Below are 115,343 nucleotides of genomic sequence, written 5' to 3' on the forward strand. Positions count from 1 at the left end.
GGAAGCCCACGATGGCCAGAGCCAACAAGATGGCGGGGAAGGCGAGTTGGACATCGGCGAGTCGCATGAGGATCCGGTCGGGCCAGCCGCCGAAGTAGCCGGAGACGAGGCCGACCGTGGTGCCGATCACTCCGGCGAGCAACGCGGCGCCCGCACCGACCAGGAGAGAGACACGAGTGCCGTAGACGACGCGGGAGAGCAGGTCGCGGCCGAGCTGGTCGGTACCGAGCGGGTGGGCGCCGCTGCCGCCGGACTGCCAGGCGGGTGGCTCCAACCGCAGGAGCAGATCCTGGGCGTTGGGGTCGTACGGTGTGATCAGCGGTGCGAAGAGCGCGAAGACCAGCATGATCGCGAGGACGGCGAGTGCGGCGACGGCGAGCCTGTTGCGGAGCAGGGTCCGCAGGGCGGCGGCGCGGGGGCCGCGTCCCGCCATGGCCGTCGGTGCTGCGACGGACGGTGGTGCGACGGTCATCGGGACGTCCTCACCCTCGGGTCGAGGAAGTTGTAGGAGAGGTCGACCAGCAGGTTCACCACGACGAAGGTCGCGGCGAACAGCAGCACGGTGGCCTGGACGAGCGGGAAGTCGCGGTGCGAGATGGCCTCGATCGTCAGCTGTCCGACGCCGGGCCAGGAGAAGACCTGTTCGGTGAGGATCGCGCCGCCCAGCAGGCTGCCGACCTCCAGACCGACCACGGTCACCACCGGCAGGGACGCGTTGCGCAGGCCGTGTGTGAGCACCACCTTGAGCGGTCCGAAGCCCTTGGCACGCGCGGTACGGATGTGATCGGAGGACAGCACGTCGATCAGCGAGGAGCGCAGCAGCCGCGCGACGACGGCGACGGAGTAGACCGCGAGGGTGATCGCCGGCAGGACGAGATGCGCGAACGTGCCGTAGCCGGAGGCGGGTAGGGCGTGCAGGCCGACGGCGAAGACCAGGATCAACAGGATGCCGACCCAGAACGGCGGGGTGGACTGCCCGAGCAGCACCATGGTCATCACGCCCCGGTCGGAGGCCCGGCCGCGTCGCATCGCGGCGAAGATGCCCGCGGGTATCGCGATCACGAGGGTCACCACCAGGGCGGCCGCGGCGAGTTGGAGGGTGGCGGGGAGCCGGTCGGCGAGCACGGTGCGCACCGGCTCGTTGTAGGAGAGGGAGTTGCCGAAGTCGAGGCGGGGCAGCCCCCAGAGGAAGTCGGCGTACTGGGTGAACAGCGGCCGGTCCAGTCCCAGCGAGCCCCGCAGTACGGCTTCCTGCTGGGCGGTCGCGTCCGGCGGGAGCAGTAGTTTGACGGGATCCCCGGAGAGCCGGACCAGGAAGAACGACACGGTCGCCGTGCAGAGCAGGACCAGCAGGGCGGTGCCGAGCCTGACGAGGACGGTGCGCAGCAGCCGTACCGCGTCCCGGTCGCGGGCCCGGACGCGTGGTGGCCCGCCGTCGTGGGTGGCGCGCGGCGGCTGTCGCAGGGAGAGTTCGGTCATCGGGAGACCTCCGCGCTCGCCATGGCCAGGACTCCTGCGGGGCCCGGTTTCCAGCGGGGGCTCCGGTTGCGGGCGTAGATGTTGTCGAGCTGGTAGAGGAAGACGAACGGTGCCTCCCGCTGCATCAGCCGTTGCAGGTCGGAGAATGCCTTCGTGCGCTCCGCCGGGTCGACGGACAGTTCCTCGATGTCGACGAGCCGGTCCGCCTCCCTGGAGTGCCAGCGGCTCTGCCGGCGGTCGCTGCGGACGTTCGACTGGATCATGCTCTCGCCGTCCAGCGTCCAGATGGTGCTCGCGGCGAGATACATCGGGCCGAGCGCCGCGTGGTTGGAGGAGGTGAGCCGGCTGGAGTACGTACCGGGGTCCAGGAGGTCGACCCGTGCGCGCACGCCCGCCTCGGCGAGGAGTCCGGACAGTGCCTCGGCGACATTGGAGTCGATGTTGGAGGCGGTGAGCGTGGTGCTGAAGCCGTCGGGGTAGCCGGCCTCGGTGAGCAGTCGGCGTGCCGTCCGCACCGAGCGGGTGAACGGTTTGACGGACGGGTCGAAGCCGAAGGCGCCGCGCGGGATCATCGCGGGCACCTCGCGTGCCTTGCCGCCGAGTACCGCTTTGATCAACAGCGGTACGTCGACGGCGTGGTTGAGCGCCTGCCTCACGCGTCGGTCGCTCAGCGGTCCCTTGTCCAGCGTGTCGAGGGAGAGGTAAGAGGTGCGGATCCCGCTGAACCCGTCCAGGGTGACGCCGGTGTAGCCCTCGAGTTGCTGGGCCGCGTCGGGGGTGAGTCCCGCCACGAGGTCGACCTCGCCGCTCTGCAGGGCGGCCAGCGAGGACGAGGCGTTGGGTGCCGGGCTGAAGACCAGTTCGTCGACATGCGGGCGGCCGGCCCAGTGATCCGGGTAGGCGCGCATACGCAGTTCGTGGTCACGCTGCCACCGGACGAAGGTGAAGGGCCCGGTGCCGACCGGGCGGGAGGCGAACCCCTGGTCCCCGGCCTCGGCCAGATAGCGTGGCGGGACGACCACCCCGCCGAAGAGGGAGAGCTTGTCGGGCAGAATCGGGTCGTGCAGCGTGGTGTGGACGTCCACGGTGAGCCGGTCGACGACGGAGACGCCCTTCACGTAACGCAGTTCGACGATCGGTGACTTGGTCCTGGGATCGAGCAGCCGCTCGATGGAGAACTTCACCGCCGCGGCATCGCAGACCTCGCCGTTGTGGAACCTCACGCCGGGGCGCAGGGTGAAGCGCCAGGTGCGCTCGTCGCGTGCGGTCCAGGACAGCGCGAGCCGTGGGTGCAGCTTGTTGTCGCGGCCCCGGGTGGTCAGGGTGTCGAACATGTTGATCAGGGCGTTCATCGACACCATGTCGCCCTGCTTCTGCGGGTCCATGGTCACGGGGTCCCCGGGCTGCGACACCCGCAGGACGTTGCCCGCGCCGCTCGCGGGATCGGCTCCGCATCCCGCCAGCAACGGGGGCGCGGTGAGAGCCGGCAGGACCAGACCGGCCAGGCGCAGGACGTCGCGGCGCGGGCGGCTGCGGTTCAGGGCCCGCTCCTGACGTATACGTTCCATTGAGCAACACATCCGTTCCGTCAGATGGAATGCGGTTGCGTTAAGCTAAGCGACATGTCGAAAGCGGTCAACACCCGTGCCAGCGAGCCAGAGCCCGCGAAGGGCCCCGTCGACAAGGCGATGGAGGTGCTCGAAGCACTCGTCGAGGCAGGCGGCCCGCACCGGCTGGGGGAGATCGCGCGGCGCACGGGGCTCACCAAGCCGACGGTCCACCGCCATCTGCGGACCCTCGCCGAGTACGGCTTCGCGCAGCCGGCGGAGGGTGGCAGCTACCGCGCGGGCCCCCGGTTGCTGGGCCTGGCCGCCGCGGCCCTGCACGACAGCCGGGATCTTGCACTCGCCCGCCCCGTGCTGGCCGATCTGCGGCGGCGGACCGGCCTGCTCGCGCAGTACGCCGTGCGCCACGCCGATGACACGGTGCTGCTGGCACAGTCCGAGCCGGTCAGGGAGTACCGGATGTACGCCCGACCCGGTAGCCGCGCTCCGCTCCACAGCAGCGGGATGGGGCTGGCGATGCTCTCCGTCCTGCCGGCCTCCGAGGCGGACGCCCTGCTGGAGGCGGGTCCGCTCGCCGCCCGCACACCGCACACCCCCACCGATCCGGCGGCGATCCGCGCCTTGCTGCGGGAGGCGGCCGGGGTCGGTTACGCCGTGGACGACGAGTACGAAGAGCTCGACGTACGGTCGGTGGCGGCGCCCGTGGTCGACGGCGAGGGACGGGTCGTGGGCGCCATCGGCATCTCGGGACTCACCTTCACACTGGACGAGCAGAGCGTGGAGATGTTCGGCCCGATGGTGCGCGCGGCCGCCCGCACCGTGTCGGCCGGCCTCGGCGGCACCCCACCCGTGTTCCGGGTCGTGGACTCCGAGGACGGGGGACTCGCGTGAGCGCGCTCGAAGACATCCTGGTCTCGGGGCGAGCCCTCCGGGTGTACTCCGGCGCCGCCTGGTCCGTGGGCGCCGCGGCCGGCCCACCGGACCGGGGCTGGACCGGCACCCGCGCCTGGGACGGCCCACCGCTCGAAGGTGACGAGACGTGGGACCTGGCGTCGGTGACGAAACCGATCGTCGGACTGGCCGTGATGGCCCTTGTCGAGCGCGGCGCACTGGATCTCACCGGCGCCGTCGGCACCTACCTGCCGGACTACCGGGGCGGTGACAAGGCGGACCTGACCGTCGCGCAGTTGCTCACCCACACCTCGGGCCTGCCGGGTAAGGTGCCGCTCTACCGCGAACACCCCACCCGCGGCGGGCTGTTGGAAGCACTGCGCCTGCTGCCGCTGCGATCGGCGCCCGGTTCCCGGGTCGAATACTCCTCGCAGGGCTTCATCCTGCTCGGACTGATCGCCGAGAGCGCGGCCGCGGCGCCGCTGGACGAACTGGTGGACCGGCTGGTGTGCGCACCACTCGGCATGGAGGAGACCGGTTTCACCCCGGACATCGCCCTGCGGGCGAGGGCCGTGGCCACCGAGGACTGCCCGTGGCGGGGACAGGTGGTGGCGGGCGAGGTGCACGACGAGAACGCCGTGGTCCTGGGCGGAATCGCCGGGCACGCCGGGCTGTTCGCGCCACTCGCCGACATGGAACGACTCGGACGCTCCCTGGCGGGTGGGGCGTCCGAGCTCCTGCGCCCGGAGACCTTCGCCCTGATGACGGCCGCCCACACGGACGCCCACGCACTGCGGCGCGGCCTCGCCTGGCAGGGGCAGGACCCGGTCGGATCACCCGTGGGGCCGTCGTGCGGCCCCGAGTCGTTCGGCCACACCGGCTTCACCGGCACGAGTATCTGGGTCGACCCCGCGGCCGGCCGCTACGCCGTGCTGCTGACGAACCGGGTGCACCCGTCACGGGAGGGCGACGGCATCGTGGCCGTCCGGCGCGCGTTCCACACGGCGGCGGACGCCCTGCGCTAGGGCGTGTTGCGAAAGTCCCGCCTGCCTCGCGACGCCCGGCACGTTCCCGCACTGCCTCGAGGGCGTGGGAGGTGTCTCCTTCGCCGCACCGGGCGAAAACCCGGGTACGTCCCGTAGGCGGGCTTTCGCCCGGCACGCCGAGAGCACGCACCGGACGCCGCGAGGCCCGCCCTCCGGGCGGACGACGCGACTTTTCGCAACACACCCTGGGGGCAGGTCGGTCGGATCACGTGGCGGGACTGCCCGACGGGCCTGGGACGGGCGCGCCGGGCGAGGGCCGCGGGCTCAGCCGGCGGCCGCCTCGGACGCGTCGAGGGCGTCGAGGGCGTCGGCCAGGAGTTCCAGGACGTGGCGGTACGGGCGGCCGGTGGCGCGGGTCATGCCCATCTCGCAGGTGCGGTTGCACGAGGCGTACCCGTCGTGCTCGCGCTCGTTGACCTCGGCGGCCTGGGCGGCCGTCGCGCCGGCGGTCACCTCGGGGTGGAGCAGCCCGCGGTCACCCGCGAAGGCGCAGCAGCCCCAGGAGTCGGGGACCGTCACGGTGCCGGCCACCGCCTCCGCGACGGTGCGCAGGTCACCGGTGATGTCCAGGTGCACGGTCGAACAGGTCGGGTGCAGGGCGAGGGAGTCGAGCCGTGGCGCCCGGGGCAGCAGCGGCAGCAGCGTCTCGGCGGTGAAGGTCACGCTGTCCACGAAGCGCAGTCCGTTGTACCGGTCACGTCCGGCCTCGGGCAGCGTCGCGGCGAGCTCGCCCAGGCCGTGGGTGCAGGAGGAGGCGTCGCAGACGACCGGCAGCCGTCCGTGGTCGCTGGCCGTCCACAAGGCGTCGAGCGTCCGGGCGGCCATCGCCCGGTGGCCCTCGGTGTAGCCCTTGGACTGCCAGGGCGTGCCGCAGCACAACCCCGCCAGTTCGGGGACGTCGACGGCGACTCCGGCTCGCTCGCACAGACTGAGGAACGCACCCGCGGAGCCGCTCGCCCGTCCGCCGGCGTCGCCACGGCCGGAGCCGCCGCCCTCCTCGGAGGCGAAGACGCTGCCGATGCACGCCGCGAAGAAGACCGCCCGCGCCGCAGGCACGTGCCGGGCCGCCGGACGGGGCTCGCCACCACGGGGGATGTCCGGGCTCCAGGCCGGTACGAGGTCGGTGGCGCCGAGCCGCCGCATCATCCTGGTGGCCGCGCCGGTCAGGGGGGCGGGCACCGCGTGGGCGGCGCCGAGGCCGATCCGTACGCCCTTGACGGCCGTGGCCCAGTGGCGGGCCGCGGCGCGTCCGGCGTGCTGCGCGAGGGGGCTGTGGCGCTCGCCGCGCAGCCGCTTCATCACCGCCCCGGTGTCGATGGTCACCGGGCAGGCGGTCACGCAGAGGCTGTCGGCGGCGCAGCTGTCCACGGCGGCGTAGGCGTAGTCGTCCTCCAGTTCCCGGCGTCGTTCGTCGTCACCCGCCGCCGCGGCCAGCGCGATCTCCCGCTGGAGGGCGATGCGCTGACGGGGTGTGGTGGTGACGTCCGCGGTCGGACAGACCGGCTCGCAGTAGCCGCACTCGACGCAGGCGTCCAGCGCCGGGTCGACCGCGGGCACGCTCTTGAGCCGGCGCAGATGCGCGCCCGGGTCGTCGTCCAGCAGCACACCGGGGTTGAGCACGCCCGCCGGATCGCACAACCGCTTCAATTCCCGCATGACGTCGTACAGTTCGTCGCCGTACTGGCGGCGGACGAACGGCGCCATGGCACGTCCGGTGCCGTGCTCCGCTTTCAGCGTGCCCTCGGCGGCCAGCACCAGATCGACCATGTCGTCGGTGAACCGCGCGTACCGGTCGGTCTCCGCCTGCGAGTCGAAGTCCTGGGTCAGCATGAAGTGCACGTTGCCGTCCCGGGCGTGCCCGAAGATCACAGCGTCCTCGTAACCGTGCCGGTCGAACAGTCCGATGAGGCCCTCGCAGGTGCGGGTCAGCCGGTCCATCGGGACCGCGATGTCCTCCAACAGGGCGGTGGTGCCGGGCCGGCGGGCGCCGGCGACCGCGGTGTAGAGGCCCTTGCGCAGATGCCACAGCCGGGCCCGTTCCTTCGGGTCGCGGGTCAGGGCGGTGCCGGTCACCGCGGGCAGGCGCTCCAGCACCGGACGGGCCGCGGCTGCCACCTCCTCCAGCCGCTCCGGGGTGTCCTCGGCGAACTCGACCAGCAGCGCCGCGTGGTGCTCGACCCGCAGGCCGCGCAGTGCCGAGCCGGAGCCGGGGTCGAGCTGGGCCACCCGCAGCGATGAGGCGTCGAGGAGCTCCGCCGTACGGGCGCCCGCCGCGAGCAGCGCGGGCAGTGCGTCGGTGGCCTCGGCGAGTCCCGGGAGGATCAGCAGGCCGGTGGCGGCGTGGGGAAGGACCGGGACCGTACGGAAGACGGCCTCTGAGACGAAGCCCAGCGTGCCCTCGCTGCCGATCATCAGGTGGGCCAGCAGATCGGCCGGAGTGGTGTGGTCCAGAAAGGAGTTGAGCCCGTAGCCCATGGTGTTCTTCATCGCGAAGAGCCGCTCGACGGTGGCGCGGGCCCGCGGTGAGGTCCGGACCCGGTCACGCAACCGGAGAAGGCCGGCGTGGAGTTCGGGTTCCTTGGCACGCAGCCGTTCGTCGGCGTCCGGTGCGCCGGAGTCGATCACCGTGCCCGAGGGCAGCACGAACTGCAGGGACTCCATGGTGTGGTACGCGTTGTCCTGAGTGCCGCAGTTCATGCCGCTGGAGTTGTTGGCGACCAGCCCGCCGATCGTGCAGGCCGACTCGCTGGCCGGGTCGGGACCGAGTCGCCTGCCGTACCGCGCCAGCCGCGCGTTGACCTGACGCACCGTCAATCCCGGTTGCAGGCGGACGCGGTGACCGTCGTCGAGCACCTCGGCCTTGCGCCAGTTGCTGCGCACGTCCACCAGGACCCCGTCACCGCCTGCCTGTCCCGCCAGACTCGTCCCGCCGGAGCGCAGGGTCAGCGGAAGCCCCGCCGCTCTGGCGCCCGCCATCAGCGCACCCACCTCGGCCGCCGACGCGGCGCGGACAACGGCCCGCGGAGCGAAGAGATACGGCGACGCGTCGTGCGCCGCCGCGACCCGGCGGGGAAGGTCGGTCGACACCCGCCGGGGGTCGTCCACACAGGAGCGCAGCAACGCGGCGAGGTCCGAAGGGCGTTCACCGGGGTTCGCCGGAGTCGGGGTGGAATGGGGGCGGCTCATGGATGCTCCGGGAGGTGTGCGGGTCCGGGACGGCCGGTCGCCCGGACGGTGGGGGAGGGGAGGAACGCCGGGGGTCGGTCGAGGGAGGCGGCGGACCGGCCGGGAGCGCCGAGCCGGCAGCCCGGCGCCGCCCTCGTGGGTGCGGTCCTACGACCGGGTCTCGACCAGCAGCCGACGGGGGGCCGTCGCCGCCGGTTCCGGCAGTCGCAGCGGCAGGCGGCCCGGCGTGATGCTGCCCAGCAGCGACGGGTGGCGCGCGCCGGTGCCCGACGGCAGGGTGCCCGGCAGGCCGTGCACCGTCAGGAAACCCAGGACGGCGAAGGCGAGCGCTTCCTTCGCATCGGAGGGGACACCCAGGTCGTCGCTGGGCAGCAGCCGCACGCCGGGCAGCTCCTCGGCGATCATGCCGGTCAGGACGGGGTTGTGCGCCCCGCCGCCGGACACCACCAACTGGGTGACACCGTGGGCACGGACCGCGTCGGCCACGGTCACCGCGGTCAGCCGGGTGAGGGTGGCCAGTACGTCGTTCGGTTCGGCGACGGGTGCGGCCTCCAACGCCCGTAGCAGGTAGGGCAGATGGAAGAGCTCCTTGCCGGTGCTCTTCGGCGCGGGCAGGCGGTAGTACGGCTCGTCGAGCAGCAGCCGCAGCAGCTCCGGTGCCTCTCGGCCCGCGGCGGCGCCGCGCCCCGACTCGTCGTACTCGCGGGCGCCCGCCGTGAAGTGGCGCACGGCCGCGTCCAGCAGGGCGTTGGCGGGACCGGTGTCGAAGGCGACCGGGTCGGTGTCCGGACCCGCGACGGTGATGTTGGCGATGCCGCCCAGGTTCAGCGCGGCCGGGACGCCCGGCAGGCCCCGCAGCAACAGTGTGTCGGTCATGCCGACGAGGGGTGCGCCCTGGCCGCCCGCGGCGATGTCGCGGGCCCGCAGGTCCGACACGACGGGCAGGCCGGTCGCCTCCGCGATCCAGCCGGGCTGACCGAGCTGGAGGGTGCCGAGCACGGCGCCGTCGCGTACCCAGTGGTGCATCGTCTGCCCGTGCGAGACGACCAGATCGGCTTCGTCGCCGCACAGTTCGTGCAGGGCGCGGACGGCGGCTCCTGCGAACGACTGGCCGATACCGGTGTCCAGGGCGCAGACGGCCTCGGTGCTGGTCGCGGCCGGGGGCAGAGCGGCGCCGATCGCGGCGCGCAGGTCGTCCGGGTAGGCCACGCTGATCCGGCCGAGCGGACGCATCCGCAGCGTCTCGCCCTCCAAGGAGAGATCGGCCGCGGCGGCTTCGATGGCGTCGTACGAGGTGCCGGACATCAGGCCGATCACACGCATGGGGAGCTCCGAGTCTTCGGGTCGGACCGGCCGGGCGCGCCGTGCGAGGGCGGCCGGTCCGAAGTGACCGGGCCGGGGCAGCCGGATCGCGGCGGCCCCCGGCCCGGCGTTCGGTCAGGACTGGCCGGCGGTCGCGGTGACCTCCGTGCCGTGTCCGTCAGGTTCCACCGGCGCGACCGCGGGCGCTGCGGGCGGGGCCTTGTGGAACAGGCTCATCACTCCGCCCACCATGATCGTGACCAGCACTCCGATCGGCACCAGCCACTGAGCGGCGATCGCCGTGGGCACGGTCGTCCCCGCGGTGGTCACGTCGATCTTCACGCCGCGGACGATGTACGTCATCACGCCGATGGTCACGAGGAAGGCCACGACGGCGTCCACCTCCGTGGCGCGCTTGACCAGCCGGCCGAGCAGGAACGCGCCGAGCAGCGCGCCGTAGGTGTAGCCCGCGATCGTGAGACCGGTCAGGTAGACGTTGCCCGAGCTGGTGCTGAACGCGCAGGCGAAGACCGCCATCAGCGCCGCCCACACCAGCGTCATCACCCGGGCCAGTTTCAGCAGCGCCTGGTCGGAGGGGGCCTTCTTCCGGAAGCTGTGGATGATGTCGGACACCGTGGAGTTCGACATGGAGTTCAGTGCGGAGGACAGCGAGCCCATCGCGGCGCCCAGGATGCCCGCCACCAGAAGACCCGAGATGCCCACCGGCAGGCCGTGCAGGATGAAGTTCGGGTAGAGGTTGTCGGAGCTGCTCAGCCCCATCTCCTTGAAGCTGCGGCCCTTGTTGTACGACCAGAGCAGAGCACCGGCCAGGGAGAACGCGGCGAACTGCACGGTGACGAAGACTCCGGAGGCGATCATCGCCTTCTGGCCGTCGCGCAGGGTGCGGGTGGTCAGCACACGCTGCACGATCAGCTGGTCCGAGCCGTGGCTGGCCATCGCGAAGATGGCGCCGCCGATGATGGCGGTCGGCAGGGCGAAGGAGCTGGTGAGGATGTGGTCGAGGCCGAAGTCGGTGTCGAAGAGCCTGAACTCGCCGCCGTGCAGGGCCTGCGAGAAGCCGGTGGCGCCGACGTGCCCGGTGAGCACCGCGATGGCCAGGATCACACCGCCGAGGTAGAGGCCCATCTGGATGGCGTCCGTCCAGATGACCGCCTTGATGCCCCCGAGGTAGGTGTACACGACGGTGATGACGGTCAGCACGACGATGATGGCCTTGTAGCCGGTGTGCACGCCGAGTTCGTCGAGCAGCAGCTTGATCGGGATCGCCGACGCGAACAGCCGGACGCCTTCGGCGAGCAGCCGGGTGAAGACGAACGACACCGACGCCAGTCCCTGGAGCCTCAGTCCGAAGCGCTCGCCGAGGTACTGGTAGGCGCTGACGAAGCCGCCGCGCTTGTACAGCGGGATGAGTACCGTGGCGACGACGACCCGCCCGATCACGTAACCCAGCGCCAGTTCGACGTTGCCGAACCCCTGCCCGCTGTACGTCCCGCCGGGCACGCTGATGACGGTCAGCACGCTGGTCTCGGTGGCCACTATCGAGAACGACACCGTCCACCAGGGCATGTGGCTCTCGCCGACGAAGTACTCCTTCGCCGTCTTCTGCCGCCCGGACAGGCGCAGTCCGATCACCGCGATGGCGACCAGATAGACGGCGATCACCGCCAGGTCGAGTTGGCGCACGTGCACTCCTTAGAACGGACCGGTGGTGTCACCGGGGAATGGGGTCGGTGGGGGAGGGACGGTGCCCCGTCTCGATGGAGCGACGCGCGCCCGGCGGTCCGGCGCACATGCTCATGGCGGCGGGGCCGTCGTCCGGTGGACGCGGATGACGAGGGGTTCGTGCGGTCCGGCGGAATCCAGGGCCAGCAGACGCGCCCCGTGCAGGGGATCGCCGAGCGCGGGGGTCACCCGCAGCGGCAGTCCCGACGCGTGGAGCAGGTCGGTGAACGGGTCCATGAGAGGCGCGCCGATCCCCGTGAGGCCGCCGGTGACGGCGACGGGCAGCGGGTGCGTGCCGCCGGCCCCGCGGGCCGCGGCGACGACCGCCTCGGCCAGCGCGGCGGCGGCGTCCCGCATGATCTCGGTCGCCACCCGGTCGCCGTCGGCGGCCGCACCGGCCACCCGCGGGGCGAAGGCCGCGGTCAGCCGGGCCGGGTTGGCGCAGTGGCCCACGGTCGCGGGCAGTCGGTCGAGGTCGCCGTAGCGTTCGGCCGCGGCCGCCGTCAGGGCGGTCGCGGGACCGCGCCCGTCGTGGGAGCGCAGAGCGGCCCGCAGACCGGCGCGGCCGATCCAGGCGCCGCTGCCCTCGTCTCCGAGCCAGGGGCCCCAGCCGTCGACGCGGGTGAACGTTCCGTCCTCGCCGATTCCGACGGTGACGGCGCCGGTGCCCGCCGCGAGCACGACACCGGCGCCGCCGCCGAGGGCGCCGGCGTGTGCGGTGACCGCGTCACTGGTGACCGCGACCTCGTCGGCCGGCAGCGCGTCCAGCAGCAGTTCGGCCAGGGAGCGGGCCGCGGCCGGGTCGGCGGCCGCGCCCGCGGCACCCACGCACACCGCGTCCAGCCGTCCGGAGGGCAGTTCAGAGGAAAGCTCGTCGACGAGTGCCGCGGCGGCCGTCACGGCGGCGACCGCGGCGGTGACGCCGTCGGACTCCGCCAGTCCGGGCGCCCCGGGAACCTCCCGAACGGGGTGTTCGGGGCCGTCCGGGCCGGTCCAGAGCACGGCGCGGCAACCCGTCTTCCCCAGGTCCACCGCCAGTACGGCCGTCATGTGTGAACGCCTTCTCCGTTGAAAGGGACGATCCGCGGCTTCGCTGCGCCGAGAGCGTCCGGCGAGCGGACCGCGGTGCTGCGAGTTTGGAAGCCCGCCCTCCGCATGTCAATAAATACCGCTAGGAAAATTTGTCACGTAACTTTTTGCCATCCCAGGTGGGCGTGGCTACGCTGGCGTCAAGACCACCCAGGAGGACCCATGGCTCGCGAGGTCGCGCACCGTGAAGCTGCGGAGTCGCCGCAAGGCGGCGGCTCCGTCGACGTGCTGACGAGGATCCGCGGCGCGCTGCCCTCCCTGGCCCCGTCCGAGCGGCGGGTGGCCGACACCGTCCTCGCGGCGCCGTCCGAGGCGGCCGGACTGTCCATCAGCGCCCTCGCCGCCAAGGCGAGCACCTCGGTGGCCACCGTGATGAGGTTCTGTCGCGCGATCGGCCTGACCAACTATCCCCACCTGCGTGTCGGCCTCGCCGCCGCGGCGGCGCACGAGAACGCCCTCGGCGCCGATCGCCCGGCGCTGGGCACCGACATCGGCGCCACGGACTCGCTGGAACAGATCATCAGCAAGATCATCTACAACGAGGTCCGCGCCCTGGAGGAGTCCCGCGACGGCTTCGACGTGGCCCAACTCGGACGAGCGGTCGACGCCGTCGCCGACGCCCGCCGGATAGACATCTTCGGTGTGGGCGCCAGCGGATTCGTCGGCCAGGACCTGCACCAGAAGCTCCACCGCATCGGCCGGATGGCCTTCATCTGGACCGACGTGCACGCCGCGCTCACCGCCGCGGCACTGCTCGGACCCGCGGACGTGGCCATCGCGATCTCCCACTCCGGCGAGACGACGGACACGATCGAGCCCCTGCGGGCCGCCGCCGAGAACGGCGCCACCACGATCGCCCTGACCAACTTCGCCCGCTCGCCGCTGGCCGAGTCCGCCGACCTCGTGCTCACCACCTGCGCGCGAGAGATGCCGTTCCGCTCCGGCGCGACCGTCAGCCGCATCGCCCAACTGGCGCTCATCGACTGCCTGTTCGTCGGAGTCGCGCAACGCTCCTACGACGCCACCACCGCGGCGCTGCAGCGCACCTACGGCGCGGTGCAGCGCCACCGGAACACCCCCGCGGCACGCCGGCCGACCTCCGACGAGGCCCTCGCCACCCCGGCCGCCCCCGGCGCCGCGAGGGAACCGGCCGCCACACCGACGGCCGAACTCCCGCACGTGGCGGCGCCCCCGGGATGACACCGGACCGGTGTGCCGACCTCCGACGCGCAGGTGACCGGCGTACCGATGCCCGACGCGCAGGTGACCGGCGTACCACCGCCGACGCCCGGAACACCGGCCGACGCCGCCGCGAGCCTCCGTCACCACCGAACGACAGCGCTTCACCCGAAGGGAACGACAGCGCCTCCCCGAAAGGAACGACCGCACGTGGACCTCAGCACTCTCGGCACCGAAACCCGCAACCGGCGGACCGCCGAACTGGACCGCATGCCGGTCAGCGAGCTGCTCGCCACCATGAACGACGAGGACCAGACCGTCGCCCTGGCGGTGCGCACCGCCCTGCCGCAGATCGCCGCGGCCGTGGAGAAGATCACCGCCTCGCTGCGCGCGGGCGGCAGGCTCGTCTACCTCGGCGCCGGTACGAGCGGACGGATCGGCTTGCTCGACGCCGTCGAATGCCCGCCGACCTTCGGCATCTCGCCCGACCGGGTCGTCGGTCTGCTGTCCGGCGGTCCCGGCGCGTTCGTCCTCGCGGTCGAAGGCGCCGAGGACAACCCCGATCTCGCGGTCTCCGACCTCGAAGCGATCGGGCTGACCGCCCGCGACACCGTGGTCGGGCTCGCCGCCAGCGGCCGTACTCCCTATGTCGTCGGCGGTCTGGAGCACGCCCGCGCGACGGGCGCGGCGACCGTCTCCGTCGCCTGCAACAGCGACGCCGTCATCAGCCGCCACGCGGACGTCGCCATCGAGGTCCCCACCGGCCCCGAGGTCCTCACCGGCTCCACCCGCCTCAAGGGCGGCACCGCCGAGAAGCTGGTCTGCAACATGCTCTCGACCGCCACGATGGTTCAGCTCGGCAAGGTGTACGGCAACCTCATGGTCGACCTGCGCGCGACCAACGAGAAGCTCGTGGACCGGGCGCGGCGCATGGTCGCGCAGGCCACCGGCACCGACCTCGACGCAGCCGCGGCCGCACTCCAGGAGGCCGACGGACACGCGAAGACCGCGATCGTCATGCTCCTCGCCGGCTGCTCCCGTGCCGAGGCGGCCGCCCGTCTGGAAGCCGCGCACGACGACGTACGGGCCGCCGCGGCCGACTGACGGGTGGCCACGACGCCCCGCACCCCGTGCCGTCCCGTCTGCTTTCCGGGCCCGTGCGCGACGGTGATCGCCGGCCCGGCACAGGACGGGCGCGTCCGCTCCGGCGGGCACGGCCCACGGACGGCCCGTGGCCCGACACCCCTGCCTTCGTGGTGGGCCCGGCGCTGGACATCCTGGTCCACAACGCACTCGCGGCCGCCTGCACAGCGGCTTCGAACGGTTCGACAACCTGGCACGCATGGTCTTCGCCGAACCGGCAGGCCGTGACTTCCACCAGGACTGGGAAAAGCCGCCCGGTCGTGTGTCGCGGAGATCCGCGCCGCCTACGGGTACGAACCGCGATCGCCACGGATCATCGAAGTCGTGGAAACCCTCTCCGCAAAGAGCCCGGAATTCGCCGAGCTGTGGGCACGACACCATGTGAAGGGCAAGAACCGGCAGACGAAGAACCCCAGACATGCCCGAGTGGGCGACCTGCGGATCCAGTTCTCCGCCTTCACGGTCAACGAAGTCCCGGACCAGCAACTGGTCGTCTACCAGGCCGATCCCGGCAGCCCCACCGCGGCCGCGTTCACCGGACTCCGTTCACGGACCGGCGACCGCCGGGCCGAACCGGAGCAGCACGACGCGGAGTCGAAACCGGAACCGGCCCGACACCCATGACGCGCCGGAGCGCGCTTCAGGATGCTCCCGCCGGACCGGGTTCGGCGGCCGGGTGTGGCCGAGGGCGGCGTGACCGCGCCGGGAGCCTGTCCTGCCGGGGGCGCAATCTCCCTGCCCGCACCACAGTTGGCGATCAGGACGTCTCGCCGCATCGGCGGAAACGGCGAGGTTAGAGTGCACTGGCCGTAGTGCTGTCAATGACCATGGAGGATTCGCACGCTATGTCGGCCGAGACCCACGAGTTCCAGGTGGAAGCCCGTCAACTGCTGCAGTTGATGATCCATTCGATCTACTCGAACAAGGACGTGTTTCTGCGGGAGCTGATCTCCAACGCCTCGGACGCGTTGGACAAGCTGCGCCTCACGGCCCTGCGTGATGACGCGCTGGGGGCGGACGTGTCCGATCTGCACATCAGCGTCGAGACCGATGCGCGGGCCAGGACGCTGACGGTGCGGGACAACGGTATCGGCATGTCGCACGAGGAGGTCGTTCAGCTCATCGGCACGATCGCCAGTTCCGGTACCGCGAGGTTGTTGCGGGAGTTGAAGGAGACCGATGACGCGGCCGCCGCGGCGGGCCTCATCGGCCAGTTCGGTGTCGGTTTCTACTCGGCCTTCATGGTGGCCGACGAGGTCACCGTGCTGACCCGGCACGCGGGCGAGAGCCGGGGCACCCGCTGGGTCTCCCGTGGTGAAGGCACGTACACGGTCGAGGCCCTCGACATGGCGCCCCAGGGGACGACGGTCACCCTTCACCTCAAGCCCGTGGACGTCGAGAACCAGCTCAACGACTACGCGCAGGACGGGAAGATCCGCGAGATCATCAAGCGGTACTCGGACTTCATCACCTGGCCGATCCGTATGCCCGCCGGCACCGCCGCGGCCGCCGGACAGGCCGACGAGAGCGCTGACGCCGAAGCGGCCGCGGACGATTTCGAGACCGTGAACTCGATGAAGGCGCTGTGGGCCCGAGCGCGTGAGGACGTGTCCGACGAGGAATACCACGAGCTGTACAAGCGCATCAGTCACGACTGGCTCGACCCGCTGGAGACCATCCGCCTGCAGGCGGAAGGGACCTTCGAGTACCAGGCGTTGCTCTTCATCCCCTCGCGCGCTCCGCAGGACCTGTTCACACAGGGCCAAAGCCGCGGTCTCCAACTGTTCGTCAAGCGCGTGCACATCATGGACGACTGCGAGCAACTCCTGCCGCCCTACCTCCGCTTCGTCAAGGGCATCGTCGATGCGCAGGACCTCTCGCTGAACGTCTCCCGCGAGATTCTGCAGCAGGACCGGCACATCCAGAGGATGCACCGGCGTCTCACGAAGAAGATCCTGTCCACGATCAAGGACCTGAGGACCAAGGCCCCGGAGAACTACGCGACCGTCTGGCGGGAGTTCGGCAAAGCCTTGAAGGAGGGCCTGCTCGACGACCACGAGAACCGCGACACCATCCTCGCTCTGTGCTCGTTCTCCTCGACCCACGCTGCGGACGAGCCGACCACGCTGGCGCAGTACGCCGAACGCATGAAGGAAGGCCAGGAAGAGATCTTCTACCTGACCGGTGACTCCCGGGAAGCCATCGAGAACTCCCCTCACATGGAGGCATTCCGCGCCAAGGGCGTCGAGGTGCTGCTTCTGACCGACCCGATCGACGAGGTCTGGGTCACCGCCGTGCCCGAATTCGACGGCAAGCGGCTGCGGTCCATCACCAAGGGCGAGGTCGACCTCGGCAGCGGGGAACCGGACACGGAGGAGACCGAGCACGAGCGCGAGAACCAGCGCAGGGAGTACTCGGGGCTCCTGTCCTGGATGACCGAACAGCTCGGCGAGGACGTCAAGGAGGTTCGGCTGTCCACTCGCCTGACGGTGTCGCCCGCTTGTCTCGTCTCGGACCAGCACGACATCACCCCGGCCCTGGAGAACATCTACCGTGCGATGGGACAGGACGTCCCGCACACCAAGCGCATCCTCGAGCTCAACCCCGGCCACTCCCTGGTCGACGGCCTCAACAAGGCCCACACCGAGCGGGAGGACGGGGCGGACGCCGGCCTCGCCGACATCGCGGAACTCCTCTTCGGCATGGCACTTCTCGCTGAAGGCGGTGCGCTGAAGGATCCGGCCCGGTTCACCAGACTGATGGCGGACCGTCTCTCGTTCTAGTCGTCTGGACATGCGTGAAGGGCCGGCACATGGTGCCGGCCCTTCACGATTCAGTAGCGGGGACAGGATTTGAACCTGCGACCTCTGGGTTATGAGCCCAGCGAGCTACCGAGCTGCTCCACCCCGCGTCGTTGACACCACTCTACGGCAACTTCGCCGACGCTGAGACCATGATTGTTTCCTGGGGGAATGAGGTGCGCCCGAGGACCTGAACAGCGCGGGTCCGTACGAGGGAGTCCGCACGAGGGAGTCCGGCGCGGCCTGCCGATGGCGGGTCGGGGTGGGCACCCGGGCTCAGTTCACCTCCGTGAGATTGCCGGCGATCTCGGTGAGGAGGGTGGAGCCGTGGACGGCGGAGCTGTCCGTGGCCCAGCAGACGTAACCGTCGGGACGGATGAGCATGGCGGCAGCCCCAAGATCTTCCGCACAGGTGGCGCGGACGAGATCGACCCGCGGCGGAAGGCCGAGGCCGGCCGGGACGGTACCGGCCAGATCGAGCAGGACGGCATGCCCCGCGCCGAACAGTGTCGACAGCCGGATGGGGCCGGCGTCGGTGACCAGGTCGGCGTCCGGCACGCGGTGCCCGGTGAGCGGATGGCCGCCGGACAGCTCGTAACGCAGCGAGAGGCCGGACATCAGTCCCGCGACGTGACGGTTGGCGTCCGGCAGTCTCAGCAGGTCGACGAAGATGTCCCGGAGGGCGGCCACGTCCTCGCTCGGGTTCGGATCCGCCAGGACGCGCTGCGCCGAGGTGTGGTGCAGGACCTGGGCTCCGACCGGATGCCGTTCGGCGTGGTAGCTGTCCAGAAGACTGCCCGGCGCCCGGCCCTGGACGGCTGCGGCAAGTTTCCAGCCGAGGTTGAACGAGTCCTGCATGCCGAGGTTGAGTCCCTGGCCGCCCAGTGGGGGGTGGATGTGCGCCGCGTCGCCGGCGAAGAGGACGCGCCCTGCCCGGTACTGCTCCAACTGCCGGGTGGCGTCGGTGAACCGGGACGAGTTGTCCACGGCGCCGAGGGTGGCATCGGAGCCGTACACGGTCTGCAGTGCGACGGTGATCTCCTCGTGGGTGACGCCGGAGGTGTCGCGTGAGGTGTCGGACTGGTCCGCGCGTCCGAAGGTGAACCGGTACCGGTCACCGCCGAGGGGCACCAGCATGGCCCAGTAGTCGCCCGCTCGGCGCATCAGGGCGCTCATGTGATCCAACTGCTGCGGCACCGACGGTGACACGGTGGCGAGCCGGATGTCGGCCAACACCGCCTGATGCGTCCCCGGCCTGCCGGGGAACGGCAGTCCGAGCAACTTGCGCACCGTGCTGTGTCCGCCGTCGCACGCCACCAGATGGCGAGCCCGCACGCGCAGCCCGTCCGCCGTCACGACCACCTCCTCGTCGTCGGGCTCCACCCCTGAGACGGCCGCCCCGCGCAGGACCCGCGCGCCGGCCGCGACCGCCCGCTCTTCGAGCAGTTCCTCGATCTCCCACTGAGGAACCGCGATCGGGAAGGGATGTCTGGTGTTCCAAGGGGTGCAGTCCAGGGGCACGGGCAGGGCGGCGAAGTGGCCGCCGACCTGATCACGCGGCGTGGCCCGCTTCAGCAAGGGCTCCAACAGCCCACGCGAGTCGAGCAGTTCGGCGGTACGGGGCTGAATCCCGCCACCCTTCACCTGTTCGATGCGCTGGGGCAGCTTCTCCAGCACCAGCGTCTCGACCCCGGCCAGGGTCAGTTCGTACGCCAGCATCAGTCCGGTCGGGCCCGCGCCCACGACGACGACCTCGGTCTCGCTCACCGTCAACACCCTCACTCCGTTCCATTTCTCGTCTCGGAGTAAATGTATACCAGGTGCAGAAATCGTCTGGGGGCAGCAATCTGTTACGGTGGGCACCGTGGACGACAAGCCAGGGCTCAGGGAGCGGAAGAAGCAGCGCACCCACGCCGCGATCTCCGATGCGGCGATCGCGCTGTTCCTGGAGCATGGCTTCAACGAGGTCTCGGTCGCCCAGGTGGCCGAGGCGGCCGAGGTGTCCAAACGCACGGTCTTCGCCTACTTCCCGGCGAAGGAGGACCTCGTGGTGCACCGCCTCGCCGACCACGAGACGGAGATCGCGCGGGTCGTGAGGGCCCGCCCGCCCGGCGCTGCCCCGCTGACCGCACTGCGCGAGCATTTCGTCCGGGGTCTGCGCGAGCGGGATCCGATCACCGGACTCAACGATCATCCGCAGGTGCGGAGGGTCCATCGGATGATCCTCGACGCACCCTCGCTGGTCGCCCGGATGGAACGCTTCAAGACCGGCTCCGAGCGAGCACTCGCGCAGGCGCTGCGGGAAACGGCGGACACATCGGAACTCACCGCGCGGTTGGCCGCCGTCCAGATCGTCGCGGTCCACTGGACGCTGGCGCAGGACAACGCGGAACGCCTGGCGCACGGAGAGCCGGCCGACGCGCGCCTTCCGGGTGCGGTGGCCGACGCTGAGCACGCGTTCGCGCTGCTGGAGAACGGTTTGCGGGACCTGAGCCAGGCCCGGTGATTCCGCACGGCCATGGGCCGTGGACAGCCGGGGGAGGTCGATCGGGCCACCGGTTCGGGCGGAGTCGGAGGTGCCGGTGTCGCCGGGGGTGTTCCGCGCGCCGGAGCCGAAGTCCGCACGCGGCTCAGGTGGTGGGCGCGGTGGGTGCCTGTTCGCCAGGTGGGTGGGGAGCGGTGATGCCGGTGAGGGCGAGATCGATTCCGGCGAGGAACTGCTCGCGGTCGTCGTGCTCGCGCAGCTGGCTCGCGACGGCCCGGGTGAACGGGTAGTCGTCGGGGTCGAGTTCCTCCCAAGCCCTGGATGTGGCGTCGAGGAACTCGGCGCGGTTCGCGCCCGGCCCGAGAGTGCGGGCGTGCGCGCTGTTCGCGGCGTTCTGCCCGGCGGCGCCGAGGATGTAGTGCACCAGCACCGAGGTCGCCGTGAACCAGTTGTCCTCGGGCACGCCCAGCGCACGGACGCGTCGGCCGATGCTCTCGAAGATCCGCGGCGCAACCGACCCCCAGGGACTCCGGGAGAGCTGCGTCGAGAGCTGAGTGGCGAGCCAAGGGTGTTCTTCGATGGCGTGGAACAGGCCGAGGGCGACGGCGCGGATCTCGTCCCGCGGCGAGGTCGGGGACCCGGCGGGCTCGACGGCCAGCGCGGCGGCGACGACCGCGTCGGTCGCGGCACCGAGCAGCTCGCCCTTGTTCGCCACATGCCAATAGATCGCCCCGGGTCCGGTGGCGAGGCGCTCGCCCAGCGCGCGGAACGTGAGGCCGCCCTCGCCCGTCGCGTCGAGAAGCCCGATCGCGACCTCGACGATGCCCTCCCGGGAGAGCGGTTCCTCTCGTCGCTCTGGACGACGCGTCCTGGTTGCCATACGTGCATCCTGACACACGCCTGGAACGCTGTTCCAGCTTGACATATCTGGAACGCCGTTCCAGGCTGCTCTGGAACGACATTCCAGAGATGACCCGCCGGGTGACCGTCCGGCAGGCGTCCGACAGGTGAGGGACCACCATGACCACTGATGTCACGATCATCGGCGCCGGGCTCGGAGGACTCACCCTCGCCCGCGTCCTCCACGTCCACGGCATCCCGGCGACGGTCTACGAGGCCGAGACCTCGCCGGCCGCCCGCGCCCAGGGCGGCATGCTCGACATCCACGATCACAACGGCCAACCGGCTCTGCGGGCGGCGGGCCTGCTCGAGGAGTTCCGCGGCCTCATCCTGGAGGGCCGCCAGGCGACACGGGTGCTCGACCGGGACGGGACCGTTCTGCTCGACGAACCCGACGACGGCACGGCCGGACGCCCCGAGGTGCAGCGCGGCGAGCTCCGGCGGATCCTGCTCGACTCACTTCCGGCCGGCACCGTCCAGTGGGGGCGCAAGGCCGGAGGTGTCCGCGCCCTCGGCGACGGACGCCACGAGGTGACCTTCGGCGACGGCACTACCGTCGTCGCGAGTCTGCTGGTCGGCGCGGACGGCGCGTGGTCACGGGTCCGGCCGGCTGTCTCCGACGCGGCGCCCGAGTACATCGGCAGGTCGTTCGTCGAGACCTGTCTGTTCGACGCCGACATCCGGCACCCGGCCGCCGCGAAAGCGGTCGGCGGCGGGTCGCTGTTCGCACTCGCGCCGGGGAAGGGGATCCAGGCTCACCGGGAGAGCGGCGGGACCCTGCACACCTACGTCGCGCTCTCGCAGTCGCAGGACTGGTTCGCCCGTATCGATTTCGGCGACTCCGTCGCGGCCGTCGCCCGGATCGTCGAGGAGTTCGACGGCTGGGCGCCGGAGCTCACCGCGCTGATCACCGACAGTGACACCGCACCGGTCCTGCGTCCCCTCAACGCCCTGCCCATCGAGCACCGGTGGGAGCGGGTGCCGGGGGTGACCCTGCTCGGCGACGCCGCCCACCTCTCGGCCCCGAACGGCGAAGGTGCCAACCTGGCCATGTACGACGGCGCGGAACTCGGCAGGGCCATCGCCGCGCGTCCCGACGACGTCGAAGCCGCGCTCACCGCGTACGAGCAGGCCCTGTTCCCGCGCAGTGCCACGGCCGCCGCCGATGGCGTCGAGCTGCACGAGCTCCTCTTCGGCGACAACGCCCCCCATGGGCTGATCGACATGTTCACCGGACACGAGGAGACCGGGGACCGCGCCGGTCTCGCGGCCGAGTGACGGCGAGGGTCCGTCGTCACTCCTGGCCCGGTCACGTCGGACATGGACGCCCCGCGTGTGGCGGAGAGGGTGCGACGAGCCCCGGAAGAGGGTGCGACGCCCGACCGGACGGGCCCAAGACCTACACGCGAGCGGCTCGGGTCGGACACTGGGTGTGTGCTCGTAGGCCGCTGGGGGAACTCGTTTCCCCGGGTGAAAGGAGCCCATGTGACACCGTCGACGTCAGCGGCCGGTGGCCGGGAGCCGACCGCTCAGGAGGCCGGGTCCGAGCCGGATCCGCGGCGGTGGCGGGCCCTGTGGGTCACGCTGGTGGCCGGCTTCATGAGTCTGCTGGACGTGACGATCGTGGCCGTCGCCCTGCCGACCATCCAACGGGATCTGCACGCCTCACCCGCGCAGGTGCAGTGGGTGGTGTCCGGGTACGCCCTCACTTTCGCCCTCGCCCTGGTCACCGCCGGCCGCCTCGGTGACGCCCTGGACCGGCGTCGCATCTTCCTGCTGGCCCTCAGCGGCTTCGTGGTCTGCAGCGCCGCCTGCGGTGTGGCCCCCGACATCACGCTGCTGGTGGTGGCCCGTCTGGCCCAGGGCCTGGCGGCCGGTTTCATGGCCCCCCAGAACTCCGCGCTCATCCAGCAGATGTTCCGCGGCGCCGAACGCGGTCGGGCCTTCGGCTTCTTCGGCGCGACCGTCGGCATCTCCTCCGCCGCCGGCCCCATCACCGGCGGCGCCATCCTCGCCCTGGCGTCCGGACCCGCGGGCTGGCGGTGGATCTTCTACGTCAACGTCCCCATCGGAATCCTCGCCGTCCTGCTCGGCCGGCGCCTGTTGCCACGCATCCGGCGTTCCGGGCGTGGGCGCGTGGACGTGGCCGGCGTCCTGCTCCTCGGACTCGGCGTCCTCGCGTTCATGTATCCACTGGTCCAGGCGGACTCCGGCGGCTTCGGCCGGCTGTGGTGGCTGTTCCCGGTCGGCGGCCTGCTCCTCGTCGGCTTCGTCCAGTGGCAGCGCCACCTCGTCGCCTCCGGCAGCCAGCCACTGCTCGATCTGCGCCTGTTCAGCACCGTGCGCGGCTACGCCGTGGGGGCCGGCGTGGGCACGCTCTACTTCATGGGCTTCAGTGGCGTCTGGTTGGTCTTCGCCCTCTTCTACCAGCACGGTCTCCACTTCGCACCGCTCCGTTCGGGACTCGCCGTGACCCCCTTCGCCCTCGGCTCGGCGGCCGCGGCGGTGGTCGCCGGCCGCATGGTGGAACGGTTCGGCCGCCTCCTCACCGTGGTCGGCCTGACGGGCGTGATCGCCGGCCTCGGGACCACGGCGCTGCTCCTTCGCTTCGTCTCCCTGGACATCGCGCCCTGGGTCGCGGCACCGGCCCTGTTCCTCGGTGGCATCGGCAGCGGCTTCGTGGTCTCTCCCAACATCACCATGACCCTGCGGGACGTACCCGTGCGCATGGCGGGCGCCGCCGGCGGCGCCCTGCAGACCGGTCAGCGGCTCGGCGCCGCGGTGGGGACCGCGGCCCTGCCCGGCCTCTTCTACCTGACGCTGAACAAGAGCGGCGACTACCGCGGCGCCCTTGTCACCGCGCTGGTCGTCGCCCTCGTCGGCATGGTGGCGTGCTTGGCCCTCGCCACGTTCGACTGGCAGCGCGACCGGCATCACCACCACCGGCACCGCAAATGCCCGGACGAGGTCGCGAACAGTCCCGTGCACGCCCGGCAGGACTGACCCACCCCGGCGCGGCCGATTCCCGTCGGCCGCGCCCGCGCTTCACCCGGCCCGCGATCGCGTGGCGCGGCATGCGCCCAAGGGCAAAGCCGACCATGCGTATGTTTTGCGGCGGAGGTGGAAGGGGAGCAGCGTGGGCGTGCACGCCCCGGTTCGTGAAACCAGCGATATCAGGAGTCATCGTGACAGCAGTCCCCGCCATCACCCTCAACAACGCGGTGCGTATCCCCCAGCTCGGCTTCGGCACCTTCCAGATCCCGCCGGAGGAGACCCGCGCGACGACGCTGGCCGCGCTGGAAGTCGGCTACCGGCACATCGACACGGCGGAGATGTACGGCAACGAGAAGGAGGTCGGTCAAGCGGTCCGCGACTCCGGGCTCGACCGTGGCGAGGTCTTCGTGACCAGCAAGCTCGACAACGGTGCCCATGCGCACGACGACGCCCTCCAGGCGTTCGACCGCACCATGGAGGAGCTGGACCTCGACTACCTGGACCTCTTCCTCATCCACTGGCCGCTGCCCGGCAAGGGTGACTTCGTGGAGACCTGGAAGGCTCTGGAGGAGATCTACGGCTCCGGCCGGACCAAGGCCATCGGCGTCTCCAACTTCCAGCCCCAGCACCTGCGCCGCCTGCTGGAGAGCAGCGAGGTGGTGCCCGCGGTCAACCAGGTCGAAGTACATCCCTACCTCACCCAGGCCGACGTCAGGGCCTTCGGCGCCGAACACGACATCGCCACCGAGGCATGGTCGCCCATCGCGCAGGGCAAGGTCCTCGACGACCCGGCCATCAAGCGCATCGCCGAGCGGGTCGGCAAGACGCCTGCCCAGGTCACCCTGCGCTGGCACCTCCAGCGCGGGGACATCATCTTCCCCAAGTCCGTGACCCGGAAGCGCATCGAGGAGAATTTCGACCTCTTCGACTTCGAGCTCGGCGAAGGCGACATCGGTGAGATCTCGGCGCTGAACCGCGACGAGCGGATCGGCCCCGACCCGGACCGTTTCAACGGCTGAGAACAACCGTCTTCGGCAGTCCTGGGCGTCTCACTCAGGCGGCGGCCCGGCGTGTGCGGACCCCAGGTAATGGGACGGGCTCGTCCACCGGAGTGGACGAGCCCGACGGCTGTGAAGTGCGTCAGCGCACGTGGACCGTCACCGTGACGGTCTTGAGGACCGCCGGCAGCTTGGTGGTGTCCACCTTCAGGATCTCGCCGCTGTCCTCCTGCCCCGTGGGCGGCAGCACCTTCTGGTGCACCGTCCACTTCCCGTCGGGGTCGACCGCGACGGTGTCGATGCCGAAGTCGTCGTCGTTGGACAGGTACACGGTCCTGCCGGAGTTGGCGGTGGCCACACCCTCGACCTTGTCGTGGCCGAAGAACGCACCGCTGGGGTCGAGTTGACTCACCAGCATGCCGACGTTGAGGTACGGCTGCTTCTGCGCGACATGGACACCGGCGCCGGTGAGCGAGGTGAGAGCGGCGTTGGTGCCGGCCGTCCCGACCAGGGCCTCGGGCGACTTGCCGCCGATCGTCAGTCCGCTGACGTCGGTCGCGCCGTTGATGTCGACCTCGTAGAGGGTCTTCTGGGCGAACGGCTCGAAGTTGCCGTCACGCTCGTCCACCAGGAACCTCGTGCTGGACAGCGCGGTGATCTCGCTGTTCGCGGCGCCCGTGGTGGCCGGGTTGTCCAGCAGGTAGAGGTACTGCTTGGACCGGTACGTGTGCAGGTCGACCGTGACGATACGAGTGGCCGCGACATTGCCGGCCTTGGTGCTGCCGAGATCCGGCTGCTGCAACGCGGCCTGCATGACGCCCACCAGGGTCGAGCCGTCCGGTGTGACCGTCAGGCCTTCCATGCCCTTGTTCTTCGACCGGTTGGCGAGCTCGGCCGGCAGGTACCCGAGGATCTTGTGGTGCGCGTTGTCGGGGCTGTTCCTGTACGGGGTCAGCCGGCCCAACTCGTAGCCGTGCGCGTCGAAGTGCGTGATGTACGGGCCGTACTCGTCCGACACCCAGAACGTGCCGTCCGGCAGCGCTACCAAGCCCTCGGAGTCGTAGCCGTACGGGTCCCTGGTCACGGGAGTGGGGGTACCGCCGTTGGCGTTCGTCGCGGCGAGGTCGTCGATCGTCTCGCTCGTGTCGTGCGGCGGACGGCCGCTGTACGACACACCGCCGAGGCTCTTCGGCCCCTTCAGCGTGACCGTCTTGATGAGCCGGGCCTTGCCGTCGACGAGCTTGAACTCGCCGATCTCAGGCGTGAAGTCGAGGACCATCTCGGACTTGTTGCCGTCCGGGGCGTCGGCGTTGGGTCCGCGGTCGGTCAGGCCGTAGAAGTGGCCCGACCTGCCCGGCACCGGCGTGAGCGACGAGCCGAAGCCCTCACCGGAGATCTTGGTGGTGGTGCCGCCCGGACCCGCGACCTGCGTCAGCGGCGGAATGGGGGTCCCGTTCGCCTGAGTGTCCTTGAACAGCTGGACCGCGTCGGTGGCCGTGTAGGTGAAGGTGTCCGTGCCCTTGAAGCCGGACTCGGGGATGTACGAGAACGTTCCGTCCGCGTCGACCGTCACCTTGCCGTTGGACGGGTCGGTGTGGCGCACGACCGCGGTGGCGCCGCTGTCGTTCCGCAGAACGTTGCCGGTCACCGTGCCGTGACCGGAGAAGGAGTCGGAGACCGTGCCGAAGTCGTGGGACGGGCCCCAGAACCGGCCACCGGCCTCGGCCACGACCGTGCCTGCGCCCACGACAGCGACGGTGGCGCCGATCGCGAGGGCGATGCGGGTGGGCTTGCGGGAGAAAGGTCTTGAAGTCACACCGCAGAACCTGTCGGTCAATGATGAACTCTGAGGGGGTATTTGATGAAGCCTCGATACAGAGAGCATCGGGTCCTCGCGATCCCCGACCGGTACGGGGCGCGAGGGGGCGTGGCGCCCCCTCGCGCAAGGGCTGCCCTGCGGCGGTGTGTTGTCGCCTTCAAGGGTCTCGAGCTGTCGGCCGGTCCACGGTGTCGCGCCTCGGCTCGGGGATTGATGGCGGGGGTCGGTCGTGCGGATGGTGTCCGGTGTCGGCCGTGTGGACGGTGTCGGGTGTCGGCTCGGGGATTGATGGCGGGTGTCGGCTCGGGGAGCTGTGTCAGACGTCGGTCGTGAGTCCGGCGAGATCGAGTACGGTCTTGCCGCGGTGCGGGCCCGTCGCCGCGGCGGTGTGCGCCTCGGCCGCGCGGTCGGCGGGGAAGACGGCCTGGACGGGTACGCGGAAGCGTCCCCGCTCGGCGAGGTCCGCGGCGAGCGCGAGCCCGTGGCACCCGTCCGGCTCGCCTCCGTAGCGACCGAGAGAGAGGCGTACCCCGCGGCCCGGACCCGTGAAGTCCGCGAGCGTGACCACCGACTCCGTGCCGCCCGTGAGGGCGATGAGTTCATCGAGCGAGCCGGCCCCGGCGACGTCGAGCGCGTGGTCGATCCGTGGGATGCCGAGCGCACGGACCCGTTCGGCCAGACCAGGTCCGTACGCGACCGGGATCGCGCCGAGACCGGTGAGGAAATCGTGGCCGGCGGGGCGACCGGTCCCGATCACGCGGACCCCGCGGGCCGTCGCCAACTGCACGGCGATGCTCCCCACGCCGCCCGCCGCACCGTCGATCAGCAGCGCCGTGCCCCGCGCGTCACCCACGCCGAGCAGGTCCAGCGCCCGGGTCGCCGTCTCGACGCCCGTCGCCGCGGCGCCTGCCTGCTCCCAGGGCAGGGCGGGTGGCCTCGCCGCCCAGAACGCCAGCACGGCGAACTCCGCGCTCGCCCCGCCCAGCCGGGCGACGTCGACCGCCCCGAACACCTCGTCGCCGACCGAGAAGCCCTGGACGCCCGCGCCGATCTCGTCGATCACCCCGGCCGCGTCCACGCCGGGGATGTGCGGCAGGTCGAGGCTGTCGCGCGACGGCGAGTCGCCGGCCCGCAGTGCGAGGTCGACCGGCGACACCCCGCTGGTCCGGACCGCGATCCGCACCTCACCCGGACCCGCGTGCGGCTCGGGCGCGGATCCGACGCCGAGCACCTCCGGGGGACCGAACCGGCCGAACTGTATGGCGCGCATGATGACCTCTCCGGCCCGGACCTCCCGGGCGCCGCTCCACGGTAGACATGGATGTGGAGCGGGTGTTCCGGATCAGTGCGAAGTGAGAGGTGCGGGAACCACGGTGACTCGGAAAACACGGGCGGACGCGGCACACAACCGCCGGCACATCGTCGTCGTCGCGCGCGCCGCGTTCGCCGGCGAGGGGCTCGACCTGCCGATGCGGGAGATCGCCCGCCGCGCCGGTCTGGGCGTCGCCACGGTCCACCGGCACTTCCCGACCCGCGCCGACCTGGTCACGGCGGCACTCGCCGAGCATGTGGCGGCGTGCCGCGCGGACATGCGGGCCGCCCTGGACGAGCCGGACCCCTGGCGCGCGCTCAGCGGCACCGTCCGCGGCTTCGCGGAGCACAGGCTGCGGGACCGCGGGCTGAACGAGGCATTGTTCGGCTCGCACCCGGCGGCGGCCGCCTTCGCCGCAGACCGCCGCGAGCAGGCGCGAGCGCTGCGGCAGCTCGTCGATCGCGCCCGTGCCGCCGGTGCCGTCCGCTCCGACGTGTCCGTGGACGACGTACGTGTCTGCCTCGCCGCCATCGCCTCCTTCCACCCGGCGCGCCCCGACGCCGCCCTCCACCGCCTGGTCGACCTCCTCCTGACCGCCCTCCGCCGGGCGTAGGTCAGTGCTCCCACACGTCCGGGCCGCCACCCCGCCACTCGATCAGCCCGGACGCCACGACCGCCTGCTGGTCCGCTTCCTCCAGACCCGCCCGCCGCAGAAAGTCCGCGACGTCCAGCAGCCCGTACGCCATGCCGAGGAACTGCTCGCCCACGCGGACCCGGCGGCCGCCGTCCTCTGCGGGCGGGTACACGATCACGGTCTGAGGTGAGGCCATGTCTCCCAGCCTGTGGCGAGCGGGCCCGGGGCGCACGCCGGGCTGCTCCTTCACCGACAAGGTCGGCGGCACCTGCGGTTCCCGATGTCCGCCCTGGGCACCACCCGCGCGGCAGACCGTGCGCAGCGGCCGGGAACCGGTCGACGCGGGCCGCCGCGCGGGCGGCCGGTTCGAAGAGGCGGTCCCCGCGTCCGGTGGAAGTGCCGTGGGCCGCATGGTGCAATCGACCGCTTGGAAGGGGACCTTCCGGGCATGGAGACACCATGGACAGCGAACGAGCGACGGATCCGGCGCACCAGGTGCCCGACGGTGTCGATGACAAGACGGTGCTTGCGCTGGGCGCGCTCTCGAAGGCGCTGGAGACCACGGAGCGGGCCCGTGGCCACCTGTACGGGTTCCACCAGCTGACCGGGACCGCCGATCTCGAACTCGGCGACGCCGTCCGGCTCCTGCGCGAGGCGGGCCATGACGAACAGGCCGCACGGGTCGAGCGTGACATCGTGGGCCGCGACGTCATCCCGGGCCACTGGACGTTCCAGATCATCGAGGCCTACAACACCACCTACTACCAGCCCTTCGCAGCGACGGAACGCGACATCGTGGGCGAACTGGCCGCCGGACGCGACCACCTCCACGAGGCCCGCCTGAAGGGTGCTCGCCGCACGCACCATCACCGCGACCACACCGCGACGCCCCCCATCTCTTGAAGCGACCCCGGAGCCGACTTCAGCGAGAAGCGTCTGGCGGGGGCGTTCGATCCGGTGGCTGTGGCTGCGGCTGTGGCTGTGGCTGTGGCTGCGACGGCGGCTGTGGTGGCGCCATGGGTACGCGGCCGGGCGCGGTATCCGACCGGTTACGCGATCCCCGTGCCGCGCAGAAGGAGCAACGCCACGTCCACCACCGCCACGGCCGTCGCCGCCGCGAACGCCGCCCGCTCCCGGCGGCGTCCCAGCGCCGTCCCCGCCACGGCCACCAGGACCGCCACCACGAGAGCCGCCGCTCCCCACCTGCCGGACTGTCCGGAGGGTTCCAGCGCCAGGACGGCGGACGCGGCCACCAGCGGCACCGGCAGCAGCAGTCGCGCGCCGTCCGCACCCAGCCGCTGGGGCCACCCCCGGACGCCCGTCGCGAGGTCTCCCGCGATGTCCGGCAGCACATCGCCCAGATGTGCTCCGACGCCCAGGAGCGCCCCGGCGGTGACGAGCCACCAGGGCGGCCAAGGCTGTCCCGGCAGCCCCAGCGTCACGAACGCGGGGAGCGACGCGAAACCGACCGCGTACGGCGCCCAGGACCACACCGTCGCCTTGAGCCGCAGGTCGTACGCCCATGCCGCCGCCACTCCGGTCAGGTGCGCGAGGCCGGCCCGCAGGCCGCAGCCGAACGACAACGGCACGCACAGCGCCAGGGCCGCGTACGCTGCCACCCACACCCACGTCACGCCCACAGTGCCCTCGGCGACGGGTTTGCCCCGATGCCCGGTGGCGATGTCCCGGCTCGCGTCGAACGCGTCGTTGCACCAGCCGACGGACAACTGACCTGTCAGCACCGCCGCGGTCGTCAAGGCGCTGCGCGCGGCCCCCTGACCCGCGGTCACGGCCAGTGCGCCGGTCAATGCGGTGACCGCCACCACGGGACCGGGGTGACACGCCCCGGCCAGGCCACCCGCTCGGGCGGTCCAACTCGCGGTCGTGCGGCAAGCCGTCGGCTCCTCGTAAGCGCCCATTCCCCCGATCGTAGGCGTCCCCACCCCGCTGCCTCAGTGGCCTCGTCATGTCCGTGAGCCGGGCCCGAGCACGTCCTGGCGACGGACTGGCGCCGCCTGGAGCGATTCGCGGAGGCGACCCCGTCGCGAGCCGCGGCCGCATCGAGGGCGGCCGGACGGTCATCCCGTCCGGTTTCCGTGCGCCCCGGGACGGACGGCCGGACGGGCGATCCGTGGTGTCGGAACACCGGTCCGGGGAACACGTGCAGAGCAGACCACCCCAGTCGGTAACCGGACGGGAAGCAAATGACGCGGATCGCCGCCGTTCACGGTGTCCTGGCACCGCACCGTCGCACGCAGTCCGAGATCACCGACATGGTGGCCCGCACCTGTCTGCCCAAGGGCACCGACCGCCGGGTCCTGGACCGGTTGCACCGCAGTGCCAAGGTCCGCTCGCGCCACATGACGCTGCCGCTCGAACAGTACGGGGAACTCGAAGGATTCGGCGCCGCCAACGACGTCTTCATCGCCGCCGCGACCGATCTGGGCGCCAAGGCCGTGCGAGACGCGCTGCACAGGGCGGGCCTGTCCGCAGCCGACGTCGATCTGCTGGTCTTCACCTCCGTCACCGGCATCGCCACCCCCTCGATCGACGCGCGGCTGGCCGGCCGCCTCGGACTGCGGCCGGACGTCAAGAGACTGCCCCTGTTCGGTCTGGGCTGCGCCGGTGGCGCCGCGGGCCTGGCCCGCATGCACGACCACCTGCTGGGCCGGCCCGACGACGTGGGGGTGCTGCTGTCGGTCGAGCTGTGTTCGCTCACCTTCCAGCGCGACGACGCCTCCATGGCCAACATGGTCGCCACCGGGCTTTTCGGCGACGGCGCCGCCGCTGTCGTCGCCCACGGCGCGCACCGCGCGGCCGGGACCGAAGGACCCACGATCGTGGACACGCGCAGCCACCTGTATCCGGACACCGGGCGCGTCATGGGGTGGGACATCAAGAACTCCGGATTCCAGGTGGTCCTCGACCCGCGGGTCCCCGACGTGGTGCGGCAGTATCTCGCCGACGACGTCGAGGGATTCCTCGGCGACCACGGCCTGAAGCCCAAGGACGTGACCGCGTGGGTGTGCCACCCCGGCGGCCCCAAGGTCCTGGAGGCCGTCTCCGAGGCTCTTGATCTCCCCGACGACGCGCTCGATGTGACCTGGCGTCATCTGTCGGACGTGGGCAACCTGTCCTCGTCCTCGGTGCTCCACGTACTGCGCGACACCCTGGCCGAACGCCGCCCGCCGCCGGGCACCGCGGGTGTGCTGCTGGCGATGGGGCCCGGCTTCGCCTGTGAACTGGTCCTGCTGCGCTGGTAGAGCCGACCCGTCGAACTCACCCGGCCCGTCGAACTCACCCTGCCCGTCGAACCCATAGGACAGTAGGACACGGGACACATGATCTGGTACGGACTACTGGTGGCCGCCGTCGCCGTCGAGCGTGTCGCCGAACTCGTCGTCGCCCGCCGCAACGAACGCTGGAGCACCGCCCGCGGGGCGACGGTGAGCGGGCAGGGCCACTATCCGGCGATGGTCGCCCTCCACACCGGCCTGCTGGGCGGCTGTCTGGCCGAGGTGTGGCTGGCCGATCGGCCCTTCCTGCCCGCCCTGGCCTGGTCGATGCTGACCGTGCTGGTGGCCGCCCAGGGCCTGCGGTGGTGGTGCATCTGCACCCTGGGACCCCGTTGGAACACCCGGGTGATCGTCGTTCCCGGCCTGCCACTGGTGCGGAGCGGCCCCTACCGCTGGCGGTGGCTGCGGCATCCGAACTACGTGGCCGTCGTCGCCGAGGGCGTGGCGCTGCCCCTGGTGCACACCGCCTGGGTCTCCGCGGCCGTGTTCACGGTGCTCGACGCCGTGCTGCTGACCGTGCGCATCCGCTGCGAGAACCGGGCGCTGGCCACCGCCACCACCCCTCCCACGGCCACGCCGTCGCCCGCGTGATCGACGTACTGGTGTGCGGCGGCGGTCCGGCCGGACTGGCCGCCGCCATCCACGCCGCGCTCGCCGGCCTGGAGGCCGTCGTGGTCGAACCACGGACAGCGCCGGTGGACAAGGCCTGCGGAGAAGGCGTCATGCCCGGCGGCGTCGCCGCACTGCGCGCACTGGGCGTCGAGGTCACCGGCCGCGAACTGCGCGGCATCCGGTACCTGGAGGGCGCCGTCCGGGCCGAAGCGTCCTTCCGCGGCCACGGCGGCCTGGGGATCCGCCGTACCGCGCTGCATTCCGCGCTGCACGAGCGGGCCCTCGGCCTCGGCGTGCGCATGCTGCCCGGCAAGGTCGGCGAGGTTCACCAGAGCGCGGACACGGTCAACGCCGCCGGGATGACCGCCCGCTGGCTGATCGCCGCCGACGGCCTGCACTCCCCGGTGCGCCGGAGCCTGGGGCTGGAACTCCCGGGCCGTCCCCACGGCCGGTACGGACTGCGCCGGCACTACCGCGCCGAGCCCTGGACGGACTTCGTGGAGGTCCACTGGTCGCGGCACGGCGAGGCCTACGTGACACCCGTCGGGGACGACCTGGTGGGCGTGGCGGTCCTCAGCGACAGCCGCCGCGGCTACGACGATCACCTGGCCGGCTTCCCGGCGCTCACCGCGTCGCTGCGCGGGCCGGCCGCGACGCAGGTACGTGGCGCCGGACCGTTGTTGCAGCGGGTGCGGCGCAGAGTCGCCGGCCGTGTCCTGCTCGTCGGCGATGCCGCGGGTTACCTGGACGCCCTGACCGGTGAGGGGATCGCCCTCGCGTTGGCGTCGGCCGGGGCCGCCGTCCGTTGTCTTGCCGCCGGGCGGCCGGGTGCGTACGAGCGTGCATGGGTACGGCTGACCCGGCGTCACAGGCTGCTGACCGGAGCCCTGCTGGCCGCGAGCAGCCGCCCCGGCACCGCCCGGCTCATCGTCCCCGCGGCGTCCCGGATGCCCCTGCTGTTCTCAGCCGCGATCCACGCACTGCAATAGGAGCGCACGCGCCGCGATCCGGCCCCTCCGGTGCAGGCCGCGGGTGCTGCGCGCCGTCGGATATCGCAACGGCGACGGCTCCTCCTCGTCCTCCCCGCCGGGTTCATCGGGAAGCTTCACGTCGCTCACCGCGATTGCGGCCCGAGGGCGCCTCGGTCGACGGCTGCGCGTCCGGTGTTCTCGACGTCCGTCCGACGCTCCGCGTGCCCCCGGAGCTCCGGCGGGGGACTCTGGGAGGACCGTCGTACCCCAGCAGAACGCCGTCGTACGTGAGCAAGAAGGAGTGTGACTCGCATGGTCACCGTGTCTCTCACCGGAGCGTCCAAGAAGGACGCCGCCACCGTCTTCGATGTTCTGCGGACGGCCTTTCCCGCAGACCGTTCCGCCGGTGACGTCCTCCAGGAGCAGGAGGCCGGCCATCCTGTCGTGTGGACCGCGGACTTCGAGCCGACGCGGGAGCAGCCGAGCATGCCCGCCGCGCCGGCGCCGATCGAGGGGTCGCTCACCGCCACGCTCCAGGGCGGCTACGTCGCCGTGGACCAGCTCTGTGACGCGCTGGGTGCCGCCTTCGCCGTGGAGGAGCAGGGCACGGCGTCGGGCGACCAGGAGAAGGAGGTCGATCTGCGGCTCCGGGCGAAGGGGTGATGAGACTCCGGGCGAAGGGGTGATGAGCCAAAACTCCCATCGTGGCGCCCTGCCGGCTCGCCGCCCTCGGGTCCTCGGGAGACAGGCGCCGATCAGGAAGCGACCCTGGCGGTGAGCCCGTAGTCCAGTTCCGAACCGTCGACCAGCACCGCCTCGACCGTGCGTGTTCGGGGGTCGATGTCGGCCACGATCCCGTCCCCTGCGTAGCGGGGGTAGCCCGAGGCGCCGGTCTCGCCCGTCGCCTCGACCAGGGCCGAGCGCACGGCCGATTCTTCCACCGAGGCACCGCCGCGGTTCTCGACGTGTTCCGGGACCAGCAGGACGTGGAAGCGGCGTGGCTCTGTAGTCATGGTCCGGTAGTCAACAGCTTGTCCTGCCTACCGCGGACAAGGCGCACAGCGGGCTCGCACGAATGGGCTCGTCGTCCGCTCGATGGCGGTGCCACCGCATCGCGCGCGATGACGGCGGCAGGCCGCCGGACGGCCGTCGGGCAGCACCGTAGCCGCCAGGAGGCGGAGGACGTGCGGTCCTCCTGGCGGCGTCGCGGGGATCGAAGGAGTCAGCGGTCGTCGCGTCCGAGTGGCATGGAGCGGCGGTCGTCCTGGGTGCGGGTGCCGCGGAGGTCGTCATGGTCGCGGATGCCGCGGTGGCCCTCCGTGTGGCCGCGGGCGGCAGAGGTGGCGGCAACGGCCGCGGCGATGGCGAGAAGGGTCGCGATGGCGCCGGTGATCAGGTTGCTGGTGATGGAGCGGGTGTGGGCGACGTCGCCCGCGACCACCCAGGGGGCGACACAGGTCCAGATGCCGATGACGGCGGCGGCCCACGCCATGGAATGAGTGCGCTCGTAGGAACTGCCGAGGCCTCCCAGGAGCAGCATGTAGGCGACGCCTGCGATGAGGTTGGTGATGGCGAGCGTGGTGGCGCCGTTGAAGCCGGCTATCCACGGGGACGCCGCGAGGTACAGGCCGGTGATGAGGGCCAGGGCCTCGATCATCTGGGCGCGTGGGGTGGTGGCGGCACGGTCGTGCTGTGCGCGCAGCTCCATCAGGTCGGGGTGTTCTTCGATGGGTGCGTGATGGGTTGACGCCATGATGGCCTCCATGGGAGAGGGGATACATTCACCCTCTACCCATAAGGTCCATGTAAATACTTAAATCGGGCATATCTCTCGCTTTGGGCAGAGATGCGGTGATCGTCGGTATTCGTGTTGTCACCCCGCGTGTCACGTGCGGCCTCGGCTTCCGCCGGTGCGGGCGGAGGCGCTGGCCGCTTGAGGCCTCGGGCCGGTCTGCGAGGATGTCCGGCATGGACGTGCGGAGCAGGAACCATGTGACGGTGACCGGCCGCCCCGACGGCCCGGTGGTGATGCTCGCGCACGGGTTCGGGTGCGACCAGAACATGTGGCGCCTCGTGGTGCCGCTGCTGGCCCCCGACTTCACCGTGGTGCTCTTCGATCACGTCGGAGCGGGACGATCGGACCTGGCTTCGTGGAGCGAGCGGCGCTACTCGACGATGAGCGGCTACGCCGAGGACGTACTGGACATCTGCCGTGAGCTGGCGCTCGGGCCCGTGACGTTCGTGGGGCACTCCGTGAGCGCGATGATGGGTGTTCTCGCCGCGGCGCGGGAGCCGGACGCGTTCGCCGGCCTCGTCCTCCTCGCCCCGTCTCCGTGTTTCATCGACGACCCGGCCTCCGGATACACGGGCGGCTTCAGTGCCCAGGACATCGATGAACTGCTCGAGTCGCTGGACGCGAACTATCTGGGCTGGTCGGGTGTCATGGCCCCGGTGATCGCAGGCAATCCCGACCGCCCCGAACTGGGCGAGGAGTTGACCAACAGCTTCTGCCGCACCGACCCGGAGATCGCCCGCGTCTTCGCCCGGGTGACGTTCCTGTCCGACAATCGCGAGGACCTCGCCGGGGTACGGGTTCCGACCCTGGTCGCGCAGTGTTCCAGCGACGCGATCGCGCCGCCGGAGGTGGGCGCCTTCGTGCAGTCGCGGGTTCCGGGCAGTCGCCTGATCACGCTGAACGCCACCGGGCACTGCCCGCAACTCGCTGCCCCCGAGGAGACCGCGGCGGCCATCGCGGACTTCGCCGGAACCAGCCGATGACAGGCAGGCCCGGCGGCGACGGGAGGAGCGACGGTTCGGTCCCGCCAGGTCGGCCGGGCGACGACCACGCGATGTTCTCGGCGCTGCTCGAGGACAGCGCGGAGGACCTGTACGAACACGCGCCGTGCGGCTACCTCTCCACCACGTTGGACGGTCTCATCGCGAAGATCAACACCACTCTGCTGGAGTGGCTCGGCTACACGAGCGGTGACCTGGTGGGCCGCAGGAAGTTCTCCGACCTGCTCACCGTCGGCGGTCGCCTCTACCATGAGACCCACTTCGCGCCGCTGCTGCGCATGCAGGGCGAGATCAGCGGAGTCGCGCTGGAACTCAGAGCCGCCGACGGCACCCGTCTGCCGGTCCTGGTGACCTCCACCGTCCGTACGGGCACCGGTGGGGAGCCACTGCTCATCCGCACCACCGTCTTCGACGCCCGCGACCGCCGTGCGTACGAGACCGAGCTGCTGCGCGCCCGCCAGGAATCGGATCGGGAACGCGAACGCCTCAAGCGCCTCAACGCCACACTGCAGAAGACGCTTCTGCCGCCCGCCTTGGTCGACGTGCCCGGCCTCGAAGTCGCCGCGCACTACCACGTCGCCTCCGCCGACGAGGTCGGCGGCGACTTCTACGACCTGTTCCCCCTGTCCGCCGGTACCTGGGGGTTCTTCCTGGGAGACGTCTGCGGCAAAGGCGTGGCAGCCGCAGCGGTCACCTCCCTGGCCCGCTACACACTCCGCGCGGCCGCCGTGTACGACCCCGACCCGGCTGCCGTGCTCACCAACCTCAACACCGTCCTGAATCACGAGTATCACGACCAGGACCCGCGATTTTGTACCGTCATCTTCGGCCTGCTCACCCCCGACGGCGACGAACGCGGCTTCACGGTAGACCTGGCGAGCGGGGGCCATCCGCCGGCCCTGCTGCTGCGTGCGGACGGCCGCGCCGACTATCTGCCCACGCCCGGCGGCCAGTTGATCGGTGTGCTGCCCGACGCCCACATCACCACCACCACGGTCCGCCTCGATCCCGGCGACACGCTGCTCCTGTACACCGACGGCCTCACCGAGGCGCACTCCGCGAGCGCCGGGCGCCGCTACGGCGACGAGGCTCTCCTGCAGTTCACCCAGGAGCTGGCACCCACCACGGCCCACGACACCGTCGCCGCGATCCGGGACCTGCTCGACACCTTCGGTACCGGCGTGGACGACGACACGGCCGTACTGGCCCTCAACGTGCCCCGATCGACCGGTGATGAGCGGGAGTGACCCGCGAACCGGCCGTCCGTCACCGTGACATGGCTGCCGCGCCATGGGTACCTCAGCCCGGCATCGCGGGCGCGTACGAGCGATCCGTCAGCGACCCCCGCGAGTGTTGAGCCGGGCGGCCTGGCGCGTCAAGTGATCGCGTTCGGCGAGGTTGGGGGCCTTTCGGGCCGCCTCCGCGTACAGCCGCGCCGCAGTCTCCTGGTCGCCGACCCGCTCGTGGAGATAGGCCGCCACCGCCGTGTACCGGGGGAGCGCGTCGTCCAGTGCCGCGAGCGCCGCCAGACCGGCGTGCGGTCCGTCGGCCTCGCCGACGGCCACCGCTCGGTTGAGCCGGACGACCGGGCTGTCGGTCAGGCGCGCGAGTTCGTCGTACCACTCGACGATCTGCACCCAGTCGGTCTCCTCGGCAGTGGGCGCGTCGGCGTGGAGTGCCGCCACGGCCGCCTGGGCCTGGAACTCGCCCAGCCGGTCGCGGGCGAGGGCGGCCCTGAGGATCGCGATGCCCTCGGCGATCGCCCCGGTGTCCCACCGGCCGCGGTCCTGCTCGGAGAGCGGCACCAGGCTGCCGTCGGGCGCGGTCCGGGCGGCGCGCCGTGCGTGGTGCAGCAACATGAGGGCGAGCAGCCCCGCCACCTCGGGGTGATCGATGGCGGCCGCGAGCTGCCGGGTGAGCCGGATGGCCTCGGCGGCGAGGTCGACGTCGCCCGAGTAGCCCTCGTTGAAGACCAGATAGAGGACACGGAGCACGGTGGCGACGTCGCCCGGCTGGTCGAACCTTCTCCGAGCTCCGGGCTTCGCTCCAGCGGGGGACGCCCCGACGCCGGAGACGGTGCGCTTGGCCCGGCTGATGCGCTGCGCCATGGTCGCCTCGGGCACCAGATAGGCCTGGGCGATCTGGCGGGTGGTGAGCCCGCCGACGGCGCGCAGGGTGAGGGCGACGGCGGACGACGGCGTCAGTGACGGGTGGGCGCACAGGAAGTAGAGCTGGAGCGTGTCGTCCACCGCGGGAGCCGGTCCGGGCGCCGGCTCCTCGACGACGGATTCCTCGCGCCGGCGGCGCGCGGCGTCCGCCCGGGTCGCGTCGAGGAACCGGCGCCAGGCCACGGTGACCAGCCACCCCTTCGGGTCCCGGGGCGGGGTGGCCGGCCAGACGCGGACCGCCTCCACCAGCGCGTCCTGCACGGCGTCCTCGGCCGTCGCGAAGTCGGCTCCGCGACGGACGAGAATCCCGAGCACGATCGGCGTGAGGCTACGCAGCAGCACCTCGTCCACCTGGGAGGTCACTCCGTGACGGTGGTGTGCACGCCCAGGAACGGACGGAGCTCGAGCCACTCGTGGATCGGCTTGCCGCCGGCCCCGGGTGCGGCCGACAGCTCGCCTGCCAGCTCGACGGCGCGCTCGTGGCTGTCGACGTCGATGACCATCCAGCCGGCGATGAGGTCCTTGGTCTCGGCGAAGGGGCCGTCGGTGACCGGTGGGCGCCCCTCCCCGTCGTACCGGACGAAGGTGCCCTCGGGCGCGAGTGCCTGGCTGTCGACGAATTCGCCGGTCTCCTCCAGACGGTCCGCGAAGTCGCGCATGTACTGCACGTGGGCCGAGATCTCCTCCGGCGTCCACTGGTCCATGGGCACGTCGTTCGCCGGGGCGGGGGCGCCGCGGTAGTGCTTGAGCAGGAGGTACTTGGCCATCGTGGTTCTCCTCGGTGCTGGTGCGACCCATTGTGGACGCGTTCGGTGCTGGGACGGAGCAGGCCGGGGATTCTCGACATCGGCGGGGCCGACCGGGAGAGTTTTCTTCCCGATGGGACCCGACCCGACCCGACCCGACTCGCTCCGCCCAATCCGATCCGGTCCGATCCGGTCCGTACGGCCACACTGTCGGCCGGCGGTCGCCAGTGACGAGGGTGGTTCGTCAACAGCCACCCCGGTCCGCGCCGACCGTGCACGACGCGAAGGTCAGGCCGTACTCGGCGCCGAGGCGGTCACAAAACGTGTCACCGCCCGCGCGAAGGCCTCCGGTTCCTCGATGTGACCGAAGTGCCCGCTGTTCTCCAGGACCGACAGGTCCGATCCGGGGATCAGACGGTGCAGTTCCTCGGCCCACCGCACCCCGCAGATGACGTCGTACCGGCCGACGACGACGAGAGCCGGCACGGTGAGCGAGCCGAGGTCCGCACGGTCGTCGATGACGTCGGGAGAGAGGTTCTCGTCCAGCCCGGAGATGTGGGAGGCCCGCACGGAGGCACGGAAGGGGGCGAACTCCTTCTCCCGGCCCCAGTAGTCGGCGAAGTACGAGGGGAGCAGCCCCTTGGCGACGGCGGTCATCCGTACGTCGTCGGAGATGGTCGGGATCGCCTCGAAAGCGGCCAGGACCTCGGGGAGTCCGGGATGGTCGGCGTGCCGCGCCGCGAACGACTGCACCAGACGCATGGCCTCGGCGACGTGTTCGGGACCGGTCAGTGGCGCGCTCTCGTAAAGGATTACCCCGGCGACGCGCTCCGGGTGGTGCAGGGCGTGGTACTGGGCGACGAAGCCGCCGTGCGAGTGGCCCAGGAGGTGTACCTCGGGGACGCCGAGGTGTTCGATCAGCGCGCCGAGGAACCGGCTGTAGCGGGCCCGGGTGTAGCCGTGGGGGTGGGAGGGCAGACGGGCGGCGGCGCCGCTCCCGATCGGCTCCGGGTACACCATCGTCAGGGCCCGCTCCAACGCGGGCATGCGCAGGTACTCCCAGTCGATGCCGGGCCCGCCGGAGTGCGCGACGCACACCGGTCCCGTGCCGTGGACGTGATAGCGCTGCGCCACTCCGTCGATCTCGACGGTGTGCGTTCCCGCGGCCAGAGGGTCGGCCTTGAAGGCGGTCATGGGATCTCCGTGTCCAATGGGTGTCGATGACACCGGCAGGACGCGGGGGAGCGGACGAAGTTCGATCCGAGTCGCGTGAGGCCCGTCACATCGGGGTGAGCGACTGGAGGGCCCGCACCGGCCTGGGGTGCAGGAGGCGTAGCCGGTGCGGACGGCCGACGTCGTCCAGGGTCATCAGCCAGGCCACCGAGGGCGGGCAGTGGCCGGGGTCGTCCGCGGGATTGAGGAGGTCCATCTCCCAGACGACGAGGGAGCGGCCGGCCACGGCGTGCGCGAGGCGCTGGCGTACGCCGGCCTCGAGGTCCCCGTCCATGCCGCGTGCCAGGACGCCGCTGCCACCCACTGGCTCGTTCCCCCTGAGCAGGGTGATCTCGGGAGACCAGCGTTCCGTCATCAGCGCGCCGAAGCGTCCGCTCTCGGCGGCGGCCAGCGTCTCGTGCGCCTCGGCACGGCTGGCGCGGACACGCTGTGCGGTGTCACCGTGCGCGGCGTCCGCCGTGGCGGCGAGGGCGGTCGCGAGCCTGGCCCGTCCTTGGCTGAGCCGGCTGCGGACCGTGCCGACCGGGATCCCGCAGGCGTCGGCTATCCGCTCGTAGGAGGTGACGGTGGTGCTGAAATGGCGCAGCACCAGGGGCAGGCGCAGCGTGGGAGAGAGCTCCTCCATGGCCTCCCAGATCCAGTTGCGCATCGTGTGGTGCTCCAGCCACCGCTCCGGAGCGGTGTCGGTGGACGGCAGCTGCAGATCGTCGATCGACTGGGACGGAACGGAGGAGCGCAACAGGGATCGGCTGGCGTTGCGCACGATCATCCGTAGCCATGGGCCCACGGCGGCCGGGTCGCGGACGTCGCGCACACGGCGCAGCGCGGTCACGGCCGCGTCCTGGACCACGTCGTCGACGTCGGGCCCCGGCCCGAGGATGCTCAACGCCACCGCGCGCATACCTGCCCGGTGCCGTTCCAGCAACAGCCCCAGGGCGCTGACCTCACCTGCCTGCGCGGCGCGCGTGAGCACCGCGTCGTCGAGGCGTGCGGCTTCGCCTGAGTTCTGGTTCATGGGTTCCTCTTCCCGAGCCCGCCGTCCTGCGTGACCGTACTACGGGATCGTCGTGATCTTCCCCGGGACGGACGCCGGGACCGACGCCGGGAGCGGTGTCGGCGTGTGGTCCGGAGCCGACAGGACGGCGTGACCCGTTCAGCTCACCGAGGCCACGCGCTCACTCACCGTCGTCTCCGCGGTCCTCCTCATCCACCGACTCACAGGCTCGTGAGGAGGGCGTCGAGCGGGCTCGGTACCTGTTCGGGGTCGAGGCCCTCGACGAGGAGGCGGCCGTAACGGATCTTGCGGCCTCTCTTCGTGCCGAGGAAGCGCCGCAACTGTTGCTGCCGGGGCCGGCTGAGCTGTGCGGGCTGGTGCAGGAAGGTCCGCCAGGCACGGAAGTCGCCCTCGGCCCGGATGATCCCCTCGACCCTCGCCGGGCCCAGCGCGCGGATGAGTTCGTCCTCCAGATCCGTCACGCACACGTGGAAGCCCGTATACGGCACCCGCGCCCGCTCCAGACCGCGTTCGTAGAAGCCCAGCTCGCCCTCGTCGCACAGCCCCGCCAGGCGCAGACCGAGGCCGGGCGGTCCGAGGAGCCCGGCGTAGCGGCCGACGCTCATCGCCCCGCCCATCGGTACGACGCACACCCCCTCGGCGTCCAGGTCCCGGCCACGCCGGGCGGCCAGCGCCTCTACGGCCGCGAGGTCACTCAGGCCTTCCAGCAGTACGGCCGTCCGCACCCCCAGTCGTCCGGCCAGATCTGCCGCCGGCCCACCGGGACCCCCGGCCGCCCAGACACCGACCGCGTCACGGAACGCCCGCATCTCCGCCATGCTGCGAGTCTGCACCTCCGCGGAAAGCACGGCACGGGATTTTTTCGTCGGCCCGCTCGCCGTACCCGGCACCCTGGCGGGCGTGCGTCGGCCCGTCAGCAGCCCGTGCGACACGCACTGTTGGCGCGTCGCTGGACCCGCGCCGGGCCATCTGGCGCGACCACGGCCTCATCGTGCATGTTCTCTTCAACGATGTAAATCATCCTTAGGGACACCGCACGCCGGAAGTTCACGCAGGGCGAGTTGGGGAATCCCCGACGACCTCGAGCGCGTCCGGCGTGGGGTGGACGTGTCAGCTGGTCGACGTGTGAAGGGAGCCGCATATGAGACCCCGGTCAACGAGGCGATGGCCGAGATCCCTGCGAGGGTGGACCGGTCTTGCCGTAGTCCTGTGCACCACCGCCGCCATGACAGTGACCGGTACCGGTCCGGCATCGGCGGGCGGATCGCACGATCACCCCCGGATACCGACCGTTTCGGCAGGAGACGCCCGCTTCCAGATCCTCTCACCGACCCTGATACGTACCGAGTACGCCGGTGACGGGAAGTTCACCGACGACGCGACGTTCAACGCGATCGGGCGCGACGGGTTCACCCCGGCCGCGTACACCGCCAAGACCTCGGGCGGCTGGCTCACCGTCAGGACGAGTGCCATGGCCCTGCGGTACAAAATCGGCTCGGGGCAGTTCGACGCGCAGAATCTATCGGTGCGGCTGACGGCCGGGGGCACGCCGGTGACCGCCACCCCGTGGCGCCACCTGACCTGCGCACTCCAGGCCCTGTGCGAGGCCGAGAACCTGCGGACCAGCGGCGTCTCCGTCGCGTCCGATCACAGGGGCTTCACCGGGAGCGGCTTCACCGCCGGATTCGAGGGCACCGGCAGCTCACTGTCCGCTGACATCGATGTCAAGGATGCGGGCGGCTATGAGCTCGACCTGCGGTACGCCAACTCCCGTGGCGGTGACGGTCAGGAACGGACCCGTACCCTGACCCTCTCCGTGGACGGCGGCGCCCAGCAAAGGGTGAGCCTGCCGGCGACGGCGAACTGGGACACCTGGGACCTTGTTCCCGCGGCTGTCCAACTGGCTGCGGGACACCACACGTTGACGCTGGCCCGCACCGCGTCCGACTCGGGTGATGTCAACATCGACAGCCTCGCCCTGGTCCGGCCGGGCGACGCGTACCCGCCCGCCTCCAGCACCGCGATCGTGGACTGCCGTTTCGGCGTGAGCTGCGAGGCGGAGGCCGGTCGCATCGGCGGCACCGCGGTCGGCGCCATCGACCACCAGGGATACGCCGGCAACGGTTTCGTCGCGGAGCTCACCCAGGACGCGAGCCTCACGACCCACCTGGTGGACGTTCCCGCGGACGGCACCTACACCCTGCGGGTCCGCTACGCCAACGGCGTGGGTGCCGACGGCCGGCACGAGACGCGGACCGCCTCCGTGTCCGCAGGCGGGGCCACGGGCGCCCTGTCGTTCCCGGCGACAGAGAACTGGGACACCTGGGCGACCGCCTCCGCGCCCGTCGCTTTGAAGGCGGGGGCCAACGACATCGTTCTGGGCTGCCCCGACGCGGCGAGCTGCCACGTGAACGCGGACACCGTCTCCGTGGCCGCGCCCGCATCCGCCGCGCCGCCGCCGCACCTGGCGCTCGGCGGGTACCGCCGCGGCCTCGACGGCGTCACCGGCAACGGCGCCGCCCCCGTGACCACACCCGGGCTGCTCAGCCAGGACGGCTGGTACCTCCTGGACGACACTCCGTCGGCCCTGTACGACACCGCCTCGCAGAAGGCCATCCAGCGTCCGGGGCACGGTGGTGAGCCCTACCAGGACGGCTACGTCTTCGGCTACGGCCACGACTACAAGCGGGGGCTCACCGACCTGGCCACCCTCACCGGGCCACCCGCGCTGCTGCCTCCCTGGGCATACGGCGTCTGGTACTCGGAGTACATCGACCGCACCGCGGCGGACTACGAGAACACGATCCTGCCGAAGTTCCGGTCCGACGGCGTCCCGCTCGACGTCCTGGTCACGGACACCGACTTCAAAGCCGTGAACTCCTGGAGCGGTTGGGAGATCGACACCGCCAAGTTCCCGGACCCGAAAGGCTTTTTCGACTGGTCCGCCTCACAGGGCCTGCACAACACGCTCAACGTCCATCCGAGCATCCTCGCCTCGGATCCTCAGTTCGGCCAGGCCATGGCGACGGCCAAGGGCAAGCTGCAGAAGGGCGGTTGCGCCGCGGACGCCGACGTCACCCACGACTGCTACGTCTTCGACTTCGCGGATCCCGACCAGCTCAAGGCGTACATGGACCTGCACCGGACCATGGACCAGCAGGGCAACGACTTCTGGTGGCTCGACTGGTGCTGTGACGCGACGCAGTCCTCGCTGCCCGGGGTGACTCCGGACGCGTGGATCAACCAGCAGTACGCCACCGCCACGGCCAAGACCCTGGGCCGCGGGTTCGTCCTCTCGCGCGCCTACGGATCCCTTCAGGCCGGCGGATACAGCGGTCAGCAGGCGCTGCCCACCGGTCCCTGGGCGGACAAGCGGACCACGGTGCACTTCACCGGTGACACCTCCTCCACCTGGGGAACGCTGAAACTCGAAGTGGGCTACACCCCGGGCGAGTCGGCCGCGACCGGGATGGCCGCCATCACTCATGACATCGGCGGCCACAACGACACCACCGGGCTGACGGGATCCGAGCCGTACACCGTCGGCGGGCAGACCCGCACCACGTACAAGCTGCCTGACGACCTGTACGCGCGCTGGGTGCAGTTCGGTACCTTCCAGCCCGTCGACCGCCTGCACAGCAACCACAGTGACCGGCTGCCCTGGCAGTACGGCACGGCGGCCAAGGAGTCGGCGGAGAAATTCCTCAACCTGCGCGAGAATCTCGTGCCGTACACGTACACGCTCGCCGAGGAGGCGAACCGGACCGGCATACCGATCGTCAGGCCGACCTACCTGGAGTATCCGGACGAGAAGCAGGCGTACGCGACCGCGGGCAGCGAGTACTTCTACGGCTCCGACGTGCTCGTCGCCCCCGCCACCACCCCCGGCACCTCGACCACGACCTCGGTCTGGTTCCCGCCCGGCCGGTGGACCGACTATTTCACCGGCGAGACGTACACCGGTGGGACCACCCAGGAGGTCACCACCGACCTGGGCACCATGCCGGTGTTCATCAAGGCCGGTGGCATCATGCCCACCCGGACGCACGACGTCGCCCACAACGACCGGAACGCGCTGACCGACGTCACTCTCACCATCGGTGCGGGCGGCTCCGGGTCCTCCCGCCTCTACGAGGACGACGCGACCGCCACAGGCGGAGGCCGCAGCGCCACGACGGAGATCCGGTACGAGGAATCGGGCGGTCGCCACACGGTGTCGATCGGCCCGGCGAAGGGCTCCTTCCGCGGTCAGGTCACACACCGTCGGTGGACCCTTTCGATCATGGGGGCGAGCAAGCCCACCCGGGTCACCGCCGCGGGCGTACACCTGTCCCCGGACGCGTACCACTGGGACGCCGCCACCAGGATCCTGACCGTCACCGTTCCGCGGCACACCGTCCACGCCCCGATCACCGTGACCTACCGGTAGGAGCCGGAAACCACCTCTGAGCGACACCACCTCCGGGCAACACCACCGCGGCCGCGGCGGGCCGACGCGACACGCGTCCCGCCGCGGCTGCCACGGGCACGAGGCCACCGGGTAGCGGGACGCGGTCAGCCGCGCGATCGCACGCGACAAACCCGGCGACGCCGGCGGTCATCCCCGGGATACTGGTCGCCCGTGGATGAGGTCGAAGTCGTCGTCGCCCATTCCGAGCGCGCGACCCTGCGCGTCGGCGACGTGTTCTTGAAGGTGGACGCCGATCAGGCGCGCATCGACATCGAGGTCGAGGCGATGGCCCTGGCGCCGGTCCCGACCCCGACGGTCCTGTGGCGCAAGCCGCCCGTGCTCGCGACGGCCGCACTCCCGGGGACGACGCTCGGGCGCCTCGGCGGGCCGTCGACCGGGTCGCCGGCGGCGTGGGCCGCGGCGGGCGCCGCCATCCGGAAGCTGCACGACGCGCCCCTGCCGTCCCTGCCGGGCAGGGCCGGCCGGAGCGTCGTCGCGCTGGCGGCGGAACTCGACGACGAGTGCGAGTTGCTCGTGACGAACGGTGTCCTGCCCGCCGACCTGGTCACCCGCAACCGCCAGGTCGCCGAGGCAGCGCTGCGGCCGTGGACTCCGGCGTTCACGCACGGCGACCTGCAGGTCGCGCACGTCTTCGTCGACGGCGACGAGGTCACCGGCATCATCGACTGGTCCGAGGCGGGCCAGGGTGATGCCCTGTACGACCTCGCCACCTTCACGCTCGGACACGAGGAGCACCTCGACGACGTCATCGCCGGGTATGGCACCGACGTCGACCTAGACGTGATCCACGCGTGGTGGTCGTTGCGAAGCCTGCTGGTGGTTCGCTGGCTGGTCGAGCACGGCTTCGACCCGTCCGCGCCGGGCTGTGAGGTCGACGTGCTGAGATCCCGTATGTGAGCCTGCGCAGGCCCGACTGCCAGGTATGCGCGCTGCCGCGGGGAACGAGCCGTCCCCTGGGGTGATCGCCCGCCCCTGCTTCTCGACGAAGCGCGTTGCGCGTTCGTCACCGGCAGATGAGGGCGCGGCCGGGGATGACGATCGCGTGGTGGAAGGCGTCGCGCGTCAGAGACGAAGGGCGGCGGTGGCGTACTGCCACAGACGATCGGCCGCCTTGGGGTCGAGTGCGTGGGCGGCCACGCCACCCGGAGTGCCACTGCCGTCCGCCGCGAGCGGTGCCTCCTGGTTGTCTTCGAAGTAGCGGCCGGTCACACCGTCGAGCAGTGGCGATGCCGCGAGGAGCACGGAGGTCGCCGCGCCCTGGGCCGGAGTCTTGTAGTAGGGCAGCGGAGTGAGGTTGCCCTCGGCGTCCATGACCCCGAACGCGCGCATGGTGTCGTCGTCGAGGTGCCGCTGCAGGTTGGTGAGGATGTATCCGGGATTGAGCGCGTTGACCGTGATGCCGTCTCCGGTCCATCTCCGCGCACCCACGGCGAAGAGAACCCCTGCGGATTTCGACTGACCGTAGGCCGTCCACGGGTCGTACGGACGCCGCTCGAAGTGAGGGTCGCCGAAGTCGAAGGGCACGTCAAGGTGCGCGCCGGAGCTGACGACCACGACGCGAGCGGAGCCGCTCGCCGTCAACGCGTCATGCAGGGCCGTGACGAGAGCGAAGTGGCCGAGGAAGTTCGTGGCGAGCTGGAGTTCCCACCCCTGGGGAGTGACTTCTCTCCGGGGAACGGCCATGATTCCGGCATTCGCCACGAGTACATCGAGCGGACCCCTCCAGCTCTCCGCGAAGGCCCTGACCGAGGCCAGGTCGGACAGATCGAGTGGCGCGATCCGCACGGAGCCGGCTCCTGGGACACCGGCATCTCGGCGGACGAGCTGTTCCGCGACCTCCGGGCGACGGGTCGCGATCGTGACGTCCGCGCCTGCCGCGGCCAGAGCCCTGACGGTCTCCGTGCCGATGCCGGACGCGCCGCCGGTGACGATCGCACGACGACCGGTGAGATCGATGCCCTCGATCACCTCGGCGGCCGTGGAATGCGCGGTGAAAGGGGTGAGCAGACGCTGTTCAGTGTTCACAGAGTGCCTTTTCGGAATGCGTGGATGGATACTTCCCGAGCTTATTTCGAGCCCACTGGACGCACCATCATCAGAAGTCCGAGAAACTTTATCGATCGTCCAGGTGGACGTGGGTCGGGCGGAGAAGCGTCGAAGTCGCCGTCCCGGCCTGGGGTGGTCGGCCGCAGGGCGTGGGAATGCCGGTGGGGCGGGGCGTCACGGTGGGCATGATCCGCCATGGAACGCGTCATCGATCTCGACCACGCACGACCACTGTCGGCGTTCGGTAGCGGTGCGGCAGCGGCGCTCGGCACGCGACTCGATGAGTGGGCGCCGCACGTCTTCGACCGACTCCCGTTCGTCAAGAACGCGAACGCGGCCAGCTGTTTCGGTGGAGACGCTTCTGAAGAGTCGGCGTCGAGCCCGCGTCGGTCACCTCGCGCGCGGACGGTTCCATCGAAAACGGGAGGCGCCGCGTGGGCGCCTCCCGGTCGAAGTCGGCGGCGAGGAAAGCGAAGGAACTTGTTTTCTGGACAAGAGTTGAGAAGGAAGCCCCTTCATGGCCTCGCCGCGCACAACGCTAGCACTCAGCCCGGGATCAAGTCGCGCAGATTTTCGAGGGTGATGACCCGGGAGTCCGGGTGCAGCCCCTCGGGAAGTTCGAGGCCGATGTACGTCACGGGCTCGTCCGGGACCGGCCCGTCGTCCAGCAGCTCCACGGCCGTGGTGTCGTCGGCCATCAGGTCGACCAGGTACCGCACCGTCAGATACTCGCGCTCCACCATGGCGCGCACCAGCTTGGACACCGACACCTGGTTCTCCTCGACGCGGTTGGCCGACGGGATGCCCCTCAGGTACAGGTGCAGCCACTTCGCCCGCCACCGGCCGTCGTCCTCGCGCCGGAACACCAGCGGCAGCGCCACTCGGCCCACCCCGCGAAGCTCAGACTTCATCCGTACCGTGCGCGGCTCGAACGGCCGTCCCTTCTGGTCACCGTCGCGGAGCATGAAACCGAAGAACGACTCCTCGACCTCCTCGAAGCCCTCGCCCGCGAAGATGTTGACCTGCGGAACGATGAATGCGCCGCGGACCCGGTCCAGGGACAGGTTGATGAATTCGGAGGCCCCGTCGGGCGCCTCGGTCACATCGCCCGAGTGCTCGCCCCCGACAGCCGTGAGGGAGGTGTAGGAGAGCCAGGAGTCGGTGCTGTAGTCGGTGTGGAGAAGCAGCGCCGAGAGGTCGAAATCGGTCCTGTCCTCGGTCTCCTTCCAGTACACGAAGAAGCGCAGCTGTTCGCCGTCGACCGCCGAGAGGGAACCCCGCGGCAGTACACCGAGCCCGGCCGCGGTCGCCCTGCCGCTGAGCGGGAGCGCCACGTCGAGGACGTCGGGGTCGAGCAACAGACGGCCCGGCGCCGGGAGCCTGCGGCGCAGCTCGGCGTCGAGAGCGGCGATGAGACGGTCGCGGTCGGCGGCCGGGACCGGCGGCCGGTAGTCGGGAGTCACCCACGCGCGGCCCCGGCGGGTGACGAAGATACGCGGTTCGTCGGTCTCGCGTTCCCGGTTGTGGAAGTGCTCGCGGGCGGAGAGCACCACCCGGCCGGAGACCTCGGGGGAGACCCCTACCGCGGCGGCCACCACCGCGTCCCGCTCCTCCTGGTCGGCGGCGACACGCAGCAGGAGGTCCAAGGAGCGGAACAGCTTGCCGGGAGCGGACTTCAGCAGCCGCGCCGCACCGATGACGTCGAAGTCGTCGAGCAGCTTCTCGACACGGCTGTCGAAGGACCGTGCCTCCATCTCGCCCCGCGCCACGGCGAACACATCGGCGGCGTGCGGCCACCGCGGGTACTCGTGCGGGTGGAGACGCTCACCGAGCCGCTTGAAGGGCTCGCGGTGCGCGTGCACATCGGCCAGCTTGGCGGGGTTCGCCGCGACCACGGCGTCGAGACCCGCCAGCAGCGCGCGGCGGGCAGGCCGGGAGAGCGCCCGGAATCGAGTCGGTTCCAGCAGCGTCACGTCACCGCCGGACAGCGCGCAGGCCAGCCGCAGCACATCGGTGACGGTGTCCAGGAGGAGGTCCGCGCCGACAGCGAGACGGGCCTCGTTGACGACCGCCCGGTTCTCCCTGACCGGGATCGACTCCGGCTGGGGGCCGAGGGCGCACCGTTCGGCGAGGGTCTTGAGGTCACGCAGGTGGTCCTCGCCCAGCGGCGTCGTGCTGCCCGCCAAGGCCAGGTACAGCCCGGTGAGTTCGTCGTCCAGATCCCGCCCGAGGTGCAGGACGGTCACCCGGTCGTTCGCCGAGGCGATCAGCTCGTCCTGCGCCGCGAGCATCTCCTCGTAGGTGTGCTGATAGCGGCCGTACGTCGGGAGGCTGAGCAGGTCGAGCACCCCGTGGGCCAGCTGCGTGAGCACGTTCTCGCGCGACGTGTCGTCACCGAGCGCCTTCGTCACGCATCGCATCCAGAACTCTTCGGTGTCCGGCACGTTCGCCGGGAAGTCGATGAAGTACGAGTTGTGCCGTACGTGATCGCCCACCATCTCGCTCACGGTGGCCAGCGTTCGCCTGGCGGTGTGCACGACCGTGGCCTCGGACAGCCCCGACAGCCGCTCCAGCAGTTCCGCCGAGAGTTTGAAGCCCACGGATGTCAGCGCCGCGTCGAACTGCCGTGCGGCGGTGGCTCCTTCCCCGGCGAAGCCCTTGGGGGAGGGGACACGGCGGGTGTGCCGGAGGACCAGCGATTCGAGACTGTGCGCCATTCGGGGATGATCGCAGAAGTGTGCGAGCCGGTGCACAGGAGTTTTTCGGTACGCGTTCCGACGCCGCGATCACACCGGCCACGCCCGGGTCGTCGCACCGGAGCGGGCCCCGCCGGACGTCCTCCCGCCTCACCGGAACCCCTGGACCACGTGGATGTCATACGTGTGCAGAAAATCGAACACGTGCTCTAATTGGGAGTATGGCGCGTGACTCCTTCCCTCCTGACCTGATCGAGCTGCATCTGGCGTACACCCGCACCTATCGGGCTCTGGCCGGTGCGTCTCCCGGGCAGGGCGCGCGGCTGCGGCGTGACCTGGTCCGGCTGCACGCCCGGCTGCTGCACCACCCGTACTGGTCGCTCCGTCCGGGCAGTCCGTCCGCGGGGTGGGCGGCGCTGCGTCACCGGCTCCAGGCCGCCGGCGCGGGCAGGGAGGGGGAGTGAGGCGGAAGCGGGACTGTCTGAGCGCCCGCCGGGAGGAGTCGGGTGTCACCCGCCCTCCGCGCGTGGCGGCGGGCGTCGGGTGCGAACCACCCGCCGGGCGTTCCCCTGGTCTCGCCGGACGTTTCCTGCCCGGTGAGACCAGGAGTGACAGAGGGCTTACGACTCCGAGTAGTGCGAGAGCTGCTCCCTGAGCGCTTTCGCGTCGACGCCTCCCTCGATGTGTTCCTTCAGGTTGTCGGCCAGGGTGACCAGCATGTCGTGGACGCCCTCCTCCTCGTCGACCTTCCTGAGGAGGTCTTGGGCCTCCTTGCCGTTGTCCTCGCGGAGGAAGCCGCGCACTGTCTCCAGGGTGATCTCGCCCCGGAAGTCGATGAGCATGTTGTCCTGCAGGTATTTGATCAGCTCGTTCACAAGCGGCCCATTTCGACAGAAGGTCACGTTGAGTACTTGTCTATTAACTTAACGCAACCATTTGTGCTGCGGCCGTCGCCCGCGCTGGTAGCCGTCGGGGTCGCCCTCTTCCCGGGTCTCGCTGCCGCTGTCGGCTAGCCCTCGAGCGTCCTCAAGGGCCCGGGGATGTTGATTTCCTGCTCGGCCCAGACGGTCTTACCGGTGGAGGAGTGCCGGGTGCCTCGCCGACTGGACAGCTGCGCGACGAGGAAGAGGCCGCGGCCGCCCTCGTCCGTCGGACGGGCATGGCGCAGACGCGGGACGGAATCACTGGTGTCGGTCACCTCGCAGACCAGCACTTCGTGGCGGATGAGGCGAAGGGTGATGGAACCGGCACCGTGTCGTACGGCGTTGGTGACCAGCTCGCTGACGATGAGTTCCGTCGTGGCGGTGAGAGCCTCCAGCCCCCATCCGGTCAACTGGGCGCCGGCCAGGCCCCGGGCGTGCGCGACGACGACGGGATCGCGCGGCAGGTCCCAGGTGGCGATCTGCGACGGCATGAGCGAACGTGTCCGCGCCAGCAGCAGAGTGGCGTCGTCCTCGAGGGCTCTGGTCGGGAGGGTGTCGAACGCGGCGTTGCAGAGTTCGTCCAAGGACCGGTCCTGTCGTGCCAAGGCGGTGCCCAGCCGACGTATCCCCGCGTCGATGTCCTGATCCCGGGTCTCCACGAGCCCGTCGCTGTAGAAGGCGATCACACAACCCTCGGGCAGTTCCAGTTCCACTGCCTCGAAGGAGGCCGGTCCGACACCGAGCGGCAGACCGGCCGGAAGGTCGGGGACCCAGACCCGGCCCTGCGGTGAGATCAGGACGGGCGGCGGGTGACCCGCGCGGGCCATCGTGCAGCGCCGGGTGGCCGGGTCGTAGACGGCATACAGGCAGGTGGTGCCGGCCTCCGCGCCGGCCCGCCCCGGAATGCCGCTGTCCTCCACGTCGAGGCGCGAGATGGTGTCGTCGAGGTGTGCCAGCAACTCGTCCGGGCACAGGTCCATGTTGGCGAGCGTGTGCACCGAGGCCCGGAGCCGGCCCATGGTCGCCGCGGCGTTGATGCCGTGCCCGACCACGTCGCCCACGACCAGGGCCACCCGGGCGCCGGACAGCGGGATGACGTCGAACCAGTCGCCGCCCACGCCACTTTGTGTGTCGGCGGGAACGTAGTGGGATGCCACTTCCACGGCCACTCCGCCGTCGAGCCGCCCCGGCAGCAGGTTGCGCTGAAGGGCGAGGGCCGCGGCATGCTCGCGTACAAAGCGGCGGGCGCTGTCCAGTGAGAGGGCGGCGCGTGCGACGAGTTCTTCGGCCAGCCGCAGGTCGTCCGTCTCGAAGGGCTCGGAGTCGCCCATGCGGAAGAAGACCGCCACGCCCAGCACCGCACCGCGCGCGTGGATCGGGACGATCATCAGGGAGTGCATCGCGTGCGTGCGCATCCTGTCCGACCGTCCCTGATCCCGGTCGAGCCAGGTGCCTCGCGAGGCGTTGACCACCGGTTCGAGATGTGACACACCCGAGGCCAGGACCTCCGTGAAGGGGGAAGGGGCCGGTACGGACACGACGTCGCCGCGCGACCAGAGCGACTCCGGATTGCCCTCGTGAATCGATGCCACCCCGGCCCGGCGAAAGGCGGGCACGTAACCGTTCGTCGAGCCGAGCCGGGTCAGCGAGTCCTCGCCCAGCGCGACGGACTCCGCCAGGTCCACGGCGACGAAGTCCGCGATACGGGCCACGGCCAGGTCGGCGAGTTCCTGCCCGGTTCTCATCACCTCCAACGTGGTGCCGATCCGGGTACTGGCCTCGCTGAGCACGGCCAGACGCTCGCGGGCCCGCTGCCGGTCCGTCACATCGACGCTCATGGCGCACACCCCCAAGGTGCGCCCGTCGGCGTCGTCGAGGCGGAAGAACGAGGTCGAGAACGAGCGCTCCTGCTGTGGCTTCGTCGACATCCACGTGCGGTATTCGTGATCGACCAGCGGCTCCCCACTCTTCAGGACCAGCCGCATCACCGCCTCGACCGACTCGGCCTCGGTTCCCGGCAGCACCTCCGTCAGCCGGCGACCGAGCCTCTTCTCGCGGGGGATGCCGTCCTGAAGTGCCAGCGCGTCGTTGACCCAGGTGCAACGCAGGTCGGTGTCGCGTACGGCGATGCCGATGGGCGCCCCGGTGAGAAGTGCCTGCACCCCGGCCCCGTTCATCGGCCAGGAGGGAACAGTGGTCATCTCGGTCGCGGTGACCAGCCACCGCACTCCACCGTCCCGCTCGGTGAGGGGGCAGACACGCAGGTACACGTCCAGCAGGCTGCCGTCGGCGCGGCGGAGCCCGGCCGCCCCGGACCAACCGTCCTCCCGGCGGCTCCGATCCGTGAACGCGGGCGACCTCAGGATCACCTCCGGGTCCGCCAGCAGCCGCCCGGCGCACCGTCCGATCACGTCAGGGGCCGAAAGGCCGCTGAGTCGCTCGGCCTCCCGGCCCCACGCGACCACCACCCCGCGCGCATCCACCGCGGCCATGGCCGTGCCGACCCTGTGCCCGGCTCCTTGCGCGGCGTCCGGCATCGTGTCCCTGGCTCTGGCCATCGGCGCCGTCCTTCCTTCAGGGTGTCGATCGGGCGGGGGGACTCCCGTCCGCGAGACGGTCGAGCCAGTCCCTCAGGAGTGCGCGCTCGGACGGTGTCATCGGGGTGATGTCGCCCTGGCACAACGCCTCGCGCAGGGCCGCGGCTCGGCGTGCCACGTCTACGTTCCGCTCCTCGACGGTGCAGGCGGTCGTGATCATGCGCAGTGCGTGTTCACGGGCCGTTGCCGGCAGGTCCTGGTCCCGCTCGGAAGGGGGCGTCGCGATGAGTGACAGCACGACACCCAGGCCCATGGCATGGACGAGCCGCGTGGCCCGCTCGACACTCGTGCACAGCCGGCCGGCTGCGGCCACCCGGGCAAGAATCCGGCGGAGGATCGCGATGGTCTCGAGTCCCTCCGGTATACCGCCGCGATAACGGCCTTCGCCGTACATCAGTACGTAGAAACCCGGCCGTGAGAGACCGAACTCGACGTGCAGGTCCCAGGACCGGCGCAGATCGGCGACGGGGTCGTCGGTCTGCTCGAGGGCCTGCTTCTCGCGCAGATACTGCTGGAAGCCGTATGCCGCGAGGGCGTCGAGCAGACCGTCCTTGTCCCCGAACAGCCGGTACAGAGTCGGCGGCTGCACGCCGGCCGCCGCGCTCACGGCCCGCGTCGAGATGCCCGCACGTCCCTGGGAGCCCAGGAGCTCCGCGGCGGCGCGCAGAACCCGCTGCCGGGTACGTACGGACCGCTCTTGCATCTGTCCAATTTATCACCGTTATAATAAGTTTACATACCATTGGTACGGCTGACCCGAGAACCACGTCCTCGCTTCTGGTATTGCGGGCGAATCCGGCTCCGCTTGTGCCGGGCCGGTGGTGCTCGACGACGGGGTGTTGGCTCGTTGGACGGGCCCTTGCAGGGCAAGCTGGGGTGATGATCAGCGCCCCGGTCGTCGTGAGTGAACCGCCCCTGGCCGTGGGCCGGACCGTGACGACGCGCCGGTGTGGGCGTGACGGGTTCCCCGGTACCGCTTGCAGCGATCGCGACCTGATGGTGTTTCTCGAAGTCGTGGGGGGTCTCCTGGGCACCCGGATCCGCCGCGACAGGCTCGTACTCGAAGCTGCGCGGAACGGGACGACCGACCGCGTCCACTGCCGTGCGGTCCCTGGAGCGTCGTGATCGGCGCCCGCCGGTCGCACGGTGAGAGCAGCACCCAACACTCCCCTACAGATGAATGAGGATGTGTCATGGAAACGACGCCGCATGACAACGCAGGTGTCCACGACGTCATCGTGGTGGGTGCCGGCCCCGTGGGCCAGACCGTGCTGGAGCGGGCGCGGGCCGCCGGCCTCTCCGTCGCCCTGGTCGAGCGCGAACTCGTGGGCGGCGAGTGCTCGTACTGGGCCTGCATCCCGAGCAAGGCGTTGCTGCGCCCCGTGGTCGCCGTCGCCGACGCACGCCGGGTCGAGGGGGCGAGCGCCGCAGTCACCGGCACGGTGGACCCGCGCGGTGCCTTCGCGCGCCGGAACCGTGTCGTGGCGGACTGGAACGACGGCGGGCAGGCCGACAACATGACGGCGCTGGGGGCCACGCTGGTCCGCGGCCACGGGCGGCTCGTGGGGGAGCGACGCGTGGCCGTGGAGGGCCCGGACGGTGCACGGCACATGCTGGAGGCGCGGCATGCTGTCGTGGTGTGCACGGGCAGCGGCGCCTTCATCCCCGACCTTCCCGGCGTCGAGGAGGCACGCCCGTGGAACAACCGCAGAGCCACCGATTCCGAGCGGGTGCCCGGCAGCCTCGTCGTGATCGGCGGGGGCGGGGTCGCCGTCGAGATGGCGAGCGCGTGGCAGGGCCTCGGCGCGCGGGTCACCCTCCTGGCCCGAGGATCCGGTCTGCTCGCGCGCATGGAGCCCTTCGTCGGGGAAGAGGTGGCGCGCGGCCTGGCGGAGTCGGGTGTGGACGTGCGCACGAACACCGACGTCGTGTCCTTGAGCAGGCCCGACCCCGCCGGTCCCGTCACCGTGCGGCTGGCCGGCGGCGCCGAACTCGAAGCGGACGAGGTCCTCTTCGCCACCGGACGCACCCCGCTCACCGACGACATCGGCCTGGACACGATCGGGCTCGCCCCCGGAGCCTGGCTGGACGTCGACGACGCCTGTCGCGTGCGCGGCGTCGACGGCGGGTGGCTGTACGCGGCGGGTGACGTCAACCACCACGCCCTCCTCACCCACCAGGGCAAGTACCAGGCCCGCATCGCGGGAGAGGCCATCGGAGCCCTCGCCCGGGGAGAGAGCCTCGACACGGCAGTGTGGGGAGCCCATGCCACGACCGCCGACTTCCAGGCGGTCCCCCAGGTCTTCTTCTGCGACCCCGAAGCCGCCTCCGTAGGACTCACGGCGGCCGAGGCGGAACGGGCGGGCCACCGGACGAAGGTCGTCGACGTCGACATGGGCGCGGTCCCGGGGGCGTTCCTGTACGCGGACGGCTACCGGGGACGGGCCAGGATGGTGGTCGACCTGGACGGTCACCACCTCCTCGGCGTCACCTTCGTGGGCCCCGGGGTGGCCGAACTCCTCCACTCCGCGACCGTCGCCGTGGCCGGAGGCATCACCATGGACCGCCTCTGGCACGCGGTGCCTTGCTTTCCGACGATCAGCGAGGTGTGGCTCCACCTGATGAAGGCCTACCGCGACTGAATCCGGCGACCTTCCGGTCGCGCCGCGTCGCGCCGCCGACGCACGCGACCGGTCCCCCTGTCCGGGCGTGGACGCCGATGGGGGGTTCGGATCGGGGTTCGGATCGCAACCGGTGCGTCTCCGCGGTGGTCAACGGGCCGGGGCGTCATCCGACCTGCGGACGGAGGCGAAGCCGGGTGGCCGCGCTGAGCGGCGCGAGCGTGGGAGCGATGGGTGAGTGGGGCACCCTCGTCCGGATGAAGAGTCGGGCAACTGCCGTGAGATCAACGGCGAAGCAGGTTCGACAGCGCGGAGCGGCCGATCTGTACGAGGGCGGAGGCGTCCATGTCGGTCTTCGCGAGGAACTCGATGTCCCGCAGGACCGCCGGCAGCAGGGTGGCCACCTCAGGTGGACCGGCGTCCGCGGCCAGATCGCCCTCCGTGCAGCGTGCCGGCCCTGCCCTCCACGACCGGCGCTCGACCTTGTCGCTGCCGGGTGGGTTCACCCGGACCGCGCGGAGCACGGGCCGCGTCTACAGGGTGCCCATGGCCATGTACCCATCCACGAGGAGATCGCACGACGGCCGGCTCTGATCCGGTTCGGAGTGCAATGAGGGCGCTGCACTCCGACGTCTATTCGGGCGGACTGAGAACGCGCCCGAGGAAGCCGTGAATGTAACCGTTGATGGCGTCAAGAGGTGTTTCGAGCGCGGGATCGTTGACGGGATCTACTCGGCCGTCTACCCGGCTCGCCCCCGCGCTGTCAGATCACACCGCGAAGTGAGGACAGGCGTGAGTTGCGGCACCGGCGACTCGGGGTTCCGCGGACTTCAAGATCTGTCCCCGCGCGATGTGCGGCCGTGGGCGACGGCTCGGCCAGGCAGCCGTTTACCGACGACGCAGCGCTCGTTCACGCGGACCTGTCTCTCAAGAGTGCCCGGCAGGCGGAGCGGGCGGTCCAGGCTTGGGCCCGGTCGAACGACCAGGCGCGTTCACCGACGAGCGTGATCCAGGCGTGCGGCCCCAGATGAAACCAGAGCAGGTCGACGGCCTCCGCGGGACCCACCTCGGCGTGGAGTGCGTCGAGTGTGACAAGGCGGTTGGCCACGCGGGTCAGGGCTTGGACGTAGTCATCCGCCCCCCTGTCCAGCACTGCCTTCACCGCGGGCTCACCCGGTGGATTCCGATAGAAGAGCTCGTACACGAGGTCCCAGTGGCGTTCGTGTGTGACGCGGGTGCCCTCGGCGGTCAACTCGATCACGATGCGAGGGTCGTCGCTGACCTCGACCGCGGCCAGGGTGCCGGCGATGGCCGGGTCCGTCAGAGCCGGCTCCAGCAGGGCCGTCAGGATACTGGGCTTGCTCCCCACGCTGCTGTACACGGTCGGCACGGCGACGTTCCCCGCCTCCGCGATCTCCCCAATGGTGACCCCGGCATACCCGCGGGCCAGGAAGAGCGCATGCGCGCTGCTCAGAATGGCCTCGCGGGTCGCAGCCGCCGAATTGACGCGTCGGGTCGAGGTGTATTTGCGGGTCGTCACCGACGCAGTATACAGCGCGCACCATAGGTCACTATATTGACAATAGATCCATCTAATGAATATGTTGCGCTACATGACACTGAACCCCCCCACGGAAACGGCGGCGGTCATCGAGACCCGGCTGGCCCACGAGGTCCATCGAGCGGCCACCACCCTGTTGGCCGAAGCGGCCCTCGACGCCTCGGTGCCCCTCAGCGCGACCGCGCGACTGCGCGACTTCCTGGTGGCCAACCTGCGGCACCACCACCAGACCGAGGACGACGACCTCTGGCCCCGGATCGTTGCGACCGCGCCGACCGCCGCACACGCGCTGGCATCACTCACCGACGAGCATGACCAACTGGACGCCGCGCTCGACCGGTTGGCGGGCGTCGCCCTGCACGTCGGCGAATCCGGCGGCGATCCGCTGGAGACGGCCACGCCCAGCACCGGCGACGGTGCGGCCGTCGGGAGTGAGGCAGTGGTTCGTGCCACGCTGCACGACGCGGCGGCGACGGTCCGCGACGTCGTGCACGACCACCTGACCCATGAAGAACCCGTCCTCTTCCCGGCACTTCGCGAGCACGTCAGCCCGGCGGAGTGGGAGGACTTCGCGCAGCGCGTGATCGCGACCACGCCACCCGTGGCCGGCCACCTCATGGTCGGCTTCCTCGACGAGGTGGGAACCCCCGCGGAAGTCGAGATGGTGCTCGCGGGCCTGCCGGAGCCGGTGCGTCCGCTCGTTCCCGCGATGCGTCTCCAGGCAGCGGCCGATCTCGGCATCCTGCGCGGGATCGGCGCATGACCTCCGAACCGGTCAGGTGGCCCGACGCCGCGGACGCTGCGATCAGGGGGGATCTCACCGTGGCGGTCGCCTATGTCACTCCGGCCGGCGGCGCCGTGGTCACGAGCGTCTCGCCGTTGGGACTCGGGAATCGGGAGAACGGCCTGCTCGGATTCACCACTTCACTCGGCTTCCCGAAGAAGCTGGAACGGATCCTGCGCGACCCGAACGTGGCCCTCGCCTATCACACACGCGAGCACGGCTTTGCCGCGAGTGGCTCGTACGTGCTCGCCCAAGGCGCCGCGTCGGTCGACTTGCGTCCATCGCCGGAGCGTCTGGCCGAGCTGATGCGGGCCTCTGAGCCGTTCCTCGGAGAAGTCAGGCGTGGGCCGTTGTGGGACTGGCTGCTGCGCGAATACCACCAAGAGCGCGTCTTCGTCGACCTCGAACTCAAGCGTGTCGCCGTGTGGGAGAACCTCGCGGCCCGAGGGGTGAAAGCGGTCACGGGCGCCGCCTGGCCGCACCACCCGGCGGAACAGGAAGCACCGAAGAACGGTACCGGCCCACGCGTCGAACTCGCCGCGGTCGCACGTCAGATCCAGCGACTGCCGCATCGGCTCCTGGCCTACCGCGGCGCGGACGGTTCGCCCGTCATCGTCCCCGTGAAAGTCACCGGCCACGACGAGGCGGGGCTGCACCTCGACCTGCCCACAGGGCTGCTCCCATCGGGCGGCCGTAGAGCCGGCTTTCTCGCCCACGCCTTCCAGCCGCAATGCGTCGGTCTGGGAATGCGAACGCTCACCGGCTGGCTCACGGTCAACGAAAAGGGCGCCATCTACGCGCCTCACACGTCCAAGGGCTTGGCCGCACCGCCGTACAGGACTCTGCTGACCGTCTCGAACGGGCTCCTGGCCAAATACGGGGTGTGGCGTGCACGGCGTGACGGCACGTCCGCCCGCCTCCAGGCTCTCGCCGCCCGTCGCCCGACGGACTGACCCGGGTCCGAGAACGAGGACGACCGCTGCGGGGGTCTGTGCGGGGAACGACTCTGCCCAGCATCCGGTGCCACCGGGGATCCGCGAGGGCGTTGACGTCCGACTGAAGGGCGTCGACGCCGCCGTGCGACTTCGCCGTCGACGGGTTGTCCCGTGGGTGATCGGGTGATCGGGTGATCGGGTGATCGGGTGGTCCAGTGGGCGACGGGGTCGCGGGCCGATCCTCGGGAACCGAGCCGCACAGTACCCCTGCTACGGTACGCCGATGCCAGCGATCAAGAAGTTCCAGGTGACCTTCGACTGCGCAGAACCCGAACGCCTCGCCCGATTCTGGTGTGAGGTCTTGGGATACGTCGTACCACCGCCCCCGGAGGGGTTTGCCACTTGGGACGATTTCAAGCGCTCGCAGCCATCCGATCTGCGGGACGCATGGTTCGCGTGCGTTGATCCCTCAGGCGTGGGCCCGCGCCTGTACTTCCAGCGTGTCCCCGAAGGAAAGGCCGCCAAGAACCGGCTGCACCTTGACGTGCGGGTCGGCACCGGACTCGTGGGTGAAGAGCGCCTCACCGCCCTCGAGGCCGAATGCGCACGACTGGTCCCGCTCGGCGCGGTGCACGTGCGCACGCTGTACGACGGCAATGATTCGTGCATCCCCATGCGGGACATCGAGGGCAACGAGTTCTGTATCGACTGAGCAGCAGGGCCGCACCGAACTTCACTACGCCGTCGTCCCGCTCGCCCGCGGCCTCATCCGCTGGAGACGGCGTCGGGAAGCCCAGGAACAACTGACCGGTGTCAGGGCGGGTCGGCGTCCCAGCTGTCACCCGGTGGCCGAGCTTCCTGCGTCACGTACGCCGGGCTCTGGATTCGACGCTCGCCCACTCCGACCTCGGGGAATTCCAGAAGCTGACCGAAACAGCCGCAGCGTCGTAATCGGTCCGGGCGCGCACCGGGTGAGGGGCGCCTCGCGACGTGCGACGGGCGCTCGCGAGTGCGGGCAGTTCCCGCATCCCACCCATCCACGCACGCGCGGGGCTCGGGAACTGCCGGCCCGCATCACCGCGGGAGGCCCCCGCTCGAAGTTCCTGACGAGGGCACCGGACACCGTTCCCGCGTGGGCCTTGGCCGGGCTCACTTGGTCGGCGGCGCGTCCTGGGCCCGCTGCTCCCGTCGACCGCGGGGTTCCGACGGTTGATCCAGGCACCGCCGCCGCGAGCACGATCCCAGGGCGGCGGCCGGAAGATGCATCACACGTGTCGAAGACGCCTAAGGGCTGTCCCGTAATCCCCGGTGGATCAGCGCGCGGCGTCAGATGCGGTGCATCGCAAGGCGGAGGGTCGTCCTCATACTGGGCGTATTCGGGCGATCCGACAACGCGGCGAGGTGCCGTAGCTGTCGTCGTGCGCCCGCCGGGGATTACGGGACAGCCCTTAGGTGGACGTCAGTTGCTCGTCGCGGTGGACGACGACACCGGCGTCAGCAGGCCCCGGGCCCGGACGGCGGGCAGCGAGAGCGTGCGATAGCCCACGCTCTCGAACAGGACCGTGATCCTGTTCCCCTCTTCGCTCATCACCTCGCCCTCGCCCCACGTGGTGTGCCCCACCCGCATGCCGGGCGGGAAGGAGCCGTCGGCCGTCACGGGTTCCAGTGGGGCAGGGCCCGTACCGGAAAGTATGTCTCCGGTCCGGGCGGGGGCCTCCTTCAGCTCCCGTGCACGGGTGCATGTGTCGCACCCCGCGCAGTCGCCTTCCGCCAGACTCTCACCGAAGTACCCGAGCATGTGGCGCCGGCGACAACCGTTCGTCTCCGCGTACGCCCGCATCATCTCCACCCGGGAACGCTCCAGGTCGACGCGGGCGGAAGCGATCCGCATCGCCTCGCGGACGCAGACGTCCCGCCGCGCCCCGGGCACGGCCCGAACACCGCCGCGTTTCTCCGTCGTCACGGCTCCGGCCTCCTCCAGCAGGTGCAGCATCGACGTCAGCGGCGTCGGGGACAGCCCGGTGCGCTTGCGCAGACTGGTCGCCGTGACGGGCCCCGGCTGCTCGCGCACCGCGTCGACCAGCCCGCCCAGCACCTCGGGGTCGGGGTGCGCGCCCGTCCGGAACCGCTGCACACCGAGGTCCTCGGGCCGGTACGCGAGGATCGCGGTCGACGGTTCTCCGTCGCGGCCCGCCCTGCCGATCTCCTGGTAGTAGGTGTCGAGGGAACCCGGCACCGACGCGTGCAGCACGAAGCGGATGTTCGGCTTGTCGATGCCCATTCCGAACGCGGAGGTGGCGACGACGACGTCGAGTGCACCGTCCCGGAAGCGGTCGTGCGTCCGGGAGCGCTCAGCCGCCGACAACCCCGCGTGGTAAGCGGCGCTGTCGAATCCGAGCGCCGACAGCTCCTGCGCGTACTCCTCGGCCTCCCGCCGCGTTCCCGCGTAGACGATGCCCGGTTTGGCCTCGGCCGCGGCCCGCTCCACCACCCACCGGCGCTTCCCGGCGTTCTCCTGGTGCCGTACGACCTCCAGTGCGATGTTGCGGCGGTCGAACCCGGCGACCACCTCGTGCACCTCCCGCATGCCGAGCCGCTCCACGATGTCGGCCCGTACAGGAGCCGCCGCGCTGGCGGTGAGGGCGAGGAGCGGCGGCCGGCCGATGCGTTCGCGCACATGACACAGGGACAGGTAGTCGGGCCGGAAGTCGTATCCCCACGAGGACACGCAGTGCGCTTCGTCGACCACCATCAGCGCGGGAGCGGCCGCGGCGATCTGCTCCACCACCTCGTCCTTGGCCAGCTGCTCGGGCGAGACGAACAGAAAGTCCAGGCTGCCTTCGCGCACGCGCTCCCACACGGCCTCGTTGTCCCGCGGGCGCTGCGCGGAGTTGACGGCCGAGGCGTCGGATCCCTTGATGCGGGCGAGATGGGCGACCTGGTCCCGCTGGAGCGCTATCAGGGGCGAGACCACGACGGTGGGGCCGTCCAGCAGCACACCCGGCACCTGGTACACGGCGGACTTGCCCGCACCCGTCGGCATCACCACGATGGTGTCGCGCCCCTCCATCACGGCTGTCATGGCGTCGAGTTGGGGCGGGCGGAGTGCCTCCCAGCCGAACACCTCACGGGCACAGCGGCTCAGTCGTCTCCTCAGTGACCTGGTCTTGAAGTATCCGACCTTGACACGCATGGCACTCCTGACGCCGTTCTCCAGTGGGGTTCGGCGCTCGTGTACCCCCCGAGCGGACGAAAAAAGGTGCGTTCGCCGGGAGTTGTCGATTCGTGTTCTCGCGGTGCGTGAGACGGCGTACCCCGGCGACGCGGCCGGCTGCGACGGGGAGGGTCCTCCGGCGCCGGGGTCGGCCTCGGCGCGGCCTGCGTTCCCAGGACTCGGACGCGGAGCAGAGCGCCAGTGGCAAGTTCGACTCCGGCCGGCTGGAACCCGTTCGCCACCAGTCGGCCGACATCATGGAGTGCCGACCATGTCCCCTCACGAGTCGACCATCGAGCGGGTCCAGGACGCCCGCGCGCACGAGGGTGAGCCGGCCGGGACTCAGCCCTCGCCGGGCTCGCTCTCGAACTCGCCGACGGAGGTGGCGGCGAGAGGTCGCCCTTGTCTGCCATGAGCCTCACTACGGCGAACCCCCTTTGTCAGCGGCCGGCCGCTGGCTCGGTGACCTGGCCGGGGTGCCGGGTCAGGTCGGCGCCGTACAGGGCTGTCATCTCACGGCCGAGAACGGGGGCGAGGGCCTCGGCGTAGGACTCGGTGAGATGGCTGTCGTCCCGGTAGACGAAGGTGTCACCCACCACCACGGGGCAGCCACCGGTGCCGCAGAGCCAGGGGAGCGGGTCGATCACCGAGACCCCGGTGGCCGCCGCCGCGTCGGTGATCTCCCGCTTCTTGCCCGGATCCTTGACGGCGTCCCCGATATCGGACGCGCACCGCTCCAGCTCCCGCGGATGGGTCCCGGCGCAGTCGACCGCGTCCCCCTTCGGCCAGGGGGTGTCCACGATGGCCAGCACCTCGGCGCCGCTCCTCACCAGTTCCCTGTAGGTCCGCTTGAATCCGTCGGTCCACTGCCGACGCGGATCGCCGGACGGTCGGGCCAGGTCGGCCGCGTCCGAGGAGGAGGCGATCACCAGAGCGGGACGCAGGGACCTGATCCTGGCCAGCTGCTTGGTGCGCCACTCGTCGCACGACACGTAGGGCTTCCCCTGGTAGACGGTGGTGACGGCGGAGACCTTGCACGACGACTTGGTCATCGAGACCAGCTTCCAGTGGTGCTCCCTCGCCAGCCGGTCGACCGCCGGGAACCACTGGGCCGCGTGCGAGTCCCCGAAGAGCACGACCACCTTCGACGCGGACCGGTCACCGTAGACACAGGCCGGGGTCGCCGTGCTCAGATAGCCGATGTGGCAGTCGTCCCGATAGAGCTGGGACAACGTCCCCTTGATCCTGGTGAGTCCGGGCGTCAGATTGCTCGGCAGACTGTCGTGGGGTCCTTCCAGCAGCTCGGCCAGCCTCGCCCGTGGATCGGCCGCCCCGGTGAGCGCGCCCCGCAGCTCCGGCGCCGCCACGTCCGAGGCTATGGGCGGCGGGAAAACCGTCGCGACCAGCGCCGCCGCCACGGCGCACGCGGTCAGCGCCGCGCCCAGCCCCAGCGCCCGTACCGGACGGCCGCGGAACACCCGGTGGAACCGCACCGGATTCTCCACAAGGTGCAGCGTGACCCAGGCCGGCAGCAGGGCGATCGCCGCGCAGACCAGCCCGAACGGGGCGGTCGCCGGCCTGTCCAGCGCCGTCGGCAGGATCAGGAGCACTGGCCAGTGCCACAGGTACCAGCCGTACGAGAGACCGCCGACCCACACAGCCGGCCGGAGCGACAGCAGCCTGCCGGCGCCGTACCGCGCGGGTGAACATCCGCCCGCCAGGACCAGTGCCACGCCGAGCACCGGTACGAGAGCGTAGTACCCGGGAAACGGTGTGTCGTCGTCGAACCGGAGCGCCGCGACCAGCAGCGAGACCAGCCCGATCCAGCTCATCGGCCCGGACGCCCACGTCGGCAACCGCTCCAGCCTGCCGGCGACGAGGGCGAGCAGCGCACCGACACCGAGTTCCCAGAAGCGGGTGTGCGAGCCGAAGTAGGCCCAGGAGGCCGAGGTGGCCGTCACCCGCACGTTCAGCGCGAAGGAGATCACGCACAGCATCGCGAACGGCACCGCCACGAGACCGGTCCGGCGCCGCGCGAGCTTCCAGCCGGCCCACAGCAGCAAGGGCCAGACCAGGTAGAACTGCTCCTCGACCGCCAGCGACCAGAAGTGCTGGAAAGGCGACGGCGGGCTGTCCGCGTTGAGGTAGTCGGTACCGGCGTTCGCCAGCCGGAAGTTCACCACGTAGAGGGTGCTGCTGAGCGCGTCCCCCACGTACTCCTCGAAGCGGATCTTCGACAGACAGAGCCAGGCGCCGCAGAGCGTCACGAGCCCGACGATGGTCGACGCGGGCAGCAGCCGCAGCGCCCGGCGGGCGTAGAACCTCCGCACCGAGACGCGGCCGTCCCGCGCCAGCTCGCGCAGGAGCAACGAGGTGATGAGAAAGCCCGATATCACGAAGAAGACGTCGACCCCGATGTAGCCGCCCGCGACATGCCGGACGCCGGCGTGCGCGAGCACCACCAGCGAGACCGCGAGCGCACGCAGGCCCTGGATGTCGAGGCGAAGCGGCGCTGCGGCCGCTGACCGGGCCGGCGTTCCGGTCCCCGATCCGCCCGCCGTTTCGCCGCCGCCCGGGTCGTGCGGTGGGGATGTCGGCGCCTGCGTCGCACTCTCTGCGGGCCAGGCAGCACGAACCACGGGAATCTCCTCTGCGCGATGGCGGATGAGCGCCGAACCGCACGGCGCCGCTGATCAGACCGACCATCAACAGGAAGGGTTGCGGTAAATCGGCCCGCCTCACACGCCCCATCACCTTTCTTCGTCGAAGCCCTACCCGCCGTTCGCGAACCGTTCATCGGATCGCGTCGACGGGAGCCTGGGCACGACGCCTCGCAGGCGCGCGCTGGGGGATGAGACCGGAGGATTCCCCCGGTCGCGCGGGCAGAGGGCAGTCCTCAGGTCACCTCGGCGATGACGAGTGGGTGCTTGTGGCTACTTCATGCCTTCATGCCTTCATGCCCTCATGGGTGTGGAGCAGTGGACTTCGGTACGCTGATCCGGCGTGCGGCCTCGACGACCGCCGAACGGTGCAGGGCGAGACGCTCGGGCGACCAGGACCGGCCGATCTCCCCGGGGTCGACATCCTCGGCGGCCGAGAACCACGCCTGGGCCACGGCCAGGACCATGGTCAGGAGATCGTCCGGCGGCATCTCCGGGGAGAGGCCGCCGCGCTCCTGGGCGTCGGCGACTTCGGCGGTCTTGCGCCGGAAGGCGTCCGCTTCGAGTCCGGTGGTGGCGGGGCGCTCCAGCAGCCTCCACAGTCGCAGGCGCATGAGGTCCGGCCGGGTGACCAGGTGGTCGAAGACCGCTCCGGCGTAACCGGGAAGATCCTCGGCGTCGAACGGCACGGACTCGGCTCCCGCCGCCATCGCCAGGCGCAGCACCTCGTCGAACAACTGCTCCTTGTTACCGAAGTAGACGTAGATCAGCCGCTTGTTCGCTCCCGCCGCTTCGGCGATCCTGTCCACTCGCGCTCCGGCGATGCCATGGGTGGCGAATTCGGTGAAGGCGGCGTCGAGCAGCCGGGCTTTGGTGGCGCTGGAATCCCGTGGCATACGCCGCACCCTAGCAAGTAACTATCTGGTTATAGATATCCACGGGCCGCGGGCCGGAGGTCGACCGCAGCGGCGACTGGGACACGGCCGTCTCCTTCGCGGAGAAGCTGCGTGCTTGCGTCTACGGTGCCCCGCTGCTGGACCGTGCGACGTTCCCCGAGGACCAGCCCCAGTTCGGCGGTCCGCTGGGGATGTCGGTGAAGACCATCAGCGACCGGCTGACCGGGTACGACCTGGCGGTCGCCATCGGGGCTGAGGTTTTCGGCTACTACCCCTACGTGCCCGGCGACAGCCTGCCCCCGGACACGGAACCCCTGCAGATCACCGGCAATCCGGCGGTTGCCGCGGCGGCACGCGTGGATGACAGCCTGCTGGGCATCGCCAGCGGGGGCATCGGCTGGGGCACCCCGGCCGCCGTCGGCGTCGCGCTCGCCGACCGGGAGAGGGGTGCACATCGTCGCCGGTGGCACCCGCGGTCTGGGCAAGGCAACCGCACGCGAACTGGCGGCGGCACGGCCCAGCGCGTGAACACCTGGGGGATGGCAGGGGATGGCAACCGGGAACTCGCGAGCGGCTGTGACGGACCGGGGTCTGAACCGGTCGGGACGGTCGCTGCCGTGCCTGCACCGGTGACACATGGGCGACTTGAGCAGGGGCTCGGCGGCCGTAGTCGGCGACTTCGGTCGAGGACCGCGAACTGGGTCTGGGCGGCCGCGAGGTCGATTCCACCGAGACACCCGGTGTATCCGGAGTGAAGGGTCCGGTGCCGAGGCGGCAGCCGGCGGTCGGGCGGTCGACGGCCCCGAGGATTCGGGCCAGGCCGTACAACTGGGCCGGCCCGTTGATGGTCCAACCGGTCATTAACGGAAGGACATCCATGCCCATGTTGACGTCATTCGCGCGTCGAACCGATTCACAGGTCGCCGCCCTCGCGCTCCTCTCCCTGCTGATGAGTCTGCCCGTCGGGGCCGCACATGCCGCGGGGCCGGAACCACACCCCCCGAAGGACGATCCCGGGTACGTGGTCCACGATCTCAAGGTCACACCCGCGACAGCGAACTACGACCACCGCACGGTCACCGTCACCGGCACGCTGGCGATCGACGACAACAGACCGGGCTCCTATCCGTCGGCGCCCGGACAGACGGTGGATCTGGTCGAATGGGGGGTGTACCGACCCGATGATCCGGACCCTACGGCACCGAAGGTCGACGAGTTCGACCGCCTGGGCACGGTGACCACCGACGCACAGGGACACTTCAGGCTCGCGAACGCCGTGATAGACCAGCGCGTCCCGGACCCGATGTACAAGAACAGTGTCTACACGGTGCACGTGTACGCGATGCGACGGCTGGACCCCGCCGTCTACGGTTCATGGGGCGCCCACGCGGACGTCTCGGTGACGTGCACGGCGAGTCCTACCCGGTTCCGGGGCGACTACAAGGTCGGCCCGAGAACAGGCGGCACCCGCGAAGTCACCGCGGAGGGGTACTGGGAGCGACAGGACGGCCGGACGTGGAAGCCGTTCCAGGGTGGCACGGTGCGGGTGGCCTACCAGCCGGCCGCGCCGGGCTCCACGGCCTCCTTCGAAGGTACGACGGCCACCGGGTCTGACGGGCACTTCTCCCTGACGTTCACGGCGACGGCCGACGGAGAAGTGAGCAGCGAGGTGTACTCGATCCCCGACGCGGACGCGAGTTATGTCGACGCCCCCGAACAAGGCAGCTTCAGCCAGGACATAGACGTCTCGAAGGCGGACCCCACTCCTACGTCCACTCCTTCCACTCCGACCGCCACGCCCACCCCCACCCACCCCGCCACGCCCATGCCCACGCCGAGCATCGCGGGTGCGCCCGGCGCGGGTGCGACCCCCACGCCCGACGACCCGCAAGCGCTGGCCGCGACCGGCACCGGCGACTCGACCCTGCTGATGGGCATCGCCGCCCTCGCCACCGTCGGCGCGGGCACGGGCCTCGTCACAGCCGTTCGCCGCAGGACCCGCCGGAACTAGGCAACTTGGTGCGGCGGTCACGGTCATCGCCGTCGTGCACGCGGTGGCGGTACCGGTGGCAACGGGCTGCAACGGGCTGCAACGGGCTGCAACGGGCTGCAACGGGCGGTGCGGAGCACGGCCGTGGGCCCCGCCTTGAAGTGCGGAGTTCTCCCGCGACCGTTCCCCGAACAGCCCGCGAGCCCGGACCGTTTGATCCGGGCTCGTGGGCGTGTTCGCGGGGACAGGCGCCCCCCACACGCGACGCGTTACTCGTTCACGTCGATGTGCCTGGCCAGTGCGGTGACCTTCAGGTCACCGTGGTCGACCCACTGGGGAAAGGCCAGCGTCTTGTGCTGTGTGGCGGCGGGCGGGGTGATCTGGAGATACGAGGCGTGCACCGCACCGGCGGTGCCGGTGTTGGCGTGGCTCCAGGAGATGACCGCCTCGGCGCTCTCGCCGTCCTTGAGGATGAGGGTCTTCTTCGCGGGGCTGGCGGCGTACCAGGTGTCACCCCAGTGGGTGTGGGAGGCGAGCGTCTTGTGAGCGGAGTTCTCCAGGCCCAGCCCGGGGTAGCCGCGCAGCGCGCACGTCCTGCCGCTGAGGTTGCGGAGATTTATGACCACGCCCTGGTGGTTCATGCCGCCGGCCAGTTTCTGGCCGAAGGTCGCCTTCAGAGCGGAGGCGGAACAGGTGGGCGTGGCCTTGGCGCTGGTCGCACCGGCGGGTGCGGCCTGTGCGACAGCGGTACCCGCGAGCCCCAGCCCGACGGCCGCGGCCCCCGCGAGCACCGCACGGCTGATTCGGCGGTTGCCGCGAGCACCCGACGCCGGACGGACCGCCGACTGGTCCGTGTTCCGGTAAGCGTTCATCACAACGATCACACTCCATTCTGGTCCGGCGGCACGGCCGCCGTGGGCAGCCGTGAGCCGTCTTCTTGCCCTGTACACGTGTCCGATGCGCCGCACGGCGACAAAGTTCGCGGCAGACGCGAAAAACTTCTCGGCACCGGTGCTCGACCGCGAGGCCGGCTGAGCCCGGCCGACACCGGAGGCCACCTGAGGCCGTCACGCCGGCCCGGCAGGACGCGGCGGCCGTCCCCCTGGCAGGACTCTTCGCTCCCCGGCGGCGCGCGGTGCATCACGCGCCGGTGCCTCGAAGCACATGCATTTCCCCAGCACACGTGCCGGGCTGGTCATGCCGACCTCGGACGGAATCGGTCAGGTCCCGGGCCGTCGACTCGGGACCCGCCTCCGCACCGGAGGAGAGCTCGATGTGTCTGTTCCGATCGATCCCGTTGTCGGATCGGGTCCGACGGTGGGCGCTGTCCACAGGCGCCCCCGGCGCGCCCGTCGCCGGGAATGCTCACCCTCGGCACGCAGCCCTCGCGGGCGGCAGGCTCACAGCCCTGTGACCTTTACGTGGCCGGCGGCACCGCCTGCGTCGCCGCCCACAGCACCACCCGCGCCCTGTACTCCGCCTACGACGGGCAGCTCCACCAGGTCGGACGCGCCTCGGACAACACCCACCCGGGGCGTCGCCGTGCTGAGTGCGGGCCCGCGACGCTGGGACGGCCACCGTTGTAGGAGGTCGACAGCCCGCCGGACCGGGCGGTGCCGCCTCGGACGACCCAGCGGCCCGGCTCACCCTTGACGATGGCGGTCAGGAATCGGTGGTCGACCGTCGGGTCGTTCGTGTTGAGATGCGGATGGGCCCCGGAGACGAGGCTGTTCTCCAGGTCGGCCATGAGCCAGGGTCCGTTGCCGGGCTCCGGGCCACAGACCTTGTCGTCGCCGAAGTGGATGGCCTCCATGCGGCCGTTGTGAACTGTCCGGAGAAGTACCCGTGCCACTACGACTTCACCGCGTACATCGCCGGCAATGGCGGGTCGAACGCGTGGGGCGACGCGAACGCATGGGCCGACGACACCAGTTGGCCCGTAGCCACCCCCTGGGCGTAGCGCGGAGAGGCATCCCGTCTCCGGCGTGTGGCCGGAGACGGGAGGAATTGCCCTACTTGGCGGTCAGGAACTCGTCCATACGCAGAGGACGGTTCACGATGCGGATGTCACCGACGTTGCCGTGGAAGACGACGTCGACGGCGCCCGCGTACTCGTGGCCGCCCACGAGCCAGGGCAGCCCGAGCGAAGTGAGGCCGACCGACAGCCGGTTCGGGTTGTCGACGACCGGAGCGCCCTCGACGTACAACTTCGTGAAACGGCCGTCGTTGACCACCGCCAGGTGCCACCACTTGAGTTCGACCATGCCGTGACCCCAGTTGGTCGTCGGGTAGGTGTCGTTCAGGGGGTAGTGGTTGAACTGCGCCTCGCGGCCGTTGTTCGTGATGGCGAACTGCGCCAGCGGCTCGTTCGGGTCGGTGTTCTTGCCGTGCTTGCCGGCCGCTCCGGCGGAACCCCGACGGCTGAGAATCGACGCGTTGCCGTTCTTCCCGGAGTCCCAGTCCAGCGGCAGCATCACGAACGTCTCGATCGTGTACCCGGATGTGAACGTCTCGGAGTTCAGGGGCGCCTTCGGGCCGGTGCTCAGGTACGAGCCGTGGACCGGGTTCCTGCCGCCGACGAACTTCAGGCTGGCGTGCCCGGGTTGGTCGGGGTGGTGGTCGGCGGACCAGGTCAGCGCGTCGGAGGCCGCGCCCGGCACCGTCACCACCGTCAGGTCGTTGCCCTTGCCGGAGAGGTCGTGGATCGTCTGGCCCGCGGAGAGCGAGGTGCCGGGCGCGCCCTGTCCGTCGAAGCGCCAGTACGCCAGCGTGCCCTTCACCAGTTCACGGGCGGCCGGGCGGGCCGGCCGGACCGGGACCGGGATGAAGCCGGCGAACCGCTTCTCGAAGTCGATCGGTATGGAGAAGTTGTCGACCGGACCGGTGATCCGCGCGTGCTCGGCCGCCAGTTCGTTGCGCGACTCCGGGTCCTGAGCCAAGATCCACGGGTTGATCGTCTCGACGTCGATCGTGTTGCGGGCCAGGTCGAAGTGGTACAGCCGGATCATGCCGCCACCGCCGAAGTAGCGGTTCTGGTAGTTCGTGATGTGCATGGCCACGTCGTGGCCGGCGGCGTTCTTCCTGGTCGTACGCCCGGGCGGCCAGTAGTGGCCGTTGAGGGTCAGGAAGATCTGGTCGTTGTCGTTGATCAGCTTGTCCCAGACCGTCTGGCCGTAGCCGGAGAGGACGGCGTTGTCCTCCGGGTCGCCGGACTCGTAAGGGAAAACGTTGTCATCGTACGGCGAAGCGACGATGTCGTGCGACGTGAGGATCACCGGCATCTTCGGGTGGGCCTTGATGACGTCGTTGGCCCACGCGAAGCCCTGGTCGGTGGTCCGCCAGTCCAGGGCCAGCACCAGCCAAGAGCGGCCCGCGGCCTGGAAGATGTGCGCGGTGTTGTAACCGGTCGGGTCCGCTCCGGCGAACGTCTTCGCCCGCTTGAACCGGTGCGGGCCCATGGTCTGCAGGTACGGCGTGTCACCGCGGCTGTCGTCGCCGGTCACGTCGTGGTTGCCGGCCAGCACGCTGTACGCGGCACCGTGCGAGTCCAGCACGGCGAACGCCTTGTCGACCTGCTGGAACGACGACGGATCGGCGTCCTGTGTCAGGTCGCCGAGATGTGCCATGAACACGATGTTGTCGGTGGCGGTTCCGCTGTTGTCGATGATGTAGCGGAACGACTCCTCCTGCGGCGTCCGGTTGACGCTGTCCTGGCTGCCCCAGTACAGGAACTGGGTGTCCGGCATGACCGCAAGGGTGAACTGGAGGGCGGTCTGATCCGGTCTCCACGTGCCGGTCCTGCCGCCGCTCTTGGCGGACTCCGCGGCGAACGCGGGCGTTCCGCCGACCACGGTCCCGCCGACTCCCACGGCTGCCGCTCCCGCACCGGCCAGTGCCGCGGTGCGCAGAAAACCTCGCCGACTCCGCTCGGTCGGCTCTTGTGACGGGTTGTCATCGATATTGGACATAGGAGCTCTTCCCGGGTTGATAGTGCAAACAGCAACGACGCTAGCCAGCAGCGGTCCGAGTCGGGCAGACGTGAGATGACAAACGACGATCAAGCATCTGTCCAGGACTGAAAGCACCCGCCACATCACAACCTGCCGCTGATCTCCGGGCGGGCGGACGGTGAACACAAGGGGTCGAGGCCCGGCCCGCCGCTTCCTCGCCGCACCCGCGGGGCCACGACCGGGGGGCGGGGTACGGCATCGGGTGGCCGAGTACCACGGACGGAGCAGTCGGCCCACCGCGTCGCAGGTGGGCCGGGTTCATGGATTTCGCTAGCGTCGACCCATGTTGCACACGAGATTCACCGAAATGTTCGGTATCGCTCACCCGATGATGTCCGCCCCCATGGGCCTGCACAGTGGCGGGACGCTCGCTGCCGCGGTCTCCGCGGCCGGCGGCCTCGGTTCCTTCGGGGGAACGCACCCCTGGAAAGGGCCCGACTGGATCCGCGCGGAGATCGCGACCATCCGGGCCACGACGGACCGCCCGTTCGGAGTCGGCTTCATCACGCCCTTCCTGCCGTTCACCGAGGCGCACTTCGAGGCCGCACTGGACGAGCGCACGGACGTCATCGCGCTGTCGTTCGCCGACCCCCAGCCGTGGGTTGCTCGCGCCAAGGACGCCGGCGCGCGGGTGATGTGCCAGGTCCAGAACTACGACGACGCGGAGATGGCGGTCGCCGCGGGTGCCGATGTGCTCGTGGCCCAAGGCACGGAGGCCGGTGGCCATACCGGGACGATGGGGCTGCTGCCCTTCCTGGCCGGGTTGGTGAGGCGATATCCCGATGTTCCGGTGCTGGCCGCGGGAGGCATCGGCGACGGTCGGACGCTGGCGGCGGTCCTCACCGCCGGTGCGGACGGCGCTTGGCTGGGCACGGCGTTCCTCGCCACCCCCGAAGCGGTTGAGGTGCACGATCTCCACAAGCGGCTGATCGTCGAGAGCGATGGCAGCGACACCGTGTGGACGCGGGCCTACGACATCGTGTCGGATCTGCCGTGGCCGGAGACCATCGGCCAACGCGTCCGCCATAATCGGTTCACCGACGAGTGGGCAGAGTGCGAGGCGACGCTGCGGAGCCGCAAGAGCGAATTCGCACCTCCGGAGGACGTCAACCCCCTCGAGGGCACGCCGGACCCGGACACCAGCGCGATGCTCTACGGGCAGTCGGCGGCCTTCGTCGACGCCGTCCGTCCCGCTGCCGAGGTGGTCCGGGGGATCTGTGACGAGGCCGAGGCGATCCTGGCCTCGCGGCCCCGCGCGCTGCTGAATTGACCGGTAGGCAGCGAAGCAGCCGCTTTGGCGCACGGCGCGGCCCCGGCGATCGTTCCTGTCGGCCCTCGGTCCGGCCCTTCGCGGTCCACCGCCTCTCCCGGCCGGTCGGAGGCCCCTTTCATCGCCGACCGGTTCTCACCTCCGCCGGGCTGCGCCGACACCTCGCTCGCGGATAGCCTGGCCGCCATCATCGGCGGCTCCGTGTGTCCGGTGCCGCTCACCGTGCAAAACGTCGTCTGTGGCGGCTGGAATCCGCCCGCGCCGTACACCGCCGTGGCCGTCACCGTGGCCGACCTGTCCCGCGGCCGCGATCCCGTCCCGGCCGCGGGCGAGAGGCTCGCCGCCAAGGTCACCCTGCCCACCACCGACGTCCACCGAACCGTCAAGGAGGCAACCCGCCGTGCCCATCGCACCCCGCCGGTTCACCACTGGCCCCGACCGCGAGAAGAACCCGCCGCTTACCGAGGAAGGGACTCACCGTGCCGCCTGCCGGAGCGGCCCCGGTGGTCCAACGGGCGTGGTGCCGAAGGGCATCGGGCACAGCCGGATCGTGAGCCTTGAGGGGAGCGTGCGCCATCGGCCAGGTGGCGGGCCGGAGCCGCTCGCGGCCGAGGTGGAGTTCGATGGGATGCCGGCCGTCCGCGAGCGGACCCCCGTACCGGCCGGCCGGTGCCCGGAGGTGTGGCGATGAGCAAGCCCGAGCTGGAGTTCCACCGGCCCGACGGGCGCTGGAGCACACCCGCGGGAGCCGCTCCCGGAATCCAGGAACAGGTCCTGTCCGAGGATTCCGCCACCGGCGCCCGCACCGCGCTCGTCCGCTGGGAGCCGGGCACCGACACCTCCGTCCAGGGCGTGTCCCGGCACGCCTTCTGGGAAGAGGTCCATCTCCTGGAGGGCGCCCTGCACGACCTCACACTCGGCGCGACGTTCACCGCCGGGATGTACGCATGCCGCCCGCCCGGGATGCCGCACGGGCCCTGGACCTCGGCGGAAGGGGTCACGATGCTCGTCGTCACCTACCCCGGGCCCGGTTGACCGGCGAGCGGCGCCCTGAGCGCGTCGGCCGGGTGCGAGCGCCCGGCGTGCTGCCTCTGGCGGACGCGGGAGTGAACCGCGGCGGGGGCGCGGGCGGTTCGGCTGTGGGCCAAGGCCGGTGATTCTGCCGATGTGCGGGGCCAGGGGTGGGCCGGACAGTTGCCACCGCAACCACCGAGACGGACCCCGCCGCTTCGCAGCGTGCGCCTTCCGACACCCACGCCCTGGCAGCGCCGCGGCCCCGGCGCGGGTCCGTCGCCCTCACCGAGAGGACGCCCCCACCGTGCAGCAGCCGAACCGAGCATTCCCCGCCGCACCCGCCGCACCCGCCGCACCCGCCGCACCCGCGGGACCTGTCACACCCGCCGCACCCGTGGCACCCGCGGGATCTGTCACACCCGCCGGCCCCGTCCCGTCCGCGCGCCGCCCGCACCGGCTCACGAGCCGTCTGGCGCGGGCCGGCCTCGCGGCGTTGCTCGCCGCGGGTGGCCTTGTCGCCGCGCAGGCCACCGGAGCGCGGGCGATCGGAGCACAGGTCGTCTCGGCGCAGGCCGTCGCGAACCCCTACGAGCGTGGCCCCGCCCCCACGACTGGCAGCATCGAGGCGACCCGCGGGTCGTACGCCGTCTCGCAGACCACGGTCTCCTCGCTCTCGGTGACCGGCTTCGGCGGCGGCACCGTCCACTACCCGACCTCGACCAGTGACGGCACCTTCGGCGCGGTCGTCATCTCGCCCGGGTACACCGCGTACCAGTCGTCCATCGCCTGGCTCGGCCCCCGGCTCGCCTCCCAGGGCTTCGTCGTGTTCACCATCGACACCCTCACCACCCTCGATCAACCGGACAGCCGTGGACGGCAGTTGCTGGCAGCGCTCGACTACCTGACACAGCGCAGCTCCGTGCGGACCAGGATCGACAGCACCCGGCTCGGTGTCATGGGCCACTCGATGGGCGGCGGCGGCACACTGGAGGCGGCGAAGAGCCGTCCGTCGCTCCAGGCCGCCATCCCGCTCACCGGCTGGAACCTGGACACCTCCTGGCCGGAGATCCAGACGCCGACGCTGATCGTGGGCGCCGACGGGGACACGATCGCACCGGTGGCCACGCACTCCGAGCCCTTCTACCGGAGCCTGCCGAGCACGCTCGACAAGGCGTACCTGGAGCTGAGGGGCGCGACCCACTTCACCCCGAACAGCTCGAACACCACGATCGCGAAGTACAGCATTTCGTGGCTGAAGCGGTTCATCGACAACGACACCCGCTACAAGCAGTTCCTCTGCCCGCTGCCGCTGCCGCAGCCGTCGCTGACGATCACCGAGTACCGCGGCGACTGCCCGCACACCTCCTGACCCCGCCGCGCACCGTACGACCGAGCAAGCGGGTGACGTCCGCCGGAACCGGTGTCCGGCGGACGTCACCCGTCCCGCGTGCGCTGCGGGCCGGTGGTCCCTGTGCGGGCTCACAAGGCTTGCGTACCGGGCCTGGGAGCCCGCCCATCAGACGCCGCGCCAGGACCGTGGGCGAGTTCAACCAGTCGTTGCAACACCGGGCTGTTGCAGCGAGCGTAGCCCTCCTCTCCGCCATGACTCCCAACTTCCCCTCCAGTCATGGTCTCTACGCCCCGAGGGGAGGCACAGGTTGACGGGCACGGCTTGTGCCACGAGCGGCGAGACCCTGCAAATACATCTACTGGAGCATCGAGGCGATGGAAGCGTCGCGTGACCGCTGGGCACGGTCCACCTGTGTTGACGCCCCCACCAAGGTGAGGAACCTTCCCGCGGGCGCTGGACCGTCCCGGAGCCCACTCCAGCCACAGGATCTGAGTGGAGCTACCCCGACGGGCGCCGGGACTACCTACAGCCGCGCGAGCAACCTCTGCATGCGCCAGAACGTAAAGCATGACCGAAGGTCACCTATTGAGAGCCTGCCACTGTACGACGTGCCAGGAGGTCGTCCAGGTCTGGCAGGCCCGCATCGCATCCGCGCCGGCGGTGGACGCGTTCGTGGCTTCGGGCTGCAACGACAGTACGTTTGTGGACATGGCGGAGTTGCGGAGCAGGCGTCGCTAAGTGGACAGCCGTACGCGGTCTGTTTCTCCACACCGGCACGAAGGTTCTCGAAACTCTGCCGAGTATGTCGAGAAGTCCCCCCCCGCCGACGCGGGGGTGTTCCGGTGCGGTGTACGAACCCATATACCTCGCCGCCGTCCTCCCCGCCGACGTGGGGGTGTTCCGTCCGGCGGCCCGTTCCCGTCAGAGATGACCGATCGAGGTCTGTCGACGCCGACGGTGGAGAAGATCGTGCGCTCTCGCAGTCACGGCCATTCTGATGGGACGGGGAGCAGTGCAGCTTCTAGGGCGCGTTCACCCGCAGGCCGGGGTCATCCCCGCGGGTGCGGGAAACAGACGAGCGCCAGCACCTCGTACGCTCCGCTGGAGGTGCCATCCCAGCGCACGCGGGGATGGCACCACGAACAGCCAAGGCCAGTGGAACAACGAAGTTCGCTCTCCGCACTCGGTGAAGCGCCCCGAGACACGTAGCCATCGTGAGCCCGTGTGCACGCAGCCGTGCCCGGCCGATCCGAGGAGGGGCCGGGCACGGGGTTTTTGGGGATCAGGATGATGCGGAGGAGGTGGGCTCTGCGGTGGCCTCGGACTCGTGTTGTTCGAGCCAGGCCGCCAAGACCTTCTTCGGGACGCTTGGGAGCAGGCCGTCTTCCTTGGTGTAGGCCAGTCCCCGGGTGTAGCCGCCGCCACCGCAGTTGTCGGACTGGTGAAGGAGTTTCACGTCGACGGAGTCGTCGATGAGGGGCTTGGCTGCGCCGGCGCGGGTGACGCGGAAGCGGACCGGGGCGGTATCGGGGTCGACATCGTTCGGCAGCGTGAGGCTCGCGTCTGTGACGGCCTCCTGCTCGAATTCGCCCCTGACGCACTTGCCGCGCGTGCACAGCTCCCAGGAAGCGCCCGCGAGATCGTCGTAGCCGTCCTGCACGACGTACACGCCGACTTGGGACACCACGCCGACCCCGGCGCAGGCTCCCGTGTCGGCGCACCCGGACAGACCGGCGATGAGGGCGGCGACACCGCCGGTCACGCGCGCGTACCTGATCGGTATCACGACTTCTTCACTCCTCCGGGAAGTGCCTTCTCCGCCAGGGAGATGTCGGTGAAGATTACGCGGCACTTGCCGTCCCAGGCGTCACTGCACTCGCCGTCGTTGGTGACGGAGGCGCACCCGGCGCCCGAGATGATGCCCTTCGCGTAGACGTAGCCGTTGGACTTCACCGTGTAGACCGGTCCTCCGGAGTCCCCGCCGATGATGCACGCCCCGGAGTTCTTCTCGGCGACGGTCATGTTCTCGGCGACATCTCCGTTGGAGTACTTGTACCGCTTCTGGGTCTGGGTGACCTTCCAGCCGCAGACCTCCGAGCTCCGGGCGCCTCCGGTGCAGAATTGCTCGCCCTTCTCGGAGCGGGTGGTCCACCGGTTCTCGACCCTGCGCAGGGTGCTGCCCTTCTTGTAGATGCGCGCGGAGACGTTGTACTTGTTCTTGTAGACGCCGATCAGCGACAGGTCTCCCGAGTAGTAGCTCTGGCCGGAGAGCTTCGCGGAGCCCTTGCCGTTCGTGTAGTTGTCGTAGTCGACGCTGCCGACGCTGAGCGAGTCGTCGGGGGCGGTCTTGTCCCAGCTGTCCATCCAGCCGTCGAGGGTCGTGCAGTGCCCGGCGGTGACGATGTAGGGGTTGCCGTTGTAGGTCCAGGCGAAGCCGGTGGTGCAGGCCGAGAACTTGTTCGCCGCCTCACCGGAGGGCCAGTGGGCCTCGTAGCCGGCTCCTCCCTTGTATGGGTTCTTGTCGCTCCACCGGTCTGCGGTCTCGTTGATCTGCGTGACGCCGGGGTTGACGCGGACGGTGATCATGTCGGTGCCGTATCGCTGTCCGAGCCGGTCTGCGAGTGCGTCGTCCTCAGCTGCGATCTCGACGACGACCTTGTTGGTCTCGGCGTCGACCTCCGCCGAAGCGAGGGCGGCGGCGCCGATGACGTCGCTTTCGTCGAGGTAGAGGACCTCGTCGGCGACGGAGTCGAGTTCGGCCTGGCTGTGGGCGACGACCTTGGTTACCGGGGTCACCGTCGCGTCGGTCGTGGTGACCGGGGCGGCGACGCCGTCCTCGGTGGTGGTGGTGCCGTCGGCGGCTTCGGCGGTGTCCTCCGAGCTGCCGTCGCCCGCGCCCAGGTCGACGGGTACGTCTGTCAGGGAGATGGCCGCTGTGGCGTCGCTCTTCGCGTCCGTCTCGGCGACGGGCGCGACGATGTTGCCGGTGTCCTGGTCGAGATAAGGCGGTGCGAACGCGTAGGCAGACACCTCGGCACGTTCCTCTGCCGCCTCATTGCGCGCCGGCAGGCACGCCCGCGCACGGGCCCATGCGGAGGACGGTCTGCGCACGGCGCTCGGCGCCGGTCAGCGCAACCTCGCGGCGCACCACCACGCGATCCTCGCGCTGGTTGCGTCGGTCGAGGGGTCCCAGGAAGCCGTCACGGAACACGCGTCCGCCGCCGAGCGCGTGGCCGCACCGCACGGTCTCGCTCAGGCGGCCACGTTGTCCCAGTGGGCCAGGGCCCGCGCCGAGCTGGCCCGCGGCCGGCTTCCCGAGGCCGCCGCCCGGCTCGGCCCGCTGGTCGGCGCGGGCCCGCGCCGCGGTCACTTCGCGGTACGGATGCTCGCCGTTCCCTGCTTCGTGGAGGCGGCGTCCCGCACCGGGCAGGCGGACGAGGCCCGTTCGGCCGTGGCGGAGTTCGCGCACTGGGCGGCGCAGGGCGCCGATCCGCAGGCTCCGGCCCAACTGGCCCGCTGCCACGCGCTGCTGACCGAACCCGATGAGTGCGAACCGCTGTTCACCGCCGCGCTCGCCCACCACGACCAGCTCACGGGCGACTTCGAACGCGGTCGTACCCAACTCCTCTACGGAGCCTGGCTGCGACGGCAGCGCAGACCGGGGGAGGCGCGTGGCCGCCTCCGCGACGCGCTGGTGTCCTTCGAGCGAGGCGGAGCACTCGGCTGGGCCGCGCAGACCAGGGGCGAACTGCGGGCGACCGGGGACGCGGGAAAGAGCGAACCGACCGGCCCACTGGCCTTGCTGACGCCCCAACAGCTGCGGATCGCCCGGTGCGTGGCCGGGGGCGCCACCAACCGCGAAGTGGCGCTCCGCCTGTCCGTGAGCCCCCGCACCGTGGACCATCACCTGCGCAATGTCTTCGCCGCCCTGGGGGTCCGCTCCCGGGTCGAGCTCTCCCGCTGGCTGGACCGCGCCGAGAAGACCACCGCACACCCCTAGGTACCGACCAGGCGGTATGTCATCCTGCGGGATCAGGAGGTCCGGATCCGGAGTACCCGTGCGGCCGCGCGTCGGGCGACCGGGCCGGCCGGACCGAGCCGACTCCGGTGGAGGACAGCGATGCAGCACCTCGTACCCGCCCACGGCCGGCCCCTGCCGGGATCCCGGACTCCGGCACCAGCCGTCCGTGCGGCCGTCGACGCCGAGGCCCTCGCAGTACTGCACCGGGCCGCGCGGGCGCTGATGGCGGGGCTGCCCGAACTCACCGAACGACTGATGACGTTGCTGCGGGAGCGTGAGCCCGCGTATCGCACCGCCATGGACGCCGACGCGGAGAGTGTGCGCGACGAAGTGCGGCGTTCGCTGCGGCTCAACGTCGAATCGCTGATCCGGCCCGGTGAGCTGCGCGAGGCCGCCCGTCGCTGCTCCTGGGCCATCGGTAGGGCACGGGCGGACCGCGGGCTCCCGCTGGACGCCCTGCTGCGCGCATTCCGGCTGGGCGGCGGCATGGTCTGGCAGGAACTCGTGGACGAGACGACCCGCCGTCAGCCCTCCGACGCGCATCTGCTCATCCATGTCGCCGCCGACGTGTGGAACTTCGTCGACGAGCACTGTGCCGTCGTGGTCGAGGCATACCGCCAGACGGAACGCGAGCTGATGTGGCGCCGGGAGAACCGGCTGCGGCTGATGACGGCCGCGCTGCTCGACGGCACCGCGCGGATCGCCGACCTGCCCGCCACCGCGGCCGCGCTGGGCCTTCCCGAGCAGGGGCGGTACGCGGTCGTGCTGGCCCGCCTGCCCTCCGGCCGCACGTTCGCCGACGCGTGGGGGCAGGTGCGACTGTCGGGCCTGAGGGTCCTCTGGTACCGCGACCGTGACCGCGACGGCGGCGGAAGCTACGGCATCGTCCTGCTCGCAGGGCACCCCCACGACGAGGGCGAACCCGGTCACGGTCACGAGACCGGTCTCCTCGACACCGGCCCCGGGCCGACGGCAGCGCCGGAAGGGGGCGGTCCCGGGGACGACGGCCGCCCCTGGGCGTACGGGCTCGACGTGGACGCCGGGGAGATCGCCCGCCGGCTCACCGCCCCGCCCGTGGCCCGGATCGGGGTGAGCCCGGTGGTGGAGGGTCTCGCGGCGATCGGTGATGCCCGGCGCCTGGCGGACACGGCGCTGCGGGCCTGCCCACGGTCCGGGGGGACCGTCGTGCTGGAAGAGCACCTGCCCGCCGCGCTCGTCGTCTCGGCCCCGGCCCTCGGGGCGGCGCTCGCCGAGCGGGTGCTCGGGCCGCTGCTGCGCTTAGACCCGTCCGACCGGGACGTCATGCTGGAGACCCTCACGGCCTGGCTCGCCTGTGACGGTTCCGCCCAGCGGGCCGCCGGCCGGCTCTACTGCCACCGCAACACGGTCCTGAACCGGCTGCGCCGCTGCGAGCAGCTCACCGGCCGCTCGCTGAGCCGGCCGTCCGACGTCGTGGAGCTGTCACTCGCTCTCGCCGCCCACTGCCTCCTCGACCCCTGACATCCCGCGCCGTCACACCGACGCCGCCGAACGACAGGAGCCGGACCGGGTCCGGGCCGAGCGTGTGTTGTCGCGGGTCACAGAATCAGCAACAGGGCGACGGCCGCGGTGGATGCCGCGCAGACGGCCAGGGCGAGCCCTACGCACCGCCTGCGCAGCCCTTGGTAGCGGTGTTCGTACTCGGCCCGCAGGTCGAGACATCGGGCCGCGATCCGTTCCAGGTCCTTGCGAGCACGTTTCAGGTTGTCGGCGACGTAGCACCGCTCGATCTCCGCCCGCTGCGATGTGGTCAGCCAGTCCATGGCCTCGGCGAACTCACGTGCGCGCTGCTCCGCCTCATTGACGGTGGCGTGCCAGAGCAGGTAGCCGTCCACCGCGTTACCGAGCTCGCCGTCAGGTCCAGGCCGCAGCAGATCGCTCACCTGGGTCCTCGTTCGGTGAGGAGCGGGCCTCCTGTGCCGTGGCTTCGGTCGTCGGCCATCGCGATGTCCGGGTGGTGGAGATCGAAGGCGGGGGATTCACTGCGGATCCGCGGCAGGGTGTGGAAGTTGTGGCGCGGTGGCGGGCAGGAGGTGGCCCACTCAAGTGAACGGCCGTACCCCCAGGGGTCGTCGACCTCGACCTTCTTGCCGTACTTGGCGGTCTTCCACACGTTGTAGAGGAACGGCAGCATGGACAGACCGAGCAGGAAGGAGGCGATCGTCGAGATCGTGTTCAGGGCGGTGAAGCCGTCGACCGCGAGGTAGTCCGCGTAACGGCGCGGCATGCCCTCGGCGCCCAGCCAGTGCTGGACCAGGAACGTGCCGTGGAAGCCCACGAACAGCGTCCAGAAGGTGATCTTGCCGAGTCGTTCGTCGAGCATCTTGCCCGTGAACTTCGGCCACCAGAAGTGGAAGCCGGAGAACATCGCGAACACCACGGTGCCGAACACGACGTAGTGGAAGTGCGCCACCACGAAGTACGAGTCCGAGACGTGGAAGTCCATGGGGGGCGAGGCCAGGATGACGCCGGTCAGACCGCCGAAGAGGAACGTGACGAGAAATCCCGTGGCCCAGAGCATGGGGGTCTCGAAGGACAGTGAGCCCTTCCACATCGTTCCGATCCAGTTGAAGAACTTCACGCCTGTCGGTACGGCGATGAGGAACGTCATGAAGGAGAAGAACGGGAGCAGCACGCCACCGGTGACGTACATGTGGTGCGCCCATACGGTCACGGACAGACCCGCGATCGCGATGGTCGCGCCGATCAGGCCCATGTAGCCGAACATCGGCTTGCGCGAGAACACCGGGAAGACCTCGGAGACGATTCCGAAGAAGGGCAGCGCGATGATGTACACCTCCGGGTGGCCGAAGAACCAGAAGAGGTGTTGCCACAGCAGCGCTCCGCCGTTGGCCGCGTCGAAGACATGTGCCCCGAATTTTCGATCCGCCTCCAGGGCCAGCAGCGCGGCCGCCAGGACGGGGAAGGCGAGCAGCACCAGAACCGCGGTGAGCAGCACGTTCCAGACGAAGATGGGCATGCGGAACATCGTCATGCCGGGAGCGCGCATGCAGATGATCGTGGTGATGAAGTTGACCGCGCCGAGGATCGTGCCGAAGCCGGAGAAGGCCAGACCCATGATCCACATGTCGCCGCCGACACCCGGCGAACGGACCGCGTCCGACAGCGGCGAGTAGGCGAACCAGCCGAAGTCGGCCGCGCCCTGCGGGGTGAGGAAGCCGCCGACCGCGATCGTCGAGCCGAAGAGGTACAGCCAGTAGGCGAACATGTTCAGCCGCGGGAACGCCACGTCGGGCGCGCCGATCTGCAGCGGCATGATCCAGTTCGTGAAGCCGGCGAACAGAGGCGTCGCGAACATCAGCAGCATGATCGTGCCGTGCATCGTGAACGCCTGGTTGTATTGCTCGTTGGAGATGATCTGAATTCCCGGCCGGGCGAGTTCGGCGCGCATCAGCAGCGCCATGACACCGCCGATCAGGAAGAACGCGAACGAGGTGGTCAGATAAAGGGTGCCGATGGTCTTGTGGTCGGTGGTCGTCAGCCACTTCACCACGACACTGCCGGGTTGCTCGCGCCTGACCGGCAGCTCGCTCTCGTAAGAGTCCTCGGATGCCGTGGCACCACGAGGTTCGTTGCGCATGCTCAAGGCGGGTTGCTCCCCAGCTGAATGTGGTCCGACGGCTCTCGTCTGCCGGCCATCCTCGCTGTTCGGAGCAAGGGCCTACGCCCTGAGCGGCCACTGTTCAACCGATCGCTTTAGTATCCAACTCGAATACAGTAAGCATCGGACGGCGGTCCGAACGACCGGGGCCGATCTTTCGGAATCCAGTTCGGTGGTGGTGACGGTCTGTCGGTCGTCGGTCGTCGGCCGCGCGGCGATCGGATTCCGACGCCATGGTGTACGACGGGGGCTGTCCGGCGGGTAATGGTGCCCATGCGTGATCTGTTCGACCGCACCGAGCCCCGCCGCGTCTCGTCGGCCGAGTACCCCATGTGGGGTTGGGCTCTCGGCCTCCGCAACAGAGACCTGACGGCGACCCTTCCGACCAGGATCCCCTGCGACTGCCGGCCCGTGCGCCGCACGACGCGAACGAGACGGAGAACGTTCATATCGCCCTCGCCCTCGCCACCGGCGAGTGGCGCGGCGATCACCGGCATCCGGGATCGGCGGGCGATCCCGCCGTCGCGCTGGCGGTCGTCGCCGACGCCGCCCAGGAAACCGTCACCGAGCGTATGTGGCGGGCGTGGCCGCTGTGCGCGGAGCACGGCCTGGGCATGCACCCGCGGGATGCGGACGGGCAGCTGTCCTGGTGGTGCGCCGGGGAGCGGTCCCGTCGCGGCCCGGCCCATGTGCGCGCGGCCGTGGGCGCGCTCGACACCCTCGTCCGCCCACGTCGCCCCAACCGTGAGAACGGTCGGGCGAGTTGAGGGCCCACGGCGCCGACGCCGCCGAACGCTCCGCGCGGTGAAAAGGACCGTGCGGAGGGGAAAGCCGCGGGGCGGGACCGAGCCGCCAGTCGGGGCCTTGGCCGTGCTCCACCGAGTGAACCGCTTCACCATCAGCGGACGGTCGCCGCGCCGCGACGGCTGGGGGCGGGCCGGAGAGGTGTAGTGCGCCTACCGCGCGGCCCAAGCGGCCGTGCGGCATTCGCGACCGGTGCGGGCCCCGTCGGTACCAGCGCGAGGATGCTGCCTCCGGCAAGTCGCGACCGGGCTGCGGCGAAGGGCTCCTCCGGGTGGCCTGTCCGGCCCGCTCGCTGAGGGCTGTCCCGTATTCCCCGGCGGGCCGCTTCAGGGCGTCCCACAGTGCCGGCGGCAGGTGTCCCGAGCAGGCTTCCGGCTTCCCGGCTCCGCCGGGACAAGGCGTTGTCCGCCCTTCGCCACGGGGGGTCTCGCCGCCTCAAGGGCCGATCACCTTCACTGATGTCCGACTCCCCGCCCACACGGGCTTCGGACGTCGGCCCGGCCGCGCCCCGCCTCCGGCATGCCCGAACCTTCGACGAAGGCGGCCGTGGACTGTCCATCGTCGCTCAGCTCGCCCGGCACCGGGGCCCCGGTACACCGGTTCCGGCAAGATCGTCTGGACTGAACAGGGCCTCACACAACACCCCTTGCGGCGGCCCGAGTGGCGCACATGATCGCGGAGACATCACCGGCTCGGCGACCGAAGTGTGCCCGACGGTCTCCGTCGACGAATTGACGGTCGCCTCCCAGGATCGGGGCGCGCCCGACCGGCCTGGGAGGCGACACATTCGGGAGGTCGTTCCGCACCTGGCGCACCACATCCGCGGCCGAACGGTGCGCGTGCCGCACGTTGGAGAGATTCGGGACGGCGCATGCGTACGCAAGAAGTTGCGTTTTTTGCGTACGCTTGCAACGTCTGGTGCAAGGTTCCGACCAGCCTGGTCCGGCGCCGCGGGCGGGCGTCGCGCACCCAGGTGCGTGACGGCTCCAAGGGGACGACCAAGGCGCTCCCGCTCTGTCAAGTGCGCTGCCTTCAAAGGAAGTAACGCGCTGGATGTCTCTCTCGCCGTCGGGTTCCCCCGGGGCGCACTCATTGGCCTGCTCATCGGCCTGAAGGCTGCCGGCGCCGCGCCTCCACCGCTGGGACGCGGGTGCGGTCGGTGAAACTTGTGGCGTCCTGACAGTAGACGGACTCACAGTGCTCTGCAATATTGCGATGAAAGAGCGCAAGAAGCTGCGCACTCGCTACCCGTACAGAGGTCATGCATCTCTGCGCGGGCAGCTCCCGCCGTCCTGTCGTACCGCCCCACCGCGCCACCGCTCTGCCCAGGAACGAGCCGACCTCGCCGCCCCCTCCGGCGCGCGAACCTCCGCAGGGAGTGACCCCGCATGACTCGACACAAGCCCAGATCCTGGAGACGGCGCGCAGCCACCGCTGCGCTCGCCTCCACCGTCATGGTGCTAGGCATGCCCGCCATCGGCGCCCACGCGGCCGGCGGGCCCAACGCCGCCGCGGACGCCGCGACCAAGGCCGGCAGCGCCCTCGGCGCTCACGCGGCCGCAAGCGTCACCGACGGCGACGCCGACACCTACTGGCAAGCCGGAAAGAAGTCGGCCCAGTGGGTCCAGACCGACCTGGGCCGGACGAAGCGCGTCCGCCAGGTCGTTCTGCGTCTGCCCGAAGCCTGGCAGACCCGCAAGCAGACACTGGCCCTTCAGGGCAGCGCCGACGGAAAGAGCTTCGCCACGCTCAAGTCGTCGGCGCAGTACGTCTTCAGCCCCGGCAACGGCAACACGGTGAAGGTCTCCTTCCCGGCGACCCTCGCGCGGTACGTGCGGGCCGACTTCAGCAAGAACTCGGTGGCCTCCACCGCCCAGCTCTCCGAGATGCAGGTCCTCACGACCGCCGCCTCGACCCCCAACCTCGCCCAGGGCAAGACCTTCAGCGAGAGCGGGCACGCCGACGTCTACGGCGCGGCCAACGCCGGTGACGGCAACCGGGCCACCTACTGGGAGAGCACGAACAACGCCTTCCCGCAGTGGCTCCAGGTCGACCTCGGATCCTCGGTCAAGGTGAACCAGGTGGCCCTGCGGCTGCCCAGCGGATGGCCGAGCCGCAGTCAGACGCTCAAGGTCCAGGGTTCCACCGACAACCAGAACTTCACCGATCTGACGGCTTCGAAGGCGTACACCTTCGACAGCTCCGGCGACCAGTCGGCGACCATCAATTTCGACACCACCACGACGCGGTACGTGCGCGTGCTGATCACCGCCAACACCGGTTGGCCGGCGGGGCAGTTGTCCGAACTCGAGGTCTACGGGCCGACGACCGGTGACACCCAGGCGCCCACGGCTCCGTCCAACCTGAGCTACACCGAGCCGGCCACCGGGCAGATCAAGCTGAACTGGGGCGCCGCGAGCGACGACACGGCCGTCACCGGCTACGACATCTACGCCAACGGCCAGTTGCGGGCGACCGTCGCCGGGAACGTCCTGACCTACACCGACACCCAGTCGGCCGGCAGCGACATCACGTACTTCGTGCGGGCCAAGGACGCCGCGGGCAACGTCTCCTCCAACAGCAACAGCGTCACCCGCAAGGGATCGGGCGGCGACACCCAGGCTCCCACGGCGCCGGGCAACCTCGCCTACACACAGTCCGGCAGCGACGTGAGGCTCACCTGGCAGGCGTCGAGCGACAATGTCAAGGTCACCGGCTACGACGTGTACGCCAACGACCAACTCGTCAAGTCCGTCGCGGGCGACGTCCTGACGTACACCGACACCCCGTCGGCGGCGGCCACGGTCACCTATTACGTGAAGGCGAAGGACGCCGCGGGGAACGTGTCGGTGGCGAGCAGCAGCGTCACCAGGCCCGGCTCGGGCGGCGGTTCCAACCTGGCCCAGGGCAAGCCCATCGATGCGTCCTCGTCCACCTTCACGTTCATCGCGACCAACGCCAACGACGGTTTGACCAGCACCTATTGGGAGAGCGGGGGTGGCGCCTATCCGGCCACCCTCACCACCAAGCTGGGAGCCAACGCCGATCTCAGCCAGATCGTCGTCAAGCTGAGTCCGGACGCGGCCTGGTCGACGCGCACGCAGAACATCCAGGTGCTCGGCCGTGACCAGGACGCGACGACCTTCACCAGCCTCGCCGCGGCGAAGGACTACACGTTCTCGCCGGCGAGTGGCAACACCGTGACCATCCCGGTCTCCGGTTCCGCCGCCGACATCCAGCTCAAGTTCACCTCCAACACCGGCGCTCCGGGCGGGCAGGTCGCCGAGTTCCAGGTCATCGGCACCCCCGCCGCGAACCCGGACCTCAAGGTCACCGGCATCACGAACACGCCCACGGCTCCTGTCGAGTCGGACGCCATCAGTCTCACCGCAACCGTCACCAACAGCGGTACCAAGGCGTCCAAGGCCACCGACCTCAACTTCACCCTCGGGGGAACGAAGGTCGCCACGGCGGACGTTCCCGCCCTCGCCACAGGGGAGACGAAGACGGTCACCGCGAGCATCGGCGCCCGGGACGCGGGCAGTTACCCGGTCGGCGCCGAGGTGGACCCGTCGAACAAGGTCATCGAGCAGAACGACGCGAACAACGTCTTCACCCGCTCGGACGCCCTCGTCGTCAAGCCCGTCTCCAGCTCCGACCTGATCGCGGCGCCGGTCTCCTGGACGCCCTCCAGCGCCTCGGCGGGTGACGACGTCAAGTTCACCGTCGCGATCAAGAACCAGGGCACGACGGACTCGGCCTCCGGTGCCCACGGCGTCACCCTGACGATTCAGGACTCCAAGGGCGCCACCGTCAAGACGCTCAGCGGCTCCTACAACGGCGTCATCGCCTCGGGCCAGACGACCGCTCCGGTCAGCCTCGGTTCGTGGACGGGCGTCAACGGCAAGTACACCGTGAAGACGGTCATCGCCGACGACGCCAACGAACTGCCCGTCAAGCGGGCCAACAACACCACCACGCAGTCCCTGTTCGTCGGCCGCGGCGCGGACATGCCGTACGACATGTACGAGGCCGAGGACGGCACGGTCGGCGGCGGTGCCAAGGTCGTCGGCCCGAACCGGACCATCGGCGACGCGGCGGGCGAGGCGAGCGGCCGCAAGGCGGTGACCCTCACCGGGACCGGCCAGTACGTCGAGTGGACCACCCGCGCGGCGACCAACAGCCTCGTGACCCGCTTCTCGATCCCGGACGGCACCGACAGCACGCTCAACGTCTACGTGGACGGCCAGTTCCTCAAGACGATCGACCTCACCTCGAAGTACGCCTGGCTGTACGGCAACGAGACCGCGCCCGGCAACTCGCCCGGCTCCGGTGCTCCGCGCCACATCTACGACGAGGCGAACCTGCTGCTCGGCAAGACCGTGCCGGCCGGTTCCAAGATCCGGCTCCAGAAGGACGCCGCGAACAGCTCCACCTACTACGACATCGACTTCATCAACACGGAGCAGGCGACCGCCGCCGCGAACCCGGACCCGGCCGCCTACACGGTTCCGGCCGGTTTCGCGCACCAGGACGTGCAGAACGCGCTCGACAAGGTCCGCATGGACACCACGGGCAAGCTCGTCGGCGTCTACCTGCCCGCCGGTGACTACGAGACCTCCAGCAAGTTCCAGGTCTACGGCAAGGCGGTCCAGGTCGTCGGCGCCGGACCGTGGTTCACCCGCTTCCACGCTCCCTCCTCGCAGGAGAACACCGACGTCGGCTTCCGGGCCGAGGCGAGCGCCAAGGGTTCGACGTTCGCCGGCTTCTCCTACTTCGGCAACTACACGTCCCGGATCGACGGCCCGGGCAAGGTGTTCGACTTCTCCAACGTCTCCGACATCACCATCGACAACATCTGGGTCGAGCACATGGTGTGCCTGTACTGGGGCGCCAACACCGACAACATGACCATCAAGAACTCCCGAATCCGTGACACGTTCGCCGACGGCATCAACATGACGAACGGCTCGACGGACAACCACGTGGTCAACAACGACGCCCGGGCCACGGGCGACGACAGCTTCGCGCTCTTCTCGGCGATCGACTCCGGCGGCGCGGACGAGAAGAACAACCTCTACGAGAACCTGACGTCGACACTCACCTGGAGAGCGGCCGGTATCGCCGTCTACGGCGGCTACGCAAACACCTTCCGCAACATCCGTGTCGCCGACACCCTGGTCTACTCCGGCATCACGATCTCCTCGCTGGACTTCGGCTACCCGATGAACGGCTTCGGGACCGACCCCACGACGATCGAGAACGTGTCGCTGGACAGAACGGGCGGCCACTTCTGGGGCTCGCAGGTCTTCCCCGCCATCTGGGCGTTCTCCGCCTCGAAGGTCTTCCAGGGGATACGGGTCAACGACGTCGACATCGACGACTCCACCTACGGAGGCGTGATGTTCCAGACCAACTACGTCGGTGGCCAGCCCCAGTTCCCGGTGAAGGACACGATCTTCACCGACATCTCCATCACCAACTCCAAGAAGAGCGGGGACGCGTTCGACGCCAAGTCCGGATTCGGCATCTGGGCCAACGAGCTGCCGGAGCCCGGTCAGGGTCCCGCCGTCGGCGAGGCCACCTTCCGCAACCTGCGGATGAGCGGCAACGCCCAGGACATCCGCAACACGACCAGCACGTTCAAGATCAATACCGAGTGAGTTCCGGACAGTGACGAACGGTACGGGGCCTCCCTCCGCGAGGGCGGCCCCGTACCGTCGTGTCCGGGGAGACGGAACTCGCCGACACCACCACCGGACCCGTCGGCAGGTGCCGCTGTTGCCGTTCTGGCCCAGGAGCCCGGCGATCGCGCCGCGGCTCGAGCAGGTGTTCTCCTGGTCGCGGGGCTACGCCGCTCTGCGTATGGCGCCGGGTGACGACGGGCCGTCACCCTGAGATCCGGCACGCCACGGAACGTCCATGGGCGTCATTCACGGGGAGTCCTTCATGCGCCACGTCCGCCCTCGTCCTGTCCGCCTAGCCGCCCTGTCCGCCGCCACGCTGCTGCTCGCACTCGCCTCACTGGTCGCCTGTGAGGACACCGACGGTGGCTCACCCGCACCGGCCACCGTCTCCCCGACGTCCCATGACAAGCCGAGTTCCACCGCCGCGAAGGGTGTCGTCCCCGACCTCACCGGACTCACGGTCGCCGAGGCACGCAGCCGACTCGCCGAACTGGACTACGGCATGGCGTTCACCGACGACTCCGAGATCGGCGACGACTCCCTCAAGGTGACCGCCCAGTCCCCGGCCCCCGATTCCGCGTTGAGGACCGGTGCCACGGTGACGATCACCGTCCCTGGCCACTGAGCCACCGAATCGATCGGGCCAAGCCGCACGCCGCGTCTGGACAGGCGGCGCGCGGCGACCCGGCCGCGCATGCCGCCGCCGGGTCGCCTGATCACAAATGGATGTCCGTGATCTGCGCGGAGTCCGCGTCGACCCAGCCCTGGGGACCGAGCCAGACGCAGACGGCTCCGGCCAGACCCAGCGGGAAGACCAGGCCGCCGGTCGCACCGCACTCCGCCGCGGTGACCGGGGTTCGGGTGGCAGCCTGGGCCGTTCCCCCGAGCCCGAACGTCAGCACCAGGCCCGCGAGGGTGGCTGCCGTGGCAGCAGATGCCACAAGACGAGATCGCATGTCATTGTCCTCCTCCGCGGCGGTCCGCCCACCGCAAGTGGAGGCTAGCCCGGCCAACTCCAGGAAATTGCCAGAAGTTGTCCGGGTAACGATCTTGAAGCGTGAAGGCCGTCCCCTGGCGATGCGCCGAGAACTCCTCGCTGCGGGCGCGGAGCCGGCGTACGAGGGCTGCCCGGCGCACGTCGTCGGGACGGCGGGCGAATCCGCCACGGCCGCGCGGTCACGGTCCTCGACCGGGAACAGTTCCCGCGCGGAGGGAGGTCCGTGAAGTGGCGCCGGGCGACGTTGCGCTCCGCCTCTGGGCGCGCGCCGGACGCGTGCTGCCATCGGTCCGTGGGATTCGAACCAGCCGTCCGTACTGCCCGGCTCACCGAAACCGCGGTCCGCCCGACTGCACCCCGGTGGTGACTCTGTCGGGCACCATGAGCGAACCACCGGCAAGCCGACGCGGCCCACGCACGACTGGAGCGTCACGCGTAGCTCTGAGCCCGGTACGTCTCCAACAGGCGTAGCCAGACCTCGCTGGCGGTGGGGTAGCTGGGCACCACATGCCACAGCAGGGAAAGCGGGACCCTCGCGACAATGGCCGTCGTGGCGGAGTGGACGAGATCCGCGACGCCCGAACCGACGAACGTCGCGCCCACAACCGTGTCGCTGCCTCGGTCGATGACGAGTTTGGCGCGCCCGAGGTAGTCATCACGCATCACGTACGTGCCGGCGAGGGCGGCCATGTCGTACTCGGCCGTGGCCACGTCGAGTCCCGCTTCGCGGGCCCGCCGCTCGGTCATGCCGGCCGATCCGACCTCCGGATCGGTGAACGTCACCTGCGGGTTGCCGCGATGTCCGTCAGCAGCCCCCCGTACACCGCTCTGCGCACCGGCCACGGAGCGCCCCGTGGCACGAGCAGCGATCACCTCGCCGGCGACCCGCGCCTGGTACTTGCCCATATGGGTCAGCAACGCGCGTCCGCAGACATCACCGACCGCGTACAGCCAATGCCCGCTCACCGCCCGTACGGCTTGCTCGTCGTCCACCTCGAGGAAGCCGCCGTGGGTGCATCCGACCGACGGCAGGCCGATGTCCTGAGTGTTGGGGGTACGGCCGGTGGCAAGCACCAGTTCGTCGCAGACGAGTGTGCTGCCGTCGTCCAGCCAGACGGTCACCTCTCCGCCATGGGGGAGCCCCACTCCCGTCTCGCGCGGGTCGTCGCGTCCCACCTTGGTGATCGATCTCCCGGGAAGCAGCCGTACCCCAGCATCCCTGAGCCGGTCGCCGACCATACGCCCGGCAAACGGTTCCTCTCGTGGCAGCAGTTCGGTGCGCCGGTACACGATGCTCAATTCGGCCACGCCCAGCGCCCGCAGCCAGGTCGCCGCCTCGCACGCGACCACTCCACCGCCCAGGACGACGACCCGGCGCGGTACCTCGTGCAGGTTGGTGACATCGCGGGAGGTCCACGGGCGGGCCTCTGCCATGCCCTCGATCGGCGGCACGGTGGTGCAGGACCCTGTGTCGATCACCACCGCGTGTCTCGCGGTGAGCACACGCGTGCCGCCCGCTGCCATGTCCACCGCCACCGAGCGCTCCCCGTCGAGACGCCCGTACCCGCGGACCACGTCGATTCCGGCACCGAGTGCCCACCCGATCTGCGAGGAGTCGTCGAGGCCGTTCACGACGGCGTCCCGGCGAGCCAGTGCCGCCGGAACGTCCAGCACGTGATCAGTCAACAGCGACGCCACACCGGGCACATGCTGCGCGTTTCCCAGTACGTCAGCGGGGCGCAGCAGGACCTTGCTGGGCATGCAGGCCCAGTACGAGCATTCGCCGCCCAGCAGTTCGGCTTCCACGAGCACCGCGTCCAAACCCGAGAACTGTGTGGCGTATTGAGCCGCGTTCTCGCCCGCCGCGGCGCCACCCAGCACGATGACGTCCCACTCGGAGCGATCAGGATCCACACTCGCAGCCATAATCGCGCCTTCCTGTTTCGATTGCGAAGAAGGGGACGGATAATCTGCTGGAAATCGCCTTCCGCGGGAAAACATTGGTGTACGGCATGCGCAAGCGCTTCGTACTGGGCGTGAATATGGGAAGACGCCGCCAGTGTCACGGAGAAATCCTACGCCTCCGGCCGGGTTCGAGTAACAGCAGCCGGACGAGACCACGGACCGGCGAGGTGCACTCGAGTGGGCCGGGGCCTCTGGAAGTCCGCCACCGTAGGCATCCTTGAAGGGGCACAGGCAAATCGGGAGGGCTCTCAGGCGGAGTCCGGGGGCGGGCCGTAGCCGCGGGTGTCCACGAGGTGGTGAGTGAGTCGCGCGAATGCGCGGGCGGCGGCGTTCTGGTAGCCGCCTTCGCGTCGCAGGAGGCTGGCCGTGCGTTGCGGCAGCGGCGGGATCAAGGGGACCGCGGCCAGGTTGGGATGATCGTCCGCGATGGCATCGGGCAGCACGGTGGCCAACGTTGTGCGCTGGACGATTTCAATGAGGGCCTGGACGGAGTTGGCCTCTATGGCGATGCGCGGGCTGACGTGGTGGCGCCTGAAGTGGGCGTCGATGTGGCTGCGGGTGGCGAAGTCGGTGCTGAGGAGAGCAAGTTGCCGCGTGGCGAGCTCCTGCAGAGGCAGTGGCTGGCTCGCCTGGGGACAGGCGGCGCCTACTACGAGGCTCAGGGTCTCAGCGAAGACGGCCGTGGCGGTGAGCCCGTTCTGACGTGGGGTGCCGAAAGCGATGCCGATGTCGAGATCGTCTGCGAGCAGGGCCGATTCGATGCGATCCTGCGCCGCCTCCTCGATGGAAAGCGTGATACCGGGGTAGAGGGAGTGGAATTCCGCCGTCAGGGGAGCGAGGAAATATCCGATGAATGTGGGGGTCATCGCCAATCGCAGATGACCCCGTGAAAGGTCCTGAACGTCGTGCACGGCGCGCTGCGCGGTCGTCAGTGAGCGCAGGGCCTGCTGGGCATAGTGCTGGAACGCCTCGCCGGCGTCAGTAAGTCGCACCGTGCGCCTCGTGCGGTCCAGCAACTGGACCCCCAGTGTGCGTTCCAACTGTCTGATCTGCTGGGACAGCGTCGGCTGGGAGATATGCAGATCATTAGCGGCGCGGGTGAAATTTCCGTGTTCTGCCACGGCGGCCAGATAGCGCAGATGACGAAGTTCCAGGGTCATGTGAAAACTATAGACCGCATCAATAACTGTCATGGTTAATGAGACTTGGACACTATAGAAGCAGGCAGGGCATGGTGGATCCAGGCGGCCATGAGGCCGACGCTTCGAAGGACCAGTCGAAAGGCCAGGCATGCATCACCTCGCCGACGGCGTCACCCGATTCCAGAAGGACGTCTTCCCCGAAAAGGCGGGCCTGTTCGGCCGCCTGGCAACCGTCCACACGCCGCATACCTTGTTCATCAGCTGCTCGGACGCACGTGTCGTTCCCGAACTGATCACAGGAAGCGAGCCGGGCGAGCTGTTCGTCATCCGCACCGCAGGCAATCTCGTACCCGCTCACGGCCTCGGCCCCGACGGGATCGCGGCGAGCATCGAGTACGCAGTCGCGGTGCTGGGCGTGTCGAACATCGTTGTCTGCGGACACTCGGCGTGCGGGGCGATGACAGCTCTGGCGGAGCGCCAGGATCTGAGCGGTGCGCCGGCTGTCGCCGCCTGGCTCAGGCATGCCGACGCCGCTCCAGCGTGCAGCGCCACTCGCGACGTCGCGACGCTGGTGCGCGGCAATGTGCGTGCACAGCTGGCCAACCTGTCCACCCACCCGTCGGTCGCCCGCGCGCTTGCACGCGGCACGGTGGCGACACAGGGCTGGGTCTTCGACATCACCACTGGACGCATCGACGAAATCGGGGTGACCGCACCCACAGCCTGACTGACTGGCAGCGTCCTCCTGCTCAGGAGGGCGTGAGCAACCCCAGACCAGCCCCCTCCACCCCTCTTGAACTGGGCGGTGGACCCGAAAGGAACTCTCGCCATGACCTATGTTCAGTTCGACGCCGCTGCCCGCCAGGCTCTGGCCAATGCCGCGGTCGAAGCCAAGAACCGCAAGGATGTCACCTGGCAGCAGATCGCCGATGCCGCCGGACTGTCGGTGGCCTATGTCACCGCTGCCGTACTTGGCCAGCACCCTCTGCCCAAGGAGTCCGCCGAAGCGGTCGCGGAGCTCCTCAACCTGGGCCAGGACGCGGCGGCACTGCTCCAGACGATCCCTGTCCGCGGATCCATTCCCGGAGGCATCCCCACCGACCCGACCATCTACCGCTTCTACGAGATGATCCAGGTGTACGGCACCACACTCAAGGCCCTGGTCCACGAGCAGTTCGGCGACGGCATCATCAGCGCCATCAACTTCAAGCTGGACGTCAAGAAGGTCCCCGACCCCGAAGGCGGCGAGCGCGCGGTCATCACACTCGACGGCAAGTACCTCCCGACCAGGCCCTTCTGACCCCGGCCGCCCGATCACCTGGGGGCAGACGCCGGTATCGCAGCATGAGTTGACCGACCGGCTCGTGGCAGCCGTAACCGCCAAGGACTCCGACGCGATCGGCACTCTTCTTCGAGCGGGCGCCGATCCGCGGACGCCGGGCCCGGACGGCCTCCCGTTGCTCTGCATCGCCGTGGCCGGGTTCGACTACGAGACCGCCGGGGCACCGACCGACGGCGGCGCCGATCCCGACCACGAGCTGCCGGACGGCACCACTCCACTCCTGCGGGCCGTCGACCTGGGGTTCCCCCGCACTGGTAGGGGCCGCGCTCGGCGACGCCCCACGGCTGCGGCTGACCGAGGGCGCCCGCAAGCGGCTGCTCGACCTCGCCCGGTACTGGATCGAGACGGGCGAGGAGCACCCCGACTTAGAAGTCATCTCATTTGGTGAGTCTGCGGTAGCAGATGAGGGTGCAGGCGATGCTGGTGAAGGCGAGAAAGTGCTCGGCTTTGCGCTCGTAGCGGCGGTGCAGTCGCCGGCATCCGGCAAGCCAGGACATCGTGCGTTCCACAGTCCACCGGTGACGACCCAGACGCGTCGAGGACTCGATACCCCTGCGGGCGATGCGGTGGCCGATGCCGCGTTCACGTAACCATCGCCGCAGGTGGTCGTAGTCGTAACCCTTGTCGGCGTGGAGCTTTGCCGGTCTGCGTCGTCGGGGTCCGCGCCGTGAGCGGATCGGCGGTATTCCCTTCACCAGCGGAATCAGCGCCTGACTGTCGTGGAGGTTTGCTCCGGAGACTGCGACGGACAGGGGCAGACCGGTCCGCTCGGTGATCAGATGGATCTTCGAGCCGTACTTGCCTCTATCGACAGGATTCGGACCCGTCAGGTCCCCCTTTTCAGGGCTCGCATGTTCACCGAGTCGATCGCGCAACGGGACCAGTCCAGCTCCCCACGAGAGCCGAGTTCGTCGAGGACCAGGCGGTGGAGTTTGGCCCATACCCGGGCCTTCGTCCACTCGGTGAAGCGGCGGTGGGCCGTCGCGCCTGACGGTCCGAACGACGCCGTCGGCAACTGCTGCCACGTGCAGCCCGAGCTCGACACGAAGATGATCGCGGCGAGAACTTCGCGGTCACCGTGTCGACGCCGACCACCGCCCTGAGGCCGCGATGGAGCCTCCGGCACCACACGCTGGAACAACTCCCACAACTCATCCGGCACCAGCCGCTCAACAATCCCCACCACGACCGGAAGCCTACCCAACCAAATGAGATGGCTTCTTAGAGGCCATCGGTCTCCGACACGTCGGCCACCCCGACCCGCACGTGCGCAGCCAGGTGCCCGACCTGATCCGGCAAGGTCCCACGCCCACCGAAGTCGCCACCCAGACACTGTTCGCCCTGCCACGGGATCCCGACCCCGAGGTTCGGAATTCCGTCGTCGGCACCATGGGTGGCCGCAGCCTCACCACGGAGTTCCGCGACGCCCTGCTGACCCTCATCCGGAACACCGACTTCCAGGTCGGGGCCCGTGCCGCCATCTCCCTCGGCAACTCGGACGACGGGACGGCCGCCGTCACAGACGCCCTCGTCGTCCTGCTCGACGACCAGGACCAGGACCAGCTCCTGCGCTTGGAGATCATCTACGCGCTCGCGCACCGTGACGATTCCCGCACCGAAGATGCCTGGGAACACGTCGGCGAACTTCCCCCCGACTTCGGCGAGATGCCGCAGCAAGAGGACCACCGCATCCTCGCCTATGGGAAGTACCTATCGCGCAACCGCCCAACCGAACCGCACAGCCCATCCACCTGAGCGGCCCCGCATTTGGGCGACAGAACATCCTGGCCACCAGGGCGAGGACTCGGCAGGACCTCAGGGGGAACTGACGGGATGTCGGACAGAAGGCGACAACGGCCTCAGCCGATCGCGTACGCCCGGTACACGGTCTCCACCGAGCGGCCCCCGGCGGAGTCGGTCACCTCGGAGCGCAGGGCGACGGCGCCGGAGGCCGGGTTGTGGACGGACGCTTGCCAGGTCGAGCCGGAGTGCCTGACGGCCGCCGCCTTCCAGGTCTTGCCGCCGTCGGCGGACGACCAGACCCGGACGGACTTGGCGGACACCGTGGTGAATTTCACGTCGGGGTCCTGGGAGCCGCGCCCGGCACTCACGCCGACCGTCGTGGTGCTGTTCGGTGCGGCCTGGTTGTGGCTGTTCAGCCCGGTGGGCAGGAAGCGGGTCAGGAAGACGGGCGCGACCACCGACTTGGCTGGGTCAGCCTTGAAATACCAGTCGAGGGTGGCACGCGACGACAGCATTCCGGTGGGGAATGTGATGCCGGGATGGTAGCGATGGGCGTCGACGGTCAGGTGGTACCAGCCGACCGAGCGGATGCCGGCGGAGAACTCGGCACCGGAGGAGCCCCAGTTGGTCAGGGTCTGCTTCTTGATGGTGGTGCCGCCCTTGGACAGGACCACCGTCTCCTTCGTCGGGTCGGCCCCGCTGATGCCGACGTCGGGGTCACCGATCAGGGCGTCCGGAAGGAAGGTGACGGACTTGTGCCGGACCATCGGCAGATAGTGCATCGGACTCCAGGCGGCCCGGCCGAAGTACTGGGTGAGACTCTGCCCTGCCTTCAACGTCCTGACCTTCGGAAAACCGCCACCGACGTCGTCGCCGTTGCTCGCGAAGATGTCGTCGCGCGGCTGCCAGGTCCCGGGAGTCACATGGGCGACGGCGCTGTACGGTGCGCTGTCGTCGTGGACCCCGGCCATGAGGTCGGTCGTGCAGTCGTCGACCTTCGGCTGTACCTGGAGCGCTGTGCTGTTCTGACTGCCCATCTGCGTACCGCTGTGCACCGAGAAGCGCATCGTCGCCAGCTTCGACCGCGTGAACGACCCACCGGGCGAGGCCGGGATGCCGGTGGTGTTCTTCACGGTGGCGTAGCTGTCGTTTCCCGACCACTGCGCCATGTATCCGAACTGCAGCAGCTTGGAGGAGTTCGGGATGGCGTAGAGGGCGCCCTCGTTGTTCCAGCCACCCACGCTGAAGGCGGGGGGCATGTTGCTGACGGTCGCGGCGCAGACCTGCGCGCTGATCCGCGGCGGTCCGGTCACGTCGGCGGGCGTGTCGAGCGATACCTTGACGGCTTTGCCCTTGCGCGCGTCGAGCGTCACCGATGTACTGCCGGACACCTGTACGACCTGCGCGCCGATGGTGTCGGTGCCCCAACCGTCCGTGGCGCTCTCGTAGATGTCGGTCATCGCGATGTAGCGTCCCGACGGCAGGCTGATCCGCTTGCCGGACTTGACTGTGTACGTCTGCCCGGACGGCACGGCGACGACGGTGACCGTCGTCGAGACCTTACCCCCGTGCCGCCCCAGCGTGGTGATGGTCAGTGACCCCGACGCCGCCTGCGCGGAAACGGTGGACACCACCAGCGGTGCCAGTATGGCCACGCCTACGAAGGCGACCGCCTTCCGTCGCACCATCATCAACTCCCCCTCCAGTCCCCAAAGTTCACCCATCTTAGTCATGTCACGGACACCGCCGATCAAGGCGAGGACATACAGCTGATCAAGCTGCGGCAAAGAAAGATCGCCAGCATGCGAGTCCCTGCTCGACGGCGCGGGAGTCGCCGCCGTCGGCTCGCGGCCACCCGCGACGAACAACGCGTCAACTTCCGTGACGCGGCTGGACGGTCATGTCCCTTGCGGTGGTGCAACCGATCATTCGACCCCGGTGACAGTCGCCGGCCGACGGGCTGCGATCGCGGTTGAATGCCGCGGAATGCCGTGGTGAGTGCCTACTGGGCACCCGCCCATCACGCGGTCGAGCACGACGATGCGGAGGCCCTGGCTCGGTCGCCGGCCATCGGCGCTGAACCAGACGAGGTCCTCAGCCACATGACGCTGCTGACGCACGCCGTCGATGCCGAGGGCGACGGATCCCTGCAGAGCGGTGAGCCACTCGCCGGTCACATCACTGCTGTACTGCCGGCCTTCGGCGCTGACTCGGAACGTGCGGATCCGTCGCACCCCCTGGGCATGGCCGCCCACTACGGTCACGACCTGGCGGTGAATCTGCTGCGGGCCCACGTCAGCAGGCGAGCCGCCGGCAACAGCCGATCGTCATGTGCTGCGGCAAGGCCGCGACGGCTTCCTCTGGCTCCGCGTGGACGGCACCTGGCCGCGTATGGAAGCGTGAGGCCGATCTGACATTCGAGGGTCCGGCTCCTGTGGGACGCGGGACACCTCGCTCGCGCGGAGCCGAGAGGGGAAGGGATGAGCACGGTTGCCAGGAGCGGGACCAGGTTGGCCTCGTCCGCCCGGGGAGCCACCGCCCTCACTCGGCCTGTCCGGGGCATGAGCCGGCATGATCGCCGGGTGAGGGATGTTCGCTCGCCCGTACATCGGGCATCGGTGCAGCTGTGCCGCCGGGGTGTTTGTTGATGGCTTGGTGGTTCCGTCGGCGGCAGGAGCCGGACGGGGAACTTGCCGAGCTGACGGCTGCGGCGGAGCTGGGTGACGGTGTGGCGATGGGGAACCTGGCGGCGGCCCTGCATATGAAGGGTGACGGGGATGGCGCGCTGCACTGGTGGGGTCGGGCCTGGGCGGCCGGGAACGTCGTTGCGGGCTTCAACGTGGGAATGCTGCACGCGGTTGCCGGTGATGCGAACCGCGCCCAGGTGATGTGGGAGAAGGCGGCGGCGCTCGGCGATCCGGACGCCATGCTCGGCCTGGTCAAGCAGGCGCTCGAGCGCGGCGATACCGCTGGTGCCGAGCGCTGGGCGCCGGTGATCCTCGCACAGGACGAGGCGTTCCCGATCACCGCGCTGGGCGCGGCCTTCCGGGACCGCGGTGACCTTCAGCGGGCCGTGCGGGTCTTCCCGCGCGCGGAGGAGCTGGGTGACGGGTACGCGATGGAATACCGGGCACGGATCCTGGCTGCTTGGGGCCGGCACGAGGAGGCCGACGCGCTGCGAGCACGGGCGGCGACGGCCGAGCGGATGCTGTGAGGTGTTGGAGCGCGGCGAATGGGGTCCGGCATTCATCTGTGCGAACCGTCCAAGAGAAGCCCAACTCGCCAACCAAGGTGCCCAGTTAGATTTTCCTCATTTTGTGGTGGCAGTTGATGAGGTTCGGCTGCCACCGCTCGAACGCGAGCCGGTTTTCCTCCGACGCGACGAGCTCGCCGTCGAGCGCGGTGGCATCCGGCAGCCGCGCCGCGGCGGCCGTCCTCAGTTCTGACCACCGAAGGCATCATTGAGTGCCCGACTCCCCAGCCTCACGTGCGGCTGTCGCGGTCAGTGCCCCGTCGGGCCGGGCAGGAGAGTGACGAAGGCCCCGACGGGTGCCTCGCCGCCGACGTCACCAGCACCCATACCGACGGCCGCGACCACACGTCCTCAGCCTTGAGGCCGGAGGCTCCCCTGTCCGGCGGTCGTCATCCGGGGATCACGTCTAGGCTTTCCGGGCCAGTCCGGCGGCGATGAGGTGTTCCCAGACCGTGAGTTCTCGTTCTTCGCCGCTGCTCCACGGGTTGTCGTTCTCGTTCTCGTCGGGACGCCACAGGGACGCGGGGACGATCCCCGGGTCGAGGATCTCCAGGCCGTCCAGCAGGGCGGCGATCTCGGCGTCGGTGCGCCAACGGCCGCGACCGAACGTCTGCTGGAGGATTTTCTCGGCCTCCGTGGTCTCCGGGTTGTTGCCGGAACGGAAGTGGCTTATGAAGAAGTAGCTTCCGGAGGGGACGTGGTCTCGCCAGTAGCGGACGATGCCGGCCGGGTCCTCGTCGTCGTTGACGTGGTGGAGGATGGCGCTGAGGATGACGGCGACGGGACGGGTGAAATCGATGATTTCCCGGGTGTCGGGGTGCGTGTGGACGCCCTCGGGGTTGCGCACGTCGACCGCGACGACGCGGGTCCGGTCGTTGTTCTCCAACAGCGCGCGGCCGTGGACCAGCACCTGGGGGTCGATATCGACGTAGACGACCCGGGACTCGGGGGCGTGGCGTTGTGCGACCTGGTGGACGTTGTCCGCGGTCGGCAGGCCACTGCCCAGGTCGATGAACTGCCGGATGCCGGTGGTCTTCGCGATCTCCCTGACCGCCCGGGTCAGGGCCGCGCGGTTGGCGAAGGCGATGGCCACCGAACCGGGCAGGTCGCGCTTGAACACGTCGCCGATCTCACGGTCCACGGCGTAGTTGTCCTTGCCGCCGAGCAGGTAGTCGTAGACACGGGCGATGCTGGGCTTGGCCGGGTCGATGGAGGAGCCTTCGGACGTCATGGCGGACATTATTTCGCGCAACGCCACCTGCGGACCATGGTTTTGGGATCTTCCGGAGACCGCATCCTTGGACAGGTCGGATTTTCGGAGCCGGTCGGGCACGGCGAGGGCCGGGCGGCACCGTCGCGCCGGCCCTCGCTCGGATACGCGAAGACTTGCAGACCGCTGCTGTCACGGACGCCGTGCCCCCGGCACAGCCTTGGGGGCACGCGGTCTGCTCCGTTCTCCCGATGTTCCCGAGCTCCACGCATGCGATAGACTAGATCTTGCGTTCGCCGCTCGAACTGTCAGTGGTGAGCCTGGCGTTGGTGGTCCAAGGAAAGACGCCCCGCTTCCTGCGGGGAGATGCAGGTGCAAGGCCTGCCCGGCGCTCCACTGAATCCCGCCTCCGATATTCGGAGGCGGGATTCGTCTTTCTCACCCGCTGCTGCTCCCTACGGGCTCTTCGAGTGCCCCTGCCCGCAGGGCGCGGGTGTCTGAGGCTCGAGGCCGGGCGGCGGCAACGCAGTTGTGCCTGGTCGCTCGGTGGGCTGGGCTTTCGCTTCTTCACACGGTGCGGGCCCGCGTCATGCCTACGGTCGGCGGAGGCACGTGAGCGCGGAACACCGGGTGGGGCATCGGGACGCGGTACTGGGAGAAGGTGCCGCCGGTCCTGGCAGCGCCGTGCGAGCGCGGACAGGCGGCAGGGCGCGGTTGGACACTCGACACGGAGTTTCTCCTGCCGCACCAGCAGCACGCCGGCGCCCTGGCGGGCCAGGGTGCGGCGGAGCCGGCGGGCGGGGGTACCGGGCGGAGCTGTCCGTGCCGGAGGGCCGACCCGTGCGGTGGGCGGCCCGTGTGACCCCCTACGGGTACGACGGCGGGGGCGGCCGTGGGAACGAGCAGGACGGCGTCGTCGACCACTTGGGTGAGGGCCGGGCGGCCTCCTCGCGGCGCAGGCCGGGGACGCGGCGCGGGCGTCCCTCGGCGGGCAGCCCCGCCGATTCGGGGGTGATCCGCGCGCGGCGGGTGCGCAGGAAGTCGACATCCCGCTGCCGCGGTCCGTCCCATCCGGTCTGGCCCGACCGCACCCCGCCGCCTCCTCCTCCCGCGGGGTGGCCCTGCCAGCACCTGTCCGACCAGGGCCGTCTCCGGGCCGCCCGGGGCCCTTCCCGCGGTGGTCAGCTGGAAGCCGAGGGGCCGCCGCGGACATCGCGGTCCCCTTCCGCGGCCCACTGATCCTCCGGAAGGAGTTCCATGACCACCCCGACTTCTGCCACGGCCCCCGCCACACCTCTGCACGGCCGAGTTGGCCGTCGTCACCGGCGCGTCCAGAACGGCGGCCTGTGCGCGGCGGTTTCCGCGGCGCGTCGTCAGGCTTGCCAGGCGTAGCGCGCGCGGGCCTGAGCGACCGTCCCCGGGGCGACCGCGCCTGTGCGCGCCAATCGGTCGAGGGCCGCCACCACGATCGACTCGGCGTCCACCCGGAAATAGCGCCGTGCCGCCTCCCGGGTGTCCGACAGCCCGAAGCCGTCCGTCCCCAGGGAAGAGTAGTCCTGCTCGATCCACTGGCTGATCTGATCGGGCACCTGCCGCATCCAGTCGCTGACCGCCAGGACGGGCCCGGGTGCCCCGGCCAGCGCCGCTGTCACGAACGGAACGCGCTCGTCACCACCCAGCCGCGCCCTGTCGGTCGTCAGGGCGTCGCGGCGCAGTTCCGTCCAGGAGGTCACCGACCATACGTCCGCGTGCACCCCCCACTGGGACGCGAGCAGTTCCTGGGCCCGCAGTGCCCAGTGGATCGCCGTGCCGGAGGCCAGCAGCTGGATCCGCGGCCCCGGGCCGGGGGAGTCCGCCTGCCGGAAGCGGTACAGGCCGCGCAGGATCCCCTCCTCGACCGACGCACCGGGCGGCATGGGCGGCTGGCGCTTCGACTCGTTGTAGACCGTCAAGTAGTAGAAGATGTCCTCGGGCTGGTCGCCGTACATCCGCCGCAGTCCCTCCCTGACGATCACCGCGATCTCGAACGCGAAGGCGGGGTCGTAGCTGACGACGGCCGGATTCGTCGATGCCAGCAACTGCGAGTGCCCGTCCCCGTGCTGCAGGCCTTCGCCCGTCATGGTGGTGCGGCCGGCCGTCGCGCCGATCGCGAAGCCGCGTCCCAGCTGATCGGCCAGGGCCCAGAACTGGTCACCCGTCCGCTGGAATCCGAACATGGCGTAGAAGATGTAGAAGGGGATCATGGGTTCACCATGGGTGGCGTATGAAGTGGCAGCGGCCGTGAACTCGGCAAGTGATCCCGCTTCGGTGATGCCCTCGTCGATGAGCTGTCCGTTCTCAACCTCCCGGTAGTGCAGCAACTGATCGGCGTCGACCGGCTCGTAGGTCTGCCCAGCGGGAGAGTAGATCCCGGCCGACGGGAACAGGGACTCCATGCCGAACGTCCGCGCCTCGTCGGGGACGATCGGCACCCAGCGGCGCCCTGTCTCCTCGTCGCGCATGAGGTCCTTGATCAGCCGGACCAGGGCCATGGTGGTGGCCACCTCCTGCTTGCCGAACCCCTTCTGCAGAGCCTCGAAGGGCCCGGACGGCGGCTGTCGCAGCGGCTTCGCCACGACCCGCCGCACCGGCACGGCGCCGCCCAGGGCAGCACGCCGGTCGCGCAGGTACTGAACCTCTTCCGAGTTCTCACCGGGGTGCCAGTACGGCACCAGGTCCCCGTTCAGCGCGCGGTCCGGGATGGGCAACTCCAGTGCGTCACGCATCCGCCGGAACTGTGCCAGGGTCAGCTTCTTCATCTGATGGTTGGCGTTGCGCGACTCGAAGTCCGACCCGAGTGTGTGTCCCTTCACCGTCTGGGCCAGGACGACGGTCGGCTGCCCCCGGTGTTCGACGGCGGCCCGATAGGCGGCATACACCTTGAGGGGTTCGTGCCCTCCCCGGGAGTCGGTGAAAAGCTTGGTCAGCAGGCTGTCACTCAGCCCGGCAGCGATACGGGACAGCGCCTCACCGGTGAAGAAGTGCTCGCGCACGTACGCGGCGTCCCGCGCGGCGTACGTCTGCATCTGGGCATCGGGCACCTCACCGAGGCGCCGGACCAGCGCCCCGTCGCTGTCCTGCCCCAGCACGGGATCCCATGCCTCGCCCCACAGGGACTTCAGCACTTGCCAGCCCGCACCGCGGAACCGGGCCTCGAGTTCCTGCACGATCCTGGAGTTCGACCGCACCGGTCCGTCGAGGCGCTGGAGGTTGCAGTTCACGACGAAGGTGAGGTTGTCGAGCCCTTCGCGGGCGGCGAGCCCCAGTGCGGCCATCGCCTCCGGTTCGTCCACTTCCCCGTCCCCGAGGAAGGCCCACACGTGCGACCGGGACGTGTCCTTGATGCCCCGGGCGTGGAGGTAGCGGTTGAACCGGGCCTGGTAGACGGCGGCGAGGGGGCCCAGTCCCATGGAGACCGTCGGGAACTCCCACAGCCACGGCAGACGTCTGGGGTGCGGGTAGGACGGCAGACCCTTCCCATCGGCCTCGCGTCGGTAACCGTCCAGCTGCTCCTCACGCAGTCGGCCCTCCAGGAACACTCGGGCGTAGATGCCGGGTGCGGCGTGCCCCTGCAGGTACAACTGGTCACCGGAGCCGTCTCCGTCCTTGCCCCGGAAGAAGTGGTTGAACCCGACTTCGTAGAGCCAGGCTGCCGACGCGTAGGTCGCGATGTGGCCGCCAAGGCCCAGGTGGGAGGCGCGGGTCACCATCGCCGCGGCGTTCCACCTGTTCAGCGCGGTAATCCTGGACTCCATGGCGATGTCGCCGGGGAAGGCCGGCTGGGCCGAGGCGGGGATGGTGTTGACGTAGTCCGTGGAAAGGAGTCCGGGCACGGCTGCTCCGGACGCCGCAGCCTGCTCGTGCACGCGCCGCAGTAGGTACACGGCGCGCTCCGGCCCGGCATGTTTGATGACGGCATCCAGCGATGCCCGCCATTCCGCGGTCTCCTCGGCGTCCTGGTCGGGCAGCTGGTCGAGCTCACTGGCCGAGGATGACGATGCGAACTGTGCCAGATCACTCATGGCAGCCTCCGGTCGGAGTGTGGAGAGGTGATGAAGCGGACCGCGGGAGGTGCACCTGCGGTCGTGGAAAGGGACGGATGCGGTGGATGGGCGATGGTGTCGAGGTCGTCACTGGTGGGTGAGCCAGTCGTCGTCCGCGGATACGGGCCGCATGAAAGCGGGCTCGACGCGTATGCCACCGTTCCTGGGCGTACCGGCGCGAACCACGGACTCGACACGTTCGAGGGACGGCGCGGTACGCACGATCGAGCAGGGGATCGCAGAGCGCCGTACCTGCTCCTCGAGCAGTGGTCTCGCGCGGAACCGGCCGGACGGTAGCCGCTCGGCACCCACGACGGAGAGGACGACGTGGTGTCCGACGCCGGCCTTCCGCGCGGCGGCCAGGGGCCCGGCCGTGGCGGAGCGGAAGGCATGCGGGCCGGCCTGGTCGGCGGCCGAGGACGTATCGGTGCCGCCCACCACGACGTCGGCGCCGCACAGCATGTCCTCGCGGCCGCGGTCCGTGGCGGGGTCGGAGCCGTCCTGCCGGTAGAGCGGGACGACGTCGACTCCGTGGTCGGCCAGCCCGGCGACGAGCCTGGAGCCGACCGGGCCGTTGGTCCCCGCGACGACAACTCTCATTCAGGTCTCTATCTCCTTCCAGGGCTCGACGACCCCACATGTGTCCTCGTGTCGGCCAAGACACCGCTTCACAAGCTGTGACCGCGCCCGAGCCGTCGATGTGACACACCCCTTCGGCGGCACCGTGAGGCGTAGGTGACGACAGTCGGGAGTTCGGTGGCGCGGCCTGAGCCGGTCGGCCTCGATCGGCCGGGACAGATGCAAGAACATCAGGGGCGTCGCTGTGGAGCAGGACAGGCCGGACTTCGGTTTTGACGGCACGCGGTGCCGCGGCCCTGGCTTGGTCCAGAGGGCTCGTATGGGCCCTGAACGGTCTTCAGTTGGGAGTCGCCCTGCGAATGTGTGGCCGGGCAATGGGGTGGCAGGGCAATGGGGTGGCAGAGCCGGCAGTCGTAGGTGTGTGGCACCGGACGCCGTCTTCTCCTTGTTCAGGCGGCCTGTAGCGGACGTGATCGGCTGCAGGCTCCGCCGGGCAGTTCCTGTTCGGCCCAGACGACTTTGCCTTTCGGAGCCGGCCGTGACCCCCAGCGGCGGGAGAGCTGGGCGACCAAGAACAGGCCGCGGCCGTTCTCGTCTGTGATGCCGGCGCTGCGCAACTGGGGGACGCACACGTTCGTGTCGGATACCTCGCAGGTCAGGGCATTGTGCTCTTTCAAGGACAGGGTGACCGTGCCGGCTCCATGGCGTACGGCGTTGGTGACGAGCTCGCTGACGATCAGCTTGGTCGAGTCCGTGAGGGCGTCCAGACCCCAGGTGTGGAGCTGACCGCCCACCAACTGCCGTGCCTTGCGCGAGGCGTATTCATCGCTGGGCAGCGTCCAGGAGGCGGCCCGGTCGGTGCCGAGTGAGCAGGTGCGAACCAGGAGCAGGGTGACGTCGTCGCACGACGTCTGCTCCAGGAAAGACTCCGTCGCGCGGTCGCAGAGGTCCTCCAGGGCCCGACCCGGCTGGGCGAGGGCAGCGCCCAGGCTGTTCATCCCCTCGTTGATGTCGCGGTCGCGGGACTCGACCAGGCCGTCGGTGTAGAAGGCGATGAGGCTTCCTTCAGGGAGTTCCAGTTCCACCGACTGAAAAGGGTCACCGAGACCGAGACCGAGACCGAGCGGGGCTCCGGCCGGCAGATCCGGGAAGGTCACCCGGCCCTGTGGATCGATGATCGCGGGTGGGGGATGCCCGGCCCCGGCCATGGTGCACACGCGGGTGGCCGGGTCGTAGACGGCGTACAGGCAGGTGGCCCCCACAACCGTCGCCGTGCCGTCCGCAGGCTCGCAGTCCTCCTCCTCGACCAGTCGCTGGATCGTGTTGTCGAGACGGGACAGCAGCTCGGCCGGTGGCAGTTCCAGATCGGCCAGGGTGCGGACGGCGGCGCGCAGGGTGCCCATCGTCGCCGCGGCGTGGAGACCGTGCCCGACGACATCGCCGACGACCAGGGCGACGCGCGCTCCGGACAGCGGGATCACGTCGAACCAGTCGCCACCGACGCCGTGTTCCACGTCGGCCGGCAGGTAGCGTGAGGCCGTCTCGACGGCTATGCCACCTTGCAGTCGACGGGGGAGCAGATTGCGCTGCAGGGCCAGGGCCGCAGTCTGCTCGCGCGCATACCGGCGCGCGTTGTCCAGCGCCCGCACGGCGCGCCTGACCAGCTCCTCAGCCAGCAACAGGTCACCCTCATGAAACGGTGTGGGGTCCTCCGTACGCAGGAACAGCACCACACCCAGAAGGGCGTTCTGCGCACGGATGGGGAGAACCATCAGCGAGTGCACCCCGCAGGAGCGGGTCTTCTCCCCAACAGCCGGAACGTGATCCATCCATGTCCCCGGTGCTCGGTCGAGGATCGGTTCCAGGTGAGACCTGCCCGTGTTCCGGACCGCGGCGAACGGCGAGGCCTGCGGCACGGTGACCGGCCCCCCACGCACCCATGGCGATTCCGGAACCCCTGCGTGGATCGAGGCTTGCCCCGCACGGCGCAGAGCCGGACGCTGTTCGCCCGCCGAAGCCGCACGGACGGTGGAACGGTCACCGGACGGCGTCGACTGCTCCAGATCCACGGCGACGAAGTCGGCGAGCAGCGGTACCGCGAGTTCGGCCAGTTCCTGGCTGATCCGCATCACATCCAACGTCCCGCCGAGCCGCGCTTCGGCCTCTCCCACCGCAGCGAGGCGCTCCCGAGCCAGACGGCTCTCCGCGGGGTCGGCACTGACCAGACATGCCACCAGCGATTGACCGTCGGCCCCCTGGAGGCAGTGGAACGACGCTGCGAGCGGGTACCCCCGGCCTTTGCCCACCGGCATCCACGTCCGGTATTCATGCACCTTGGTCGTGCCGCTCCGCAGCACCTGTCGCGTCATGGCCTCGAGCGCCTCCGACCTGGGACCGGGAGCGACCTCGGTCAGCCGGCGGCCGAGCCGCTGGTCACAAGGGATGCCGTCGTGCTCCGCCATCACGTCGTTGGCGTACACGCACCGTAGCTGCGGGTCGCGCACAGAGACTCCGATCGGTACGCGGCCCAGGAGTGGTCCACTGACCAGGCTGCTCATCGTGTCCCCGGCGAGAGGGCCGGTGTCCACCATCGAGACAAACCACCGCACCGCTCCGGCCAGGCCGCGCAGCATCGTGATCCGCAAGCACGCCTCGATCGTGCGTCCGTGCTGATCACGCACGGCTGTGGTCCCCGACCAGCCATTCTGGGCGCGGCAGTGCTTGACGAAGTCCGATGTGCTTTGCCCCTCACCGAACAATGGCAGCACGAGTGCGGCCGAACGCCCTACGACGCCTTCTGCTGAACGCCCGACGAGGTGTTCGGCGGCCTGTGTCCAACCGACGATGGTTCCCTGCTCATCCAGCATCGCGAGCGCCGTGTCGGGCATGTCGAGCCCACTTGACGCCTTACCGAAAGTCACGGTGTTCATCGAACCGTTGTCCTTGCTCGTGTGGGGACTGGGCCGCGCGGAGGATGGGGTCGAGGGTGTGCCGCACTTACATGAACGACCGACTGAAGCCGCCGTTTGTGACAAATGACCCAGAATGCGCAGAATATTCGCCTCCGGTGGGGCCCGAGTGCGGGGGATGGGCGCTCGAGTGACTGATCCCCCACCTGTTCTCGGCGCCAGACCGTGCTTGTCCCGAGAGCCGAGCCGGATCTCCCGGGAGGGTGTGTCACGAGCCTCATGCGTAACCCGGCGCGCACGGGCTGTGCGCGCCGGGCCGGTCCGGAAATTCGTCTCGAAAGACTGGTGCTGGTGCTGGTGCCGGTGCCGGTGCCGGTGCATGGGCGGCGGTGGCGGTGGCGATGAGCAAACTGTCGCGCCTGCCCCCCGTGCCGCGCACAGTCGGACGACTGGTGTTCGGGTTGGGACGAATCCTCGGACCGGCTTTGCCTTATCGCGCCAGGTCGAGACGGACGACCGCCCCGATCTCGACCAGCTGGTCGGGGAGCGCGAGATCGGTTACGCCCATGACCGTGCTCGTGGGGCGACGCTCGCCGCAGTACGCGGCGTGAAGCCGGGCGACGGTGTCGAAATGGTCGCGCAAACCCCTGACGAGGACAGTGGTCTCGACGATCTGCTTGCGGGTGGCACCGAAATGCTTGAGCACCCTGTCGAGGTTGTCGAAAGTCGTGCTCATCTGGAGCTCGAAGTCGCCCTCCCCGAGGAAAGTCCCGGTGCTGTCGTGCGACAGCTGCCCCGAGATGTACAGCGTGTCGCCGGCCCTCACGGCCTGGCTGTATCCGTAAAGCGACTCCCACGGCATACCGAAGGCGAATTCTGTGGACTGAGCTGTCACGGCTCTCTCCTCGATCTCATCTGGCCCCATCCGCGTGGACAGGGGGCGACATCTGAGACCAGAACCGGACCGTAGGTGTGACGACGCCCCGCGCGGGCGTCGGCGGACCGCCCGTGCCGCGGCCCGCCGTGAGCCGGGATCGCGGCAGGCAGTAATGGGCGTAAGTGGAATTTCCAACATCACGGGTGTCGGCCCGAAGCCCAGGACCGGCGTGGATTCCGGACCAGCGTCACGCACGTCCATAACCATGCAGCGGTGCGGGTGTGCGGCAGGTAGGGCCCAGAAGCTGGTTGACCGGTTCAACGGTTAGGGGGCCCGCGGGGGCGACATCCCGGCGACGGCGCGCGGGGATGTCACAGCCTCATGGGGCGGCCGGTCATCGAAGGGATGGAAGGGCGCTGCTGCCACATGACGGAGGCGCACTGCCATGGCAGGGCGCTCAGGTGGCCACCTGCCGCCGCCCATGCGCACGCCCACGCCGAGCGGCTGAAAGCCGCCTTTTCGCCGCCATTGACGGTCCACTGCGGAGCAGTGGAAACGAAAGGAACATTTCTATGGTCGACCAGCCGATCCTGGTGCTTGCTGCAACCGGTGGCCAAGGCAGCGCTGTGACCGACGCGTTGCTACGTCGTGGTGCCGCCATTCGGGCGATGGTTCGAGAACCGCGACGTGAATCCGCACGCCGATTGGCCGATCAGGGCGTCGACGTCGTGGCGGGTTCCTTGAGCGACCGCGGATCCCTCGCCGCAGCGATGGACGGGGTGTCGGCGGTCTTCGCCTACACCACGCCCTTCGAAAGCGGGGTGGACGCCGAGGTGGCCCAGGGGCGGGCGATCGTGGCAGCTGCCGACGAGAAGCGAGTCCCGCATTTGGTCTTCAGTTCCGTGGCCGGAGCCGGACAGGAAAGCGGCGTACCGCACTTTGACAGCAAGGCCCGCATCGAAGGCGCACTGACCGCCGGGGACGTGCCCTTCACGATCCTCAGACCGACGTACTTCTTCGACAACGCTCTCGGCGGGACGGAGCGCATCCTTGACGGGGTGCTTGACCTGCCGCTCGCCTCCGACAGGCCGCTGCAGCAGCTTGCCCGCGCCGACCACGGCGCATTCGCGGCCGAGGTGCTGCTCGACCCCGCTCCCTATGTGGGAAAGCGTATCGAGCTGGCGAGCGATGCGCCCACCCCCGCGCAGATGGCAGCCGCGCTGGGGGACGCCCTGGGCCGGGAGGTCAGGCATGAGCATGTGCCACTGAAAAGCATCGGCAACCCGGACATGCACGCCATGTGGACGTTCCTGAACGGACCTGGCTACCGGGTCGATATCCCTGCCCTCCACGCGAGCCATCCGGAAATCGCCTGGACCACGTTCGCCGACTGGGCGCACGTCAGGTTCGGTGTTACACACTGAGCCCGGACCTGCCGCAGGTGGGCATGTGGAAGCGCTCGGCTTGGTTTCCGTAGCACCTGCGCAGGCGCCGGCCCAGCAGTCATGACGAGGCGTGGCCGACCCACCGCGGGGGTGACCGAACGGGGAGCGTCGTGGACGTGATGGCGCTCGCCTGTGAAGCGGCACACGCCGCGGTCGACTCCGCAGCCATACACGCGTCCTCTTCGGCGCGGAGTCGGCCGGGTGCCGCAGGTGAAACTTGCGGCAGGGATGCGGGGCCCGACTCTCGACGGGCCGGTTGCCATGAACGCCGCCTGTTCAGGCGGGCACCGCGGCCAGCTTCATCGGGTTCATCATCCACAGCAGCCGGTTGATGCCGTCCGGGGCGACCTGTACCGAGACGGCGGCGAACACGACCCCGTCGCGGGAAAGAACCACCGCCGCCCGGCCGTTGATCTCGATCGGGTGCACCGTGGCGTCGGCCCAGAACCGGTCGGCGAAGGCGTGGCAGTAGGCCGCCACACGTTGTCGGCCCACGACGGGGAACTTCGACGCCCGGACGACTCCTCCACCGTCGGCGTACGAAACGATGTCCGCCGCGAACAGTTCCTTGAGCGCGGCCACGTTTCCCGCCTGCGCGGCGGCGACGAACGCCGTGAGGAAGCGCTGATGCTCGGCCGACTCGACACTCGCCCGCTTTCCCGCGGCGAGGTGCTTTCGCGCCCGGCTCACCAACTGCCGTGTGTTGGCCGGCGTCTGGTCGATGATCTCCGAGATCTGCTGGTAGGGGTAGTCGAATGCTTCCCGCAGCACATACGCCGCGCGTTCCGTGGGGGTGAGCTTCTCCAGCAGCATCAGCACCGCGACTTCCAGCGCCTCCCCCTTGACGGCTCCCAACGCGGGGTCGCCGCTGGTGTCGACCGGTTCCGGCAGCCACGGTCCGACATACGTCTCACGGCGGACCCTGGCCGACTGCAATACGTTGATCGCGAGCCTGGTCACGGTCGTGGTGAGAAAGGCATGCGGGTTCTCCACCTTCGACCGGTCGTAGGTCTGCCAGCGGATCCAGGCCTCCTGGAGGATGTCCTCCGCGTCGCCGGCACTGCCCAGCATTCGATAGGCGATGCCGAACAAGCAACCACGGGCGTCACCAAACGCCTTTTCGGCCTCCTGAAGGCTCCGGGAATCATCCGCGGGATCGTTCGTCGACGGCATTCCTTGCCCATTCTTGCTGCTCAGCGGGTCCGCTACCGAAGGCCGGCGGCACCTTCCCGACCGTGTCCACCGGCGCTGCGGGCCCTTTCCTCGGCGGTCAGGCCGCCGCGGCCGCCGGCTGACCCGCTTCGGACGGGGCCTGGTCGTCGGCCTGGCCTGTGGTGTCCTTTTCCGATCATGGCGCTGCACCTCCGTAGATCGGTATGTCCAAGATTTGCACGACTACCGAACAGTCAGGGACGGAGACACACCGCATGTGTGCAGGCACCGGCGACCGCGCTCACGGCGCCACCGGCGACCGCGCACGAGATCCACGAAGCGCCTTGGTGCGCGGTCAGCCCACGGTGTCTGTACTCCGCGGGCCATGCCACGAGCAGCCCGCGCACGTCCCTCGACGCATCGTCGCGCGTGGCGCGTGGCCCCCGATCCGGCCGCTGATCAACTCTGGGCCGGACATGGACAGGCGCTCCCGGCCGGCCCCGGCGTACCCCTGGACTGCGCCCTTTCCGGACCGGAAGCGGCCCAAGGAAGACGCCCACACGGTACGTGCCGACGGAGGTGTCAACGCAGCACCGGCCACGATGGACCGAGGACGGCTGGCAACAGCACGCCGCCGACACGCTCAAGGAGAGCTGTCTGCCTGCCGATGCCCTCACCGTGCGGCCCGAGGACCACGGCACCGACGTCCGCGGCCTGTACGCCATCGGCGAGGCATCCGGCGGGCTGCACGGCGCCAACCGCCTCAAGGCCGCCACCCCGGCGGCGCGCGCCACGCTCGAATCGGCCCTCGAACGCCGCGAGACCCGTGGTTGCCACAACCGCTGCGGCTACCCCGATGGACCCCGCCCCGCAGGTCGATCTCCCCTGGTCCCCGGCGGCAGCGATCACCCACGAGAGCATTCCGGCCACCCCCGAATCGAATCGATCTCCTCTCTGATGGTGGACGTATCTACCGAGGGAAAGCACGAAAGCACGCCGAGTTACCCCCCCCGAGCCCGCGCGCCCCGAGCGTGGACGCCGGGCCCCCTGTCACAAACATCGTCACTGCCCGGTCTTTGCCGGTACGCAGAGAACTTCCCGAAAGGATCCCCTCATGAAGGCCGTAGTCATCGGCGGAACCGGGCTCATCGGCTCGAAGGTCGTCCGCAAGCTCAACGACCACGGGCACGACGCCGTCCCTGCCTCGCCCAAGACGGGCGTCAACACACTGACGGGAGAGGGCCTTGCCGAGGTGCTCCAGGGCGCGCAGGTCGTGATCGACGTCTCCAACTCGCCCTCGTTCGAGGACGAAGCCGTGATGCACTTCTTCCGCACCTGCACCACCAACCTCCTTCAAGCGGCTGAGGAGGCCGGTGTCACCCACTACGTGGCGCTCTCCATCGTCGGCACCGACCGGCTCCCGCAAAACGGATACTTCCGCGCCAAGCTGGCCCAGGAGGAGCTGATCAAGGCGTCGGGCCTTCCGTACTCCGTCGTGCACGCCACGCAGTTCTTCGAGTTCATGAACGGGATCGCGGACTCGGCGACCGAGGGTGACACGGTGCGCATCGCTCCCGTCAAGTTCCAGCCCATCCACTCCGACGACGTGGCCACCGCCGTCGCCCGCACGGCGGCCGGCGCCCCGCTCCACGGGACGGTGGAGATCGCCGGCCCCGACACGTTCCGGTTCGACGAGCTGGTCCGCGACGTACTTACCGCCCAGAACGACCCCCGGACGGTCGTCGCGGACCCGCACGCCCCGTACTTCGGGTCCGAGCTGCAGGATGCCTCGCTCGTGCCCGGTGCCGGCGCGCAGCTCGCCGAGACCCGGTTCGCCGAGTGGTTCGCACGGCAGAAGTGACGTCCGCGGGTGGCCCCTGTCGGAGGGCAGGGGCCACCGGCATGCGGGCGGCGGTTTCACCCCGCCTCCCGCGTACGTCTGCACCGGCTGCCCCGGCCGGGGCAGCCGGTACGCAGGAGCCGCACTCGGCTTGTCCTGCGCGGGCCCCGAAGAGGGACCTCCACGCAGAAC

90 protein-coding genes, 1 tRNA gene and 4 pseudogenes (1 of these 95 only partly in view) are annotated in these 115,343 nt (G+C 70.0%); 44 read left to right on the top strand and 51 right to left on the bottom strand.

The genetic code is table 11. From position 1 onward, the window contains the following. The 3 genes in view from ACFVTC_RS29680 to ACFVTC_RS29690 are tightly spaced (each overlapping or abutting the next) and all read right to left on the bottom strand, a layout consistent with a single transcriptional unit that may run on beyond the window. Positions 1–472 carry the 5' portion of an ABC transporter permease gene (locus tag ACFVTC_RS29680; protein ID WP_390131561.1) on the bottom strand. 437 nt of this gene lie to the left of the window's left edge, so 472 of the gene's 909 nt are visible here — the first part of the coding sequence; the start codon lies at positions 470–472; its stop codon lies off the left edge, out of view. Next, complete coding sequence (locus ACFVTC_RS29685) at positions 469–1,479, bottom strand: ABC transporter permease (RefSeq protein ID WP_390131562.1); 1,011 nt, start codon at positions 1,477–1,479, stop codon at positions 469–471. Before ACFVTC_RS29685 ends, ACFVTC_RS29680 begins: the two co-directional genes overlap by 4 nt. Continuing rightward, on the bottom strand, positions 1,476–3,047 hold the full coding sequence (locus tag ACFVTC_RS29690) for an ABC transporter substrate-binding protein (RefSeq protein WP_390131563.1): 1,572 nt from the start codon (positions 3,045–3,047) through the stop codon (positions 1,476–1,478). The genes ACFVTC_RS29685 and ACFVTC_RS29690 overlap by 4 nt, the downstream gene beginning before the upstream one ends. Before the next feature lie 54 nt (positions 3,048–3,101). Here ACFVTC_RS29690 and ACFVTC_RS29695 point away from each other — a divergent pair, with 54 nt between their 5' ends. Both ACFVTC_RS29695 and ACFVTC_RS29700 read left to right on the top strand, forming a co-directional pair. Continuing rightward, the gene (locus ACFVTC_RS29695; RefSeq protein ID WP_390131564.1) at positions 3,102–3,935 is read left to right on the top strand and encodes an IclR family transcriptional regulator; all 834 of its coding nucleotides are present in this window, start codon (positions 3,102–3,104) and stop codon (positions 3,933–3,935) included. After that, the gene (locus ACFVTC_RS29700) at positions 3,932–4,960 is read left to right on the top strand and encodes a serine hydrolase domain-containing protein (RefSeq protein ID WP_390131565.1); all 1,029 of its coding nucleotides are present in this window, start codon (positions 3,932–3,934) and stop codon (positions 4,958–4,960) included. The genes ACFVTC_RS29695 and ACFVTC_RS29700 overlap by 4 nt, the downstream gene beginning before the upstream one ends. A 285-nt stretch (positions 4,961–5,245) precedes the next feature. Here ACFVTC_RS29700 and ACFVTC_RS29705 read toward each other — a convergent pair whose 3' ends face one another. The 4 genes from ACFVTC_RS29705 to ACFVTC_RS29720 form a co-directional block, all read right to left on the bottom strand. Next, on the bottom strand, positions 5,246–8,167 hold the full coding sequence (locus ACFVTC_RS29705) for an FAD-binding and (Fe-S)-binding domain-containing protein (protein ID WP_390131566.1): 2,922 nt from the start codon (positions 8,165–8,167) through the stop codon (positions 5,246–5,248). Positions 8,168–8,314: 147 nt separating this feature from the next. Continuing rightward, positions 8,315–9,490, bottom strand: a complete 1,176-nt coding sequence (locus ACFVTC_RS29710; protein ID WP_390131567.1) for an anhydro-N-acetylmuramic acid kinase — start codon at positions 9,488–9,490, stop codon at positions 8,315–8,317. 114 nt (positions 9,491–9,604) lie between these two features. Further along, positions 9,605–11,173 carry a sodium:solute symporter gene (locus ACFVTC_RS29715; RefSeq protein ID WP_390131568.1) on the bottom strand — a complete coding sequence of 523 codons (1,569 nt, stop codon included), beginning with the start codon at positions 11,171–11,173 and terminating at the stop codon, positions 9,605–9,607. A gap of 111 nt (positions 11,174–11,284) precedes the next feature. Next, a complete protein-coding gene (locus ACFVTC_RS29720) occupies positions 11,285–12,262 on the bottom strand; it encodes an N-acetylglucosamine kinase (protein ID WP_390131569.1) in 978 nt (325 codons plus the stop codon). Positions 12,263–12,463: 201 nt separating this feature from the next. Between ACFVTC_RS29720 and ACFVTC_RS29725 the strand changes: the two genes are divergently transcribed. From ACFVTC_RS29725 to htpG, 4 genes are all read left to right on the top strand, one after another. Further along, the gene (locus tag ACFVTC_RS29725) at positions 12,464–13,501 is read left to right on the top strand and encodes a MurR/RpiR family transcriptional regulator (protein ID WP_390131570.1); all 1,038 of its coding nucleotides are present in this window, start codon (positions 12,464–12,466) and stop codon (positions 13,499–13,501) included. 189 nt (positions 13,502–13,690) lie between these two features. Beyond that, the gene (gene murQ / locus ACFVTC_RS29730; RefSeq protein ID WP_390131571.1) at positions 13,691–14,584 is read left to right on the top strand and encodes an N-acetylmuramic acid 6-phosphate etherase; all 894 of its coding nucleotides are present in this window, start codon (positions 13,691–13,693) and stop codon (positions 14,582–14,584) included. Between the two features lie 312 nt (positions 14,585–14,896). Further along, the gene (locus ACFVTC_RS29735) at positions 14,897–15,247 is read left to right on the top strand and encodes a hypothetical protein (protein WP_390131699.1); all 351 of its coding nucleotides are present in this window, start codon (positions 14,897–14,899) and stop codon (positions 15,245–15,247) included. A gap of 221 nt (positions 15,248–15,468) precedes the next feature. Next, positions 15,469–17,406, top strand: coding sequence for a molecular chaperone HtpG (htpG, locus tag ACFVTC_RS29740; RefSeq protein ID WP_390131572.1), 1,938 nt, complete (start codon positions 15,469–15,471; stop codon positions 17,404–17,406). A gap of 54 nt (positions 17,407–17,460) precedes the next feature. Here htpG and ACFVTC_RS29745 read toward each other — a convergent pair. Further along, a tRNA-Met gene (locus ACFVTC_RS29745) sits at positions 17,461–17,534 on the bottom strand. 166 nt (positions 17,535–17,700) lie between these two features. Continuing rightward, positions 17,701–19,200 carry an FAD-dependent monooxygenase gene (locus tag ACFVTC_RS29750; protein ID WP_390131573.1) on the bottom strand — a complete coding sequence of 500 codons (1,500 nt, stop codon included), beginning with the start codon at positions 19,198–19,200 and terminating at the stop codon, positions 17,701–17,703. 88 nt (positions 19,201–19,288) lie between these two features. Between ACFVTC_RS29750 and ACFVTC_RS29755 the strand changes: the two genes are divergently transcribed. Next, positions 19,289–19,930: a TetR/AcrR family transcriptional regulator gene (locus tag ACFVTC_RS29755; protein WP_390131574.1), complete on the top strand. Its 642-nt coding sequence runs from the start codon at positions 19,289–19,291 to the stop codon at positions 19,928–19,930. 124 nt (positions 19,931–20,054) lie between these two features. Here ACFVTC_RS29755 and ACFVTC_RS29760 read toward each other — a convergent pair whose 3' ends face one another. Beyond that, positions 20,055–20,789, bottom strand: coding sequence for a TetR/AcrR family transcriptional regulator (locus ACFVTC_RS29760; protein WP_390131575.1), 735 nt, complete (start codon positions 20,787–20,789; stop codon positions 20,055–20,057). Between the two features lie 140 nt (positions 20,790–20,929). Between ACFVTC_RS29760 and ACFVTC_RS29765 the strand changes: the two genes are divergently transcribed. The 3 genes from ACFVTC_RS29765 (at position 20,930) to ACFVTC_RS29775 (ending at position 24,822) form a co-directional block, all read left to right on the top strand. Beyond that, positions 20,930–22,087, top strand: a complete 1,158-nt coding sequence (locus tag ACFVTC_RS29765; protein ID WP_390131576.1) for an FAD-dependent oxidoreductase — start codon at positions 20,930–20,932, stop codon at positions 22,085–22,087. 207 nt (positions 22,088–22,294) lie between these two features. After that, the gene (locus tag ACFVTC_RS29770) at positions 22,295–23,812 is read left to right on the top strand and encodes an MFS transporter (RefSeq protein WP_390131577.1); all 1,518 of its coding nucleotides are present in this window, start codon (positions 22,295–22,297) and stop codon (positions 23,810–23,812) included. 182 nt (positions 23,813–23,994) lie between these two features. Next, positions 23,995–24,822, top strand: a complete 828-nt coding sequence (locus tag ACFVTC_RS29775) for an aldo/keto reductase (RefSeq protein ID WP_390131578.1) — start codon at positions 23,995–23,997, stop codon at positions 24,820–24,822. Between the two features lie 121 nt (positions 24,823–24,943). Here the strand turns inward: ACFVTC_RS29775 and ACFVTC_RS29780 are convergent, their stop codons facing one another. Together ACFVTC_RS29780 and ACFVTC_RS29785 are read right to left on the bottom strand one after the other, a co-directional pair. Beyond that, on the bottom strand, positions 24,944–26,617 hold the full coding sequence (locus ACFVTC_RS29780; RefSeq protein ID WP_390131579.1) for an esterase-like activity of phytase family protein: 1,674 nt from the start codon (positions 26,615–26,617) through the stop codon (positions 24,944–24,946). Between the two features lie 319 nt (positions 26,618–26,936). After that, the gene (locus ACFVTC_RS29785; RefSeq protein WP_390131580.1) at positions 26,937–27,890 is read right to left on the bottom strand and encodes an NADP-dependent oxidoreductase; all 954 of its coding nucleotides are present in this window, start codon (positions 27,888–27,890) and stop codon (positions 26,937–26,939) included. A 103-nt stretch (positions 27,891–27,993) separates the two neighbouring features. Between ACFVTC_RS29785 and ACFVTC_RS29790 the strand changes: the two genes are divergently transcribed. Further along, positions 27,994–28,545: a TetR/AcrR family transcriptional regulator gene (locus ACFVTC_RS29790; protein ID WP_390131581.1), complete on the top strand. Its 552-nt coding sequence runs from the start codon at positions 27,994–27,996 to the stop codon at positions 28,543–28,545. Between the two features lies 1 nt (position 28,546). Here ACFVTC_RS29790 and ACFVTC_RS29795 read toward each other — a convergent pair whose 3' ends face one another. Then, positions 28,547–28,762 carry a hypothetical protein gene (locus ACFVTC_RS29795; protein WP_390131582.1) on the bottom strand — a complete coding sequence of 72 codons (216 nt, stop codon included), beginning with the start codon at positions 28,760–28,762 and terminating at the stop codon, positions 28,547–28,549. A 263-nt stretch (positions 28,763–29,025) separates the two neighbouring features. On the opposite strand from ACFVTC_RS29795, the gene ACFVTC_RS29800 reads away from it, so the two are divergent. Then, positions 29,026–29,469, top strand: coding sequence for a hypothetical protein (locus tag ACFVTC_RS29800; RefSeq protein ID WP_390131583.1), 444 nt, complete (start codon positions 29,026–29,028; stop codon positions 29,467–29,469). 146 nt (positions 29,470–29,615) lie between these two features. Here ACFVTC_RS29800 and ACFVTC_RS29805 read toward each other — a convergent pair whose 3' ends face one another. Further along, entirely contained in the window at positions 29,616–30,485 is an 870-nt protein-coding gene (locus tag ACFVTC_RS29805; RefSeq protein ID WP_390131584.1) for a UbiA family prenyltransferase, read from the bottom strand. Positions 30,486–30,770: 285 nt separating this feature from the next. Between ACFVTC_RS29805 and ACFVTC_RS29810 the strand changes: the two genes are divergently transcribed. From ACFVTC_RS29810 to ACFVTC_RS29825, 4 genes are all read left to right on the top strand, one after another. Next, entirely contained in the window at positions 30,771–31,829 is a 1,059-nt protein-coding gene (locus ACFVTC_RS29810) for a type III polyketide synthase (protein ID WP_390131585.1), read from the top strand. Between the two features lie 78 nt (positions 31,830–31,907). Continuing rightward, the gene (locus ACFVTC_RS29815; RefSeq protein ID WP_390131586.1) at positions 31,908–32,453 is read left to right on the top strand and encodes an isoprenylcysteine carboxyl methyltransferase family protein; all 546 of its coding nucleotides are present in this window, start codon (positions 31,908–31,910) and stop codon (positions 32,451–32,453) included. After that, a complete protein-coding gene (locus tag ACFVTC_RS29820; RefSeq protein ID WP_390131587.1) occupies positions 32,450–33,463 on the top strand; it encodes an NAD(P)/FAD-dependent oxidoreductase in 1,014 nt (337 codons plus the stop codon). Before ACFVTC_RS29815 ends, ACFVTC_RS29820 begins: the two co-directional genes overlap by 4 nt. 294 nt (positions 33,464–33,757) lie before the next feature. Further along, complete coding sequence (locus tag ACFVTC_RS29825; RefSeq protein ID WP_390131588.1) at positions 33,758–34,108, top strand: hypothetical protein; 351 nt, start codon at positions 33,758–33,760, stop codon at positions 34,106–34,108. A gap of 92 nt (positions 34,109–34,200) precedes the next feature. Here ACFVTC_RS29825 and ACFVTC_RS29830 read toward each other — a convergent pair whose 3' ends face one another. Beyond that, positions 34,201–34,458 carry a hypothetical protein gene (locus ACFVTC_RS29830; RefSeq protein ID WP_390131589.1) on the bottom strand — a complete coding sequence of 86 codons (258 nt, stop codon included), beginning with the start codon at positions 34,456–34,458 and terminating at the stop codon, positions 34,201–34,203. Positions 34,459–34,667: 209 nt separating this feature from the next. Beyond that, complete coding sequence (locus ACFVTC_RS29835; RefSeq protein WP_390131590.1) at positions 34,668–35,198, bottom strand: SPW repeat protein; 531 nt, start codon at positions 35,196–35,198, stop codon at positions 34,668–34,670. Positions 35,199–35,413: 215 nt separating this feature from the next. Here ACFVTC_RS29835 and ACFVTC_RS29840 point away from each other — a divergent pair, with 215 nt between their 5' ends. Both ACFVTC_RS29840 and ACFVTC_RS29845 read left to right on the top strand, forming a co-directional pair. Continuing rightward, positions 35,414–36,223, top strand: a complete 810-nt coding sequence (locus tag ACFVTC_RS29840) for an alpha/beta fold hydrolase (protein ID WP_390131591.1) — start codon at positions 35,414–35,416, stop codon at positions 36,221–36,223. Further along, a complete protein-coding gene (locus tag ACFVTC_RS29845) occupies positions 36,220–37,488 on the top strand; it encodes a PP2C family protein-serine/threonine phosphatase (protein ID WP_390131592.1) in 1,269 nt (422 codons plus the stop codon). Before ACFVTC_RS29840 ends, ACFVTC_RS29845 begins: the two co-directional genes overlap by 4 nt. An 87-nt stretch (positions 37,489–37,575) precedes the next feature. On the opposite strand, the gene ACFVTC_RS29850 is transcribed toward ACFVTC_RS29845, so the two are convergent. The 5 genes from ACFVTC_RS29850 to ACFVTC_RS29870 form a co-directional block, all read right to left on the bottom strand. Continuing rightward, positions 37,576–38,760 carry an RNA polymerase sigma factor gene (locus ACFVTC_RS29850; RefSeq protein ID WP_390131700.1) on the bottom strand — a complete coding sequence of 395 codons (1,185 nt, stop codon included), beginning with the start codon at positions 38,758–38,760 and terminating at the stop codon, positions 37,576–37,578. An 8-nt stretch (positions 38,761–38,768) separates the two neighbouring features. Next, the gene (locus tag ACFVTC_RS29855) at positions 38,769–39,176 is read right to left on the bottom strand and encodes a YciI family protein (protein WP_390131594.1); all 408 of its coding nucleotides are present in this window, start codon (positions 39,174–39,176) and stop codon (positions 38,769–38,771) included. 267 nt (positions 39,177–39,443) lie between these two features. After that, positions 39,444–40,349: an alpha/beta fold hydrolase gene (locus ACFVTC_RS29860; protein ID WP_390131595.1), complete on the bottom strand. Its 906-nt coding sequence runs from the start codon at positions 40,347–40,349 to the stop codon at positions 39,444–39,446. Between the two features lie 85 nt (positions 40,350–40,434). Then, positions 40,435–41,403 (bottom strand): RNA polymerase sigma factor, encoded by a 969-nt coding sequence (locus tag ACFVTC_RS29865; RefSeq protein ID WP_390131596.1) that lies wholly within the window; start codon positions 41,401–41,403, stop codon positions 40,435–40,437. Between the two features lie 200 nt (positions 41,404–41,603). Next, complete coding sequence (locus ACFVTC_RS29870) at positions 41,604–42,221, bottom strand: TOPRIM nucleotidyl transferase/hydrolase domain-containing protein (protein ID WP_390131597.1); 618 nt, start codon at positions 42,219–42,221, stop codon at positions 41,604–41,606. Between the two features lie 407 nt (positions 42,222–42,628). On the opposite strand from ACFVTC_RS29870, the gene ACFVTC_RS29875 reads away from it, so the two are divergent. Together ACFVTC_RS29875 and ACFVTC_RS29880 are read left to right on the top strand one after the other, a co-directional pair. Further along, the gene (locus ACFVTC_RS29875; protein ID WP_390131598.1) at positions 42,629–45,832 is read left to right on the top strand and encodes a TIM-barrel domain-containing protein; all 3,204 of its coding nucleotides are present in this window, start codon (positions 42,629–42,631) and stop codon (positions 45,830–45,832) included. Positions 45,833–46,024: 192 nt separating this feature from the next. Beyond that, positions 46,025–46,771, top strand: a complete 747-nt coding sequence (locus ACFVTC_RS29880) for a phosphotransferase family protein (protein ID WP_390131599.1) — start codon at positions 46,025–46,027, stop codon at positions 46,769–46,771. Positions 46,772–46,936: 165 nt separating this feature from the next. Here the strand turns inward: ACFVTC_RS29880 and ACFVTC_RS29885 are convergent, their stop codons facing one another. Together ACFVTC_RS29885 and ACFVTC_RS29890 are read right to left on the bottom strand one after the other, a co-directional pair. Then, positions 46,937–47,899, bottom strand: a complete 963-nt coding sequence (locus ACFVTC_RS29885; RefSeq protein ID WP_390131600.1) for an SDR family NAD(P)-dependent oxidoreductase — start codon at positions 47,897–47,899, stop codon at positions 46,937–46,939. A 566-nt stretch (positions 47,900–48,465) separates the two neighbouring features. Then, on the bottom strand, positions 48,466–50,637 hold the full coding sequence (locus tag ACFVTC_RS29890) for a hypothetical protein (protein WP_390131601.1): 2,172 nt from the start codon (positions 50,635–50,637) through the stop codon (positions 48,466–48,468). A 200-nt stretch (positions 50,638–50,837) separates the two neighbouring features. On the opposite strand from ACFVTC_RS29890, the gene ACFVTC_RS29895 reads away from it, so the two are divergent. Beyond that, positions 50,838–51,080 carry a hypothetical protein gene (locus ACFVTC_RS29895; RefSeq protein WP_390131602.1) on the top strand — a complete coding sequence of 81 codons (243 nt, stop codon included), beginning with the start codon at positions 50,838–50,840 and terminating at the stop codon, positions 51,078–51,080. A gap of 156 nt (positions 51,081–51,236) precedes the next feature. Here ACFVTC_RS29895 and ACFVTC_RS29900 read toward each other — a convergent pair whose 3' ends face one another. From ACFVTC_RS29900 to ACFVTC_RS29910, 3 genes are all read right to left on the bottom strand, one after another. After that, entirely contained in the window at positions 51,237–51,491 is a 255-nt protein-coding gene (locus ACFVTC_RS29900; RefSeq protein ID WP_390131603.1) for a hypothetical protein, read from the bottom strand. A 134-nt stretch (positions 51,492–51,625) separates the two neighbouring features. Continuing rightward, positions 51,626–54,097 (bottom strand): SpoIIE family protein phosphatase, encoded by a 2,472-nt coding sequence (locus ACFVTC_RS29905; protein ID WP_390131604.1) that lies wholly within the window; start codon positions 54,095–54,097, stop codon positions 51,626–51,628. Positions 54,098–54,113: 16 nt separating this feature from the next. After that, the gene (locus tag ACFVTC_RS29910) at positions 54,114–54,839 is read right to left on the bottom strand and encodes a TetR/AcrR family transcriptional regulator (protein ID WP_390131605.1); all 726 of its coding nucleotides are present in this window, start codon (positions 54,837–54,839) and stop codon (positions 54,114–54,116) included. Positions 54,840–55,329: 490 nt separating this feature from the next. Between ACFVTC_RS29910 and ACFVTC_RS29915 the strand changes: the two genes are divergently transcribed. Next, entirely contained in the window at positions 55,330–56,778 is a 1,449-nt protein-coding gene (locus tag ACFVTC_RS29915) for a dihydrolipoyl dehydrogenase family protein (RefSeq protein WP_390131606.1), read from the top strand. Positions 56,779–57,041: 263 nt separating this feature from the next. Here ACFVTC_RS29915 and ACFVTC_RS29920 read toward each other — a convergent pair whose 3' ends face one another. Together ACFVTC_RS29920 and ACFVTC_RS29925 are read right to left on the bottom strand one after the other, a co-directional pair. After that, on the bottom strand, positions 57,042–57,281 hold the full coding sequence (locus ACFVTC_RS29920; RefSeq protein WP_390131607.1) for a hypothetical protein: 240 nt from the start codon (positions 57,279–57,281) through the stop codon (positions 57,042–57,044). Positions 57,282–57,667: 386 nt separating this feature from the next. Then, positions 57,668–58,297, bottom strand: coding sequence for a TetR/AcrR family transcriptional regulator (locus tag ACFVTC_RS29925; RefSeq protein ID WP_390131608.1), 630 nt, complete (start codon positions 58,295–58,297; stop codon positions 57,668–57,670). Between the two features lie 73 nt (positions 58,298–58,370). Between ACFVTC_RS29925 and ACFVTC_RS29930 the strand changes: the two genes are divergently transcribed. From ACFVTC_RS29930 to ACFVTC_RS29940, 3 genes are all read left to right on the top strand, one after another. Next, positions 58,371–59,081, top strand: a complete 711-nt coding sequence (locus tag ACFVTC_RS29930; protein WP_390131609.1) for a hemerythrin domain-containing protein — start codon at positions 58,371–58,373, stop codon at positions 59,079–59,081. Next, positions 59,078–60,055 carry a hypothetical protein gene (locus ACFVTC_RS29935; protein ID WP_390131610.1) on the top strand — a complete coding sequence of 326 codons (978 nt, stop codon included), beginning with the start codon at positions 59,078–59,080 and terminating at the stop codon, positions 60,053–60,055. Before ACFVTC_RS29930 ends, ACFVTC_RS29935 begins: the two co-directional genes overlap by 4 nt. 265 nt (positions 60,056–60,320) lie before the next feature. After that, positions 60,321–60,749 carry a VOC family protein gene (locus ACFVTC_RS29940; protein ID WP_390131612.1) on the top strand — a complete coding sequence of 143 codons (429 nt, stop codon included), beginning with the start codon at positions 60,321–60,323 and terminating at the stop codon, positions 60,747–60,749. A gap of 747 nt (positions 60,750–61,496) precedes the next feature. Here ACFVTC_RS29940 and ACFVTC_RS29945 read toward each other — a convergent pair. From ACFVTC_RS29945 to ACFVTC_RS29955, 3 genes are all read right to left on the bottom strand, one after another. Next, positions 61,497–63,230, bottom strand: coding sequence for a RecQ family ATP-dependent DNA helicase (locus ACFVTC_RS29945; protein ID WP_390131613.1), 1,734 nt, complete (start codon positions 63,228–63,230; stop codon positions 61,497–61,499). A 461-nt stretch (positions 63,231–63,691) separates the two neighbouring features. Beyond that, a complete protein-coding gene (locus tag ACFVTC_RS29950; protein WP_390131614.1) occupies positions 63,692–65,890 on the bottom strand; it encodes an acyltransferase family protein in 2,199 nt (732 codons plus the stop codon). Positions 65,891–66,213: 323 nt separating this feature from the next. Beyond that, positions 66,214–66,807 (bottom strand): TetR/AcrR family transcriptional regulator, encoded by a 594-nt coding sequence (locus ACFVTC_RS29955; protein ID WP_390131615.1) that lies wholly within the window; start codon positions 66,805–66,807, stop codon positions 66,214–66,216. A 35-nt stretch (positions 66,808–66,842) separates the two neighbouring features. Between ACFVTC_RS29955 and ACFVTC_RS29960 the strand changes: the two genes are divergently transcribed. Both ACFVTC_RS29960 and ACFVTC_RS29965 read left to right on the top strand, forming a co-directional pair. Next, positions 66,843–67,562 carry a hypothetical protein gene (locus ACFVTC_RS29960; protein ID WP_390131701.1) on the top strand — a complete coding sequence of 240 codons (720 nt, stop codon included), beginning with the start codon at positions 66,843–66,845 and terminating at the stop codon, positions 67,560–67,562. Positions 67,563–67,690: 128 nt separating this feature from the next. After that, positions 67,691–68,818, top strand: coding sequence for a hypothetical protein (locus tag ACFVTC_RS29965; protein WP_390131616.1), 1,128 nt, complete (start codon positions 67,691–67,693; stop codon positions 68,816–68,818). 248 nt (positions 68,819–69,066) lie between these two features. On the opposite strand, the gene ACFVTC_RS29970 is transcribed toward ACFVTC_RS29965, so the two are convergent. Beyond that, on the bottom strand, positions 69,067–69,669 hold the full coding sequence (locus ACFVTC_RS29970; RefSeq protein ID WP_390131617.1) for a DUF4232 domain-containing protein: 603 nt from the start codon (positions 69,667–69,669) through the stop codon (positions 69,067–69,069). Between the two features lie 489 nt (positions 69,670–70,158). Here ACFVTC_RS29970 and ACFVTC_RS29975 point away from each other — a divergent pair. Further along, positions 70,159–70,354, top strand: a pseudogene (locus ACFVTC_RS29975) (arabinofuranosidase catalytic domain-containing protein); the annotation flags it as partial. 55 nt (positions 70,355–70,409) lie between these two features. Here the strand turns inward: ACFVTC_RS29975 and ACFVTC_RS29980 are convergent. Next, positions 70,410–70,610: pseudogene (locus ACFVTC_RS29980) on the bottom strand (arabinofuranosidase catalytic domain-containing protein); the annotation flags it as partial. On the opposite strand from ACFVTC_RS29980, the gene ACFVTC_RS29985 reads away from it, so the two are divergent. Further along, positions 70,596–70,757, top strand: a complete 162-nt coding sequence (locus tag ACFVTC_RS29985; RefSeq protein WP_390131618.1) for a hypothetical protein — start codon at positions 70,596–70,598, stop codon at positions 70,755–70,757. The pseudogene ACFVTC_RS29980 and the gene ACFVTC_RS29985 sit on opposite strands and share 15 nt — an antisense overlap. Before the next feature lie 52 nt (positions 70,758–70,809). On the opposite strand, the gene ACFVTC_RS29990 is transcribed toward ACFVTC_RS29985, so the two are convergent. After that, positions 70,810–72,765 carry a LamG-like jellyroll fold domain-containing protein gene (locus tag ACFVTC_RS29990; RefSeq protein ID WP_390131619.1) on the bottom strand — a complete coding sequence of 652 codons (1,956 nt, stop codon included), beginning with the start codon at positions 72,763–72,765 and terminating at the stop codon, positions 70,810–70,812. Between the two features lie 325 nt (positions 72,766–73,090). On the opposite strand from ACFVTC_RS29990, the gene ACFVTC_RS29995 reads away from it, so the two are divergent. The 3 genes from ACFVTC_RS29995 to ACFVTC_RS30005 all read left to right on the top strand — a co-directional run bounded on the left by ACFVTC_RS29995 (position 73,091) and on the right by ACFVTC_RS30005 (position 76,460). Next, positions 73,091–74,077: an NAD(P)H-dependent flavin oxidoreductase gene (locus ACFVTC_RS29995; RefSeq protein WP_390131620.1), complete on the top strand. Its 987-nt coding sequence runs from the start codon at positions 73,091–73,093 to the stop codon at positions 74,075–74,077. Between the two features lie 687 nt (positions 74,078–74,764). Beyond that, positions 74,765–75,112 carry a cupin domain-containing protein gene (locus ACFVTC_RS30000; RefSeq protein WP_390131621.1) on the top strand — a complete coding sequence of 116 codons (348 nt, stop codon included), beginning with the start codon at positions 74,765–74,767 and terminating at the stop codon, positions 75,110–75,112. A gap of 448 nt (positions 75,113–75,560) precedes the next feature. Further along, the gene (locus ACFVTC_RS30005) at positions 75,561–76,460 is read left to right on the top strand and encodes an alpha/beta hydrolase family protein (protein ID WP_390131702.1); all 900 of its coding nucleotides are present in this window, start codon (positions 75,561–75,563) and stop codon (positions 76,458–76,460) included. A gap of 1,264 nt (positions 76,461–77,724) precedes the next feature. On the opposite strand, the gene ACFVTC_RS30010 is transcribed toward ACFVTC_RS30005, so the two are convergent. Both ACFVTC_RS30010 and ACFVTC_RS30015 read right to left on the bottom strand, forming a co-directional pair. After that, positions 77,725–78,228, bottom strand: a complete 504-nt coding sequence (locus ACFVTC_RS30010) for a hypothetical protein (RefSeq protein WP_390131622.1) — start codon at positions 78,226–78,228, stop codon at positions 77,725–77,727. Beyond that, positions 78,225–79,472: a hypothetical protein gene (locus tag ACFVTC_RS30015; RefSeq protein ID WP_390131623.1), complete on the bottom strand. Its 1,248-nt coding sequence runs from the start codon at positions 79,470–79,472 to the stop codon at positions 78,225–78,227. The genes ACFVTC_RS30010 and ACFVTC_RS30015 overlap by 4 nt, the downstream gene beginning before the upstream one ends. Before the next feature lie 19 nt (positions 79,473–79,491). Here ACFVTC_RS30015 and ACFVTC_RS30020 point away from each other — a divergent pair. Together ACFVTC_RS30020 and ACFVTC_RS30025 are read left to right on the top strand one after the other, a co-directional pair. Further along, positions 79,492–80,442: pseudogene (locus ACFVTC_RS30020) on the top strand (LuxR C-terminal-related transcriptional regulator); the annotation flags it as partial. Between the two features lie 120 nt (positions 80,443–80,562). Then, on the top strand, positions 80,563–81,963 hold the full coding sequence (locus ACFVTC_RS30025) for a PucR family transcriptional regulator (RefSeq protein ID WP_390131624.1): 1,401 nt from the start codon (positions 80,563–80,565) through the stop codon (positions 81,961–81,963). Between the two features lie 77 nt (positions 81,964–82,040). Here the strand turns inward: ACFVTC_RS30025 and ACFVTC_RS30030 are convergent, their stop codons facing one another. Both ACFVTC_RS30030 and ctaD read right to left on the bottom strand, forming a co-directional pair. After that, positions 82,041–82,385 (bottom strand): cytochrome C oxidase subunit I, encoded by a 345-nt coding sequence (locus tag ACFVTC_RS30030; RefSeq protein ID WP_390131625.1) that lies wholly within the window; start codon positions 82,383–82,385, stop codon positions 82,041–82,043. Continuing rightward, positions 82,382–84,109, bottom strand: a complete 1,728-nt coding sequence (gene ctaD / locus ACFVTC_RS30035) for a cytochrome c oxidase subunit I (RefSeq protein ID WP_390131626.1) — start codon at positions 84,107–84,109, stop codon at positions 82,382–82,384. The genes ACFVTC_RS30030 and ctaD overlap by 4 nt, the downstream gene beginning before the upstream one ends. A 353-nt stretch (positions 84,110–84,462) precedes the next feature. On the opposite strand from ctaD, the gene ACFVTC_RS30040 reads away from it, so the two are divergent. From ACFVTC_RS30040 to ACFVTC_RS30050, 3 genes are all read left to right on the top strand, one after another. After that, a complete protein-coding gene (locus ACFVTC_RS30040; protein ID WP_390131627.1) occupies positions 84,463–84,891 on the top strand; it encodes a hypothetical protein in 429 nt (142 codons plus the stop codon). Between the two features lie 1,425 nt (positions 84,892–86,316). Beyond that, positions 86,317–90,591, top strand: coding sequence for a discoidin domain-containing protein (locus ACFVTC_RS30045; protein WP_390131628.1), 4,275 nt, complete (start codon positions 86,317–86,319; stop codon positions 90,589–90,591). Positions 90,592–90,850: 259 nt separating this feature from the next. Beyond that, positions 90,851–91,240 carry a PASTA domain-containing protein gene (locus ACFVTC_RS30050; RefSeq protein WP_390131629.1) on the top strand — a complete coding sequence of 130 codons (390 nt, stop codon included), beginning with the start codon at positions 90,851–90,853 and terminating at the stop codon, positions 91,238–91,240. Between the two features lie 91 nt (positions 91,241–91,331). Here the strand turns inward: ACFVTC_RS30050 and ACFVTC_RS30055 are convergent, their stop codons facing one another. From ACFVTC_RS30055 to cynR, 3 genes are all read right to left on the bottom strand, one after another. Further along, positions 91,332–91,571 (bottom strand): hypothetical protein, encoded by a 240-nt coding sequence (locus tag ACFVTC_RS30055; protein ID WP_390131630.1) that lies wholly within the window; start codon positions 91,569–91,571, stop codon positions 91,332–91,334. Between the two features lie 470 nt (positions 91,572–92,041). Further along, positions 92,042–93,538, bottom strand: a complete 1,497-nt coding sequence (locus ACFVTC_RS30060) for a dihydrolipoyl dehydrogenase family protein (protein WP_390131631.1) — start codon at positions 93,536–93,538, stop codon at positions 92,042–92,044. A gap of 287 nt (positions 93,539–93,825) precedes the next feature. Then, the gene (gene cynR / locus ACFVTC_RS30065; protein ID WP_390131632.1) at positions 93,826–94,737 is read right to left on the bottom strand and encodes a transcriptional regulator CynR; all 912 of its coding nucleotides are present in this window, start codon (positions 94,735–94,737) and stop codon (positions 93,826–93,828) included. A 130-nt stretch (positions 94,738–94,867) separates the two neighbouring features. On the opposite strand from cynR, the gene ACFVTC_RS30070 reads away from it, so the two are divergent. Further along, the gene (locus ACFVTC_RS30070) at positions 94,868–95,446 is read left to right on the top strand and encodes a carbonic anhydrase (protein WP_390131633.1); all 579 of its coding nucleotides are present in this window, start codon (positions 94,868–94,870) and stop codon (positions 95,444–95,446) included. Between the two features lie 102 nt (positions 95,447–95,548). Continuing rightward, positions 95,549–96,019, top strand: a complete 471-nt coding sequence (cynS, locus tag ACFVTC_RS30075; protein WP_390131634.1) for a cyanase — start codon at positions 95,549–95,551, stop codon at positions 96,017–96,019. 419 nt (positions 96,020–96,438) lie between these two features. On the opposite strand, the gene ACFVTC_RS30080 is transcribed toward cynS, so the two are convergent. Next, a protein-coding gene (locus ACFVTC_RS30080) for an IS5 family transposase (protein WP_390131703.1) occupies positions 96,439–97,238 on the bottom strand; the annotation gives its coding sequence in 2 pieces (ribosomal slippage) (positions 96,439–96,900 and positions 96,903–97,238; 798 coding nt in all). A gap of 89 nt (positions 97,239–97,327) precedes the next feature. On the opposite strand from ACFVTC_RS30080, the gene ACFVTC_RS30085 reads away from it, so the two are divergent. Then, positions 97,328–97,816 (top strand): HEAT repeat domain-containing protein, encoded by a 489-nt coding sequence (locus tag ACFVTC_RS30085; RefSeq protein WP_390131635.1) that lies wholly within the window; start codon positions 97,328–97,330, stop codon positions 97,814–97,816. Between the two features lie 104 nt (positions 97,817–97,920). Here the strand turns inward: ACFVTC_RS30085 and ACFVTC_RS30090 are convergent, their stop codons facing one another. Both ACFVTC_RS30090 and ACFVTC_RS30095 read right to left on the bottom strand, forming a co-directional pair. Next, complete coding sequence (locus tag ACFVTC_RS30090) at positions 97,921–99,537, bottom strand: hypothetical protein (protein ID WP_390131636.1); 1,617 nt, start codon at positions 99,535–99,537, stop codon at positions 97,921–97,923. Positions 99,538–99,729: 192 nt separating this feature from the next. Continuing rightward, complete coding sequence (locus ACFVTC_RS30095; protein WP_390131637.1) at positions 99,730–100,098, bottom strand: hypothetical protein; 369 nt, start codon at positions 100,096–100,098, stop codon at positions 99,730–99,732. A 440-nt stretch (positions 100,099–100,538) separates the two neighbouring features. Here ACFVTC_RS30095 and ACFVTC_RS30100 point away from each other — a divergent pair, with 440 nt between their 5' ends. Then, positions 100,539–101,018: a hypothetical protein gene (locus tag ACFVTC_RS30100; RefSeq protein WP_390131638.1), complete on the top strand. Its 480-nt coding sequence runs from the start codon at positions 100,539–100,541 to the stop codon at positions 101,016–101,018. A 445-nt stretch (positions 101,019–101,463) separates the two neighbouring features. On the opposite strand, the gene ACFVTC_RS30105 is transcribed toward ACFVTC_RS30100, so the two are convergent. From ACFVTC_RS30105 to ACFVTC_RS30130, 6 genes are all read right to left on the bottom strand, one after another. Continuing rightward, positions 101,464–102,297 carry an SAM-dependent methyltransferase gene (locus ACFVTC_RS30105; RefSeq protein ID WP_390131639.1) on the bottom strand — a complete coding sequence of 278 codons (834 nt, stop codon included), beginning with the start codon at positions 102,295–102,297 and terminating at the stop codon, positions 101,464–101,466. 836 nt (positions 102,298–103,133) lie between these two features. Continuing rightward, positions 103,134–103,358 (bottom strand): hypothetical protein, encoded by a 225-nt coding sequence (locus tag ACFVTC_RS30110; RefSeq protein ID WP_390131640.1) that lies wholly within the window; start codon positions 103,356–103,358, stop codon positions 103,134–103,136. Positions 103,359–103,640: 282 nt separating this feature from the next. Further along, on the bottom strand, positions 103,641–106,328 hold the full coding sequence (gene aceE / locus ACFVTC_RS30115; RefSeq protein ID WP_390131641.1) for a pyruvate dehydrogenase (acetyl-transferring), homodimeric type: 2,688 nt from the start codon (positions 106,326–106,328) through the stop codon (positions 103,641–103,643). 108 nt (positions 106,329–106,436) lie between these two features. After that, complete coding sequence (locus ACFVTC_RS30120; protein WP_390131642.1) at positions 106,437–106,949, bottom strand: SDR family oxidoreductase; 513 nt, start codon at positions 106,947–106,949, stop codon at positions 106,437–106,439. 428 nt (positions 106,950–107,377) lie between these two features. Next, positions 107,378–109,858, bottom strand: a complete 2,481-nt coding sequence (locus ACFVTC_RS30125; RefSeq protein ID WP_390131643.1) for a SpoIIE family protein phosphatase — start codon at positions 109,856–109,858, stop codon at positions 107,378–107,380. Positions 109,859–110,327: 469 nt separating this feature from the next. Next, positions 110,328–110,732, bottom strand: a complete 405-nt coding sequence (locus ACFVTC_RS30130) for a RidA family protein (protein ID WP_390131644.1) — start codon at positions 110,730–110,732, stop codon at positions 110,328–110,330. Positions 110,733–111,286: 554 nt separating this feature from the next. Between ACFVTC_RS30130 and ACFVTC_RS30135 the strand changes: the two genes are divergently transcribed. After that, positions 111,287–112,138, top strand: coding sequence for an NmrA/HSCARG family protein (locus ACFVTC_RS30135; RefSeq protein WP_390131645.1), 852 nt, complete (start codon positions 111,287–111,289; stop codon positions 112,136–112,138). A 297-nt stretch (positions 112,139–112,435) separates the two neighbouring features. Here the strand turns inward: ACFVTC_RS30135 and ACFVTC_RS30140 are convergent, their stop codons facing one another. After that, positions 112,436–113,332: an RNA polymerase sigma-70 factor gene (locus ACFVTC_RS30140; protein ID WP_390131646.1), complete on the bottom strand. Its 897-nt coding sequence runs from the start codon at positions 113,330–113,332 to the stop codon at positions 112,436–112,438. Positions 113,333–113,989: 657 nt separating this feature from the next. Here ACFVTC_RS30140 and ACFVTC_RS30145 point away from each other — a divergent pair. Beyond that, positions 113,990–114,295: pseudogene (locus ACFVTC_RS30145) on the top strand (FAD-binding protein); the annotation flags it as partial. Positions 114,296–114,425: 130 nt separating this feature from the next. Then, the gene (locus ACFVTC_RS30150) at positions 114,426–115,172 is read left to right on the top strand and encodes an SDR family oxidoreductase (protein ID WP_390131647.1); all 747 of its coding nucleotides are present in this window, start codon (positions 114,426–114,428) and stop codon (positions 115,170–115,172) included. The last annotated feature ends 171 nt before the right edge of the window (positions 115,173–115,343 follow it).

This window comes from Streptomyces sp. NPDC057950 (genome assembly GCF_042887295.1).
Taxonomy (GTDB): domain Bacteria; phylum Actinomycetota; class Actinomycetes; order Streptomycetales; family Streptomycetaceae; genus Streptomyces; species Streptomyces kaempferi.

What these genes read in the sequence shown, in the direction of transcription:
- ACFVTC_RS29685 (WP_390131562.1), bottom strand. Translation starts at nt 1,479, where the DNA reads ATGACCGAACTCTCCCTGCGACAGCCGCCGCGCGCCACCCACGACGGC.
- ACFVTC_RS29690 (WP_390131563.1), bottom strand. Translation starts at nt 3,047, where the DNA reads ATGGAACGTATACGTCAGGAGCGGGCCCTGAACCGCAGCCGCCCGCGC.
- ACFVTC_RS29695 (WP_390131564.1), top strand. Translation starts at nt 3,102, where the DNA reads ATGTCGAAAGCGGTCAACACCCGTGCCAGCGAGCCAGAGCCCGCGAAG.
- ACFVTC_RS29705 (WP_390131566.1), bottom strand. Translation starts at nt 8,167, where the DNA reads ATGAGCCGCCCCCATTCCACCCCGACTCCGGCGAACCCCGGTGAACGC.
- ACFVTC_RS29710 (WP_390131567.1), bottom strand. Translation starts at nt 9,490, where the DNA reads ATGCGTGTGATCGGCCTGATGTCCGGCACCTCGTACGACGCCATCGAA.
- ACFVTC_RS29720 (WP_390131569.1), bottom strand. Translation starts at nt 12,262, where the DNA reads ATGACGGCCGTACTGGCGGTGGACCTGGGGAAGACGGGTTGCCGCGCC.
- ACFVTC_RS29725 (WP_390131570.1), top strand. Translation starts at nt 12,464, where the DNA reads ATGGCTCGCGAGGTCGCGCACCGTGAAGCTGCGGAGTCGCCGCAAGGC.
- htpG (WP_390131572.1), top strand. Translation starts at nt 15,469, where the DNA reads ATGTCGGCCGAGACCCACGAGTTCCAGGTGGAAGCCCGTCAACTGCTG.
- ACFVTC_RS29760 (WP_390131575.1), bottom strand. Translation starts at nt 20,789, where the DNA reads ATGGCAACCAGGACGCGTCGTCCAGAGCGACGAGAGGAACCGCTCTCC.
- ACFVTC_RS29765 (WP_390131576.1), top strand. Translation starts at nt 20,930, where the DNA reads ATGACCACTGATGTCACGATCATCGGCGCCGGGCTCGGAGGACTCACC.
- ACFVTC_RS29785 (WP_390131580.1), bottom strand. Translation starts at nt 27,890, where the DNA reads ATGCGCGCCATACAGTTCGGCCGGTTCGGTCCCCCGGAGGTGCTCGGC.
- ACFVTC_RS29795 (WP_390131582.1), bottom strand. Translation starts at nt 28,762, where the DNA reads ATGGCCTCACCTCAGACCGTGATCGTGTACCCGCCCGCAGAGGACGGC.
- ACFVTC_RS29800 (WP_390131583.1), top strand. Translation starts at nt 29,026, where the DNA reads ATGGACAGCGAACGAGCGACGGATCCGGCGCACCAGGTGCCCGACGGT.
- ACFVTC_RS29805 (WP_390131584.1), bottom strand. Translation starts at nt 30,485, where the DNA reads ATGGGCGCTTACGAGGAGCCGACGGCTTGCCGCACGACCGCGAGTTGG.
- ACFVTC_RS29810 (WP_390131585.1), top strand. Translation starts at nt 30,771, where the DNA reads ATGACGCGGATCGCCGCCGTTCACGGTGTCCTGGCACCGCACCGTCGC.
- ACFVTC_RS29815 (WP_390131586.1), top strand. Translation starts at nt 31,908, where the DNA reads ATGATCTGGTACGGACTACTGGTGGCCGCCGTCGCCGTCGAGCGTGTC.
- ACFVTC_RS29825 (WP_390131588.1), top strand. Translation starts at nt 33,758, where the DNA reads ATGGTCACCGTGTCTCTCACCGGAGCGTCCAAGAAGGACGCCGCCACC.
- ACFVTC_RS29830 (WP_390131589.1), bottom strand. Translation starts at nt 34,458, where the DNA reads ATGACTACAGAGCCACGCCGCTTCCACGTCCTGCTGGTCCCGGAACAC.
- ACFVTC_RS29835 (WP_390131590.1), bottom strand. Translation starts at nt 35,198, where the DNA reads ATGGCGTCAACCCATCACGCACCCATCGAAGAACACCCCGACCTGATG.
- ACFVTC_RS29840 (WP_390131591.1), top strand. Translation starts at nt 35,414, where the DNA reads ATGGACGTGCGGAGCAGGAACCATGTGACGGTGACCGGCCGCCCCGAC.
- ACFVTC_RS29845 (WP_390131592.1), top strand. Translation starts at nt 36,220, where the DNA reads ATGACAGGCAGGCCCGGCGGCGACGGGAGGAGCGACGGTTCGGTCCCG.
- ACFVTC_RS29855 (WP_390131594.1), bottom strand. Translation starts at nt 39,176, where the DNA reads ATGGCCAAGTACCTCCTGCTCAAGCACTACCGCGGCGCCCCCGCCCCG.
- ACFVTC_RS29860 (WP_390131595.1), bottom strand. Translation starts at nt 40,349, where the DNA reads ATGACCGCCTTCAAGGCCGACCCTCTGGCCGCGGGAACGCACACCGTC.
- ACFVTC_RS29865 (WP_390131596.1), bottom strand. Translation starts at nt 41,403, where the DNA reads ATGAACCAGAACTCAGGCGAAGCCGCACGCCTCGACGACGCGGTGCTC.
- ACFVTC_RS29870 (WP_390131597.1), bottom strand. Translation starts at nt 42,221, where the DNA reads ATGGCGGAGATGCGGGCGTTCCGTGACGCGGTCGGTGTCTGGGCGGCC.
- ACFVTC_RS29875 (WP_390131598.1), top strand. Translation starts at nt 42,629, where the DNA reads ATGACAGTGACCGGTACCGGTCCGGCATCGGCGGGCGGATCGCACGAT.
- ACFVTC_RS29890 (WP_390131601.1), bottom strand. Translation starts at nt 50,637, where the DNA reads ATGGCGCACAGTCTCGAATCGCTGGTCCTCCGGCACACCCGCCGTGTC.
- ACFVTC_RS29895 (WP_390131602.1), top strand. Translation starts at nt 50,838, where the DNA reads ATGGCGCGTGACTCCTTCCCTCCTGACCTGATCGAGCTGCATCTGGCG.
- ACFVTC_RS29905 (WP_390131604.1), bottom strand. Translation starts at nt 54,097, where the DNA reads ATGGCCAGAGCCAGGGACACGATGCCGGACGCCGCGCAAGGAGCCGGG.
- ACFVTC_RS29910 (WP_390131605.1), bottom strand. Translation starts at nt 54,839, where the DNA reads ATGCAAGAGCGGTCCGTACGTACCCGGCAGCGGGTTCTGCGCGCCGCC.
- ACFVTC_RS29915 (WP_390131606.1), top strand. Translation starts at nt 55,330, where the DNA reads ATGGAAACGACGCCGCATGACAACGCAGGTGTCCACGACGTCATCGTG.
- ACFVTC_RS29930 (WP_390131609.1), top strand. Translation starts at nt 58,371, where the DNA reads ATGACACTGAACCCCCCCACGGAAACGGCGGCGGTCATCGAGACCCGG.
- ACFVTC_RS29935 (WP_390131610.1), top strand. Translation starts at nt 59,078, where the DNA reads ATGACCTCCGAACCGGTCAGGTGGCCCGACGCCGCGGACGCTGCGATC.
- ACFVTC_RS29940 (WP_390131612.1), top strand. Translation starts at nt 60,321, where the DNA reads ATGCCAGCGATCAAGAAGTTCCAGGTGACCTTCGACTGCGCAGAACCC.
- ACFVTC_RS29945 (WP_390131613.1), bottom strand. Translation starts at nt 63,230, where the DNA reads ATGCGTGTCAAGGTCGGATACTTCAAGACCAGGTCACTGAGGAGACGA.
- ACFVTC_RS29955 (WP_390131615.1), bottom strand. Translation starts at nt 66,807, where the DNA reads ATGCCACGGGATTCCAGCGCCACCAAAGCCCGGCTGCTCGACGCCGCC.
- ACFVTC_RS29965 (WP_390131616.1), top strand. Translation starts at nt 67,691, where the DNA reads ATGTTGACGTCATTCGCGCGTCGAACCGATTCACAGGTCGCCGCCCTC.
- ACFVTC_RS29970 (WP_390131617.1), bottom strand. Translation starts at nt 69,669, where the DNA reads ATGAACGCTTACCGGAACACGGACCAGTCGGCGGTCCGTCCGGCGTCG.
- ACFVTC_RS29990 (WP_390131619.1), bottom strand. Translation starts at nt 72,765, where the DNA reads ATGTCCAATATCGATGACAACCCGTCACAAGAGCCGACCGAGCGGAGT.
- ACFVTC_RS29995 (WP_390131620.1), top strand. Translation starts at nt 73,091, where the DNA reads ATGTTGCACACGAGATTCACCGAAATGTTCGGTATCGCTCACCCGATG.
- ACFVTC_RS30000 (WP_390131621.1), top strand. Translation starts at nt 74,765, where the DNA reads ATGAGCAAGCCCGAGCTGGAGTTCCACCGGCCCGACGGGCGCTGGAGC.
- ACFVTC_RS30025 (WP_390131624.1), top strand. Translation starts at nt 80,563, where the DNA reads ATGCAGCACCTCGTACCCGCCCACGGCCGGCCCCTGCCGGGATCCCGG.
- ACFVTC_RS30045 (WP_390131628.1), top strand. Translation starts at nt 86,317, where the DNA reads ATGACTCGACACAAGCCCAGATCCTGGAGACGGCGCGCAGCCACCGCT.
- ACFVTC_RS30050 (WP_390131629.1), top strand. Translation starts at nt 90,851, where the DNA reads ATGGGCGTCATTCACGGGGAGTCCTTCATGCGCCACGTCCGCCCTCGT.
- ACFVTC_RS30055 (WP_390131630.1), bottom strand. Translation starts at nt 91,571, where the DNA reads ATGCGATCTCGTCTTGTGGCATCTGCTGCCACGGCAGCCACCCTCGCG.
- ACFVTC_RS30060 (WP_390131631.1), bottom strand. Translation starts at nt 93,538, where the DNA reads ATGGCTGCGAGTGTGGATCCTGATCGCTCCGAGTGGGACGTCATCGTG.
- cynR (WP_390131632.1), bottom strand. Translation starts at nt 94,737, where the DNA reads ATGACCCTGGAACTTCGTCATCTGCGCTATCTGGCCGCCGTGGCAGAA.
- ACFVTC_RS30070 (WP_390131633.1), top strand. Translation starts at nt 94,868, where the DNA reads ATGCATCACCTCGCCGACGGCGTCACCCGATTCCAGAAGGACGTCTTC.
- cynS (WP_390131634.1), top strand. Translation starts at nt 95,549, where the DNA reads ATGACCTATGTTCAGTTCGACGCCGCTGCCCGCCAGGCTCTGGCCAAT.
- ACFVTC_RS30090 (WP_390131636.1), bottom strand. Translation starts at nt 99,537, where the DNA reads ATGACTAAGATGGGTGAACTTTGGGGACTGGAGGGGGAGTTGATGATG.
- ACFVTC_RS30100 (WP_390131638.1), top strand. Translation starts at nt 100,539, where the DNA reads ATGGGGAACCTGGCGGCGGCCCTGCATATGAAGGGTGACGGGGATGGC.
- ACFVTC_RS30105 (WP_390131639.1), bottom strand. Translation starts at nt 102,297, where the DNA reads ATGTCCGCCATGACGTCCGAAGGCTCCTCCATCGACCCGGCCAAGCCC.
- aceE (WP_390131641.1), bottom strand. Translation starts at nt 106,328, where the DNA reads ATGAGTGATCTGGCACAGTTCGCATCGTCATCCTCGGCCAGTGAGCTC.
- ACFVTC_RS30120 (WP_390131642.1), bottom strand. Translation starts at nt 106,949, where the DNA reads ATGAGAGTTGTCGTCGCGGGGACCAACGGCCCGGTCGGCTCCAGGCTC.
- ACFVTC_RS30125 (WP_390131643.1), bottom strand. Translation starts at nt 109,858, where the DNA reads ATGAACACCGTGACTTTCGGTAAGGCGTCAAGTGGGCTCGACATGCCC.
- ACFVTC_RS30135 (WP_390131645.1), top strand. Translation starts at nt 111,287, where the DNA reads ATGGTCGACCAGCCGATCCTGGTGCTTGCTGCAACCGGTGGCCAAGGC.
- ACFVTC_RS30140 (WP_390131646.1), bottom strand. Translation starts at nt 113,332, where the DNA reads ATGCCGTCGACGAACGATCCCGCGGATGATTCCCGGAGCCTTCAGGAG.
- ACFVTC_RS30150 (WP_390131647.1), top strand. Translation starts at nt 114,426, where the DNA reads ATGAAGGCCGTAGTCATCGGCGGAACCGGGCTCATCGGCTCGAAGGTC.